The 115,343-nt window shown below is 67.3% G+C and carries 93 protein-coding genes, 1 tRNA gene, 1 pseudogene and 1 riboswitch (2 of these 96 cut by a window edge); of the genes and pseudogenes, 61 read left to right on the plus strand and 34 right to left on the minus strand.

Going from position 1 to position 115,343, the window contains the following annotated elements; translation table 11 throughout:
• From CHB69_RS20165 to CHB69_RS12755, 7 genes are all read left to right on the plus strand, one after another.
• Positions 1-454, plus strand: partial view of a TonB family protein gene (locus CHB69_RS20165; protein WP_170935549.1) — the end only. It extends 545 nt beyond the left edge of the window; the window shows 454 of its 999 coding nt (coding positions 546-999); its start codon lies off the left edge, out of view; the stop codon is at positions 452-454.
• Positions 455-543: 89 nt separating this feature from the next.
• On the plus strand, positions 544-810 hold the full coding sequence (locus CHB69_RS12730; RefSeq protein ID WP_089216388.1) for a hypothetical protein: 267 nt from the start codon (positions 544-546) through the stop codon (positions 808-810).
• 111 nt (positions 811-921) lie between these two features.
• A complete protein-coding gene (gene secA / locus CHB69_RS12735; protein ID WP_089216389.1) occupies positions 922-3,654 on the plus strand; it encodes a preprotein translocase subunit SecA in 2,733 nt (910 codons plus the stop codon).
• 266 nt (positions 3,655-3,920) lie between these two features.
• Complete coding sequence (locus CHB69_RS12740; RefSeq protein ID WP_089216390.1) at positions 3,921-5,318, plus strand: circularly permuted type 2 ATP-grasp protein; 1,398 nt, start codon at positions 3,921-3,923, stop codon at positions 5,316-5,318.
• 130 nt (positions 5,319-5,448) lie between these two features.
• Entirely contained in the window at positions 5,449-6,390 is a 942-nt protein-coding gene (locus CHB69_RS12745; protein WP_089216391.1) for an alpha-E domain-containing protein, read from the plus strand.
• The gene (locus CHB69_RS12750; RefSeq protein ID WP_425442425.1) at positions 6,387-7,196 is read left to right on the plus strand and encodes a transglutaminase family protein; all 810 of its coding nucleotides are present in this window, start codon (positions 6,387-6,389) and stop codon (positions 7,194-7,196) included. Before CHB69_RS12745 ends, CHB69_RS12750 begins: the two co-directional genes overlap by 4 nt.
• Positions 7,197-7,228: 32 nt before the next feature.
• On the plus strand, positions 7,229-7,960 hold the full coding sequence (locus CHB69_RS12755) for a proteasome-type protease (protein ID WP_089216392.1): 732 nt from the start codon (positions 7,229-7,231) through the stop codon (positions 7,958-7,960).
• 108 nt (positions 7,961-8,068) lie between these two features.
• Here CHB69_RS12755 and acs read toward each other — a convergent pair whose 3' ends face one another.
• From acs to fsa, 4 genes are all read right to left on the minus strand, one after another.
• A complete protein-coding gene (gene acs / locus CHB69_RS12760; RefSeq protein ID WP_089216393.1) occupies positions 8,069-10,033 on the minus strand; it encodes an acetate--CoA ligase in 1,965 nt (654 codons plus the stop codon).
• 206 nt (positions 10,034-10,239) lie between these two features.
• Positions 10,240-11,757, minus strand: coding sequence for an acetyl-CoA acetyltransferase (locus CHB69_RS12765; protein WP_245836761.1), 1,518 nt, complete (start codon positions 11,755-11,757; stop codon positions 10,240-10,242).
• Positions 11,742-12,536 (minus strand): enoyl-CoA hydratase-related protein, encoded by a 795-nt coding sequence (locus CHB69_RS12770; protein WP_089216394.1) that lies wholly within the window; start codon positions 12,534-12,536, stop codon positions 11,742-11,744. Before CHB69_RS12770 ends, CHB69_RS12765 begins: the two co-directional genes overlap by 16 nt.
• 142 nt (positions 12,537-12,678) lie before the next feature.
• Positions 12,679-13,329, minus strand: a complete 651-nt coding sequence (gene fsa, locus CHB69_RS12775) for a fructose-6-phosphate aldolase (RefSeq protein WP_089216395.1) — start codon at positions 13,327-13,329, stop codon at positions 12,679-12,681.
• Between the two features lie 189 nt (positions 13,330-13,518).
• On the opposite strand from fsa, the gene radA reads away from it, so the two are divergent.
• From radA to CHB69_RS12795, 4 genes are read left to right on the plus strand one after another with little or no spacing between them, the layout of a single operon-like run.
• Positions 13,519-14,880 (plus strand): DNA repair protein RadA, encoded by a 1,362-nt coding sequence (gene radA / locus CHB69_RS12780; RefSeq protein ID WP_089216396.1) that lies wholly within the window; start codon positions 13,519-13,521, stop codon positions 14,878-14,880.
• 9 nt (positions 14,881-14,889) lie between these two features.
• On the plus strand, positions 14,890-15,441 hold the full coding sequence (locus CHB69_RS12785) for a CvpA family protein (RefSeq protein WP_170935550.1): 552 nt from the start codon (positions 14,890-14,892) through the stop codon (positions 15,439-15,441).
• Positions 15,438-15,863: an iron-sulfur cluster assembly scaffold protein gene (locus CHB69_RS12790; RefSeq protein WP_089216397.1), complete on the plus strand. Its 426-nt coding sequence runs from the start codon at positions 15,438-15,440 to the stop codon at positions 15,861-15,863. Before CHB69_RS12785 ends, CHB69_RS12790 begins: the two co-directional genes overlap by 4 nt.
• Positions 15,860-17,758, plus strand: coding sequence for a cation:proton antiporter domain-containing protein (locus CHB69_RS12795; RefSeq protein WP_089216398.1), 1,899 nt, complete (start codon positions 15,860-15,862; stop codon positions 17,756-17,758). Before CHB69_RS12790 ends, CHB69_RS12795 begins: the two co-directional genes overlap by 4 nt.
• 31 nt (positions 17,759-17,789) lie before the next feature.
• On the opposite strand, the gene aroB is transcribed toward CHB69_RS12795, so the two are convergent.
• Together aroB and CHB69_RS12805 are read right to left on the minus strand one after the other, a co-directional pair.
• The gene (gene aroB / locus CHB69_RS12800; protein WP_089216399.1) at positions 17,790-18,890 is read right to left on the minus strand and encodes a 3-dehydroquinate synthase; all 1,101 of its coding nucleotides are present in this window, start codon (positions 18,888-18,890) and stop codon (positions 17,790-17,792) included.
• Entirely contained in the window at positions 18,878-19,456 is a 579-nt protein-coding gene (locus tag CHB69_RS12805) for a shikimate kinase (protein WP_089216400.1), read from the minus strand. Before CHB69_RS12805 ends, aroB begins: the two co-directional genes overlap by 13 nt.
• 246 nt (positions 19,457-19,702) lie before the next feature.
• Here CHB69_RS12805 and CHB69_RS12810 point away from each other — a divergent pair, with 246 nt between their 5' ends.
• From CHB69_RS12810 to CHB69_RS12825, 4 genes are all read left to right on the plus strand, one after another.
• Positions 19,703-21,520: a hypothetical protein gene (locus CHB69_RS12810; RefSeq protein WP_089216401.1), complete on the plus strand. Its 1,818-nt coding sequence runs from the start codon at positions 19,703-19,705 to the stop codon at positions 21,518-21,520.
• The gene (locus tag CHB69_RS12815; protein ID WP_089216402.1) at positions 21,513-22,424 is read left to right on the plus strand and encodes a tyrosine recombinase; all 912 of its coding nucleotides are present in this window, start codon (positions 21,513-21,515) and stop codon (positions 22,422-22,424) included. The genes CHB69_RS12810 and CHB69_RS12815 overlap by 8 nt, the downstream gene beginning before the upstream one ends.
• Before the next feature lie 9 nt (positions 22,425-22,433).
• Positions 22,434-23,381, plus strand: a complete 948-nt coding sequence (locus CHB69_RS12820; protein ID WP_089216403.1) for an acetyl-CoA carboxylase carboxyltransferase subunit alpha — start codon at positions 22,434-22,436, stop codon at positions 23,379-23,381.
• A gap of 252 nt (positions 23,382-23,633) precedes the next feature.
• Positions 23,634-25,139, plus strand: coding sequence for a M48 family metalloprotease (locus tag CHB69_RS12825; RefSeq protein WP_425442426.1), 1,506 nt, complete (start codon positions 23,634-23,636; stop codon positions 25,137-25,139).
• A gap of 86 nt (positions 25,140-25,225) precedes the next feature.
• On the opposite strand, the gene CHB69_RS12830 is transcribed toward CHB69_RS12825, so the two are convergent.
• A complete protein-coding gene (locus tag CHB69_RS12830) occupies positions 25,226-25,402 on the minus strand; it encodes a Flp family type IVb pilin (RefSeq protein ID WP_089216405.1) in 177 nt (58 codons plus the stop codon).
• Positions 25,403-25,538: 136 nt separating this feature from the next.
• Positions 25,539-25,718 carry a Flp family type IVb pilin gene (locus tag CHB69_RS12835; protein ID WP_089216406.1) on the minus strand — a complete coding sequence of 60 codons (180 nt, stop codon included), beginning with the start codon at positions 25,716-25,718 and terminating at the stop codon, positions 25,539-25,541.
• 64 nt (positions 25,719-25,782) lie between these two features.
• Between CHB69_RS12835 and CHB69_RS12840 the strand changes: the two genes are divergently transcribed.
• Entirely contained in the window at positions 25,783-26,211 is a 429-nt protein-coding gene (locus CHB69_RS12840) for a (deoxy)nucleoside triphosphate pyrophosphohydrolase (protein ID WP_170935551.1), read from the plus strand.
• Between the two features lie 85 nt (positions 26,212-26,296).
• Here CHB69_RS12840 and CHB69_RS12845 read toward each other — a convergent pair whose 3' ends face one another.
• A complete protein-coding gene (locus CHB69_RS12845; protein WP_170935552.1) occupies positions 26,297-27,148 on the minus strand; it encodes a methyltransferase domain-containing protein in 852 nt (283 codons plus the stop codon).
• 69 nt (positions 27,149-27,217) lie between these two features.
• On the opposite strand from CHB69_RS12845, the gene CHB69_RS12850 reads away from it, so the two are divergent.
• From CHB69_RS12850 to CHB69_RS20555, 5 genes are all read left to right on the plus strand, one after another.
• The gene (locus CHB69_RS12850; RefSeq protein ID WP_089216407.1) at positions 27,218-28,057 is read left to right on the plus strand and encodes a double zinc ribbon domain-containing protein; all 840 of its coding nucleotides are present in this window, start codon (positions 27,218-27,220) and stop codon (positions 28,055-28,057) included.
• A 4-nt stretch (positions 28,058-28,061) separates the two neighbouring features.
• The gene (gene grxC, locus CHB69_RS12855; protein WP_089216408.1) at positions 28,062-28,322 is read left to right on the plus strand and encodes a glutaredoxin 3; all 261 of its coding nucleotides are present in this window, start codon (positions 28,062-28,064) and stop codon (positions 28,320-28,322) included.
• Positions 28,323-28,325: 3 nt separating this feature from the next.
• The gene (locus CHB69_RS12860) at positions 28,326-28,796 is read left to right on the plus strand and encodes a DUF1178 family protein (protein ID WP_089216409.1); all 471 of its coding nucleotides are present in this window, start codon (positions 28,326-28,328) and stop codon (positions 28,794-28,796) included.
• A 47-nt stretch (positions 28,797-28,843) separates the two neighbouring features.
• Positions 28,844-28,920 (plus strand) — tRNA-Arg (locus CHB69_RS12865).
• Positions 28,921-28,980: 60 nt separating this feature from the next.
• Positions 28,981-29,382, plus strand: coding sequence for a hypothetical protein (locus CHB69_RS20555; RefSeq protein ID WP_245836792.1), 402 nt, complete (start codon positions 28,981-28,983; stop codon positions 29,380-29,382).
• 79 nt (positions 29,383-29,461) lie between these two features.
• Here the strand turns inward: CHB69_RS20555 and CHB69_RS20720 are convergent.
• Together CHB69_RS20720 and CHB69_RS12880 are read right to left on the minus strand one after the other, a co-directional pair.
• Positions 29,462-29,686 (minus strand): annotated as a pseudogene (locus CHB69_RS20720) (FAD-dependent oxidoreductase); the annotation flags it as partial.
• Between the two features lie 84 nt (positions 29,687-29,770).
• Positions 29,771-30,652, minus strand: coding sequence for a flavin monoamine oxidase family protein (locus CHB69_RS12880; RefSeq protein ID WP_089216410.1), 882 nt, complete (start codon positions 30,650-30,652; stop codon positions 29,771-29,773).
• 27 nt (positions 30,653-30,679) lie between these two features.
• On the opposite strand from CHB69_RS12880, the gene CHB69_RS20680 reads away from it, so the two are divergent.
• Entirely contained in the window at positions 30,680-30,805 is a 126-nt protein-coding gene (locus CHB69_RS20680; RefSeq protein ID WP_281252662.1) for a hypothetical protein, read from the plus strand.
• A gap of 147 nt (positions 30,806-30,952) precedes the next feature.
• On the opposite strand, the gene CHB69_RS12885 is transcribed toward CHB69_RS20680, so the two are convergent.
• Positions 30,953-32,746: a glycoside hydrolase family 127 protein gene (locus tag CHB69_RS12885; RefSeq protein WP_245836790.1), complete on the minus strand. Its 1,794-nt coding sequence runs from the start codon at positions 32,744-32,746 to the stop codon at positions 30,953-30,955.
• A gap of 476 nt (positions 32,747-33,222) precedes the next feature.
• The gene (locus CHB69_RS12890) at positions 33,223-33,576 is read right to left on the minus strand and encodes a UrcA family protein (protein WP_089216412.1); all 354 of its coding nucleotides are present in this window, start codon (positions 33,574-33,576) and stop codon (positions 33,223-33,225) included.
• 235 nt (positions 33,577-33,811) lie between these two features.
• On the opposite strand from CHB69_RS12890, the gene CHB69_RS12895 reads away from it, so the two are divergent.
• A complete protein-coding gene (locus CHB69_RS12895) occupies positions 33,812-36,223 on the plus strand; it encodes an AfsR/SARP family transcriptional regulator (RefSeq protein WP_141133986.1) in 2,412 nt (803 codons plus the stop codon).
• A 426-nt stretch (positions 36,224-36,649) separates the two neighbouring features.
• A complete protein-coding gene (locus CHB69_RS12900; protein WP_089216414.1) occupies positions 36,650-37,192 on the plus strand; it encodes a hypothetical protein in 543 nt (180 codons plus the stop codon).
• Positions 37,193-37,202: 10 nt separating this feature from the next.
• Here CHB69_RS12900 and CHB69_RS12905 read toward each other — a convergent pair whose 3' ends face one another.
• Complete coding sequence (locus CHB69_RS12905) at positions 37,203-38,018, minus strand: hypothetical protein (protein WP_245836763.1); 816 nt, start codon at positions 38,016-38,018, stop codon at positions 37,203-37,205.
• A 39-nt stretch (positions 38,019-38,057) separates the two neighbouring features.
• Here CHB69_RS12905 and CHB69_RS12910 point away from each other — a divergent pair, with 39 nt between their 5' ends.
• From CHB69_RS12910 to CHB69_RS12925, 4 genes are read left to right on the plus strand one after another with little or no spacing between them, the layout of a single operon-like run.
• Positions 38,058-39,242, plus strand: coding sequence for a CaiB/BaiF CoA transferase family protein (locus CHB69_RS12910; protein WP_170935553.1), 1,185 nt, complete (start codon positions 38,058-38,060; stop codon positions 39,240-39,242).
• Positions 39,242-40,108, plus strand: coding sequence for a crotonase/enoyl-CoA hydratase family protein (locus CHB69_RS12915; protein ID WP_089216416.1), 867 nt, complete (start codon positions 39,242-39,244; stop codon positions 40,106-40,108). The genes CHB69_RS12910 and CHB69_RS12915 overlap by 1 nt, the downstream gene beginning before the upstream one ends.
• An 11-nt stretch (positions 40,109-40,119) precedes the next feature.
• Positions 40,120-41,742: an acyl-CoA dehydrogenase family protein gene (locus CHB69_RS12920; RefSeq protein ID WP_089216417.1), complete on the plus strand. Its 1,623-nt coding sequence runs from the start codon at positions 40,120-40,122 to the stop codon at positions 41,740-41,742.
• A gap of 8 nt (positions 41,743-41,750) precedes the next feature.
• Positions 41,751-42,497 (plus strand): crotonase/enoyl-CoA hydratase family protein, encoded by a 747-nt coding sequence (locus tag CHB69_RS12925; protein WP_245836764.1) that lies wholly within the window; start codon positions 41,751-41,753, stop codon positions 42,495-42,497.
• 4 nt (positions 42,498-42,501) lie between these two features.
• On the opposite strand, the gene CHB69_RS12930 is transcribed toward CHB69_RS12925, so the two are convergent.
• Genes CHB69_RS12930 through CHB69_RS12945 form a run of 4 tightly spaced genes read right to left on the minus strand, consistent with a single transcriptional unit; the run spans position 42,502 to position 47,075 of the window.
• On the minus strand, positions 42,502-43,278 hold the full coding sequence (locus CHB69_RS12930) for an ABC transporter ATP-binding protein (RefSeq protein WP_089216419.1): 777 nt from the start codon (positions 43,276-43,278) through the stop codon (positions 42,502-42,504).
• Entirely contained in the window at positions 43,272-44,270 is a 999-nt protein-coding gene (locus CHB69_RS12935; RefSeq protein WP_089216420.1) for a FecCD family ABC transporter permease, read from the minus strand. Before CHB69_RS12935 ends, CHB69_RS12930 begins: the two co-directional genes overlap by 7 nt.
• Positions 44,270-45,127 (minus strand): ABC transporter substrate-binding protein, encoded by an 858-nt coding sequence (locus tag CHB69_RS12940; protein WP_245836766.1) that lies wholly within the window; start codon positions 45,125-45,127, stop codon positions 44,270-44,272. The genes CHB69_RS12935 and CHB69_RS12940 overlap by 1 nt, the downstream gene beginning before the upstream one ends.
• Positions 45,128-45,137: 10 nt before the next feature.
• Positions 45,138-47,075: a TonB-dependent receptor plug domain-containing protein gene (locus CHB69_RS12945; protein WP_089216422.1), complete on the minus strand. Its 1,938-nt coding sequence runs from the start codon at positions 47,073-47,075 to the stop codon at positions 45,138-45,140.
• 179 nt (positions 47,076-47,254) lie between these two features.
• A riboswitch (cobalamin riboswitch) is annotated at positions 47,255-47,479 on the minus strand.
• A gap of 169 nt (positions 47,480-47,648) precedes the next feature.
• Between CHB69_RS12945 and kduI the strand changes: the two genes are divergently transcribed.
• The 4 genes from kduI to CHB69_RS12965 all read left to right on the plus strand — a co-directional run bounded on the left by kduI (position 47,649) and on the right by CHB69_RS12965 (position 51,829).
• The gene (kduI, locus tag CHB69_RS12950) at positions 47,649-48,485 is read left to right on the plus strand and encodes a 5-dehydro-4-deoxy-D-glucuronate isomerase (protein WP_089216423.1); all 837 of its coding nucleotides are present in this window, start codon (positions 47,649-47,651) and stop codon (positions 48,483-48,485) included.
• A gap of 94 nt (positions 48,486-48,579) precedes the next feature.
• Complete coding sequence (gene kduD, locus CHB69_RS12955) at positions 48,580-49,332, plus strand: 2-dehydro-3-deoxy-D-gluconate 5-dehydrogenase KduD (RefSeq protein ID WP_089216424.1); 753 nt, start codon at positions 48,580-48,582, stop codon at positions 49,330-49,332.
• Between the two features lie 51 nt (positions 49,333-49,383).
• Complete coding sequence (locus CHB69_RS12960; protein ID WP_089216425.1) at positions 49,384-50,397, plus strand: sugar kinase; 1,014 nt, start codon at positions 49,384-49,386, stop codon at positions 50,395-50,397.
• Positions 50,384-51,829, plus strand: coding sequence for a carboxylesterase/lipase family protein (locus tag CHB69_RS12965; RefSeq protein WP_089216426.1), 1,446 nt, complete (start codon positions 50,384-50,386; stop codon positions 51,827-51,829). The genes CHB69_RS12960 and CHB69_RS12965 overlap by 14 nt, the downstream gene beginning before the upstream one ends.
• A 150-nt stretch (positions 51,830-51,979) precedes the next feature.
• On the opposite strand, the gene CHB69_RS12970 is transcribed toward CHB69_RS12965, so the two are convergent.
• From CHB69_RS12970 to CHB69_RS12980, 3 genes are read right to left on the minus strand one after another with little or no spacing between them, the layout of a single operon-like run.
• Positions 51,980-52,954, minus strand: coding sequence for an alpha/beta hydrolase (locus tag CHB69_RS12970; RefSeq protein ID WP_089216427.1), 975 nt, complete (start codon positions 52,952-52,954; stop codon positions 51,980-51,982).
• Positions 52,951-53,364 carry a cupin domain-containing protein gene (locus tag CHB69_RS12975; RefSeq protein WP_089216428.1) on the minus strand — a complete coding sequence of 138 codons (414 nt, stop codon included), beginning with the start codon at positions 53,362-53,364 and terminating at the stop codon, positions 52,951-52,953. Before CHB69_RS12975 ends, CHB69_RS12970 begins: the two co-directional genes overlap by 4 nt.
• Positions 53,361-54,740, minus strand: coding sequence for a pectate lyase family protein (locus CHB69_RS12980; protein ID WP_089216488.1), 1,380 nt, complete (start codon positions 54,738-54,740; stop codon positions 53,361-53,363). The genes CHB69_RS12975 and CHB69_RS12980 overlap by 4 nt, the downstream gene beginning before the upstream one ends.
• Before the next feature lie 255 nt (positions 54,741-54,995).
• Here CHB69_RS12980 and CHB69_RS12985 point away from each other — a divergent pair, with 255 nt between their 5' ends.
• Together CHB69_RS12985 and CHB69_RS12990 are read left to right on the plus strand one after the other, a co-directional pair.
• Positions 54,996-57,788, plus strand: a complete 2,793-nt coding sequence (locus CHB69_RS12985; RefSeq protein WP_089216489.1) for a TonB-dependent receptor — start codon at positions 54,996-54,998, stop codon at positions 57,786-57,788.
• A gap of 335 nt (positions 57,789-58,123) precedes the next feature.
• Entirely contained in the window at positions 58,124-59,731 is a 1,608-nt protein-coding gene (locus CHB69_RS12990; RefSeq protein WP_170935554.1) for a family 43 glycosylhydrolase, read from the plus strand.
• Between the two features lie 136 nt (positions 59,732-59,867).
• Here the strand turns inward: CHB69_RS12990 and CHB69_RS12995 are convergent, their stop codons facing one another.
• Both CHB69_RS12995 and CHB69_RS13000 read right to left on the minus strand, forming a co-directional pair.
• Positions 59,868-61,355, minus strand: coding sequence for a UxaA family hydrolase (locus CHB69_RS12995; protein WP_245836768.1), 1,488 nt, complete (start codon positions 61,353-61,355; stop codon positions 59,868-59,870).
• A 35-nt stretch (positions 61,356-61,390) separates the two neighbouring features.
• On the minus strand, positions 61,391-62,446 hold the full coding sequence (locus CHB69_RS13000) for a LacI family DNA-binding transcriptional regulator (protein WP_089216430.1): 1,056 nt from the start codon (positions 62,444-62,446) through the stop codon (positions 61,391-61,393).
• Between the two features lie 177 nt (positions 62,447-62,623).
• Between CHB69_RS13000 and CHB69_RS13005 the strand changes: the two genes are divergently transcribed.
• From CHB69_RS13005 to CHB69_RS13020, 4 genes are read left to right on the plus strand one after another with little or no spacing between them, the layout of a single operon-like run.
• Positions 62,624-63,412 (plus strand): 2-keto-4-pentenoate hydratase, encoded by a 789-nt coding sequence (locus CHB69_RS13005; RefSeq protein WP_089216431.1) that lies wholly within the window; start codon positions 62,624-62,626, stop codon positions 63,410-63,412.
• A 24-nt stretch (positions 63,413-63,436) separates the two neighbouring features.
• Complete coding sequence (locus tag CHB69_RS13010) at positions 63,437-64,726, plus strand: MFS transporter (protein WP_089216432.1); 1,290 nt, start codon at positions 63,437-63,439, stop codon at positions 64,724-64,726.
• Positions 64,727-64,736: 10 nt separating this feature from the next.
• Positions 64,737-66,149 (plus strand): glucuronate isomerase, encoded by a 1,413-nt coding sequence (gene uxaC / locus CHB69_RS13015; RefSeq protein ID WP_089216433.1) that lies wholly within the window; start codon positions 64,737-64,739, stop codon positions 66,147-66,149.
• Entirely contained in the window at positions 66,146-67,471 is a 1,326-nt protein-coding gene (locus CHB69_RS13020; RefSeq protein ID WP_245836770.1) for a mannitol dehydrogenase family protein, read from the plus strand. The genes uxaC and CHB69_RS13020 overlap by 4 nt, the downstream gene beginning before the upstream one ends.
• A gap of 9 nt (positions 67,472-67,480) precedes the next feature.
• Here CHB69_RS13020 and CHB69_RS13025 read toward each other — a convergent pair whose 3' ends face one another.
• Positions 67,481-68,104, minus strand: coding sequence for a helix-turn-helix domain-containing protein (locus tag CHB69_RS13025; RefSeq protein WP_245836772.1), 624 nt, complete (start codon positions 68,102-68,104; stop codon positions 67,481-67,483).
• A 143-nt stretch (positions 68,105-68,247) separates the two neighbouring features.
• Between CHB69_RS13025 and CHB69_RS13030 the strand changes: the two genes are divergently transcribed.
• From CHB69_RS13030 to CHB69_RS13060, 7 genes are all read left to right on the plus strand, one after another.
• The gene (locus tag CHB69_RS13030; protein WP_089216434.1) at positions 68,248-70,233 is read left to right on the plus strand and encodes a serine hydrolase domain-containing protein; all 1,986 of its coding nucleotides are present in this window, start codon (positions 68,248-68,250) and stop codon (positions 70,231-70,233) included.
• Positions 70,233-71,240 carry a dipeptide epimerase gene (locus CHB69_RS13035; RefSeq protein WP_089216435.1) on the plus strand — a complete coding sequence of 336 codons (1,008 nt, stop codon included), beginning with the start codon at positions 70,233-70,235 and terminating at the stop codon, positions 71,238-71,240. The genes CHB69_RS13030 and CHB69_RS13035 overlap by 1 nt, the downstream gene beginning before the upstream one ends.
• 161 nt (positions 71,241-71,401) lie before the next feature.
• Positions 71,402-73,591 (plus strand): TonB-dependent receptor, encoded by a 2,190-nt coding sequence (locus CHB69_RS13040; RefSeq protein ID WP_089216436.1) that lies wholly within the window; start codon positions 71,402-71,404, stop codon positions 73,589-73,591.
• Between the two features lie 21 nt (positions 73,592-73,612).
• Complete coding sequence (locus CHB69_RS13045; RefSeq protein ID WP_089216437.1) at positions 73,613-74,653, plus strand: N-acetyltransferase DgcN family protein; 1,041 nt, start codon at positions 73,613-73,615, stop codon at positions 74,651-74,653.
• Positions 74,650-75,789 (plus strand): YkvI family membrane protein, encoded by a 1,140-nt coding sequence (locus CHB69_RS13050; RefSeq protein WP_089216438.1) that lies wholly within the window; start codon positions 74,650-74,652, stop codon positions 75,787-75,789. The genes CHB69_RS13045 and CHB69_RS13050 overlap by 4 nt, the downstream gene beginning before the upstream one ends.
• A complete protein-coding gene (locus tag CHB69_RS13055) occupies positions 75,786-77,348 on the plus strand; it encodes a serine hydrolase (RefSeq protein WP_089216439.1) in 1,563 nt (520 codons plus the stop codon). The genes CHB69_RS13050 and CHB69_RS13055 overlap by 4 nt, the downstream gene beginning before the upstream one ends.
• Positions 77,345-78,523, plus strand: coding sequence for a dipeptidase (locus tag CHB69_RS13060; protein ID WP_089216440.1), 1,179 nt, complete (start codon positions 77,345-77,347; stop codon positions 78,521-78,523). The genes CHB69_RS13055 and CHB69_RS13060 overlap by 4 nt, the downstream gene beginning before the upstream one ends.
• Before the next feature lie 187 nt (positions 78,524-78,710).
• Here CHB69_RS13060 and CHB69_RS13065 read toward each other — a convergent pair whose 3' ends face one another.
• A complete protein-coding gene (locus CHB69_RS13065; protein ID WP_089216441.1) occupies positions 78,711-78,956 on the minus strand; it encodes a hypothetical protein in 246 nt (81 codons plus the stop codon).
• Position 78,957: 1 nt separating this feature from the next.
• Positions 78,958-80,010 carry a Leu/Phe/Val dehydrogenase gene (locus CHB69_RS13070; protein ID WP_089216493.1) on the minus strand — a complete coding sequence of 351 codons (1,053 nt, stop codon included), beginning with the start codon at positions 80,008-80,010 and terminating at the stop codon, positions 78,958-78,960.
• A 124-nt stretch (positions 80,011-80,134) separates the two neighbouring features.
• Here CHB69_RS13070 and CHB69_RS13075 point away from each other — a divergent pair, with 124 nt between their 5' ends.
• The 4 genes from CHB69_RS13075 to CHB69_RS13090 all read left to right on the plus strand — a co-directional run bounded on the left by CHB69_RS13075 (position 80,135) and on the right by CHB69_RS13090 (position 83,851).
• Positions 80,135-80,599, plus strand: a complete 465-nt coding sequence (locus CHB69_RS13075) for an Lrp/AsnC family transcriptional regulator (protein ID WP_089216442.1) — start codon at positions 80,135-80,137, stop codon at positions 80,597-80,599.
• A 121-nt stretch (positions 80,600-80,720) separates the two neighbouring features.
• Positions 80,721-81,728, plus strand: a complete 1,008-nt coding sequence (locus CHB69_RS13080; protein ID WP_089216443.1) for a cupin-like domain-containing protein — start codon at positions 80,721-80,723, stop codon at positions 81,726-81,728.
• Between the two features lie 7 nt (positions 81,729-81,735).
• Positions 81,736-82,731, plus strand: a complete 996-nt coding sequence (locus tag CHB69_RS13085; RefSeq protein WP_245836774.1) for a glycoside hydrolase family 5 protein — start codon at positions 81,736-81,738, stop codon at positions 82,729-82,731.
• A 19-nt stretch (positions 82,732-82,750) separates the two neighbouring features.
• On the plus strand, positions 82,751-83,851 hold the full coding sequence (locus CHB69_RS13090) for a carbohydrate binding domain-containing protein (protein ID WP_089216444.1): 1,101 nt from the start codon (positions 82,751-82,753) through the stop codon (positions 83,849-83,851).
• A gap of 264 nt (positions 83,852-84,115) precedes the next feature.
• On the opposite strand, the gene CHB69_RS13095 is transcribed toward CHB69_RS13090, so the two are convergent.
• Complete coding sequence (locus tag CHB69_RS13095; RefSeq protein ID WP_089216445.1) at positions 84,116-85,768, minus strand: glycoside hydrolase family 43 protein; 1,653 nt, start codon at positions 85,766-85,768, stop codon at positions 84,116-84,118.
• Positions 85,769-85,855: 87 nt separating this feature from the next.
• Here CHB69_RS13095 and CHB69_RS13100 point away from each other — a divergent pair, with 87 nt between their 5' ends.
• The 5 genes from CHB69_RS13100 to CHB69_RS13120 are packed head-to-tail and all read left to right on the plus strand — an operon-like array spanning position 85,856 to position 91,997.
• Complete coding sequence (locus CHB69_RS13100) at positions 85,856-86,980, plus strand: fumarylacetoacetate hydrolase family protein (protein ID WP_089216446.1); 1,125 nt, start codon at positions 85,856-85,858, stop codon at positions 86,978-86,980.
• Positions 86,981-86,987: 7 nt separating this feature from the next.
• Positions 86,988-88,424 carry an aldehyde dehydrogenase family protein gene (locus CHB69_RS13105; protein ID WP_089216447.1) on the plus strand — a complete coding sequence of 479 codons (1,437 nt, stop codon included), beginning with the start codon at positions 86,988-86,990 and terminating at the stop codon, positions 88,422-88,424.
• A gap of 5 nt (positions 88,425-88,429) precedes the next feature.
• Positions 88,430-89,215 (plus strand): D-xylose 1-dehydrogenase, encoded by a 786-nt coding sequence (gene xylB / locus CHB69_RS13110; protein WP_089216448.1) that lies wholly within the window; start codon positions 88,430-88,432, stop codon positions 89,213-89,215.
• Positions 89,206-90,093, plus strand: coding sequence for an SMP-30/gluconolactonase/LRE family protein (locus CHB69_RS13115; protein ID WP_170935555.1), 888 nt, complete (start codon positions 89,206-89,208; stop codon positions 90,091-90,093). Before xylB ends, CHB69_RS13115 begins: the two co-directional genes overlap by 10 nt.
• On the plus strand, positions 90,090-91,997 hold the full coding sequence (locus tag CHB69_RS13120; protein WP_245836776.1) for a sialate O-acetylesterase: 1,908 nt from the start codon (positions 90,090-90,092) through the stop codon (positions 91,995-91,997). The genes CHB69_RS13115 and CHB69_RS13120 overlap by 4 nt, the downstream gene beginning before the upstream one ends.
• Before the next feature lie 152 nt (positions 91,998-92,149).
• On the opposite strand, the gene CHB69_RS13125 is transcribed toward CHB69_RS13120, so the two are convergent.
• Genes CHB69_RS13125 through CHB69_RS13135 form a run of 3 tightly spaced genes read right to left on the minus strand, consistent with a single transcriptional unit; the run spans position 92,150 to position 97,168 of the window.
• Positions 92,150-93,934, minus strand: a complete 1,785-nt coding sequence (locus CHB69_RS13125) for an IlvD/Edd family dehydratase (RefSeq protein WP_089216449.1) — start codon at positions 93,932-93,934, stop codon at positions 92,150-92,152.
• Positions 93,931-95,028 (minus strand): LacI family DNA-binding transcriptional regulator, encoded by a 1,098-nt coding sequence (locus tag CHB69_RS13130; protein ID WP_089216450.1) that lies wholly within the window; start codon positions 95,026-95,028, stop codon positions 93,931-93,933. Before CHB69_RS13130 ends, CHB69_RS13125 begins: the two co-directional genes overlap by 4 nt.
• 58 nt (positions 95,029-95,086) lie before the next feature.
• The gene (locus tag CHB69_RS13135) at positions 95,087-97,168 is read right to left on the minus strand and encodes an alpha-glucuronidase (RefSeq protein ID WP_089216451.1); all 2,082 of its coding nucleotides are present in this window, start codon (positions 97,166-97,168) and stop codon (positions 95,087-95,089) included.
• Between the two features lie 97 nt (positions 97,169-97,265).
• On the opposite strand from CHB69_RS13135, the gene CHB69_RS13140 reads away from it, so the two are divergent.
• From CHB69_RS13140 to CHB69_RS13155, 4 genes are read left to right on the plus strand one after another with little or no spacing between them, the layout of a single operon-like run.
• Entirely contained in the window at positions 97,266-99,647 is a 2,382-nt protein-coding gene (locus tag CHB69_RS13140) for a glycoside hydrolase family 3 N-terminal domain-containing protein (protein WP_245836777.1), read from the plus strand.
• Positions 99,648-99,650: 3 nt separating this feature from the next.
• Complete coding sequence (manD, locus tag CHB69_RS13145) at positions 99,651-100,868, plus strand: D-mannonate dehydratase ManD (protein WP_089216453.1); 1,218 nt, start codon at positions 99,651-99,653, stop codon at positions 100,866-100,868.
• Complete coding sequence (locus tag CHB69_RS13150) at positions 100,858-102,195, plus strand: MFS transporter (protein WP_089216454.1); 1,338 nt, start codon at positions 100,858-100,860, stop codon at positions 102,193-102,195. Before manD ends, CHB69_RS13150 begins: the two co-directional genes overlap by 11 nt.
• Complete coding sequence (locus tag CHB69_RS13155; RefSeq protein ID WP_089216455.1) at positions 102,192-103,331, plus strand: endo-1,4-beta-xylanase; 1,140 nt, start codon at positions 102,192-102,194, stop codon at positions 103,329-103,331. The genes CHB69_RS13150 and CHB69_RS13155 overlap by 4 nt, the downstream gene beginning before the upstream one ends.
• An 848-nt stretch (positions 103,332-104,179) precedes the next feature.
• Here CHB69_RS13155 and CHB69_RS13160 read toward each other — a convergent pair.
• Entirely contained in the window at positions 104,180-107,524 is a 3,345-nt protein-coding gene (locus tag CHB69_RS13160) for a TonB-dependent receptor (protein ID WP_342746779.1), read from the minus strand.
• A gap of 174 nt (positions 107,525-107,698) precedes the next feature.
• Here CHB69_RS13160 and CHB69_RS13165 point away from each other — a divergent pair, with 174 nt between their 5' ends.
• From CHB69_RS13165 to CHB69_RS13175, 3 genes are read left to right on the plus strand one after another with little or no spacing between them, the layout of a single operon-like run.
• Positions 107,699-109,234, plus strand: coding sequence for a tryptophan halogenase family protein (locus CHB69_RS13165; protein WP_089216457.1), 1,536 nt, complete (start codon positions 107,699-107,701; stop codon positions 109,232-109,234).
• Complete coding sequence (locus tag CHB69_RS13170; RefSeq protein ID WP_089216458.1) at positions 109,231-110,760, plus strand: tryptophan halogenase family protein; 1,530 nt, start codon at positions 109,231-109,233, stop codon at positions 110,758-110,760. The genes CHB69_RS13165 and CHB69_RS13170 overlap by 4 nt, the downstream gene beginning before the upstream one ends.
• The gene (locus CHB69_RS13175) at positions 110,757-111,779 is read left to right on the plus strand and encodes a cupin-like domain-containing protein (RefSeq protein ID WP_245836779.1); all 1,023 of its coding nucleotides are present in this window, start codon (positions 110,757-110,759) and stop codon (positions 111,777-111,779) included. Before CHB69_RS13170 ends, CHB69_RS13175 begins: the two co-directional genes overlap by 4 nt.
• A 3-nt stretch (positions 111,780-111,782) precedes the next feature.
• Here CHB69_RS13175 and CHB69_RS13180 read toward each other — a convergent pair whose 3' ends face one another.
• The 3 genes in view from CHB69_RS13180 to CHB69_RS13190 are tightly spaced (at most 10 nt apart) and all read right to left on the minus strand, a layout consistent with a single transcriptional unit that may run on beyond the window.
• On the minus strand, positions 111,783-113,243 hold the full coding sequence (locus CHB69_RS13180) for a tryptophan 7-halogenase (protein WP_089216459.1): 1,461 nt from the start codon (positions 113,241-113,243) through the stop codon (positions 111,783-111,785).
• A complete protein-coding gene (locus tag CHB69_RS13185; RefSeq protein WP_089216460.1) occupies positions 113,240-114,757 on the minus strand; it encodes a tryptophan halogenase family protein in 1,518 nt (505 codons plus the stop codon). Before CHB69_RS13185 ends, CHB69_RS13180 begins: the two co-directional genes overlap by 4 nt.
• 10 nt (positions 114,758-114,767) lie before the next feature.
• Positions 114,768-115,343: the 3' end of a sugar porter family MFS transporter gene (locus CHB69_RS13190; RefSeq protein WP_089216461.1), read on the minus strand. The gene runs 852 nt beyond the window's last position; 576 of the gene's 1,428 nt are visible here — the last part of the coding sequence; its start codon lies off the right edge, out of view; it ends in the stop codon at positions 114,768-114,770.

The following is a 115,343-nucleotide window of genomic DNA, read 5'->3' on the forward strand; positions in this document are numbered from 1 at the left end:
AGCGTGCAAGGTCAATGAGAGCAGCCTGTCGGCAGCGCTCGACGACGCGGCGTGCGCGCTGATGCACAGCGAAGGCAAATTCTCCCCAGCTCTCGACAGCGACGGCAAGCCGACCAAGGGCGTCCTTGCGGCGAAATTCCGCTGGGCGCTGCCGGATCAGGTGCGCGAAGGCGGCGAAGGCGTATCAGTGGCGCCCGACCCTGACTTTCCGATGGGCGAACCGGGCAGCGCGACGATGACCGTGCTGGTCGGCGCCGACGGCCGTGTTCAGGATTGCCGCTTTTCGAACACGGGCAAGTTCGGAGCCGCGCCGAACGGCATGACGCCGTGCGACATGTTCGGGCGGCAGACGCGCTATACGCCCTTCACCGACGCGGACGGCAGGCCAGTCGCAAAACGCGTGATCCTGCGCAGCGACCTGACAATCGAGGATGCGCCCGCCGCGATCCAGTAGCTGGAGCGCTGGACGTGGCGCCGCTTTCATCCTATATTCAGCGTCCAGCGGACACTAAGCCGTTCGCTGGAACGAAAGAGGGGCCTTACTTGCGTTTATTCCTGACCCTGCTCGCGCTGCTGACCGGCCTTGCCGGCGCGGATCGCGCGCAGGCGGCGCCGGTTACGCCGGCGGCGATGGGGACGCTCGTGATGCTCGCCGAAAGCGCCGCGCAGTCGGACAATGCCGACAAGGCGCGCCGGCCGGCCGATCCGCCGCCCTCGCGCCGCGCCTCATGCGGTTGCCGCAAGCCGGTGCCTCCGGCGCCACCCTATCTGCCGGGCATCCTCGGCCGGTCGGACCGCGCCCTCGAATAGCTTTTTCGGCCGGGCGATCCTCGCCTGACCGTCTCTTCGCGGCTGCATCGCGTGCGGCCGGGCAGCCCGTCGCGTTGCCGCCTTCAGCATAGAAAAATCAAGGAAACCAGTATGTTCGGCAGCATTGCCAAAAGCCTTTTCGGCTCGTCCAACGACCGCTACGTCAATTCGATCCGCAAGATCGTCGACAGGATCAACGCTTTCGAGCCGCAGATGGAAGCGTTCGACGACGCGGCGCTGCAGGCGCAGACGCCGAAATTCCGCGAGCGGCTCGCCGCGGGCGAAACACTCGACGACCTGTTGCCCGAAGCCTTTGCGACGGTGCGCGAGGCGGCGCGGCGCACGCTCGGGATGCGCCATTTCGACGTTCAGATGATCGGCGGCATTGTCCTCCACCGCGGCGAGATCGCCGAAATGGCGACGGGTGAGGGCAAGACGCTGATGGCGACGCTGCCCGTCTATCTGAACGCGCTCGAAGGGAAGGGCGTTCATGTCGTGACGGTGAACGACTATCTCGCCCGCCGCGACGCCGAATGGATGGGCGAGGTCTATAGCTTCCTCGGCCTCACCACCGGCGTGATCGTCCCGAACCTCAACGAAATGCAGCGGCGCGAGGCGTATAACAGCGACATCACCTATGCGACGAACAACGAACTCGGCTTCGATTATCTACGCGACAATATGAAGTTCGAACGCTCACAGATGGTCCACCGTCCGTTCAACTTCGGCATCGTCGACGAGGTCGACTCGATCCTGATCGACGAGGCGCGCACGCCGCTGATCATCTCCGGCCCGACCGACGACAAGTCCGAACTCTATATCCGCGTCAACGAGGTGGTCCACCAGCTCGGCGAAGAGGATTATGAGAAGGACGAGAAGTCGAAGTCGATCAGCCTGACCGAAGAGGGCACCGAGCATGTCGAGCGGCTGCTCGAAGCCGCCGGGCTGCTCCAGGGCAGCAATCTTTACGACATCGAGAACACCCAGGTCGTCCATCACGTCAATCAGGCGCTGAAGGCCATCGTGATGTTCCGCCGCGATACCGACTATATCGTCAAGGACGGCAAGGTGGTCATCATCGACGAATTCACGGGCCGCATGATGGACGGGCGCCGCTGGTCCGACGGCTTGCACCAGGCGGTCGAGGCCAAGGAAGGCGTGCAGATCGAGCCCGAGAACCAGACGCTCGCGTCGATCACCTTCCAGAATTATTTCCGCATGTATCCCAAACTTTCGGGCATGACCGGCACCGCGGCGACCGAGGCGGCGGAATTTTTCGAAATCTACAAGATGAACGTCGTCACCATCCCGACGAACCGCCCGATCGCGCGGATCGACGAGGAGGACGAGTTCTACAAGAATATCACCGACAAGTTCGGTGCGATCGCGCGCACGATCCGCGAGGCGAACGAGCGCGGCCAGCCGGTGCTCGTCGGCACCGTCTCGATCGAGAAGTCGGAGCTGCTCTCCTCCTATCTCGAAAAGGAAGGCGTGCCGCACAGCGTTCTGAACGCCCGTTTCCACGAGAGCGAGGCGCATATCGTCGCGCAGGCCGGCCGCTCGGGCGCGGTGACGATCGCGACCAATATGGCGGGGCGCGGCACCGACATCAAACTGGGCGGCAGCGAGGAATTCCGCATCGAGGACGAGCTTCGCGATATGCCCGAAGGCCCCGAGCGCGACGCCGCGATTGCGCGCATCCGCGCCGAAGTCGCCGCCGAACGCGAGGCGGTGAAGACCGCGGGCGGGCTGTTCGTACTCGCGACCGAACGCCACGAAAGCCGCCGCATCGATAATCAGCTGCGCGGCCGTTCGGGGCGCCAGGGCGACCCCGGCCTGTCGAAATTCTACCTCTGCCTCGACGACGACCTCTTGCGCATCTTCGGTCCCGACACGCTGTTCGCCAAGATGATGAACAAGAATCTCGAGGATGGCGAGGCGATCGGATCGAAATGGCTGTCGAAGGCGATCGAGACCGCGCAGAAGAAGGTCGAGGCGCGCAACTATGACATCCGCAAACAGGTCGTCGAATATGACGATGTGATGAACGACCAGCGCAAGGTCATCTATGACCAGCGCGGCGAGATCATCGACAGCGAGACGGTCGACGAAGCGATGCTCGGTATGCGTGCCGAGACGGTCAATGCGATCGTCGCCGACGCCTGCCCGCCGGGAAGCTATCCCGAACAGTGGGACATCGAGGGGATGAAGGCGCGCGTCGCCGACATTCTCCAGCTCGATCCGCCGATCGACGACTGGATGCAGGAAGATGCGGTCGATCCCGAAATCTTCGAGGAGCGCATCCAGGCGCTCGCCGATGCGGCCGCTGCCGAAAAGGCGGCGCAGGTCGATCCCGAAACCTGGCGCGGCATCGAAAAGTCGATCCTCCTCCAGACGCTCGACCATCATTGGAAAGAACATCTCTCGACGCTCGACGCGCTGCGTCAGGTCGTCTTCCTGCGCGCCTATGCGCAGAAGCAGCCGATCAACGAATATAAGGCCGAGGCGTTCGCACTGTTCGAACGCATGTTGCAGAATATCCGGGAGGATGTGACGCGCACCGTCGCGCGGATCGATTTCCAGTTCCAGGAACCCGAACCGATGCCGCTCCCCGAGCTGCCCGACTTTCTGACGACGCACATCGACCCCTTTACCGGCGAGGACAATAGCGCCGACATCGACGGCGGCGCGCTGGGCGTTATCGCCGACACGCTGCCCCCCATGCAGGTGCCGAAGCCGTCGGCGCGCGGCGAAAATCCCTATGCGGGAATGGACATCAGCCGCAACGCGCCCTGCCCGTGCGGGTCGGGCCGCAAATACAAGCATTGCCACGGCGCGATGTAGTCGCGCGTCGCCCCCGCGAAGGCGGGGGCCGTTGGCCACCTTTTCCTGCCCCGCCGTGTAAACCGCCAGCGGCCCCCGCCGTCGCGGGGGCGACGAACACACTCGCTTGCCAAGGCACGCGGCGCCGATTAGCATCCCTTCCATAAGCTTGGCGGCCACGAAGCCGGCAGGCGCGCAGCAGCAGGGACATCGGCGCCGTGCCTCTTGCACGGCGATGGACGGCATGTCTGCGTGGAAAGGGTCGGAGTATCAGCTTCTTCGACGAAATGACGGATGAAGGCGGCGGCGTCCGGCCGTCCTATCGCGACTATTTCGAATGGTTCGACCGCGAGGACGCGCTTCGCATCCACCGCAAGGCGCAGCAGGCCGAAGCCTTTTTCCGCACCATCGGCATCACCTTCAACGTCTATGGCGACGCCGACGCCGACGAGCGGCTGATCCCGTTCGACGTCGTGCCGCGGATCATCGCGGCGCGCGAATGGCGGCGGCTGTCGCGCGGGATCGAGCAGCGCGTGCGCGCGCTCAACGCCTTCCTCCACGACATTTATCACCGGCAGGAAATCCTGCGCGCGGGCCGCGTGCCGGTCGATCTGATCGCGCGCAACGATGCCTTTCTGCCGATGATGATGGGGATGGACCCGCCCGGCGGCATCTATACGCATATCAGCGGCATCGACATCGTCCGCACCGGCCCCGACGAATTCTATGTGCTCGAGGACAATGCCCGCACACCCTCGGGCGTTTCCTATATGCTCGAAAATCGCGAAACGATGCTCCAGATGTTTCCCGAGCTGTTCGCGAAGGTCGCGGTGCGCGAGGTCGGCGACTATCCGATCAACCTTTTGAAATCGCTGTCGGCCTGCGCGCCTCCGATGTGCGGGGGGACGCCCACCGTGGCGGTGCTCACCCCCGGCATCCACAACAGCGCCTATTTCGAGCACAGCTTCCTCGCCGACCAGATGGGCGCCGAGCTGGTCGAAGGACATGATCTGCGCGTCGTCGACGGGCGCATCGCGATGCGCACGACGCAGGGGTATAGGGCGATCGACGTCCTCTATCGCCGCGTCGACGATGATTTCCTCGATCCACTGAACTTTCGGCCCGACTCGCTGCTCGGGGTGCCCGGGATCTGGGATGTCTATCGCGCCGGCGGCATCACCATTGCCAATGCGCCGGGCACCGGCATCGCCGACGACAAGGCGCTCTATAGCTATATGCCCGACATCATCGAATTTTATACGGGCGAAAAGGCACTGTTGCCCAATGTGCCGACGTGGCGCTGCTCCGAAGAGGAGCATTGCCGCGAAGTGCTCGACCGCCTGCCCGAGCTGGTGGTGAAAGAGGTTCACGGGTCGGGCGGCTACGGTATGCTTGTCGGCCCCGCGGCGAGCAAGCGCGAGATCGCGGCGTTTCGCAAGAAGCTGGAGGCAAACCCCGCCAATTATATCGCGCAGCCGACGCTCTCGCTGTCGACCGTGCCGATCTTCACCAAGGCCGGCCTTGCCCCGCGTCACGTCGACCTGCGGCCGTTCGTCCTGATGTCGCCCCAGGGGCTGACGATCACCCCGGGCGGGCTGACGCGCGTGGCGATGAAACGCGGGTCTTTGGTCGTCAATTCGAGCCAGGGCGGCGGGACCAAGGATACGTGGGTGCTGGAGGATTGATGGCGGCGAGTGTCGATCTTCTTCGTCATTGCGAGCGAAGCGAAGCAATCCAGGGTGGTTTGCGCTCGCTCTGGATTGCCGCGTCGTCTTCGGCTCCTCGCAATGACGATGCTTTCGAGGGTGTCGTCCCATGCTAGGCAAGACCGCCGGAGCCCTGTTCTGGATGGCGCGCTATCTTGAGCGTAGCGAGAATAATGCGCGACTGATCGACGCCGGTTTCCGCATCGCGCTGACGCGCTGGCAGACCGCGCCGTCCGAATGGAAGTCGATCCTCGGCACCGCAGGCGTCGATCAGGCCTTCATGGCGGCGCACGACGATTATAGCTCGGCACGCGTCGTCGATTTTCTGCTGCGCGATCCGGCCAATCCGTCGAGTATCGTGTCGCTCCTGAAACGCGCGCGCGACAATGCGCGCACCGCGCGGACGGCGCTGACGCGCGAGGTATGGGAAGCGGTGAACACGAGCTGGATGACGCTCACCGGCCTGCTCAGGCGGCAGGTGCGCGAGGACGACCTGCCCGACGTGCTCGCGGCGATCCGGCAGCAGAATGCGCAGGTGCGCGGCGTGCTTGCGGGGACGATGCTGCGCGACGACGGCTATAATTTCGCGCGGCTCGGCACCTTCCTGGAGCGCGCCGACAACACCGCGCGCATCCTCGACGTCAAATATTATCTGCTGCTCCCCTCGGTTGCGCATATCGGCAGCTCGATCGACAATGTGCAGTGGGAGACGATCCTGCGCTCGGTGTCGGCGCACCGCGCCTATCGCTGGCTTTACGGGGCGGAAATCAGCGCGCTCAAGATCGCCGAATTTCTGATCCTCTATCGCCAGATGCCGCGCAGCCTCGCCTTCTGCTGCGACAAGATGCAGGATAATCTCGACTGGCTGCAGCGCGGCTATGGCGAAGAAACCGAGGCAGGGCGGATGGCGCGCACGATCTGCCGCGACAAGCTGTCGGCGCCGATCCAGTCGATCTTCGACGGCGGCCTGCACGAATATCTGCGCGGCTTTCTGACGGCCAACGCCATGCTCGCGCAACAGATCGAGCGCGATTACCGGTTCGTGGAATGACGATGAAGCTGCTGGTCGACCATATCACCCATTATCAATATGATGCCCCGGTCGGCTATGCGTTGCAGCAGGTGCGGCTGACACCCAAGGACCGTCCGGGACAGCAGAGCGTCCACGGCTGGACGATCGAGGTCGAGGGCGCCGAGAAGCAGCTTCACTATACCGACCATCATGGCAATGGCGTCGACCTGATCGCGGTGGGCAGCGGCGCGCGCGAACTCGTTGTCCGCTGCCGCGGCGAGGTCGAACTGCACACATGGGACGGCGTGATCGGCGCGCACCGCGGCGCAATGCCGCTGTGGAGTTTCCTTCAGCCGACCGCGCTGACCCGCGCGGGGCGGCATGTGCGCTCGCTGACCGCGGCGCTGGGGCGCGACTTCGCTTCGGATATCGAACAGGCACATGCGCTGTCGGCGCTGATCCTCGATCGGCTCGCATACAAGGTCGGCGTGACCGATGCCGAGACGAGCGCCGAACAGGCACTCGGCGGCGAGGGCGGGGTGTGCCAGGATCATACCCACATTTTCATCGCCGCGATGCGCCACCTCGGCCATCCGGCGCGCTATGTCTCGGGCTATCTGCGCATGGACGACCGCACCGAACAGGATGCGACCCACGCCTGGGCAGAGGCGCATTTCGACCATATCGGCTGGGTCGGCTTCGACATCAGTAACGGACATTCGCCTGACCAGCGCTATATTCGCGTGGCGACGGGGCTCGACTATCGCGACGCCGCCCCGGTTCGCGGGATGCGCTATGGTGCGGCGCAGGAAAATCTGGTTGTCCAATTGCAGGTCCAGCAATAATCGGGTTTGGACAGCGGGGCGGACGGGATTCGATGACGTATTGCGTAGGTATGCGGCTCAACAAGGGGCTGGTGTTCATGTCGGACACCCGTACCAACGCCGGCGTCGACGATATTTCGCAGGTCCGCAAGATGCGCAGCTGGCATGTGCCCGGGGAGCGTGTCATCACCTTGATGTCGGCGGGCAATCTGGCGACGACGCAGGCGGTGGTCAGCCTGCTGGACGAGCGCACCAAGGCGGCCGAGGAGCGCCATCCGTCGATCCTCGAATCGCCGTCGATGTTCCAGGTCGCGACGACGATCGGCGACGTGCTGCGCGGCATCGTGATGCGCCACAATGACGAAGGCCCCGTCGCCGAATCGATCTTTCGCGCGTCGCTGATCGTCGGCGGACAGATCAAGGGGTCCGAGCCGCGGCTCTTCCTGATCTATCCCGAAGGCAATTTCATCGAGGCGGGCGAGGACAATCCCTTTTTCCAGATCGGCGAAACCAAATATGGCCGGCCGATCATCGTGCGCAGCTATGACCCCGCCATGTCGTTTGAGGATGCGGTGAAGCTGCTGTGCGTATCGTTCGATTCGACGATCCGCGCCAATGCCGGGGTCGACCTGCCGATCGACCTTAAAATCCACGAACGCGACGATTTCACGACCGTGCGCGAGCGCCGCTTCGAGCGCGACGACCCCTATTTCCGGCGCGTGTCGGAAGGGTGGGCCGAGGCGCTTGGAATTGCGCTCGCCGAATTGCCGGACTTTCATTTTTGACAAACGTTGCCCCCGCGCAGGCGGGGGCCGTTGTCGGCCTGACACTTCGGTGCTGCGTAAACCGCCATCGGCCCCCGCCTGCGCGGGGGCGACGTTTGTTCAGCTTATTTACCGATTCTTCCGCCCCTCGATCAGCCCGTCGACCAGGCTCGGGTCGGCAAGGGTCGAGGTGTCGCCGAGCGATCCGAAATCATTCTCCGCGATCTTGCGCAGGATACGCCGCATGATCTTGCCCGAGCGCGTCTTGGGGAGCGCGGTGGTGAAGTGGATATGGTCGGGCGTCGCGATCGGGCCGATCTCGGTGCGCACCTGCTGGCGGAGTTCGGCGAGCAGGTCGTCGTTCGGGTCGACCCCCGCGTTGACCGTGACATAGGCATAGATGCCCTGGCCCTTGATGTCGTGCGGATAGCCGACCACCGCGGCCTCGGCGACCATCTCGTGCAGCACGAGCGCGCTTTCGACCTCGGCGGTGCCCATGCGGTGCCCCGAGACGTTGATGACGTCGTCGACGCGCCCGGTGATCCGCCAATAACCGCCCTCGTCGCGGCGGCAGCCGTCGCCGGTGAAATATTTTCCCATATAGGTCGAAAAATAGGTCTGAACGAAGCGGTCGTGATCGCCATAGACTGTGCGCGCCTGCCCCGGCCAGCTGTGCGTGATGCACAGATTGCCCTCGGCCGCACCGCCGGTCTGTTCGTCGACGAGCACGCCGCCCTCGGCATCGACGAGTTGCGGGCGGACGCCGAAGAAGGGGCGCCCCGCGCTCCCCGGTTGCATCGCGTGCGCTCCGGGCAGGGTGGTCATCATGATCCCGCCGGTTTCGGTCTGCCACCAGGTGTCGATGACCGGAACGCGGCCCTTGCCGACGATGTCGTGATACCAGCGCCACGCCTCCGGGTTGATCGGTTCGCCGACGGTGCCCAGCAGGCGGATCGACGAAAGGTCGTGGTGCGTCACATAATCGTCGCCCTCGCGCATCAGCGCGCGGATCGCGGTGGGTGCGGTGTAGAGGATATTGACCCGATGCTTGTCGACGACGCGCCAGAAGCGGTCGTGGTCGGGAAAATTGGGGATGCCTTCGAACATCAGGGTCGTCGCGCCGTTCTGCAACGGGCCATAGACGACATAGCTGTGCCCGGTGACCCAGCCGATGTCGGCGGTACACCAGAAGATTTCGCCGGGCCGATAGTCGAAGCCGTACCAGAAGGTCGTCGCGGTCCACACCGAATAGCCGCCGACCGTGTGCAGCACCCCCTTGGGCTTCCCCGTCGATCCCGAGGTATAGAGGATGAATAGCGGGTCCTCGGCGTTCATCGGCTCGCACGGGCAGTCGGCGCCGACATCGGCCGAGAGCGCGTCGTACCAATGGTCGCGCCCTTCCTTCATCGCGACGTCGCCGCCGGTGTGCGCGATGACGAGCACCCCCTTCACCGCGACCTTTTCGAGCGCCTTGTCGACATTGGCCTTGAGCGGGATGGTCTTGCCGCCGCGCAGCCCCTCGTCGGCGCAGATCACCCAGTCGCTTGCGCAATCCTCGATGCGGCCGTGGATCGCCTCCGGCGAGAAGCCGCCGAAGATGACGCTGTGGATAGCGCCGATGCGCGCGCAGGCGAGCATCGCGACCGCCCCTTCGGGCACCATCGGCATATAGATGGTGACGCGGTCGCCTTTCTTCACGCCCAGCTTTTTCAGCGTATTCGCCATGCGGATCGTGTCGGCGAGCAGCGCGGCATAGCTGATATGGCGCGTCTCGCCGTCGGGGGCGTCGGGTTCGAAGATGATCGCGGTCCGCTCGCCATGCCCCGCGGCGACATGGCGGTCGAGCGCATTGTGACAGAGGTTGAGGACGCCGTCCTCATACCATTTGATGCTGACCGGGTCGAAGGACCAGTTCGCAATCTTCGTCGGCGCGCGCACCCAGTCGAGCCGCTTCGCCTGCTCGGCCCAGAAAGCGTCGGGATCGGCGATGCTCTCGGCATAGAGCCGATCATAATCGGCGGCCGTGCAGTGCGTGTTCGCGGCGGCGTCGGCGGGGACGGGGACCAGCGGTTCGGAGGGGGGTAGGTCGGACACGTCAGCTTCTCCCGCTTTCGGTTTCAATCGCTTCCCCTGCGATACTCCGCGGGCCGCAAGTTTCAAGGCCGGGGGAGAGGGTGAAGTTGGAGCGCGATCAACTTTGAGCGAAACGCTTGCAAAGGTTCGTCTGTCCCCGCGGAGCCGAAGGCGGCGCGTAGCACCAACGCGGGAGCACTCATGCTTCTATGAAATATGATCATGCTCTAAGCCCGCCAGCCGAAGCCTTCGTCGAGCGCCACGACCTGCCCGGCAGCCCCGACCGGCTCGACCTTGCCGTCGGTCAAAAAGGCGAGCATCGCGGCATCGGCGACATCGACATGCGCGAGCGTGCGCCGGCCCTCGGGCGTCCGTGCGACGACGACGCCGGCTTTGGGCGCACCGTCGCGCGCATGGAAGATCGTGTAGCTTTCGATCGTTGCGGGGCCGGCATAGTCCTGAACCAGCTCGGGCACCGCGCCGCGTTTCGCCTCGGCCTCGGCCTGATAGTCGAAATCCTGCGGAAATTGCGCCGCTACAATCGGTTCCTTCCCCAGCACGATGCAATGATTGTCGGTCGCGAAGCCGCCGTTTGCGAAGAGGAAGCCGTAGCGGCCTTCGCGGCGCAGCGTTTCGACCATGGAAACGATGGCGTGGCTCATATAATTGGCGATCGGGCCGCCGCCGAAAGTCAGTCCGCCGAACACGCTCGCGGGTCGGTCGACCGGCCAGCCGAGCACGCGGCGCGCCATCTTGGGAACGCAGGGGAAGCAGCTGTAAAGTTCGACGAAATCGAAATCGGCAACCGTCATGCCGTTCAGGTCGAGGGTGCGGCGGATCGACGTTTCCATGCTGACGCTGCCGTCGTAGCGGTCGCGCGCGAGGATGCTCGGCGGCTCCTTCGCTGCGGCGCCCATGCCGACATGGATCAGGCGGTCCTCGGCGATGCCGCGCCGCCGCGCTTCGGCGAGGCTGGCGACCAGGAAGCCCGCGCCCTGATTCACCGACGAATTGGCGACCATCAGCTTCGAATAGGGAAAGGCGATCGGCCGGTTGCGTTCGTTCACCTCGAGGATGTCGGCGGGCGAGGCCGGCTTCCTGATCCATGCGCCCTCGTTCGCGGCGGCGACTTGCGAAAAGCGCGACCAGATTTCGGCGCTCTCGGCCTGCGCTTCGGCGAGGCTCTGGCCCCACGCGGCGCGCGTCGCATTTTCATAGAGCGGATAGACGTCGACCGGCGCGGCAAGGCCGTGCTTCTGCGCATAATCGGGCTCGCGGCGGGTCGCGACCTTGCGGATCGCATTATAGCTCTTGTCCTCGCCGCTCGCGGCCTTGGCGGCGCGCCCAGCGGCGGTGCGTAGCGCTTCGCCGCCGACCACCGCGGCGAGTTTGACCTCGCCCGCGCCGATGCGGTTCGCGGCTTCGTTGAGGAGGCGGACGGGCGTGTCACCGTGCGGCGCGGCGGACTGGTAATTGATCGCCGGACTTGCGCCGATCGCCGCGGCGAGCGGTTCGCAGAGCTTGCCGAGGCTGTGGAAGCTGATCTGGTCGACGATCGCGAGGCTGTCGATCTCGGCGAGCGGCACGCCGGCGTCGTCGGCCGCCAGCTTCAGCGCTGCGACCATCAGGCCGAGCGAATCGAGTCCCTGGTCGGGATCGTCGGGACGGTCGTTGACCTGGCCGACGCCGATGATGACGGGGATGCGCTCGGGGTCGGTCATCGCCATGGTCAGCGCGCCTTCCATTCGGGCTTGCGCTTCTCGGCAAAGGCGCGCGGGCCTTCGCGCGCGTCCTCGCTGCGCATCAGCGCCGCGCGTTCGAGGGTGTTGTGCTCCCAATAGGGCGCGTCGGCGGCGATGCGGCCATCCTGGATGCCGAGCGCTACTCGCTTCGTCGCCTGCACCGATAGGGGGGCGTTGGCGGCGATCTTTTCGGCAAGCGCGATCGCGGTGGGCATCAGGTCGGCGAGCGGGACGACATGGTTGACGAGGCCGAAGGCGGCAGCGCGCGCGGCGGGGATCGGGTCGCCGGTGAGCATATGCTCCATCGCGAGCTTCTTCGGCATCTGCTGCGCAAGGCGGAAGGCACCGCCTGCCGCGGCGAACAGTCCGACCTTGACCTCGGGCAGGCCGAATTGGGCATGATCCGCCGCGACGATGATGTCGCTCATCAGCGCAATCTCGCACCCGCCGCCGAAGGCGAAGCCGTTGACCGCGGCGATGATCGGCTTCGAGATCGGATGCGAGACCATGCCGGCAAAGCCCCAGGCCTGCTGCTCGGCATCGGCAGGCACAAGGCTTTCGCCGCGCGACAACGCGACGAGATCGGCGCCCGCGCAGAAACTCTTGTCGCCCGCACCGGTGACGATGACGGCACGGATTTCGGGGTCGTTTTCGGCGGTTTCGAGCGCGGTGCCGATACCGGCATGGACCGCCGCATTGACCGCATTGCGCGCCTCGGGCCGATTGATCGTGACGATCAGGATATGGCTGCGCCGTTCGGTCAGGATGGTGGTGTCGGTCATCGCGAATCTCTCCCTTTCGGGCGAGTATCGCGGCAGGTTGACGTTTACGTCAACTGCTAACGTCGCCCCAGCGAAAGCTGGGGCCGCGTGCAGCATGGTGCTAGGCCGACGGCGGCCCCAGCTTTCGCTGGGGCGACGGAAATCAAATCGACTGGCCGGTCTTCGCCCAGTCGGCGAGGAAGCCCTCGATGCCCTTTTCGGTCAGCACATGCTTGAACAGCCCCTTGATGACCGCAGGCGGCGCGGTCATCACGTCGGCGCCGATCTTCGCGGCTTCGAGCACATGGATGCCGTGGCGCACGCTCGCGACCAGGATTTCGGTCTCGAAATCATAATTGTCGTAGATCAGGCGGATGTCGGCGATCAGCCCCATGCCGTCGAAGCCATTGTCGTCGTGGCGGCCGACGAAGGGCGAGACGAAGGTGGCGCCGGCCTTTGCCGCGAGCAGCGCCTGGTTCGCCGAGAAGCACAAGGTGACGTTGACCATCGTGCCGTCGCCGGTCAACGCCTTGCAGGTCTTGAGGCCGTCGATCGTCAGCGGCACCTTGATGCAGACATTGTCGGCAAGTCTGCGGAGGATTTCGGCCTCCTTCATCATCGTTTCATGGTCGAGCGCCACCACCTCGGCGGACACCGGACCGTCGACGATGGCGCAGATTTCCTTCGTCACTTCCTTGAAGTCGCGGCCTGACTTGGCGATCAGCGACGGGTTGGTGGTCACGCCGTCGAGCAGGCCGGTCGCGGCAAGCTCCTCGATGGCGGCGATTTCGGCGGTGTCGACGAAGAATTTCATGGGGTGCGCTTTCCTTTGGGGACGGTGATTCGGGATTGCGATACCCCCTACTGCTCTTTCTGCGTCATTGCGAGCGAAGCGAAGCAATCCGGAGCGGTTTACGCATGCTCTGGATTGCTTCGCTTCGCTCGCAATGACGATGACGGGAAAATGCTGGCGTTCCGCCTTTGTTCCAGTTAAGCGAGCCGCATGGCCAAAGCGAAACGTCAATATGTCTGCCAGAATTGCGGCGGCGTCTCCTATCGCTGGCAGGGGCAGTGCGCCGATTGCGGCGAGTGGAACACGCTTGTCGAAGAGGCGCCCGAAACCGTCTTTTCGGCGAAGCACGACCTGTCCAGAGGCGGCCGCGCGCTCGCGCTCGAGACGCTTGGCGAACACAGCCCGATGCCCGAACGGATGCTGTGTGGAATCGCCGAGTTCGACCGCGCGCTCGGCGGCGGCTTCGTGGCGGGGTCGGCGACCTTGATCGGCGGCGATCCGGGGATCGGCAAGTCGACGCTGCTGCTTCAGGCCGCGGGGCGGCTTGCGAAGGCGGGCAGGTCGGTCATCTATATCAGCGGCGAGGAAGCGGCGGGGCAGGTGCGGCTGCGCGCACAGCGCCTGGGGCTCGGCGAGGCGCCCGTCGCGCTCGCGAGCGCGACTTCGGTGCGCGACATTCTCGCGACGCTCGAAGGGCGCGCGGCCGATTTCGTCGTCATCGATTCGATCCAGACGATGCACAGCGACCTGATCGACAGCGCACCGGGCACGGTAAGCCAGGTCCGCGCGAGCGCGCAGGAACTGATCCGCTATGCCAAGGACAGCGGCGCGGCGGTCGTACTCGTCGGCCATGTCACCAAGGACGGCACGATCGCCGGGCCACGCGTGCTCGAACATATGGTCGATACGGTGCTGTCGTTCGAGGGCGAGCGCAGCCATCTTTATCGCATATTGCGCGCGGTCAAGAACCGCTTCGGCGGCACCGACGAGATCGGTGTCTTCGCGATGGGCGAAGAGGGGCTGGGCGAGGTCGCCAACCCGTCGAGCCTGTTCCTGACCGATCGCAGCCGCGACGTGCCGGGATCGGTGGTGTTCCCCGCCCTCGAAGGCACGCGGCCGGTGCTCGTCGAGGTACAGGCGCTCACCGTCCGCCTCGCGAGCGGGGCGACGCCGCGCCGCGCCGTGGTCGGGTGGGACGGCGGGCGGCTCGCGATGGTGCTCGCGGTCCTGGAGGCGCGCTGCGGGCTGCAGATGGGCGCCGCCGAAGTCTATCTGAACATCGCCGGCGGCTATCGGCTCACCGATCCGGCGGCCGATCTTGCCGTCGCCGCGGCGCTGATTTCGGCCTTCAGCGAGCGGCCGGTGCCATCGGACGCGATCGTTTTCGGCGAACTGTCGCTGTCGGGCGAAGTGCGCCCGGTGGCGCACGACGCCCTGCGCCTGCGCGAGGCGGCAAAGCTCGGTTTTTCAAAGGGCTGGGGGCCGAAGGGGATGAAGGCCGTGAAGGGGATCGGAGTCAACGGATTCGACCGGCTCGGCGAACTCGTTGACCTGATGCTCGGGCGCGACTAGCTCGCCTCTATGGGAAGTCTGACGGCTATGGATATCGTCGTGCTGCTGCTCGTTGGCGGCGGCACGGTTCTCGGTTTTTCGCGCGGGTTGGTGCAGGAAGTGACCTCGCTTCTCGCCTGGCTGCTCGCGATCCTCGCGGTGCGCTTCTTTCACGCGACGCTGACCGGGCTGCTCGCGGACTATGTCAGCGCGCCCGGCGCCGCGGCGATGCTCGCCTTCGTTTTGCTGTTCGGTGGTGTGTTCGCGGTGACCAAATGGGCGTCGCGCGCGATGGGGCAGCGCAGCCGCGCGTCGCTCGTCGGCGGCTTCGATCGCGGGCTTGGCGCGGGCTTCGGTGCGGTCAAGGGACTGGCGCTCGCGACCGTGCTGTTCATGGGCGCGACGCTGCTCTACGATATCGGCTATGGCAGTGCGGCACGCCCCGTCTGGATGACAGACAGCCGGACCTATCCGGCGCTCAATGCGACGAGCGCGGCGTTGAGCAAGGTGATCGCCGAACGCCGTGCCGAATCGCGCGACGCCGACGTCGCGGCGAGAGAAGAAACGGACAAGGCCCGATGAGTGCGCCGCTCTACAATCGCGACATATTGGCGCTGGCTGTGGCGACCGCCGATTTTCCGCTGCTCACCGATGCGCGCCGCGCCTCGCTGCGCGCGCCGCTGTGCGGCAGCCGCATCATCGTCGATGTCGACGCCGATGAGGACGGGCTGGTCAGGGGCGTCGGCCTGCACGTCGAGGCGTGCGCACTCGGTCAGGCCTCGGCGGCATTGCTCGCGCGCCACGCAGCGGGGCGCAGCGCTGACGACCTCCACGCCGCGCGCGATGCGATCGCGAGCTGGTTCGCGGGTGAGGGCGAACGGCCCGACTGGCCGGGGTTCGACCTGCTCGCGCCCGCGCGCGACTATCCGGCGCGCCACGGCGCGATCCTGCTCCCCTTCGATGCCGCGGTCGCGGCGCTGGAGAGCGCAGAGGTGCGCGCATGATCGCCACGCTGCTCGCCGCGGGAACCGCCGCGGTCGAACAGGCGGCCGAAACGCCGACCGATACGCTGTTGTTCGAAGGCGCGATCCTGCTCGGCGTCGCGACCTTGTTCGTGATGATCTTCCGCCGCCTCGGGCTCGGTGCGGTGCTCGGCTATCTGATCGCCGGCGCGCTCGTCGGGCCGCACGGGCTGGGTCTCGTGGGCGGCGGCGAATCGAAGCTCGCGATCGCCGAAATCGGCATCGCCTTCCTGCTGTTTCTGGTCGGACTCGAACTGCATCCGCGCCGATTATGGGATTTGCGCAAGGCGATCTTCGGCCTCGGGCTCGCGCAGGTGGTCGTCACGGGGCTCGTCCTCACCGCGCTGATTCTGCTGACGCAGGGCTTCAGCTGGCAGGCGGCGCTCGTTCTCGGCCTGCCGCTCGCGCTCTCGTCGACCGCACAGGTGCTGCCGAGCCTCAAAAGCTCGGGGCGCATCAACTCGCCCTTCGGCGAAAAGGCCTTCTCGATCCTGCTGTTTCAGGATTTGGCGATCGTGCCGATGATCACGATCGTCGCGGCGCTGTCGCGCGCGCCTGCCGACCCGTCGACCCCGCCCGGCGCTATGCTCGCGCTCTATACGGTGCTGGCGATCATCGGGCTGGTGCTGGCGGGGCGCTTCGTGGTCAATCCGCTGCTCAAGGTCATCGGCCGCTATGGCGAGCGCGAGCTGTTCGTCGTCGTCGGACTGCTCGTAGTGCTCGCGAGCGCGGCGCTGATGCACAGCCTGCACCTGTCGACCGCGCTCGGCGCCTTCGTCGCGGGGGTGATGCTCGCCGACTCGCCCTATCGCCACGAGATAGAGGCTGACGTCGAGCCCTTCCGCCTGATCCTGCTCGGCCTCTTCTTCCTCGCGGTCGGGATGGTGCTCGATGTCGGCGTGGTGCTTGCCGATCCGCTGCGCGTGCTCGGGCTCGCGGCGGGGTTGGTCGTTACGAAAGTCGTCGTGCTGACGCTGCTCGTGCGTGCGTTCGGCAAGTCGTGGAAAACCGCGCTCGGGCTCGCGCTGCTGCTCAGCCAGGGCGGCGAGTTCGGCTTTCTGCTCTTCACCCAGGCACAGCAGGCGCTGCTGATCGCGCCAGAGGCAGCGAGCCTGTTCAGCGCGGTCGTGACCTTGTCGATGGTCTCGACGCCGTTCCTGATGCTGTTCGCCCGCAACCTCGAATTCGCGCCCGATCGCGACGGTCCGATGCCCGAAGGCCCCGACGCGGCGCCGCGCGGGTCGGCGCTGGTCATCGGCTATGGCCGCTTTGGCCAGACCGTCGCGCAGATGCTGCACGCGGTCGATTGCTCGGTCACGTTGATCGACAAGAAGCCGAGCCAGATCGAACAGTCGGGCCGTTATGACACCAAAGTCTATTATGGCGACGGGCTGCGCCTCGACCTGCTTCGCCGCGCGGGCGCCGACGAGGCGCGGCTGATTATCTATTGCATCGACGACGCTTCGGTCGACGCCGAGGCACTGCGCCCGATCGTCGAAGCCTTTCCGCAGGCGAAGGTGCTGATCCGCGTATTCGACCGGCGCCAGCTGATGGCGATCGACGGCGCGGGGGCGGCCGGCGCGGTGCGCGAGCTGTTCGAAAGCTCGATTGCGCTCGGGCGCCTCGCGCTCGCCGAACTCGATGTCGATCCGCGCGAGGTGGAGGATGTCGAGACGGCGCTGCGGCAGCTCGACGAAACGCGGCTCGCGGCGCAGATGGACGAAGGCGATCTGGCGGCGGGTCGCGACCATCGCTTCAAGCCGGGCGGCGGCCGCGAAGCGGCGAGCGTGCTCGAAAATCTGCGCCAGCGGCGGCAGGCAGCGAAAGCGGCGCGCGAAGAGGAAACGATGCAGGTGGCTGATCCTGAGACGGCGTAGCCTTTGCCCTCTCCCCTTCAGGGGAGTGGGATCAGCCCGCCCCGTCCAGAAACGCCGCCACCGCATCGAGCCCATACTCCTCGGTCACGAAGCTCTGTCCGATGCCGCGGGTCAGGATCAGCGGCAGCTTGCCGCCGCGCACCTTCTTGTCGTGCGCCATATGCGCCGCGAGCCCCGTGCCGCCGGTGCCCACTCCGGCGCTCGCCAGACTGTGCGGCAGGCCGACGCTCGCGAGATGATCGCGCACGCGCGCCGCGTCGGCGGCGGGGCAGAGGCTCTGCGCCGCCGAAAATTGATGCGCGAGCGCCATGCCGGCGGCGACCGCTTCGCCGTGGAGCAGCCGGTCCGAATAGCCGGTTTCGGCCTCGAGCGCGTGGCCGAAGCTGTGGCCGAGATTGAGCAAGGCGCGGACATCCTGCGTTTCGCGCTCGTCGGCGGCGACGATGCGCGCCTTCGCGGCGACGCTATGCGCGATCGCCCCATGCCGCGCGCCCGTATCGCCCGCGAGCAGCGCCGCGCCGTTCGCCTCGCACCATGCGAAGAAGTCCGCATCGTCGATCAGGCCATATTTGACGACCTCGGCATAGCCCGCGCGCAGCTCGCGCGGCGGCAGGCTCGCGAGCGTTGCCGGGTCGATCACGACGAGCGCGGGCTGGTGAAAGGCACCGATCAGATTCTTGCCCGCCGCGACGTTGATCGCGGTCTTGCCGCCGACGCTGCTGTCCACCTGCGCGAGCAATGTCGTCGGCACCTGGACAAAGGCGCAGCCGCGCTTGACGATGCTGCATGCAAAGCCGACGAGATCGCCGATCACGCCGCCGCCGAGTGCGATCACATGATCCCTGCGCTCGATGCCCTGGTCGATCAGCCATTCGGTGAGGCGCGACAGCCCCTCCCAGCTTTTCGTGCCTTCGCCGGCGGGCAGCGCGAGCGACGAGAAGGAGATATTCGCCTGCGCGAGCGAGGTGCCGACGCGCGCGAGATAGAGGTCGGCGACATGCTCGTCGGTCACGATCATCGTCCGCGGACGCCTGAGCAGCGGCGCGACATGTGCGCCGATCTTTTCGAGCAATCCGTCGCCGATCAATATGGGATAGCTGCGGCTCCCCAGTTCGACGGTCAGCCTTTGCATGCCGGATCTTCCCATGTTGACAGGGCCTCCAATATCGCGCGCACCGTATGGTCGTGGGGGTCGCTCGCCGATCCGACGCGCAGATGCGCCTCGGCATAGATCGGATTGCGCACCGCCGCGAGTTCGCGCAGCACTTCGCCGGGGTCGCGGTCCTTGAGCAGCGGGCGATGGCTGCGGCGTCCGACGCGCTCGACGAGCGTTGGAATGTCGGCGTCGAGCCAGATGCAAAGGCTGTCCTTCAGGATCAGCGCGCGCGTCTCGTCGTTGATGAAGGCACCGCCGCCGGTCGCGAGGACGAGCGGCTTTCCGGCGAGCAGTCGCGCGATCACGCGGCGCTCGCCATCGCGGAAATGCGCTTCGCCGAATTTCGCGAAAATGTCGGAGATCGTCATGCCCGCGGCGCGCTCGATTTCGTCGTCGGCGTCGGCGAAGGCCATGCCGAGGCGCTGCGCGAGGCGGCGGCCGACGGTCGATTTCCCCGCGCCCATCAAGCCGACGAGCACGATCGGCCGCGCGCGGATCGCGGGGTCGATGGCCAAGGCCGGGCTTTTCGGGTTTCGCGCCATGATGCGCGCGGCTATACCGCCCGGACCGCGCGGGACAATGGTTTTCGGCGCATATGTATAGCCAAGGGTCGCCGGGATATTGCACACAGAGGAAACATCGGGAAAAGGCCGGTGGATCGGGCGGCTGCTCGTGCTGGCGTTGTTGCTGGTCGCCTTTGCAGCTCTGTTGTGGTTCCTCGGCCGGCCGGTCGAGCCGAAATGGATTGAGGTGGATGTGACCGACACGATTGCCGCGGGGGCGCCGCAATGAAGAAGAAACTGCTCGCCCTGACGCTCGGCCTGTCGGGAAGCGCGCTCGCCGCGGCGCTGATCCTGCCCGTGACCGCGCAAGAATCGCTGCTGCCCGAAGGTTTCGGTAGCCCGCCCGCGCCGACGCCGGCACCCACACCCGCGCCTGGTCCGACCCCCACGCCTTCGGCGCCGTCGGCGCCCAAGCCGGGCGTTCCGGCGACTCCGGGGGCAAAGCCGACCGTCGAGGACGCCGCGGACGCGGAGGATGAGGCGGCCGACGAGGAAGAAGAGGAAGTCGAGGGCGCAATCTCGAGCCGCCTCAAATACGACCTGCCGCCGGGCGCACGGCGCCTGCTCACCCGCATCGGCCCGCTGACCCCCGAAACGGGCGGCATGGCGCCCGATGCGTTCGGTGTGCGCGGCCAATATGCCGCGGCAATCATGCGCAATACGAACGGCCGGATCGCCTCGCGCTGGGCGCAGATTCTGCTCCGCCGCGCGCTGCTCTCGGCGATCGACACGCCCGAGACGATCAACGGTGCCGATCTTGCCGCCGACCGCGCCGCGCTGCTGCTGCGCATGGGCGAATCGGTCGGCGCGCGTTGGATCGTCCAGTCGGTCGATCACGACCGCGCGAGCAGGCGGCTCGTTGCCGTCGCGCAGCAAACCTATCTCGCCAACGCCGATCCAGCGGGAATGTGCCCCTATGTTCCTGCGGGCCTCGCGCATGGCGACCAGCAGACGTGGCGGCTGGCCTCGGCGATCTGCTCGGGCCTGACCGGTGACGCCGGCCCCGCCGGCTGGGCGATCGGCCGCGTGCGGTCGCGCGGCCAGATTGCCAATTTCGACATATTGCTCGCCGAGCGCGTGCTGGGCGCCACGGGCGCGGGGCGGCGCTCGACGACGATCGAATGGGACAATGTCGAGCGCCTGACGAGTTGGCGTTTCGGCATGGCCACGGCGACCGGAATAGGGATTCCCGCCGAATTGCGCGCATCCGAACCTTTCTACATGCGCGGCTGGACGGTCCTCGCGCCGATGACCGACATGCCCGACCGCATCGCCGCGGCGCCCGAAGCGGCGGCGCGCGGCGTGCTGTCGAGCGAAGCCTATCTGTCGTTGCTGAGTGCGGCGGCGAGCGAGGCCGAACCGGCCGCGCCGCTCGCGGCCGAAACCGACACGTTGCGCAACGCCTTTGCCGCGCCAGCCGCGGCCGATCGCTACGCCGCGATGCAGGAGATCTGGGGCGGCGAGGGGAATGCGATCGCGCGCTATGCGGCGATCGTCTCGACCGCGCGCGCCGCGGCCGCCTTGCCGACGGCGACCGCCGTGGCGGATGATCCGTGGCAGCTGATCGGCTCGATGCTCGCCGGCGGGTACGACCGCAACGCCGCGAACTGGGCGGCGCGCGTCGATGCGGGAAGCCACGCCTGGGGCGTGCTCGCCGTGGGGTTGCCGCAGCCGCTCGGCGGGACGAGCACGGGCCGGATCGGCCAGTTCGCCGAAGGCGACGATAGCGCCGGACAACTGCGCTCGAAGCTGTTGCTCGCGGGGCTCGCCGGGCTCGGCCGGATCGACGCGGGGGCGGCCTCGTCGGCGGCGCAGGATCTTGGCGTCGATCTCGGCAAGCAGACGCGCTGGACGCAGGCGATCGAAACCGCGGCACGGCGCCGCGAACCCGGCATGGTGGCGCTGCTTGCGGCGACGGGGATGCAGGGCGATTGGTCGAAAGTGCCCGCTTATCACCTCTATCACATCGTCCGCGCGCTGCGCGACGTCGGACTGGAGGCGGAGGCGCGGATGATCGCCGCCGAAGCGCTGGTGCGTGTCTGACGCGGCGCCGATCGACCGCTTTCTGGAGATGATGGCGGCCGAGCGCGGCGCCGCGCGCAACACGCTCGCCGCCTATCGCCGCGATCTCGAACAGGCGTCGCGTTTCGCGAAGGGCCGGCTGGCCGAAGCCGATGCGGCGATGCTGCGCAAGATCATGGCCGATTATCGCTCGCTCGCGGCGAGCAGCGCGGCGCGCAAGCTGTCGGCGCTGCGGCAGTTCTTTGCCTTTCTGGCGGACGAAGGCGAGCGCGCCGACAATCCGGCGCTCGACGTCACGCGGCCCGCGACGCGGCGGCCGCTGCCCCGCGTGCTGACGCACGACGACGTCGAACGGCTGTTCGCGCTGGCGGGCGAGGAAGCAGCGGGGGAGGCGCCGCCCGCCGCCGCGGTTCGCCAACTGCTCCTCCTCGAGCTTCTTTATGGCTCGGGCCTGCGCGCGAGCGAGCTCGTGTCGCTACCGCGCCGCGCCATTATGGGCGAACGCGCCTTTCTGATCGTGCGCGGCAAGGGCGACAAGGAACGGCTCGTGCCGCTGTCCGACCGCGCGCGCGGAGCGCTCGACCAGTGGCTGCCGCTCGCCGGCGACGGCTCGCCGTGGCTTTTTCCGTCGGGCAAGGGACATCTGACACGAGTGCGGCTGTTCCAGCTGCTGCGTGAACTCGCGGCGCGCGCCGGGCTCGATCCGGCCGCGATCAGCCCGCATGTGCTGCGCCACGCCTTTGCGACCCACCTGCTCGAGGGCGGCGCCGACCTGCGTGCGCTGCAGCTGATGCTCGGCCATGCCGACATCGCGACCACCGAAATCTATACCCATGTCGACAGCCGCCGCCTCGTCGAACTGGTCAATCGCCGTCATCCGCTGGCGCGGATGGAGGACGTTGACCTGACGACGCCTTCCGCCTAGCGATTCCGCATGACAGCCTTTCTGGATTTCGAAAAACCGGTCGCCGCCCTCGATCGCCAGATCACCGAACTGCGCGAGATGGGGAGCGACCCCACGCTCGACATCGACGGCGACATTGCGCGGCTCGAGGCCAAGTCCGCGAAGATGCTGCGCGACATTTATGCCAGGCTGACGCCGTGGCAGAAGACGCAGGTCGCGCGCCATCCCGACCGGCCGCATTTCAAACATTATGTCGCGGGCCTGTTCGATGACTGGATGCCGCTCGCCGGCGATCGCAATTTCGGCGACGATCAGGCGATCCTCGGCGGCCTCGCGCGCTTTCGCGGCCGCCGCGTGATGGTGATCGGCCACGAAAAGGGCGACGATATCCCGTCGCGCATGAAGCATAATTTCGGCATGGCGAAGCCCGAAGGCTATCGCAAGGCGATCCGCCTGATGCAGCTGGCCGACCGCTTCGGCTTGCCCGTCGTAACACTCGTCGACACCTCGGGCGCTTTTCCCGGCATCCAGGCCGAGGAGCGCGGGCAGGCCGAGGCGATCGCGCGCTCGACCGAGCAATGCCTCGCGCTCGGCGTGCCGATGGTCGCGGCGGTGGTCGGCGAGGGCGGATCGGGCGGGGCGATCGCGCTCGCCGCGGCGAACCGCGTGCTGATGTTCGAAAATGCCGTCTATTCGGTGATCTCGCCCGAAGGCTGCGCCTCGATCCTGTGGCGCACCTCCGACAAGGCGCCCGAAGCCGCGGCGGCGATGAAGATGGCGGCGCAGGATCTGCTCGCGCTCAAGGTGATCGACCGGATCGTGCCCGAGCCGGTGGGCGGCGCCCACCGCGCGCCCGACGTCGCGATCAAGGCGCTGGGCGATGCGATCGCCGAGGAACTCGATGGGCTTTCGGGTCTCCCCCGCGATGCGCTGCTGTCGGCGCGCGAAGAGAAATTCCTCGCGATGGGGCGTGGTTAGACTGCGATTCGAAGCCTGCGTGCTCCCGCCAACGCGGGAGCCCATCTCCGGCCGGCGCCCTATAGAACCGACCGGCGATCGGTCCCCGCGTTGGCGCTATGCGCCGCCTTCGGCTCCGCGGGGACACACGGTTTTTCAATCGAGCATGATCTGGCGCGGACGGGAACCCGATCCTGCAAGTTGCGTTCCCTCCATCGAGCGCCTCCCTTCGCGGGAGGGGTTGAAGGAAGCCTGAAAGGGGAGACGCATTTCATGGCCCGAACGACGATGACGACGGCGCTGGCAATGGCGCTGGCGGGATGTGCGATGGCGGGGAGCGGGGTAAGCGGTCCCGCCGACGCCAGGACCAAGACGATCCGCACCGCGACCAGCATCACCCCCGCCGAACGCCAGCAGGGCGCCGAGGCGCACCCCCAGCTGCTCCAGGAATTCGGCGGCGCCTATGCCGGGCCGCAGGCCGCCTATGTCACGCGCGTCGGACAGACTATCGCCGTCCAGTCGGGCATGTCGAACGCGCGCGGCGACTTCACCGTTACCCTGCTCAATTCGCCGGTGAACAACGCCTTCGCGATTCCCGGCGGCTATGTCTATGTCACGCGCCAGCTGATGGCGCTGATGAACGACGAGGCCGAGCTGGCGGGCGTGCTGGGGCACGAGGTCGGCCATGTCGCCGCGCAGCACAGCAAAAAGCGCCAGTCGGCCGCGACGCGCAACAGCATCCTCGGCGTGCTCGGCGCCGTGCTCGGCAGCGCGATCGGCGGCGAAGGCGGGCTGCTCGGCTCGCTCGGCGGGCTGCTTCAGAATAATGCGATGCAGGTTGCGCAGCTCGCGACGCTCGGCTTTTCGCGGAGCCAGGAACTCGAGGCCGACCAGCTCGGCGTGCAATATCTGAAGAGCGCGGGCTATGATCCTCTGGCGCTGTCGACGATGCTCGCGAGCCTCGCGAACCAGACCGATCTCGAAGCACGGATCGCCGGCGATGCGCGCTCGATCCCCGAATGGGCGAGCACGCACCCCGACCCGGCTTCGCGCGTGCGCAACGCGCAGCAACTCGCGAGCCGCTATGGCGCCGGCGGCGTTCGCAACGCCGATGCGTTCATGGCCTCGGTGGACGGCGTGCTATATGGCGACGATCCGGCGCAGGGTGTCGTCGAGGGACGGCAGTTCCTGCATCCCGACTTGCGGCTGGCATTCACGGTGCCCAATGGCTTTGGCATGCAGAACGGAACGACCGCGGTCGACATCAGCGGCAACGGCGGACAGGCGCAATTTTCGACCGGGCGCTACAATGGCGACATGAACGCCTATATCGCATCGGTGCTGAAGGCGATCGGCGGCGACGCCAATCTGACGCCCGGCACGATCCAGCGCACGACGGTGAACGGCATTCCCGCCTATTACACCACCGTCCGCGCCAACAGCCAGTCGGGGCAGGTCGATGTCACCGTCTTCGCCTATGAATTTTCGCGCAGCAGCGCGTTTCATTTCGTCGCGCTGACCAAGGCGGGCGGAGCGGGGACCTTCAACTCGATGTTCGGCAGCCTGCGCCGCCTGAGCGCCAGCGAAGCGGCGGCGATCAAGCCGCGGCGGGTCGACGTCGTGACGGTGCGGCAAGGAGATACGGCGGCGAACCTGTCGCGCCGCATGGCGTACAGCAACTATCAGGTCGAGCGCTTTCAGGTGCTCAACCGGCTTGCCGCCAACGCGCGTTTGACGCCGGGGCAGAAGGTGAAACTGGTGGTTTACGCGGGGCGCTGACGGCCGGTAGCGAAAAAGGGGCGGTGTTTCCACCGCCCCTTCCGAATATCGCGCCGACCCAGCAATTGGATCGGCCGAAAAAGATGTTACTTCGAGTTGGCCGTCGTAAGCTCGGTGTTGACCTTGTTGAAGGTCGTGCTGACGCTGCCACCCACATTGCTGAGCGCGGTGATCGCAGCAACGGCGATGAGCGCGGCGATCAGGCCATATTCGATGGCGGTCGCGGCCTTGGTGTCGCGAACGAACTTCTTGATGAACTTCATGTCTGGTCTCCTGATAAGTCACTTACCCTGTTGACGGTCTGGTCGTGGTCAACGCTGCGGGTCTAAGGCGAATTGGTTTTGAAAAGTTTAATGGACCGAAGCGATAAATCGGCGCTGATGTGCCGGCACCGGACGCTCAGCTTTTGTTCACCGCGTTCGTCGTGGTCGTGGAAACACGATTCCACATGCCCGCGGTCGACTTGCCGACCGACGTCATCGCCGATACGGCGGCCAGAAAGATCAGCGCGATAATCAGCCCATATTCGATGGCCGTTGCGGCCCTGGTCGACCGCAGCAGCCTGAAAAAGATAGACATTGTTCCACCCCTAACAAACTTATAGTTCCCGAGGCGTCCATGGTCGCACAGGAAAGTTAACAATTTGATCGCCCCGCCCCCCGCGAAACCCGCAGAAAACGGCCTGATCGTGGTCGCCGCCGCGCTCGTCGACGGCGATGGGCGGCTGCTCGTCCAGCAACGTCCCGAGGGCAAGGCGATGGCGGGGCTGTGGGAATTTCCCGGCGGCAAGCTGGAGGCGGGCGAGACGCCCGAAGCGGCGCTCGTGCGCGAACTGCACGAGGAGCTCGGGATCGACGTCGAGGAAGCCTGCCTTGCCCCCGCCTGCTTCGCCAGCGACCGGATCGGCGATCGGCACCTGCTGCTGCTCGTCTATGCGTGCCGCAAATGGCGCGGCACCCCGCAGCCGATCCATGCGACGGCGTTGCGCTGGGTGCGCCCCGTCGATCTCTACGCGCTCGACATGCCGCCCGCCGACCGGCCGCTGATCGGTCTGCTCGAGGCGCTGATTTGAAGCGTCGTCGCCCCAGCGAAAGCCGGGGCCGCCGGCAAGCTTGCGCTACACCGAATAACGGCCCCAGCATTCGCCGGGGCGACGATTATTGTTTCGGTTTCAACGCTTCCGCAAGCGAGGCGGTGCCGCTGCCGCGCCGGGCCGGGCGCGGCTGGTCGGGGTGCGGCGCCCAGCCGCTGAAATGGATCAGCCGCCAGCTTTCGGCGACACGCCCGTCGGGGTCGGCCTGCGCGGCAAAGGCGGCGGCGATCCGCGCCACCTCTTCGCGCGTCAGCGGCGGCGGTGCGGGGGTGAGGCGGCTTGCAAGCCCCGTCGCGCGCAGGTCGCGCACCAGTGCGAACCAGTCGCCGTAGCGCACGGTCAGCGCCTCGACATCGACCACCGGCATGGTGAAGCCCGTGCGCTGGAGCAGGTTGCCCATCGCCGAAAGGTCGATCTGCGGGTGCATACGCGCGATCGGGCGCACGCCGTCGGCCATGATCGCGCGGCGGTGCCGCGGCAGGCTGCCGTCGCCGACGAAGCTGCCGAGCAACAGGCCGTCGGGGGCAAGCAGCGCGCGCAGGCGGACGAGCGCGCCGGGAACGTCGTTGACGCTGTCGAGGCCGCCGGGCCAGACGATCAGGTCGAAGCTGGCGAACGGCAGGTCCACCGTGTCGGCTTCGGCCTCGATCGCGCCGGTTCGCGCCGCGAGCCGCGGCCCGGCTTCGAGGATCGTGAGGCAGGTTCCGGTCGCCTGCAATGCGCCGGCGAGCGACGCGTCGTGCCCGCCGATCAGCAGCGTGCGCGCGAAGTCGCGCGTCACCATCGACAGCCGGTCGAGCAGGGTTTCGGCGACGATCGGCGCTAGAAAGTCGGCGCCGGCGGGCTGCCGGGCAAGGCGATCGCGCTGGGCGCGGTGGCGCGCGGACGAGAAGAGCGGGGCGGGGGAAGCGGCCATCGCGCGCTTGTGCCGTCCCGCATCCTGCTTCACAAGGGTCTCATGGCCAGGGAAGGGGGATTTTCCGCCATGGGCAAGCCCGCGCGGCTGATCGACGGCCTGCGTGAAGCAGCGCGCGCGGTCGTCGACTATGCGCTGCCGCCGCGCTGTCCGGCGTGCGGCACCATCGTCGCCGCCGACCGGCAATTCTGCCTCGACTGCTGGTCGGGGCTGCATTTTCTGGACGGTCCCGCCTGCGCGCTTTGCTCGATTCCATTGCCCGGCGCCGCGGCGGGTGCGGACCTGCAATGCGGCGCCTGCCTTGCGGCTCTCCCGCCGTTCGAAGGCGCGCCGGCGGCAGTGGCCTATGGCAGCGCTGCACGAACGGTGGCGCTTCGCCTCAAATATGGCCGCCGCCTCGGCCATGCGCGATTGATGGCGGGACTGATGCTGCGCCCGCTTCGCGCGCTTGCCGGAGAGGAGGCGACGGAAAAGGCTTTGCTGGTTCCGGTGCCGCTTCACCGTTGGCGGCTTTGGTCGCGCGGCTTCAATCAAGCCGCCCTGATTGCAGGCGAGCTGGCGCGGCTGAGCGGCGTCGCGCACGATCCCCATCTGCTGATGCGGCGCAAGGCGACCCCGTCGCTGCGCGGCAAGGGGCGCCGCGAGCGCGAACGCATCGTCGCGGGTGCTTTTTCGCTGGGGGCGGGTGCCAAGACGCGCTGTCGGGGGCGCCACCTGATCCTCATCGACGATGTCCACGCGAGCGGGGCCACGCTGCGCGCCGCCGCGCGCCTGCTACGCCGCAGCGGCGCCGCGCGCGTGTCGGCGCTGACCTGGGCGCGCGTGGTCCCCGAAGCCATGACGGCGGGCGCGCCATTTGACTTTGCCACGCTGGATTCCGATATGGGTGACGAAAGGATGACAGGATAGCCGCATGGCCAAAATCGAAGTCTATACCAAATTTCTCTGCCCCTATTGCACGCGCGCCAAGGCGCTGCTTGACCGCAAGGGGGTGAATGTCGAGGAAATCGACGTGACGATGGACCGCGCCGGATTCGACGCGATGGTCGAGCGCGCGGGCGGCCGCCGCACGGTCCCGCAGATTTTCATCGACGGCCGGCATATCGGGGGCAGCGACGAGCTTGCCGCGCTCGATGCGAAGGGCGGACTCGATCCGCTGCTCGGAAAGGCTTGACGCTTGATCGTCTTCGATCTTTGCTGCAGCGCGGGCGACCACCGTTTCGAGGCGTGGTTCGCGAGCAGCGAAAGCTTTGCCGATCAGCAGGCGCGCGGGCTGATCGCCTGCCCCGTCTGCGGCGACGACGATGTGCGCAAGGCGGTGATGGCGCCGCGCGTTGGCGCGAAGTCGAACCGGCAAGCGTCCGCGGCTCCCGCGCCCGTGCCCGCCGAAACGCCGAACGCTCCGGTGCCCGAGGCGATCCGCGCCGCACTCGCGGCGATTGCGTCGAAGCAGGCCGAAATGCTGCCGCGCTCGCGCTGGGTCGGCCGCGACTTTGCGGCGGCAGCGCGCGCGATGCACGAGGGCCGGGCGCCCGAGGATATGATCCACGGCCAGACCTCGCCCGAAGAGGCGCAGGCGCTGCACGACGACGGCATCGCCGCAATCCCGCTGCTGGTGCCCTTTGTCCCGCCCGACGCGGTGAACTGATCCGCCGATTGACGCGCGACGCCCGACGCCGCTACACGAACCGCGGCGCGCCCGTAGCTCAGCAGGATAGAGCATCAGATTCCTAATCTGGGGGCCACAGGTTCGAATCCTGTCGGGCGCACCATTTCGGAACAAAGCTGGGCACCGCGCCCGGCTTTGTTTCGGCGACCCCTGCGATCAGCGCTTGCAGCAGATTGCTTTTCGAGCCGAGAATCCGAACTTCATGGGCAGCGACTTCCACCCTTTGCGCCAGCGCGCGGAGGTGATTGCGGCGATAGCCGCCGTTCGCATTTCGCATCCGCTTGCGCGCGGCGCTGGCGAAGTTCGCCAGCATGGCGGGCGCGACCGCCTTCCGGCCCTCAGCGCTGAGCGAAGCCGCCACGCGCTCAGCGTCGGCCTTTGCCTGATCGCGCGTCGCCTTGAGCGTCGCTATGCGCTCCTTGAGAGCTGGGTCGTCCACGTCGGCAATTCCGTTCTCGATAGCGTCGTAGAGCCGCTTCACGCAGCATGGCTTCCTGTTTCAGAAGGAAACCGGGCATCTGAAGGCGAACCCTATCGTTCGCCGGTGTTCCGGAAGGTCCATTGAGGGGGAGGCGGCGATGAGCGCGAAGCGACAGCAGATCGTGCCCGCGGGCACCCAATTTCTCTACGACAGCTATCATTTCGCCCCCGCGACGCGCGTCTGTGTCACGGATCTGGCGGCACCCGAATATAAGGTCGAGGTGCGCGTCGTCGCGGTCGCGGGATCGGGCGCCGAATAGGCCCGCGTTGCGCCCGCTCGCGCCAAAGCCTGCGAACACGGCCTCGATCAGCACGACATCGGCGCCGCGTGCGCGAAGTTCGAGAGCGGTCGACAGTCCGGCGAAACCCCCCGCCGACGATGACGACACCGGCGCCGGCGGGGTCTTCGAGCGGCGGGCGAAGGTCGGCGGGTTCTTCTAACCAGCCGCCGATCGGGCGCCACGCCGCGCGGGTCATGCCCGCACTCGCGCGGCGAGCGCCTGCAGCGCCGCCTTGCGCCCGGCCCGGATCGCTCCGTCCATCGAGCTCGGGTGAAGCTCGGCCATGTCGGTTCCCGACCAGATGACGCGCCCCATCGGCTCGCGCGACGCCGCGCCCCATCGGGTCAGAAAGCCCGGCGGATAGGGCGAGACGCACGACCGCGTCCATTCGTCGACGCTGCCCCAGTCGATCTCGTGATATTGGAGCGGGTGGAGCGCCGCCTCGCCGAGCGCCCGGGCATAGGTCGCGGCGAGCATCGGCCCCGCCTTGGCCGGATCGGCGGGCAGCGCGCCTTCGCGCACGAAGCAGGTGAGGATGCCGACCGACGCATCGGGCGGCGAATTGTCGGCGGACCAGAGCAAAGCGCCGCCGATGTCGAGCACCTGGCCGTTGAACCCGGCATCGCGCCAGAAGGGCCGCGCATAGACATGCACCGCCTTGCGCATCTTCGCGGTGACCGGCCACGCCCGGTGCATCGCGGCGCGCGCGGCGGGGAGGGCGGGGGCGAAGACGATCCTGCTCGCGACCCCCTGGCTTGCGGAAAAGACCAGTTGCCGCGCGCGGACGACGCCCGTGTCGGTGTGGAGTTCGACGATGTCGCGGTCCCAGCCGACGATCTTTCGCACCGGCGAGGAGAGGCGGCTCTTGTCCTGCAATCCCTCGGCCATCTTCTTGCTGAGAATCCACGAGCCGCCGACGAGCCGCTTTTCCTGCGCGCCGCCTTCCATCGCTTCGAGCTTCTGAAGGCTCGACCCGAAGGAATTGATCAGCGTCAGATAGTGAAGCAGCCCCAGCGCTTCGGGCGGGGCGCCATATTTGGGCGCGCGCGCGGCGGCTTCGTTCCCCAGCGCCACGCCGCCGGCGAGGAAGGGGATTGGGATATGAAGGGACTGGGCGCCGGTTTGGTCGCGGCGCCCGGCGTCTTTGCCGGGGCGATAACGGCGCTGGCGCAGGACGGTGGCGGCGATGCGGCGGACGACATTGTCGTCACCGAACAGCGCCGGTAGGAGAATTTGCAGAGCGTTCCGGTGTCGATCACCTTCCGGCACGCTGATCAATATTCCCAGGTCGCGGATTTTGGGCGCCGAACTCGAACTGATGCTGGCGGGTCCTGGTGGGGAACGGAGAGCCCGCCGGCTGTTGCGGCTCGCGATTCAGGCGATGCCGGGCTTGACCTTCCAATAGGTCGCATAGCGTTCGTGCGCGATGCGGTGATAGGGTATCAGGCGCACCGGCGTCCCGTCCTCGGCCGCCATGCTGAACTCCAGCGGAGCGCTGCCCGGTGTCAACTGCGCCGCGAGCGTTTCGGGATCGCCGGCGATCGCCGGCACCGCCACCTCTCCTCCGTTATATTCGCCATATTTGCGCTCGTTGACGACGATGTCGCCGCCGGGTTCCAGCCCCTGCCGGCCGAGCGCGCCGGCGAGCACGATCGGTCCGTAGGTGAAGGCGACGATGTCGGGCGCGGCCGGCGCGCTTGCGACGGCCGCCTCCATTTCGAGATGCAGTTCGACGCGGTCGTCATCCTGCCACCGCCGCGCGACTTCGATATAGCGGCCGGGCACCAAAGACCGGGCCACCTCCCGCCCGTTCACGAGGACAATGGCCGTCCGGCTCCAGCGCGGATGGCGCAGCTGGAGCGCGATCTCGGCCGGCGCGCGCAGCGTCCATTGCAGGCTGGTCGCCGGCACGTCGGGGAAGCTGGTGCGCTGGACCAGCTGCGCTCCCTTCTCCTTCCATACCACCGCCGAGGGGATGAAGAGGTTCACATAGAGCGACCGGTCGTCGTGGAAGTAGATGGAATCCCGATATTTGACGTGGTTTTCCATCCCCGTGCCGGTGCAGCACCAGAAGCTGTCCTCCGGCGTGTGATACAGCTTCATATAGCCCGGCCGAGCGCCCTGAAAATAGGTGGCCATCCCGCTATCCGGGTCCTGCGAGGCGAGGATGCCGTTGTAGAGCGTGCGCTCATAATAGTCGGCGTAGTCGGCCTGCGGGTCCTGCATGAACAACAGCCGCGCCAGCTTGAGCATATTATATTGGCAGCAGGTTTCGGACCCCTTGGCCGAGAAGACATGCCGGTCGAAATCGGCCATCGCAAAGAAATGCTCGTTGTCGCCAAACCCGCCGGTGGCGAACGAGCGGGTATGCGCCACGGTGCGGAAAAAGAAGGCCGCAGCCTGCGTATAGCGTTCGTCGCCGGTCTCTTCATAGACGCGCTGAAACCCGACGATCTTGGGCACCTGCGTGTTGGCGTGCAGCCCGTCGAGCAGGTCGCGCCCTTTCACCAGTGGTTCCATCACCGCCTTGTGGGAAAAACGCCCGGCGAGCGTGCGATACTCTTCCTTGCCGGTCATCGCATAGAGATCGGCATAGATTTCGTTCATTCCGCCATGTTCGGTCGCCAGCATCGCTTCGAACTGCGCATCGGTCAAAGCCTTGGTTGCCACGACGCCCCAGTCGGCGAGGCGTATCAGCACTTCGCGCGAGGCGGCGCTGTCGGCGAGCTGCGCGGCGTCGCGCAGCCCCGCATAGAGCTTGTGCAGCGTGTACCAGGGAACGCCGGTGATCCCGTCCCCCCTGATATGCGCCGCCACCAGCGCCGGTCCGTCGGGAAAGGCACAGACCAGCCCCGAACCCGAAGCCTTCTGGCACGCGGCCAACTCCCCGGCGATATAGTCGATCCGCTGCTTGAAGCGCGCGTCCTTGGTGGAACGATAGGCAAATGCGCAGGCGGAGAGATAGTGGCCCAGTGTATGGCCGTGGCAGTTGATGTCCGCCCAGGTCGGCTCCGATTCCCAGCCGCCATAGACCGGCGCTTTCGGCTGCAATCCGGCATTGACGCGGAAATTATGCAGCATCCGGTCGGGCTCAAGCCGCAGCAGATAGGCTTCGGTCATGCGCTGGGCGTGCAGAAACGGGCCCTCGGCCAATGTTACGTCCGCCATATCGAAAGGCCTGAGGCGCGCTGGCTTCGCTTCGGCCGCCGCGGGTCCGACGACCGCCGCATCCGCACGCAGCGGGCCGAGGCCGATCGTCACAGCGGCGATGCCGACGCTCGCAAGGAGATCCCGTCGCGACGGCCGGGTACAAGGAAGAATGTGGGGCAAGGAATCTTCCTTCGCCATGAGGGAGCCAATTCGATCAGCCCCGATGGTAGCTATATACTCCTACAATTTGCAAGCCCCTTGCTGATGTGATTTGGAAGATGGCCTGTCCGCCTTCCGCTCCAGACGCTCGATCCGATGCCTGCCGGGGCCGGCGAAAACCGCTATCCGATACTGGAAAAGCCGACCGGCCCCGAATGAGGCTGGCGCCGACCACGCAGACGGCGAGCAGAGCAAATCGCCGGAACCGTTCGCGAACGGTTCCGGCGTTGCTCCCGCAAGGGACATAGGGAGCAAATTTGCGGCTGTCGCGGCGTTCAGGGCCGGGCGACGGTAATGGTCTGCGCTGCGAGTTGCTGACCGGACTGGCGCGCGGCCATGATTTCGCGCCCCGCTTGCCGGCCCTGTTCGAGCGCGGTGTCGAAGCAGCGCGATTCCGCGGTCATGGTGCGGAGCGACTCCTTGTCCAGACGCACATCGCACACCTGACGGGCGGCGGCCCGCAAGCGGCTGTCGAGACGGGCCATCCCGCTTTCCGAGCTCAGGTTCAGATCGCTATAGTGGACGAGGACGGTTTGGCCTTCGCCTCTCGCTGCGGTGGCGATGATGGGCTGGGCGGCCGCCGGCGTGGCGGCGAGCGACAGGACGGTCAGGCAAATAAGGCGATTCATGGGCTTCCTCCTTTTCAAAGACCGCGCCGCCCGCAGTCGTCGCGCGGCGGTGGACGAGAAGGACTATGCGGCAGGGCCATGGCGGCGGCCGTGAAAGCAGCGTCAAAACTATATTAAAAGTTCGTCAGTCGGCGATGTCGGGCAATTTTTCGTTCATTTCGCGTGAAATCGGTGGTATTCCGTTTGTCGAAAGCAATATCTGGGCGCGCCGATCCCCGTTGGAGGAGGCACGCCCGTGCATGCGATTCGCGCTATCGGCGCGCAGAGTGATGCGGCCCCGACACCGACATTCCGGTTGCTCGGGGACTTTACCGTCGATCCCCCCGCCTTCGTTCCGCACGGCCGCAAGGCCAGGGCGCTGCTCGCGCGTCTGGCGCTGGCGGACGGTCCGCTTACACGGGACCGGCTGAGCACGCTGTTCTGGAGCCGCCGCGCCGAGACCCAGGCGCACGCCAGCCTGCGCCAGTGCCTGATGGAATTGAAGGCGTGGACGCGCGCCTCGCCTCCGCTCATCCACGCCGATCGCGACACTGTGAGGATAGACCGGGCGCAAGTCGCCGATGACATGTCGTTTCTTCTGGCGGCTTGCGCCGCGGACGACACCGAAAAGGCGCTTCGCTGGTTGCCGGGCGAGGGCGCCGCCCTGCTGGCCGACCTCGGCGGCATCGACGAGGTCTGGGACGACTGGCTGGCCGCCGAACGTGCGCGCCGGCATGAGGGGATCGTCCGCGAGGTGCTGGCGATGGCCGATCGGCTGTTCGACGCCGGCGCAATCGACCAGACGCTGGCGGTGGCCGAGCGAATGACGCGCTTCGATCCGTGTAGCGAACATGCGGCGCGGCTGGTGATGCGCGCACGGTGGCAGGCGGGCGACGACGATGGGGTGCGCCACGCCTGGCAACGGATCGAGGACGCGGTAGCACGCGGGCTCGACGGCAAGCCGTCTCCTGAAACCAGGACGCTCTACAAGAATCTGACGGCGAGCCGCCCGCCACGTCCCGCGCCCTTGGTTCCTGCCTCCATTGTGCCCTTGCGCTCCCGCAATCAGCAGACCGCGCGGCCGGCTGGAAGGCCGTTTGCCGGAAGGGTGGGGGTGCTCGCCGCCGGGATTGTCGCCTTGTCGCTTGTGGGAGCGGATGCGCCGCGAGGCGCGCCGCGCGCCGCGGCATTTGCCGCGCCGGTCGTGCGGATCGAACCGGTCGTCCCGCGCGGTGGAGATGCGCTGGAACAACAGTTCGCCGACGCGCTGGCGGCGGATTTCGTCCGGCTAGCCACTGCGTCGGGCGGGGTGGTGCGGGTGTTGGACGGCCGGACGCGGGACGATGGCGAGGATTTCATCGTTCGCGTCGCGATTGATCGCGAAGGAAACGCGCTGAGCAGCGAATCGCGCGTCGTCGATGCGGTCGGCGGATCGCTATTGTGGTCGAACCGGCTGTACGAGACGACGGGCAATCTGACGCTCCTTCGCGAACGGACGGCGGTGTCGGTTGCCAACATGGTCGATTGCGGACTGTCGATGAACGGCCGCGATCGCGCGCTCGCTACCAATGCCGACCGCCGCGTCCTGGTGTTCGCGATTTGCGATGCCAATCGACGCCGGGAAATCGCCCGCATGACCAGCCTGCTTGAAGAGATGACGCGGCGTTGGCCGGGTGACGCGTCGGCATGGGCGTGGCTGGCCCTCGCGCGCGCCATGTCTATCGACGGGAGTGACAGGCCGGCCGAACGGGAACGGCGGCGACAGGTGGCAATTCGCGACGTCCATCACGCCCTTACCCTCGATCCTGCCAATGTGCTGGCGCTCGTCGCCTGGTCGTGGACCGGCAGGGGCGAGCTGTTTGCGGTCGAGGGGTTGCCGAAGATCGACCGCGCGCTGGCGATCGACCCCGATTTTCCGCCGGCGCTGATGGCGAACGCGCTCGGACTGTTCCAGGCCGGCTTTGTCGGTGCCAGCGTCGATCCGGCGATACGGGCGGCAGAGGCCGATCCAACCTCGATCGCCAAGGCATTTGGGGTGGTGCGGCGATTGGCGGCGGCCGGGCGGCTGAAGGACGCCTCGGATCGTTTCGCTGAAGTGGAGCGCTTGTGGCCGGGACACCCCGATCTTGCCGAACATCGCCGCCGGCTGGCCGAAGAATATGGCCGGACAGCCGCGGCCGCGCTTTATCGGGCAGCGAAGCCCGACGAGCGGCGGACTTTCGAGCTGCTCCTGCTGCACCAGATCGCCGACCCGGCCGCCGACCGTAGCGCGCTGGACGCGGCCGCCGAAGAGGAGTTCGCGCGCCATCCCCCCGTTGCCTACTACCTCGCGGCGCATTATAGCCGGACGGGCGACATGGCGAAGGCTCTGGCCTGGCTTAATCGCGCGCCGGTGCGCGATACGGCGGGGCAGTGGTCGTTGCTCTATTGGCCGTCGGTGGCGCCGCTACGCCGCGATCCCCGCTTTTTCGTCAAGATGGCGCAGATCGGCCTGGTCGATTATTGGCGCCGCACCAACCGCTGGCCCGATTTCTGCCGCGAACCGGGGCTGCGCTATGACTGCAGGCAGGAGGCTGCGCGGCTCGTCGCGCTCGGGCGCGCCCTCGGCGACGGGATCGCCTTGAACCGGCGAAGACAGTCGCAAGGCCCGCGGCGCGCTCCATCCTAGGTCGTAAACTCATAAATGGCGCCATCGAGGTTTGAAGCAAAATGGCCCAGTGCGAGGAGAGAAGGCGAAGACATATGTCGATATTTCAAGACTTCTCGACGAAGCAATGGGCCATTTTGGTCAAATCCCTTCGGGACGCCCAAATGGCTTCCATCTCGGGGCGCAAGCCGCTTGGAAAGGCAACCAGCCTTCCCGGCGCGTCTTTCGCCCCGAGCTGTTCGCCATTTGGGCGCCTCGACGGCGCCATTTATGAGTTTACGACCTAGGGCACACGCCCCGCATTTCCCACCAGCGCCTTCCGATGGCTCTTTTCTCCCGCGGAATCTGTCCGCCGCGTCCCGGGCACGGCGGACCCGATCGGGACTCCTGCGTCCTGCCCGATCGTCCTACGCCTTTGGGGTCGTTCAGCAGGAAGGAGACGGGACCATGGGCGCGCTATCGATGCCGGAGGGAAGCGACGCCGCGCCTCGTCCCGCTGCGCCGCACGAAGATGGCCGGCCGCCGGCCGCCGGCCTCGCGTTGAACCTGCAATATTGCCGCGCTGGCCTGTTGTCGCTCACCCGGCTGCAACTGGCGCTCGAGCGCGGCGACCGGGTGCAGGCGATGGCCGCCATCGACCATCTGCACGCGCTCGATCTGGAAATGGAGCGCGCGGTCGAGGCGCTGGCTCTGCCCGCGCCTGTGGCATGGCCGGAGGCGATCGGCGGACATCTCAAGGAAGAGAAGATGGCGATCGCTTTTGAAAAGCTCGCGCTGGCGAGCGGGATCAGCGGGCCCAAGCTGACCGCCCGGTCATCGGCGGCGCCGGGTGTCGACGCGCCGCCGCGCGACAGCCCGCCCGCCGGCCTCGGCGAATGGCCGCCGCCCGAATCGCGAATGGCGCGCCTGTTGCGCCGTCATGTGCCGCGCATCCTGCTTCTCGCCGCGATCGTCGCCGCGACCCTCGCGGCCGTGACGCTGGCGCTATAGGTCGCCCGCGCTACCCGCGCAGATAATCGCGCCACACGGTTTTGCCGATCCGGTCGTAACCGGTCATCGCCGCGATCAGGCGGGCGAGCGAGCCGGTCGCGCACAGCGCCTCGGGCAACAGCGGGTCGCGCATGATGCTGCGGATCGCCTGGCGCCTGAGCGTCAGCGTCTCGGCTGCCGCGGCCTCGATCGGCATCGTGTCGATCCGCCCGGCGCTGCGTTCGAGCATCGTACCGAGTTGTTCGTGCGCTGCGGACAGGCCGGCGCCGTCCCACAGCCGCCGGAACCGGTCTTCGCGGTCGCGGTCCAGTCCGCCCGCTTCGACGACGAGCAGGGATCGTGCCGCGTCGAGCAGCGCGAGGCGGTCGCGCAGCCCGGGGGCGCCGCCGTCGAGATTGTTGGGGCGGACCCACAGATTGACCTCGGCTTCGGCGAATCCTTCGAGCTCGAGCGCGCGGAGCGTGCGGCGCCACGCGGTGCGGTCGGCGCGTTCCTGCGGCCCCGCGAACGCCAGCAGCCAGCGGCCGTCCCATTCGCGGCGGCTGTCGAGCCGCGTTCGCCATCCGAGAATGCGCGCCTTGAGCGGCTCGGCGCGTGCGCCGATCGTGTAGCGCCCGCGCGCGAGCGTGCGCACGCGCCCTTCGGCCTTGAGCCGCGTGAGCGCGGTGCGGATTCCGGGCGCTTCGATCCCGAAGGCGGCGCCGGCGCGGACAAGCTCGGCGGCGGAGAAGGAGGGCGGATCGCCGGTGTCGAGCAGGTCGAGGATCAGCATCCGCGCGCTCATCGGCGCATCGGCGGATTTTGCTATATTGCGTATTTCGTCCATATCAGACAATATATGCAATAAATTTTCATGGAGAGGAAGATGCTGCCGCTAAAAGGCATCACGGTGATCGATCTCACCAGCGTCGTCGCCGGTCCGCTCGCGACGCAGATCATGGCGCAGCAGGGCGCGCGCGTGTGGAAGGTCGAGCCGCCCGAGGGCGACCGCGCCCGGCTGCTCGGCGCGGTCGCGGCGCCGGGGTTCAGTTCGGCGCATGTCGCGCTCAATGCCGGCAAGCAGTCGGTCGCGATCGACCTCGCGCGCGCGGAGGGGCAGGCGCTGCTCCGCCGCCTCGTGCCGCACGCCGACCTGCTCATCCACAATTTCCGCCCGGGGGTGATGGGGCGGCTGGGACTCGGCACCGACGCGCTCCACGCGCTTCGCGCAGACCTCGTGATCGCGCGGATCAGCGGTTTCGGGCAGGAGGGGCCGATGGCGGGTGCGCGCGCCTATGATCCAATCGTGCAGGCCGAATCGGGCATGGTGAGCTGGGGCGAAGACGGCCCCGTGCTCGCGCCGCAATGGATCTGCGACAAGACCGCAGGGCTTTATGCGGCGCAGGCGGCGACCGCCGCGCTCGTTGCGCGCGAGCGCAGCGGAAAGGGGGCGGTGATCGACATCTCGATGCTCGAGGCGGCGGTCGCCTATGGCTGGATCGACCTCCACGGCGATCAGGCCTTTCCCGATAGCCCGTCGCGGATGCCGAACATCGCCGCCGTCTATCGCCCCTGGGCGACCGCCGACGGCTGGGTGGTCGTCGTGATGCTGTCGCAGGCCGAGTTCAAAGGCTGGGCGCGCGCGATCGACGCGCCCGAGCTGCTCGCCGACCCGCGCTTTGCGGATATGACCGCGCGCTTTTTGAACTGGGACGACCTGCGCGCGATTTCGGCGCCGCGCATCGCCGCGCTGACGACCGAAAAAGCGGTGGCGCGGCTGGTCGCCGAGGGCGTGCCGTGCGGGGTCGCCAACCGCTCGGGCGCGCTGCCCGGCCATGCGCAGCTCGTTCATGACGATTTCGTCGCGCTGACCGATCATCCGCAGGCGGGGACGGTGCGCCGCACCCGTGCGGTCGCGCGCTTCGACGGCGCAAGGCCGGGACTCGACGCCCATGCGCCGCGCGTCGGCGAACACAGCCGCGCCGTCCTCGGCGACGCCGGGCTCGACCCCGACGAGATCGCTGCTGCCTTTCAAACCGGCGCCGTCCATGCGCCGCAGGAGACCGACTGATGCCCTTCGAAACGCTGTCCTATGCCACCGAAAACCGCGTCGCGACGATCACGCTCGACCGCCCCGGGCATTTCAACGCGATCGCGCACGGGATGCCGCGCGAAATCCGCGCCGCGGTCGAGAAGGCGGAGGCCGATCCCGATGTCCATGTCATCGTCGTGCGTGGCGCGGGGCCGGGCTTTTGCGGCGGATACGACCTCAAACATTATGCCGAGCGCAAGGGCGAGATCAGCGGGTCGCAGGACATGCCGTGGGACCCGACGCTCGATTTCCAGATGATGTGGCGCAACACGCAGGATTTCATGGCGCTGTGGCGCGCGACCAAGCCGACGATCGCGCGCGTTCACGGTGCCGCCGTCGCGGGCGGGTCGGACATCGCGCTGTGCTGCGATTTCCTGATCATGGCCGAGGATGCGCGCATCGGCTATCCTCCCGCGCGCGTCTGGGGCGTGCCGACTCCGGCGATGTGGGTCTATCGGCTGGGGCCGCAGATGGCGAAGCGGATGATGATGACCGGCGATCTGATCGACGGGCGCGAGGCGGAGCGTATCGGCCTTGCGCTCGAAGCGGTGCCCGAGGCCGAACTCGACGATGCGGTCGAGCGGCTCGCCGGGCGGCTGCGCGGGGTGCCGAGGAACCAGCTGATGATGACCAAGACCGTGGTCAATCAGGCCTATGACAATATGGGCCTCAACAATACGCAGATGTTCGCGACCTTGTTCGACGGCGTTTCGCGCCATTCGCCCGAGGGCATCTGGTTCCGCGAACGCGCGCAGGAGGTCGGTTTCAAACAGGCGGTCGCGGAGCGTGACAGCGGCGATCCGATCGCGAGCCAAGTGTCGAAGCGCCTGCCCGCCGACGATTGAGGAGAGAGAATATGACCGCGATCCAGCCGATCGACCGCCTCGACACGCACGAGGTGTTCAACCAGCCGCCGCCGTTCGAAAATGTGAATCTGTTCACCGGCGACCGCGCGCTCGTCGATGCGGTGACGCACGCGGGCGCGGGCGAGCATGGCGCGCGGCTGACCGCGCTCGGGCAGCGCTGCGGCTCGGCCGAGGTGATCGAATGGGGCGTCGAGGCGAACCGGCAGGTGCCGGTGCTCGAAACCTTCGACCGCTATGGCCACCGCGTCGACGAGGTGCGCTTTCACCCCGCCTATCACGAACTGATGCGGCTGGGGCTCGACAGCGGCTTCGCGGCGTCGGCGTGGGACGGCAGCGCGCACGGCCATGCCCTCCACGCCGCGATCCTCTTCCTTACCGGGCAGGCCGACTCGGGCACGAGCTGTCCGATGACGATGACCTATGCCGCGGTGCCCGCGCTGCGCGCCGAGGCGGCGGTCGCTGACGTCTGGGTGCCGCGCATCGCGAGCGGCCGCTACGACCCCGCTTTCCGCCCAGCGGCGGAAAAGGCCGGCGTCACCATCGGCATGGCGATGACCGAGAAACAGGGCGGCAGCGACGTGCGCGCCAACACCACCCGCGCGGTGCCGGCGGGCGAGGAGGGCTGGTACAGCCTGACCGGGCATAAATGGTTCTGTTCGGCGCCGATGTGCGATGCGTTCCTGACGCTCGCCTATGCCGAGGGCGGCCTCACCTGTTTCCTCGTGCCGCGCTGGCTCCCCGACGGGACGCGCAACGCGGGGTTCCGCGTGATGCGTTTGAAGGACAAGATGGGCGACCGCTCGAACGCCTCATCGGAAATCGAATATCATGGCGCGCTCGCGCAGCGGCTGGGGCCGGAGGGGCGCGGGGTCGCGACGATCATCCAGATGGTCCAGCACACGCGGCTCGATTGCGTGATCGGATCGGCGCAGCAGATGCGCGGCGCGCTCGCGCAGGCGCTATGGCATACGGCGCATCGCTCGGCGTTCCAGAAGCGGCTGGTCGACCAGCCGGCGATGGCGGCGGTCCTCGCCGACCTGGCGGTCGAAAGCGAGGCGGCGACCGCGCTCGGCTTCCGGCTCGCGCAGGCGTTCGACGAAGGCGAGCCGCTCGCGCGGCTGCTCACCCCGGTCGCCAAATATTGGGTGTGCAAGCGCGCGCCGGGCCTCGTCTACGAGGCGATGGAGGCGCATGGCGGGGCGGGCTATGTCGAGGCGGGGCCGATGCCGCGGCTGTTCCGCCAGTCGCCGCTCAATGCGATCTGGGAAGGGTCGGGCAATGTCATCGCGCTCGACGTGCTGCGCGCGATCGCGCGCGAGCCCGAGGGGGTGGAGGCTTTGCAGGCCTTCCTCGCCGCGCAACGCGGCCGCGACGCGGCCTATGACGCGTGGATCGAGGGTATCGACCCGGCACAGGTGCAGGAAAACACCGCACGGCTGTTCGTCGAGCGCGTCGCGCTGGCGGCGCAGGCGGCGGTGCTGCTCGCGCAGGACAATCCGCTCGCCGAAGCCTTCTGCCGTCTGCGGCTCGCCCCACGCGGCAGCGCCTATGGCGCCTTCGACGCGGCGGTCGATACGCGCGCGATCATCGACCGCGCGATGCCCGCGGCATGAGCGTCCGGGTGACCGATGACGGTGCGATCCGCACCGTCGCCATCGACCGTCCCGAATGCCGCAATGCCGTCGATCCGGCGACCGCCGATGCCTTGCGGCAGGCCTTCGCCGATTTCGAGGCCGACGACAGCGCCGCGGTCGCGGTGCTCACCGGCGCGGGGGGCCATTTCTGCGCCGGTTTCGACCTCAAGGCCGTCGGATCGGGCGAGGACCGCTACGAACCCGAAGGCGTCGGGCCGATGGGGCCGACGCGGATGCTGCTGTCGAAACCGGTGATCGCCGCGGTCGAGGGCTATGCGGTCGCGGGCGGGCTCGAACTCGCGCTGTGGTGCGACCTGCGCGTCGCCTCGCGCAGCGCGATCTTCGGCGTCTTCTGCCGCCGCTGGGGGGTGCCGCTGATCGACGGCGGCACTGTCCGCCTGCCGCGCATCGTCGGACAGGGCCGCGCGCTCGACATGATATTGACCGGGCGGCCGGTCGATGCCGCCGAGGCGATGGCGATCGGGCTCGCGAGCCGCCTCGCGCCCGAAGGCGGTGCGCTCGCGGCGGCGCAGGCGCTCGCCGCCGAAATCGCGCGCTTCCCCGCGCTCTGCATGAAGACCGATCGCATCTCGGCCTATCGCCAGTGGGATTTCGACCTCGCCGAAGCGCTGCGCTTCGAGGGTCGCGAGGGCGCGAAGCCGCTCAAAGCCGAAGCGTCGGCGGGTGCGGGCCGCTTTGCCGAAGGCGCCGGGCGCGGCGGACGGTTCGAATAGGCCGTCAATCGGGGGCTCGGCCCAGGATCGTGACGGCGGGCCAGACGCCGCCGGTCTCGACGCTTGCCTCGACGCCATAGACGGTGCGCAACAGCGCCGGGGTCAGCACCGCGGCGGGCGGCCCGTCGGCGGCGATGCGGCCCGCATCGACGACGAGCAGCCGGTCGCAATAGCGCGCCGCCATCGTCAAATCGTGGAGCACCGCGATCACCAGTGCGCCCGCCGAGGCTTCGGCGTGCAGCAGCTCCATCACGTCGATCTGGTGCCCGGGGTCGAGGCTGGCAAGCGGCTCGTCGGCGATCAGCGCGGGCGCCTCGACCGCCAGCGCGCGCGCCAGCAGTGCGCGGGCGCGTTCGCCGCCCGATAGTTCGGTGGCGTCGCGATGGCGCAGATCGAGGACGTCGGCGCGCGCCATTGCCCGTTCGATCGCGTGCCGGTCGGTGGCCGCGACGTGCGACATCGGCGCAAGGTGCGGCAGCCGCCCCAGCTCGACCAGCCGCTCGACGGTGAGTGGCCAGTGCAGCGACTGCCCCTGCGGCAGATAGGCGATGCGCTTCGCGAGTTCGCGGCGGGGCAGGGCGGCGGGCGCCACGCCGTCGATCTCGATCCGGCCCTCTGTCGGAACGAGCGCGAGCATCGCGCGCGCGAGCGTCGACTTGCCCGCGCCGTTCGGCCCGACGATGCCGATCAGTGAGCCGGGGGCGAATTGCGCGTCGATTCCGCTGAGGACGCGGCGCCGGCCGAGCGTCACGCCGACATCCGAAAGGGTCAGCATCACCATAGCCGGCGCTCGCGCATCAGGTGGATCAGAAACACCGGCACGCCCAGAAAGGCGGTGACGACGCCCAGCTTGAGCTCGTTGGTCGATGCGATGGTGCGCACGCCGATGTCGGCGAATGTGAGCAGCGCGGCGCCGCCAAGCGCCGAAGGGAGGAGGATCGCCGAGGGGCTGCGGTCGGTGAAGGGGCGGACGAGATGCGGGACGATCAGTCCGACGAAGCCGATCGCGCCCGACACCGCGACCGCGCCGCCGACCCCGATCGCGGTGCCGAGCAGCAGGCGCAGCCGCGTGCGCCGCAGATCGACGCCGAGCGCCTGCGCGCCGTCCTCGCCGAGCGTCAGCGCGTCGAGGTCGCGCCCGCCCCACAGCAGCAGGCCGCCGCCGACGGCGATGCAGGGGAGGGCGATCCACAGATGCGCGAAGGACCGGTTTTCGAGGCTTCCGAGCAGCCAGGTCATGATCTCCATCGCTGCGAAGGGATTGGGCGCGAGGTTGAGCGCCAGGCTGATCCCCGCCCCCGCGAGCGTCGCGATGGCGATCCCGGCGAGGATGAGCGTCAGCGGGCTTTCCGAGCGTCCGGCGAGCAGGAACAGCAGGGTGAGGGCAATGATCGTGCTGCCGATCGAAAGCAGCGGCAGCATCAGCGGGTGGAGTGCCGCAAGCCCGAAATAGAGCGCCGCGACCGCGCCGAGCGCCGCGGCGTTCGAGGCGCCGAGCACCGACGGTTCGGCGAGCGGGTTGCGCAAATAGCCCTGCAGTGCGGCGCCCGACAGCCCGAGCATCGCGCCGACGCCAAGCGCGAGCAGGGTGCGCGGCAAGCGCAGCTCGAACAGGATGATGTGCGCGACGCGGTCGCCGTTCCCCAGCGTCGCGGCGAGCAGCCGCCCTGCCGAAAGCTCGACCGGGCCGAGGCGCAGCGATGCGATCGCGGCCGCGAGCATCAGCGCCATGAGCGCGGCGAGCAGAACCGATCGAGGCGGCGCGGCGCGCATCAATGCCGCGCTCCGTCGATGCGCGCGATCTGCGCCGCGATACTCCGCGCCGCCTCGACATAGGCGGGGCCGCCGCACACGGTCGACGCCTGCGCGACACCGATGCGCGGGATGCCGGCGAGCGCGGGATGGTGCAGCATTTCGCTGCCCTGGTCGTCAATCCGGTCGGTCGCGCGCTTGACGATCAGGAAATCGGGCTGCGCCGCGACCATTTCCTCGAGGCTGACCTGCGACAAGGGCGGCTTGCCGAGCTTCGTCGCCAGATTGACGAGGCCAAGCCGCCGCATCATCGCATCGACCAGCGTTCCCGCGCCGGTCATATAACCGCGCCGCTGATAATAGGCCGCGACGCGCCCGCGCCCGGGGCGGGGCAGGGCGGCGAGGTCGCTTTCCATCTGCGCGACGAGCGCTTCGCCGCGCGCAGGGTGGCCGACCGCCGCCGCCGTCTGGCGGATCGTCGCGTAAATCTGCGCGGGACCGTTCGCGATGGCGACATCGAGCAGCCGGTGATTTTCATGCGGCAGCGCGGCGAGCGCCGGGCTGCCGGTCGCCGGCATACCGACGATCAGATCGGGGTCGATCGCCAATATCGGCTCGGCCGAATTGCGCAGGATCGGCAGGCCGCGCGCGCGCGCGGCTTCGGCCGACATGCCGGGATCGGCCGCGTTGATCGTCAGGCCCGCGATCTGGCGCCGATCGGCAAGCGCGAGGACGAGCTGGTCGGTGCAAAGGTTGATCGACACGATGCGCTGCGGCTTGGCGGGCGCCGTTGCCGGCTGTCCCGCCCCCGTCGCCGCCCACAACGCGCCCGCACCGCAAAGCAGCGGCAGGGCGAGAAGGAGCGGGCGCCTGTTCACCGCGCGGCCATCAAAAATTGACCCGCACGCCGCCATAGGCGGCGCGGCCGGCGCCGCGATAGGAGAAGATTTCCTCATAGTCGGTGTCGAGCAGATTCTCGACGCGCCCGAACAGTGCGACGCGCGGCGACAGGCGATAATCGGCGCCGAGATTGACGAGCACATAATCGCGCAGCGCCACCGTCACCGGAACATAGCTCGGATCAATATAGGCCGTGTCCGTCATCGCCCCGTTGTAGCGTAGCGTCAGCGTTCCCGAGAAGCGCTGGTCGGCGCTGAAGATCGTCGTGTTGAGGCTGCCCATATGACGCGGGCGCCGCACTTCGCGCACGCCATTTTCCTCCGACTTCAGCCAGGTGTAGGCGAGATCGAAGCGGATATCAGGGATGGGTCGCGCGCTGGCAAAGGCCTCTATGCCGTGCTGCTTGCTGTCGGTCGTGCGATTGGCGGGGGTCGCGACATAGTCGGGCGCCGGATAGTCGGTGAAGATCTCGTCGGTCAGCTTCGCGTCGAAATATGTCGCGCCGATCGTCGCCCAGTCGTCCGTGCCGAAACTCTGCTCGATGCCGGCTTCCCACCCCTTCGATTTTTCGGGCTTCAGGTCCGGATTGCCGATGTAGCGCCCGTCCGAATAGCCATAGAGTTCGAAATAGCCCGGATTCTTCACTCCGGTGCCATAGGCGGCGCGCAGCCGCGTCCCGGTGGGCAGGCGATAGCTGCCCTGCACGCGCCAGGTCGTCGCATCGTCGAAGCGGTCATTGTCGTCGTAACGCACCGACGCGCCGAGCGAGAGGTCGCCCGCGAGCAATTCATATTGGCCGACGAAGCCGACATTGTCGGTGTGGCGCTTGCCCTGAAAGGCGAAGGCCGAGGGCGTGATATTCTGGAAATTCTCGCGCTCGACATCGACCGCGCCGGTCAGGCGGTGCGTCATCGCTTCGGTGCCGAGGCTCAGGCTCGAGGTGAAGCTGCCCTTGTAGCGCTGCCCCTTGTCGCCATAGTCGAGCCCTGCGGGCGTGAAACTCTTGCGCGTCGTATCGGCGAACTGCCCCGACAACGTGCTCACCCAGCGTCCGTCGAGGGCACTGAACTGGGCCGAGAGCAAGCCGTAGAAGGCCTCGTTGCGCGAATGAACGCCGGGGCTGTCGATGATGAAGCCGAAGGCGGGGCTCGCCGGATCATTGTCGGTCTGATTGGTTTCGGCGTCGGTATAGCTGTAGCGCAGAACGCCGCTGAGCTTGAATGCATCGCTGGGCGTCCAGTTCAGCTTGGCGGTAGCGCCGACGCTGTCCGAACCGACGTCGCGCGCGCCACCGCGGGCGGTCGCATAGCCCTGCGTGCCATAATAGCTCGCCGACAGCGCATAGTCGAAGTCGCCCGACGCGCCGGCGGCGCGCGCGCCGCCGCTGATCGTGCCGAAGCTGCCGCCCTCGATCCGCGCCGCATAGCCCGGCGCTTCACGGCCCGACAGGGTGATATAGTTTATCACCCCGCCGATCGCGTCGGAGCCGTAGAGCGAGCTCTGCTGCCCGCGCAGCACCTCGATCCGCGCGGCGGGATCGGCGATCAGCGTGCCGAAATCATATTCGCCCTGATAAGGATCGGACACTTCGATCCCGTCGATCAGCACGAGCACATGATTGCTCTCGCTGCCGCGGATGCGGATCTGGGTCAGCCCGCCGACTCCGCCCGAGCGGTTCACCGCGACGCCCGGGACGTCGCGCAGCACGTCGGAAACGATCCGCGTCTGGCGGGCTTCGAGCGCTTCGGCGTCGAGCACCGTCACCGACGCGCCGAGCTGGTTCGCGGGCACGCCCTCGCCCGAGCGCGAGGCGGTGACGACGATCTGGTCGCCCGGCAAGGTGTCCGGCGACGTGTCGGGCGTCTGGGCAAGGGCAGGGGTCGCGGCGATCAGCGCGACGAAGGAAACAAGCGAATGTCTGAACATAAAAGGCTCCGCACGCCGGCAACGAAGGCTGGAGCCTGCCGATGCGCGCGGGGCGATCGACCGGTGCGGTGAAGCAAGGCTGGCGTCGTCGCCCGCATCCCCCGCGCCGAGGCGGCTCCGGCCGCCTGGTCGTCGCTCGACGGAAACCTCCGTGCCCCGGCCATTCCCTGGACCCGAGCATTGAGCGACCCACGCCGGCAGGTCTCCTGGCTCGCGGGTCGTCGCTCGATGCACGCCTTCCCGGGATATTCATCCCAGTGGCTGTTCCGGCGGGGCCGGAACGGTGCATCGCGCTCTCCGCTTACAGTTGCAGGGACAGCCGCGGATTCGATCGCCCGTTGCCGGTCGAACTCACCGCGTTCCCTTTTAAGCCCCTTGCGGGGCACCGGCGCGATCTTGCGGGGGCCAAACCCCCGCGCCGCCGCCCATAGCGAAATGGCGGTCCGGTGCAATCGGCTTTTGCGTCCGACCGCTACCGCAGTCCCGGCAGCCGCCTGTCGCCCTTCGATGATTGACACCGGTTACCATGCTCTGTATCGAGGCAGCTTATTCCAATCGAAAAGCGAGGATGCCATGTTCGCCAAGACCTATCACGCCACCCATCCCGACATGATGGACTGCGTCGACAACGACGATCTGCGCGACCGCTATCTCGTTTCGGGCATGTTCGTGGATGGCAGGATCACCCTCAACTATTCGCACAACGAACGCTTCGTCATCGGCGGCGCGGTGCCGAAGGGCGGAGCGCTCAAGCTCCCCGAGCAGAGCGAGCCCGCATCAGCGGCGGGGCATCCTTTTCTCGAGCGGCGCGAGATGGCGGCGGTGAACATCGGCGGCCCCGGGGCGATCAGCGTCGACGGCCGGCGCTTCGAGATGAAGAACAAGGAATGTCTCTACATTCCGATGGGGTCGAAAGATGTCGCGTTCGAAGGCGATGGCGCGCGCTTCTATCTGGCGTCGCTGCCCGCGCACAAGGTCTGCCCGATCAAGCATATCACGCTCGATCAGGCGAACCCGCTCGCGCGCGGCGACCTCGCCAATTCGAACCAGCGCACCATCTATCAGCTCGTTATTCCCGGCGTCTGCGAAAGCGCGCAGCTGCTGCTCGGGCTCACCGTGCTCGAAGAGGGAAGCGTCTGGAACACGATGCCGCCGCACCTCCACGACCGGCGCAGCGAAATCTATCTCTATTTCGACCTGCCCGAAGAAAGCGACCGCGTCTTTCACTATATGGGCGAACCCGATTCGATGCGGCATATCGTGATTGCGAACGAGGAAGCGGTGATCAGCCCGCCCTGGTCGATCCACATGGGATCGGGGACCAAGAAATATGCCTTCATCTGGGCGATGGGCGGCGAGAATCTCGATTATACCGACATGAACGTCCTCGACATCTGCCAGCTGAAATAACCTTCCCTCGTCACCCCGGACTTGATCCGGGGTCCAGGCGGCGCCGAAGACATGGATGCCGGATCAAGTCCGGCATGACGAGGGAGTGGAGAGGATGCAATTGTTCGACCTCACAGGAAAAGTCGCGCTGGTCACCGGCGCCAACACCGGCATCGGGCAGGGAATCGCGCTCGCGCTTGCCGAGGCGGGCGCCGACATCGCCGCAGCGGGACGCTCGCCCGCGACCGAGACGGTCGACAAGGTGCGCGCGCTCGGGCGCAAGGCCGAAAATTTCGCCGCCGACCTGTCGAGCGTTGCCGCGGTCCAGCCGCTCGTCGATGCGGTGCTCGGCCGCTTCGGGCGCATCGACATCCTGGTCAACAACGCCGGTATCATCCGCCGCGCCGATGCGGTCGACTTCACCGAGGAAGATTGGGACGCGGTGATCGACACCAATTTGAAGACGCTCTTCTTCCTCTGTCAGGCGGTCGGGCGGCACATGATCGAGCGCGGGTCGGGCAAGATCATCAATATCGCGTCGATGCTGACCTTTCAGGGCGGCATTCGCGTGCCCAGCTATACCGCGTCGAAATCGGGGGTCGGCGGGCTCACCAAGCTGCTCGCGAATGAGTGGGCGGCGAAGGGGGTGCAGGTCAACGCGATCGCGCCCGGCTATATCGCGACGAACAACACCGCCGCGCTGCAGGCCGACGAGACGCGCAACCGGCAGATCATGGAACGCATCCCGGCGGGGCGCTGGGGCGATCCCGCCGACATCGGCGGCGCTGCGGTCTTTCTGGCCTCGCAGGCGTCGGACTATGTGCAGGGGCATATTCTCGCCGTCGACGGCGGCTGGCTGGCGCGTTAGCATCGAAACAGTGGAAAAGAAGCTTGCGGTCGCGGGCGAACGGAGGCGGGGATGGCACAAGGCAGGCTGGTCTTTTTCGGCGAACTGCTGATCCGGTTGACCGCGCCGGGCAATGAATTGCTGATGCAGTCGCCATCGCTCAAGCTGCACGTCGGCGGCGCCGAGGCCAATGTCGCGGTCGGGCTCGCGCATCTGGGGCACGACTGCGCGATGGTGAGCAAGGTTCCGGACAATGCGCTGGGTCGCGGCGCAGTGGCGGCGGTGCGCGGCGCGGGCGTCGACTGCGCCGCCGTCACGACCGGGCCGGGGCGCATGGGGCTGTATTTCCTCAGCGTCGGCGCCGGACTGCGCGCGTCGGAGATCGTCTATGACCGCGCGGGATCGAGCTTCGCGGCGACAGGCCCCGGCGACTATGACTTCGACTCCCTGCTCGCCGGTGCGCGGCTGTTGCATCTTTCGGGAATCACCCCGGCGCTCGGGCTGCGCTCGGCCGAAGCGGCGCTCGCCGCGGCCCGTGCGGCAAAGCGGCTTGGCGTCCCAGTCAGTTTCGACGGCAATTACCGGGCGATGCTGTGGGAGGCATGGGACAGCGACCCGCGCGCCGTGCTGTCCGGGCTGATCGGCCTCGCCGACATCCTGTTCGGCAACCACCGCGACCTGTCGCTTGTGCTTGGACAGACGTTCAGCGGCGACGGCGAAGACCGGCGCCGTGAGGCCGCCGAAGCCGGCTTCGCGGCCTTTCCCCAGCTCCAGCTGATCGCATCGACGGCGCGCCATGTGCTCACCGCCGACCATCATCGCATAGCGGCGCGGGTCGATCTGCGCGAGCGCGGTCACCAGACCGGCGAGGTCGACGTCACCGGCATCATCGATCGGATCGGCGCGGGCGACGCCTTTGCCGCGGGGGTGCTCCACGCGCATCTCGCGGGCGGCGACGCGCGCGCGATGGCCGAAACGGGCCTCGCGCTCACCTGCCTCAAACATTCGCTGCCGGGCGATGCGAGCCGCTTTACCCGGGCCGACATCGACGCCTTTCACGGCGGCGGGCTCGATGTCCGGCGCTGACGCGATCGGCCGCCGCACCGTCCTCGCCGGCGGTCTCGCGCTCGCCGCAGCCCCTTTGTGGGCGCAGGACGCCGAGCGGCCGGTGAAGGCGTGGAAGGGCATACGCTACGCCACCGCCACCCGCTTTCAGGCGCCGGCGATGGCGGCGGGCGACGCGATGCCGAGTCCCGGCGGCCGCTTCGGCCCCGTCTGTCCGCAGCGCGGCGACCGCTACCGGCCGCAGTCGGAGGATTGTCTCTATCTGAACATATGGGCGCCCGCCGAGGCCGCAGAACCGCGCCCGGTGATGGTCTATATCCACGGCGGCGCCTATTCGGCGGGCAGCGTCACCGATCCGGTCAACGACGGTGCGTATCTTGCCGCGCGCGGCGATGTCGTCGTGGTCACGGTGAACCACCGGCTCAACGCGCTCGGCTACCTCTATCTCGCACGCCTCGATCCGCGCTTTCCGGACAGCGGCAACGCCGGGCAGCTCGACCTGATCGCCGCCTTGCAATGGATCCAGCAGCATATCGCGGCCTTCGGCGGTGATCCCGGCAATGTCACCGTCTTCGGCCAGTCGGGCGGCGGCGCGAAGATCGCGACCTTGATGGCGATGCCGGAGGCAAAGGGGCTGTTCCACAAGGCGATCACGATGAGCGGCCAACAGGTTACCGCCTCGGGGCCGCTCCACGCGACCGCGCGCGCCGAAGCCTTCCTTGCGAAACTCGGCGAGGGCGTCGATCCCGCAAGCGCGCCCGTCGAAGCCCTGATCGCCGCGCTGTCCGCCCCCGATCCCTACCTCGGCGGCGGTGTCTATATGGGACCGGTGCTCGACATGGTGCATCTGACGCGGCACCCCTTCTGGCCCGATGCCGCGCCGCAGTCGCTCGGCATCCCGATGATGCTCGGCAACACGGTGATGGAGACGCGCGCCTTCTACGCCCCCGATGGCAAGGCGCTCGCGGGGCTCGATTTCGGCAATCTGGCGGCGCGGATCGCGCCCGAGATGCGGATCGACATCCATCCCGAATGGGTCGTCGCCGAGTTCCGCGCGCGCTATCCCGACGCCCCGCCGCTCGAGCTGTTCCACCGCATCGTCACCGCCGCGCGCAGCTGGCGCGGGCAGGTCGAGGAGGCCGAGGCACGCGCCCGCGCCGGCGCGCCCGCCTTCGTCTATCAGCTCGATTTCGAACAGGCGAAGCACACCGACGACATCGGCCTCAGCTTCGGCACGATGCCCGACCCTACCCCGGCGCAGCGCGCGATGAGCGACACCGTGATGGACGCCTATGTCCGCTTCGCGCGCACCGGCGATCCGGGCTGGCCCGCCTATACGCTGGAGCGGCGCGAAACGATGGTCTTCGACACGCAAAGCCGCGTGGCGAGCGACCCGCGCCGCTGGGAGCGCGAGCTGTTCGCGCGGGTGCCCTATATCCAGCCGGGGACGTAGAGCCTGATCATCTTTTATTGAAGCATGTGCTCCCGCGAAGGCGGGAGCCCATCTCCTGCCGGTGCCATCTCGAACCGGCCGGAGATGGGTCCCCGCCTCCGCGGGGACACACGAACCTTTGCAAGCGTTTCACTTAAGGTCGATCAGACTCTAAACCACCCCGTGACTGCCCAGCCAGTTCCACAGCAGCTCGGGCCAGATCGCGACCGGCAGGCCCGCCGCCTTCATCAACCCGAACCCATGTTCGCCGCGCTCGAAGAAATGGCTTTCGCACGGGTTGCCGATCGCACGCGCCGCCGCGCGCAGCCGGACGCTGTTCGCGACCGGCACGACGCTGTCGTCTTCGGCATGGAGCAGCCAGAGCGGCGGCATGTCCCGGCGCACCCGCCGTTCGGGCGAATGCAGCGCTTCGGCCGCGGCGCTCGGTTCGGGGCCGAGCAGATTGCCGCGGCTTCCGGGGTGAGCGATCGCGGCGTCCATCGACACCACCGGATAGATGCCGGCAAGCGCATCGGGACGCGCCGAAAGCGTATCGGCGGCGTCGACGGGGGCGTAAACCTGCGCATCGAACCGCGTGAGCAGGCTCGTCGCGACATGGCCGCCCGCTGAAAAGCCACCGAAAGCGACGCGCTCCGGGTCGATGCCATCGACCGCCGCCCGGCTGCGTACCAGCCGCATCGCGCGCTGCGCGTCGGCGAGCGGCACGTCGGCGCGGTCCGCCCAGCCGTCGCCGGGCAAGCGATAGAAGAGGACATAGGCGGTGACCCCGCGCGCCGCCAGCCAGCGCGCAAGCTCATAGCCCTCCTTGTCGATCACCACATAGCGATAGCCGCCGCCGGGGGCGAGGACGACCGCCGCGCCATTAGGTTTTGCCGGCCGGAAGATGTCGAGCCGCGGCCGGGTGATATGCTCGAGCATCCGGTCGCTCGCCTGTGCATCGTTGCTGCGCTGGACGACGCGCTCGACGAGGCCCGGCGGGACGGCGAGATGACCCTCGGGCCACAGCGCGATGCTCGCGTCCGGCGCCACATCGGCGAGGCGGGTCGGCACTGCCGCCTGCGCCGCGCGCCCGGCGAAGGGAAGCGCCAACCCCGCGGCGAGCAGGTGGCGGCGGTCCAGCGTCATGGCTGCTCCTCCTGCGGCGGGTTGGGATAGGCGATGATCAGCACCAGCGGCTCGCTTCCCGTCTGTCGAATACCGACCTTCGCGCCCGTATAGAGCCACGCCGCCATGCCGGGCGTCAGCGCCTTTTCCTCGCCGTCCGAATGGACGATGCCGGTGCCCGAGACGACATAATAGATTTCGTCGTGCGCGATGGGATGCACACCGATCTCCGCCCCGACGTGCAGCGCGCGCTTGCGAAACTCGAAGCTGCGCGGCGCGGGGACGCTGTCGCTGATCCGCCACGCGGTCGATAGGCCGATCGCGCCGTGCGGCGGCGGCTCTTCGCGCACCGTGTCGGCCTCGTCGATCACCACCATCGGCGGCGCGGCCCCGGCGCCCGCGAGCAGCAGTGCGGCGACGAGCGCGCTCATTTCACGCCCCCGCGCGAATCGCGGTCGCGCGCCGACAGATGCTCCTGCGGCATCGGTGCAGTCTGGCCGGGATAGCGGCCCGATCTGGGTTCCATCGTTGCCAGATCCCACTCGCTCTCGACGAAGGGCGCGCGCACCGGAGCCTCGACCTTCGGATAGGCGCTGACCTGCTTTTCGTCGTCGATGATGTCGCCGCGTCCCTCGGCGATGAAGAAGAGGATGCGGATTTCCTCGGCGTCGCGCGCCCAGGGGCGGGCGCCGGCGGTTGCGAGCACCGAGGTTTCGACGTCGCGCGACGGCAGGATCTTGATGCCGTCGAGCGGCGCGAGCGGCGCCTTCGCGCGGATCAGTTCGGCACGCGTTTCGCCATAGCGCCCGAATTCGGGCAGCGCGTTGCCGTGCCGGTCGACCGCGATATTGTCCTTGCCATAATATTGAAGGTCGCCATCGCCGCCGAGCATCAGGAAGGGCAGCCCCTCGTCGGTGTCGTTGCCGCCGCGAAAGACATTGCCGACCGCGGTGATCTGCCCCGTGACATAGGGATGGCCGACCCATTCGAGGTTCATCAGATTATAATGGACCGCGCGGTGCTGCGGGTCATAAATTAGATTGTTGACCAGCGCTGCCTGCGCGCCGCCCTTCACGAGCGGGCTGCGCTCGACATTATGCGCCCAGATGTTGCGGTAGAAGAGGATGCCGGTCGTATTGTCGTGGACGAGCGAGCCCTTGCTATGCTCGCCCTTCGGATGGCTCGCGTCGGCGAGTCCCTCGGCGGCGAGATTGTTCGAGAAAGTGATGTCGTGGCTCGTGTTCCGGCGCCATTCGGTCACATCCTTGCCCGCGAAGCGCGGCCCCGACGCCGACATATTCTCGTCGATCGCCCACAAAAAAGTGCAATGGTCGACGATCACGTCATGCGCTGCGACGGTCGAGAAAGCGTCGGCTTCCCAGCCGCTGCGCTTCGGCTGGCCGTCGACCCCGGTATAGACGCGCAGGTGGCGCATCACGACATCGTGCGTCTTCACGTCGATGCCGGTGCGGATCAGCGTGATGCCCGGTCCCGGCGCCGTCTGGCCGGCGATCGTCAGATAAGGCTCGGTGATCGTCAGCGTGGTGCGGCCCATGTCGATGACCCCGCCGACTTCGAACACGATAATGCGCGGACCTTTCGCCTCGATCGCCGCCTTCAACGAGCCCGGACCGTGGGGAGCGAGCGTCGTCACGCGGATGATCCTGCCCCCGCGTCCGCCCGGAGTCGTCGCTGCCGATCCGACCGCGCCGGGGAAGGCGAGTAGCTCGGGCGCGGCCGCCGCGGCGGGAGTCGCGGGCAGCGAAGCCGCGAGAATCAGGGCAGAAATCCATAGCATTTTGGGCATGTTCACTCTCCTTGCGAAAGGGGTCTTGACATAGAGGCCGCAATCCTTCAATCACTTTTGACACCGGTTACCAAAACCGGCCGAGACAAGAATTGGGGGAGAGGGCGCCCCGGACCGTCGCTGAACCGACGGCCTTCCTCGCGAACTCTCTGACATTTTGGACGAGCCCCATGGCTCATATCGGTTCGTCCAGCAAAGTAACCGGTGTCATTCCTTGCCAGGAGCGGGGAAGCGCTGCGAAAAGGGAGGATGATTATGGCTATTTCACACGCATGGGGCGTTCGCGCCGGGATCAGGCTGGCGTGCGGCGCGTCGCTCGTCGCGATGGCGGCGGCGCCGGCTTATGCGCAAGCGGTCGATGAAGGCGCGGTGAGCGCTGACGAGATCGTTGTTACCGGCTTCCGCGCCTCGCTCGACAAGGCGCTCGACCAGAAGCGCGATTCGATCGGCGCAGTCGACGTGATCGTTGCCGAGGACATCGCCAAATTCCCCGATCAGAACCTCGCCGAATCGCTGCAGCGCATCCCCGGCATCTCGATCCAGCGCGACGCCGGCGAAGGCCGCGCGATCACCGTCCGCGGTCTTGGCGCGCAGTTCACCCGCGTTCGCCTGAACGGCATGGAAACGCTCGCCACCTCGACCGACGGCGCATCGGCGAACCGCGACCGCGCATTCGACTTCAACGTCTTTGCCTCCGAACTCTTCACCTCGCTCGTCGTCCACAAGACCGCGTCGGCGTCGCTCGACGAAGGCTCGCTCGGCGCCGTCGTCGATCTCAACACCGGCAATCCGCTGGGCGGCAAGGAAGGGCTCACCGCCGTCGCGTCGGTGCAGGGTCGCTATAATGATCTGACCAAGGACGTCGATCCGCGGCTTGCCGGGCTCGTCGCCTGGACCAATGCCGACAAGACATTCGGCGTGTCGGCCTCGGTCGCCTGGTCCGAATATACGACCGACGAGCTTGGCAACAACAGCGTGCGCTGGGCGCAGGCGCCGTTCCGCAGCGTCGATGGCGTGACCTGTCTGGACGGGTCGGATTTCGTCGATGACCCGTCCGACGAATGCATTGCGGTCGCCGAAGCCTTCCACCCGCGCATCCCGCGCTATGGTCTGGTCCGCCACGATCGCGAAAGGCTCGGCGCGACCGCTTCGATTCAGTTCGAACCGACCGAGAACACCAAAATCTCGATCGACGGCCTTTATTCGCAGTTCAAGGAAACGCGCGACGAATATTGGGGCGAAGTGCTGTTGCGCAGCAACGAATCCGGCGTCGATGTGTCGAACTATACGATCGACGGCGACAATAATCTGATCTCGGCCGATCTCGACAATGCCTATGTCCGTACCGAGCGCTATTCGCGCCAGAGCGAAACCAAATTCTATCAGGTTTCGGCGCGGCTCGAACAGCGGCTGATCGATACTTTCAAGCTCGGCCTGCTCGGCGGCTTTTCGAAGTCGAAGGCCGATATTCCGGTCGAAACGACGCTGGCCTTCGACGACACCGACGCGACCGGCTATCATTACGACTATTCGGACATGAAATCGCCGCTCCTTAGCTTCGGCGCGGGAATCGACGATCCGACGGCGTTCGAATTTGCCGAATTCCGCGACCGTCCGTCGAGCCTGACCAACAAGTTCAAGACGGTGTCGGGCGATTTCGACTGGGATGTCGCCGACGGCTTCAACCTGCTCGGCGGCGGCTTCTTCCGCCAGTTCGACTTCGATACCGTCGGCTATCGCCGCGACAGCACCTATTGCGCGGCGTTCGAGTGCGCGCCGGGAACCAACGGTCTGCCGGTGACCTCGGACATCGCCGACATCTTCGAACTCGGCAAGGCGGGCCAGCCGTCGGGCAACACCAATGCCTGGGTCGTGCCCGACCTCGACGCGGGAACCGCGCTGATCGACCTCTACAACCGCCCTGCGGTGCTTCAGGAAGGCGAGCAGCGCGCGGTCACCGAAAAGACCTATGGCGGCTGGTTGATGACCGAGATCGAAACCGAGCTGTTCGGTATGCGCGTGACCGGCAACGCCGGCATCCGCTTCGCCAGGACCGACCAGAGTTCGTCGGGGTTCAACAGCGGGTCGTTCGTGACCGTCGATCGCAGCTATGAAGACTGGCTGCCGTCGTTCAACCTGAACCTGCATCCGACCGACAATATTATCCTGCGCGGCGCCATTGCGAAGGTGATGACCCGTCCGACGCTAGGCAGCCTGACGCCCGGCGGGTCGGTCGACCAGTTCAACTTCCGCATCAGTTCGGGCAATCCCTTCCTCGATCCCTATCGCGCGACGACCTACGACCTTGCGGCCGAATGGTATTTCGCGCCGGGAGCGATCGCGTCGGTCGCGCTGTTCGCAAAGGATATCGTCAGCTTCCCGATCTCGACCTCGCTCCAGGGCACCTATGCCGACAGCGGTCTGCCGCTGTCGCTGCTGACACCCGGCACCCCCGCCTATGATGCCGTGGTGCTCGGCGAGGACCCCGACCGCGAGTTTGAGTTCCGCACCACCGGCAACGGCCCCGGCGCGAGCCTGAAGGGCATCGAACTGGCGCTGCAACTGCCCTTCTCGGTCTTTTCGGACTCGCTGCGCCATTTCGGCGTGCTCGGCAATGCGACCTTCGTCGACAGCGACGTCGATTACAGCATCCGCGGACCGCTGGTCTACGATCCCGACGAGAATGATCTGGTGGCGCAGCCGAACGGCGATTATGTCCAGCCGCTGCTCGGCGTCGCCAAGCGCGCGTGGAATGCGACCGTCTATTATGACGACGGCAAATTCTCGGTCCGTGCTTCGGCGGCATGGCGCGCCGGCTATAACGACAGCACCAGCGGCAACAGCAATGTGTTCGAAGGCTATGGCAGCTCGTTCAACGTCGATGCGTCGATCCGCTATGCGCTGACCGACAATATCGAACTGTCGATCGAGGGCACGAACCTGACCGACGATTATCGCTATCGCTTCACCGACCTCGAGGCGAACCGCAATTACGAGAACAACCATTATGGCCGCACCTTCCTGTTCGGGGCGCGGTTCAAAATCTGATCTCCCTGGGGCAGTCCCCCCTCATGGCCCGGTCTTCGACCCCGAAGACCGGGCTGATTTTTGGATCGTTTGCAAGCGCATCCGCTTTCGGGCGGGAGCGGTCATAAGGGTCCTCCCCGGCACGGGGAGGAGGACCATGCGAAGCATGGTGGAGGGGCACCCTCGGTTTACGCTGCGTTCAAAGAGGGAAAGGCAAACCGCCTGTGCCCCTCCACCACCCTTCGGGTGGTCCCCCTCCCAAGGGGGGAGGACCGTCCGCTCCCCACCCCAAAGCCGCCATTGGTCGGGGCTCGCAAATGATATGATCGCCGATTTTTCAAGCGATGGAGGAAAACATGACCGGTCGCCGCGACATGCTCAAACTGGCCGGTGCCGGGCTGCTGACCTCGGGCATTCCCGCCGCCTCGGCGCGCGCGGGCGACCCCGGCGCCGGTTGCACGATCCCGGAGCCGCTGCGCTGGGGCCGCGGGCTCGACGGCCAGCGCAAGGCCGATCTCGGCGACGGGCATTATCTCAACCCGATCATGTCCGGCGACCATCCCGACCCGTCGATCCTCAAGGACGGGCGCGATTATTATATGACCTTCTCGACCTTCGACAGCTATCCGGGTCTGGTCATCTGGCATTCGCGCGACCTGGTGAACTGGCGCCCCGTCGGCCCTGCGTTACGCAAGAATATCGGCGCGGTCTGGGCGCCCGAATTGTGCAAGCATGATGGGCGCTATTTCCTCTACATCCCGACCAAGGGGCCGAACACGAGCTGGGTGATCTGGGCCGACCGGATCGAGGGGCCGTGGAGCGAGCCGATCGACCTCGACCTGCCGCACCATATCGACCCGGGTCACGCGGTCGGCGAGGACGGGTCGCGCTGGCTGTTCCTGTCGGGCGGCGACCGCGTGCGGCTGTCGGACGACGGGCTGTCGCGGACCGGCGAGCCCGAGCATGTCTATGATCCCTGGCACTATCCCGCCAACTGGGTGGTCGAAGGCTTCTCGCCCGAGGGGCCGAAGATCGTGCGGCACGGCGGCTATTATTATCTCGTCACCGCGGTCGGCGGCACCGCAGGCCCGCCGACCGGGCATATGGTGATCGCCGCGCGCTCGCGCTCGATCCATGGGCCGTGGGAAAATTGCCCGCACAACCCGATCGTCCGCACCGTCTCGCAGGACGAAAAATGGTGGTCGCGCGGCCATGCGACGCTCGTCGAGGGACCGGCGGGCGACTGGTGGAGCGTCTATCATGGCTATGAAAATGGCTATTGGACGCTGGGGCGGCAGACCTTGCTCGACCCGGTCGAATGGACCGCCGACGGCTGGTTCCGCATGAAAGGCGGCGATCTGTCGCAGCCGATCGCCAAGCCGGCGGGGGGTGCGGCCGGGCCGCACGGAATGGCGCTGTCGGACGATTTCAGCGCGCTCGCGCTCGGCGCGAAGTGGAATTTCTTCCGCCCCGCACCCGATGAGCGCGACCGCGCGCGCGTCGAGGATGGCGCGCTGCTGCTCGCGGCGCGCGGGACCGCGCCCGCCGACAGTTCGCCGCTGCTGCTGATCGCGGGCGACCGGGCCTATCGCTTCGAATGCGATATCGAGATCGCGCCCGGCGGGACTGGGGGGTTGATCCTCTTCTATGACGACAAGCTCTATTGCGGCCTCGGCTTCGACGCGGAGCGCTTCGTCACGCATCAATATGGGATCGAACGCGCGCGGCCCGCCAATCCGCATGGGGCGCGGATGCGGATGCGCGTGACCAACGACCGGCACATCGTGACCTTCGACACCAGCGGCGACGGCGGCAGGACCTGGACCCGCTTCGACCGCGGCATGGAGGTTTCGGGATACCACCACAATGTCCGCGGCGGCTTCCTGATGCTGCGCCCCGGCCTCTATTCGGCGGGGGAAGGGGAGGCGCGCTTCTCGAACTTCACCTTCCGCGCGCTCGATTAAAGCGCGATCATCTTTGCCGAACAGACCGTGTGCTCCCGCGAAGGCGGGAGCCCATCTCCCGACCGCTCCATTTTGCGCCCACCGGAGATGGGTCCCCGCCTTCGCGGGGACACACAATCTTTCGCGATGGCTACCCTTAAAGCGTCACACCCGATTTCCAGATCGCGATATCGCGCTCTTCATTCAGTTCCGCCTTCGTTTCCTCGCCCGAAGCGGCCGCGACGATCAGGTCGAGCAGCGCGTCCGATGCGGCGTCGAAGCCATCCTCGAGCACCCGCCCCGCATCGAAGTCGATCCACCCCGCCTTTCGCTCCGCAAGCGCGCTGTTCGACGCGATCTTGAGTGTTGGCGCGGGAAAGCCGAGCGGCGTTCCGCGGCCCGTCGTGAACAGGATGATCGTCGCCCCCGCCGCGGTGAGCGCTGTCGAGGACACCGCGTCATTCCCCGGCGCCTCGAGCAGCGTCAGCCCCGGCCGCGCCGCCTCGCCGCCATAGCGCCGGACGTCGACCAGCGGCACCTGCCCGCCCTTTTGCACCGCGCCGAGCGATTTTTCCTCGAGCGTCGTGATCCCGCCCGCGATATTGCCGGGCGAGGGGTTCTCGCTCACCGGCTCGCCGTGGCGGAGGAAATAGTCCTTGAAATCGCGCACCAGCGCGACCGTTTCGTCGAAGACCTCGCGCGAGGCGGCACGGTCCATCAGCAACTGCTCGGCGCCGAAAATCTCGGGGATTTCGGTAAGGATCACCTTGCCGCCAGCGCCCGCGACCGCGTCGGCCATGCGCCCGACGAGCGGATTGGCGGTCAGCCCCGAAAGCCCGTCGGACCCGCCGCATTTGACGCCGAGCGTCAGCGCCGACAAGGGCAGGTTGCTGCGTCGGTCCGTCGCGGCCATGTCGACCAGTTCGTCGACCAGCGCGAGGCACGCCGCCTCGTCGTCCGCGACCGCCTGCGCCGAAAGCGTGCGAATGGAGGCGCGGCGTTCGGGCGGGATGTCAGCGATCAGCGCATCGAGCTGGTTGCTCTCGCACCCCAAACCGACGATCAGCACCCCGCCGGCATTGGGATGCTGCGCGAGCGCGGCGAGCAGCCCGCGCGTATGGCCCAGGTCGTCGCCGAGCTGCGAGCAGCCGAACGGATGCTTGAACGCATGGATGCCATCGACGCGGCCGGCATGGCGCGCGCCGGCGATCCGCGCGACGCGCGCGGCGAGATTGCCGACGCAGCCGACGGTCGGGAGAATCCAGATTTCGTTGCGCGTCCCGGCCCGGCCGTCGGCGCGGGCATAGCCGCGGAAGCTGCGGGGGGCGACCGCGCGCGCTTCGGCGGCGCCTGCGGGCGCATAGCGATACTCGCCCGATCCGCTCAGCGCGGTCGCCAGATTATGGCTGTGAACATGCGCGCCCGCCGCAATCGGCGCGGTCGCGACGCCGATCGGAAAGCCGTATTTGATCACCGCCTCGCCCTTCGCGATCGGCGCCAGCGCCACCTTGTGCCCGCGCGCCACCGCTTCGACCAGCCGCACCGACGCGCCATCGACGGATATGAAAGCCCCCGCGTCCAGGTCGACGAGCGCCGTCGCAACCGTGTCGGCGGGGTGGATGCGAAGGGAGGTTACCGGTATCATTGCTGCTTGTCCCATATGCGCGCGGAGGCAACGTTCTAGTTCCTGGCGGGCGCCGCAACCGACTGGCGTTCGATGAAGGTCGACGGCAGCACCGGGCTGTCGCTTTCGGCGATCTTTGCCTCCGGCCCCAGAAATTCGGCGACCAGCGTGCGCGCCGCGCGCATTCCCATCTCGCGGATCGGCCAGCGCACGGTGCTCAGCGCCGGCCAGATATGCGTCGCGGTCGGCGAATCGTCGAAGCCGATGATCGACAGATCGCCGGGCACGCGTATCCCCTTGTCGTGCGCGACGCTGATCACGCCCGCCGCCATCTCGTCGTTCGAGCAGAAGATCGCGGTCGGCGGCGCGGGCTGCGACAGGATTTTCCTGCCCGCCTCGACGCCCGTCGCGAAGCGGTAATTGCCCGCGGCGAAATTCTCGTCGGCCAGCGACAGCCCCGCTTGGGCGAGCGCTTCGTGAAAGCCCTTCTCGCGCTCGGCGGCCGAGCGGAAGCCGGCGGGGCCGCGGACGAAACCGATGCGGCGATGGCCGAGGTCGATCAGCTTGCCCACCGCTTCGGCCACGACTTCGCGGTCGTTCGAAGACACGCAATGTCGGGCATCGTCGAGCAGCGCCGACCCGATGCGGACATAACGCACGCCGAGTTCGTCGCAGAGCGCAGCCAGCTCGTCATTCTCCGAAATCGGTGGCAGCAGCATTGCGCCGATCGGCCGCTGCTTTTCGAGGAAGGTGCGCATGTCGTCGAGCAGCCGGTCCGACCCGCGATCGACCGGGCGGACGATCATCGCGAGGTCGCTGTCCTTGATCGCATCGAGCACGCCCTGCTGGAAATTGAGCACCATCTGCGGGTTCGGGTTGTCGTGGAGCAACGCAATCAGGAAATTGCGCCGAAAGGCGAGGGCGCGCGCCTGCGGATTGGGAACGAAGCCCAGCGTCTCGATCGCCTGCTGCACCGCTTTGCGCGTCTTTTCGGTGATGAATTCGGAGCGGTTGATGACGCGGCTCACCGTCTTTTTCGATACGCCCGCCAGCGCTGCGACATCGTTGATCGTCGGTTGCTTTCCGCTCTTGCCGTTCGTCCGTGTCGCCATTTGGTTCGCTTTCCGTGGGCGAGGCGGTCGGCGGAAGCGCCGTCAGCGCCCCGATCTCTGCCCCATTTCGATCTGATGCGCGCTCGACGGTGCGAAATCAACCGCGCCGAAGGCTAATCGCTTGCTTTTGACACCGGTGTCTTTTACAGCAAGCCGGCAGAGAGGGAAATGACAAAAATGCGGGCGACCGACGAACAGCAAAAAGTGGCACGCGCGTTTCTTGCGGCACGCGCCGAAATGACACCGCTTACCGACTATCCCGGGGCGATGCCGCAGACGATGGCAGAGGCCTATGCGGTGCAGGACGCCGCGATCGCCCTCGACGGCCGCCGCGTCGGCGGGTGGAAGGTCGGGCGGATCGCCCCCGATCTCGTCGACCGCTTTGGCGGAAACCGGCTGACGGGGCCGATATTCACCGACGAAATCATGGACGGGACGGCGGGCGAGGTGCCGGCGATGGGGGTCTATGCCGGTGGCTTCGCGGCGGCCGAGGCCGAAGTGCTGCTGCGTCTCGGCGATGTCGGCGCGCGTGACTACGACATCGAAACGGTGAAGGACTGCATCGACGAGGTGCGCACGGGAATCGAGATCGCAAGCTCGCCCTTTGCCGGAATCAACCGGCACGGGCCCGCGGTGACCGCGTCGGACTATGGCAACAACAAGGGGCTGGTGCTCGGCCCGGCGATCCCCGACTGGCAAAGCCGCGACCTGCTGGCCATGCCGGTCGAATTCCGGATCGACGGCGAGCGCGTCGGATCGGCGACGATGGAAACCATGCTCGACGGTCCGTTCGGATCGGCGCTGTTCCTGATCCGCACCTTGCGCGAACGCGGGGTCGCGATACCGCCGGGGATCTGGGTTTCGGCGGGGGCGATCACCGGCGTGCATGAAATCGTCGCGGGGCAGCGCGCCGATGCGCTGTTCGACGGCCGGTTCGCGGTCGCCTGCACGGTGACGCATCTTTAGGAAATAAAGAAACGGGAGAGATATATGGCGCAGGCAATCGAAGCGGGAGCGGTGGCGGCGCCGGTGCCCAATGTGGGGCGCTATCGCTGGCTGATCGTCGGCCTGCTCTTCCTCGCAACCGCGATCAATTACGTCGACCGGCAGATGATCGGGGTGCTCAAGCCGACGCTGCAGAGCGAGATGGGCTGGACCGAGACCGACTTCGCGACCATCGTCTTCTGGTTCCAGGTCGCCTATGCGGTCGGCTATATCGGCTTCGGCCGCTTCGTCGACATGTTCGGTGCGCGCATCGGCTATACCGTCGCCATCGTCATCTGGACGGTCAGCCATATGGCGCACGGGCTCGCGACCAGCGTCACCCAGTTCGCGCTCGCGCGCTTCGGCCTCGGGATCGGCGAATCGGGTAATTTCCCGGCGGGCATCCGTGCGGTGACCGACTGGTTCCCGCAAAAGGAGCGCGCCTTCGCGATCGGCCTGTTCAACGCCGGCGCGAACGTCGGTGCGATCGTCACTCCGCTGCTCGTGCCCTTCCTCGTGCTGATGTTCGACTGGCGGGTCGCCTTTTACGTCACCGGCCTGTTCGGTATCCTCTGGCTGATCGCGTGGTGGGCGCTCTATCGCCACCCCGACGAGCATCCGAAACTGTCGGCGGGCGAGCGCGCGTGGATTCAGCAGGACCCCGCCGATCCGGTAACGCCGATCGGCTGGGGGCGGCTGCTCGGGGTCAAGGAAACCTGGTCCTATGCGCTCGGCAAATTCTTCATCGACCCGATCTGGTGGTTCTTCCTCTTCTGGCTGCCCGGCTATCTGTTCGAGCGCTACGACATGGATCTCAAGACCTTCGGCCTGCCGCTCGCGGCGATCTATCTGATCTCCGACCTCGGCAGCATTGCCGGCGGATGGATGTCGTCAAAGCTGATCAAGGCCGGCCGCACGCCCAATTTCGCGCGCAAGTTCACGATGTTCGTCTGCGCCTGCTGCGTCGTGCCGGTGTGGTTCGCGCAGGATATCGACAATGTGTGGACCGCCGTGCTGGTCATCGGGCTCGCGACCGCCGCGCATCAGGCTTTCTCGGCGAATCTCTACACGCTGCCGTCGGACATCTTCCCGCGCGGTGCGGTCGGGTCGGTGGTCGGCATCGGCGGCACGCTCGGCGCGATCGGCGGAATGAGCATGGCGCTCTTCACCGGCTACATCCTCGAAACGACACACAATAATTATCAGATCCTGTTTGCGATTTGCGCGAGCGCCTATTTCGTCGCATTGCTGGCGGTTCACCTGTTATCGCCGAAACTCGCGCGCGTCGAAGTCTAGGAAAATTGCCATGCCCCGTCCGCTCTCCCTGCATCCCGACCGGCTGTTTCCGTCCGATCCGGCGCAGCGGAGCATCGCGCGGCGGCTCTATGCGCTGGTCGCGGACCTGCCGATCGTCAGCCCGCACGGGCACACCGATCCGGCCTGGTTCGCGACCGACGCCCCCTTCGGCAACGCCGCCGAGTTGCTGCTTCACCCCGACCATTATGTCTTTCGGATGCTCTATTCGCAGGGCGTATCGCTCGACGCGCTCGGCATCGGCAACCCGGCGGCCGACCCGCGCGAAAGCTGGCGGCTGTTCGCGCAGCATTATCATCAGTTCCGCGGCACCCCCAGCCGCATGTGGCTCGACTGGGTGTTCGCCGAAGCCTTCGGGATGGACGTGCAATTCGGCGCCGAGACGTCGGACCTCTATTACGACCGGATCACCGAAAGCCTCGCGACCGACGCCTTTCGCCCGCGCGCGCTGTTCGACCGCTACCGGATCGAGGTGATCGCGACGACCGAAAGCCCGCTCGACGACCTTGCGCATCACGTCGCGATCCGCGCCGCCAACGACAGCGGCGAATGGGGCGGGCGGGTGATCACCGCCTATCGTCCCGACCCGGTGGTCGATCCCGACTATGAGGGGTTTCGCGACAATCTGGTGCGCCTGTCCGAACTGACCGGCGAGGACGCCTTCGGCTACACGGGCTATCTCGCCGCGCATCGGGGGCGGCGCGCTTTCTTTGCCGAAATGGGTGCGACCTCCACCGATCACGGCCACCCGACCGCCGCGACGGCCGACCTGTCGCACGCCGAGGCCGAAGCGCTGTTCGCGCGGGTTACCGGTGACGGCGTGAGCGCCGCCGACGCCGAACTTTTCCGCGCGCATATGCTGACGGTGATGGCGGGGATGAGCGTCGACGACGGGCTCGTCATGCAAATCCATCCCGGCAGCTTCCGCAATCATAATCCGTGGCTGTTCGCGCGCTATGGGCGCGACAAGGGCGCCGACATCCCGACCGCGACCGACTATGTCCACGCGCTGCGGCCGCTGCTCGCGCGCTATGGCAATGACGCGGGGCTGACGATCATCGTCTTCACGCTCGACGAAACGAGCTACGCGCGCGAACTCGCGCCGCTCGCGGGCCATTATCCGGCGCTGAGGCTCGGGCCTGCGTGGTGGTTCCACGACAGTCCCGAAGGGATGCGGCGCTTTCGCGCGCAGACGACCGAGACGGCGGGCTTCTACAACACGGTCGGCTTCAACGACGATACGCGCGCCTTTCTGTCGATCCCGGCGCGGCACGACGTCGCGCGGCGGATCGACTGCGGTTTCCTCGCGCAGCTCGTCGCCGAGCACCGGCTGGAGGAGGAGGAAGCCGCCGAGCTTGCCGTCGATCTTGCCTATAATCTCGCCAAGGCGGCGTATCGCCTGTGAGGCTGTCGCCCGCTACGCCGCTGCCGGCGTCCGTGCGGCGCCCGGCCTATGACCGCGCGGCGCAGGCGGCGGGTATCGTTCACCTCGGCATCGGCGCCTTTCACCGCGCGCATCAGGCGGCCTATACCGACGCGGCGATGTCCGGCGGCGACCGCGATTGGGGGATCGTCGGCGTGTCGCTCCGCTCGCCCGATGTGGCGGCACAGCTCAACCCGCAGGACGGGCTCTACACCGTCAGCAGCCGCAGCGCGGCGGGATGCGAACTCAGCCTTGTCGGCGCGGTGCAGCGGGTGCTGGTCGCGCCCGAAAATCCGCGGGCGGTGATCGACGCGCTCGCCGCGCCGACGACGCATATCGTCAGCCTGACTGTGACCGAAAAGGGCTATTTGCGCGGCGCGGGCGGGGAGCTCGATCTGGCAGCCGCGACGGGACCGGCGAGCCTCTATCGCTATCTCGGCGCGGCGTTTGCGGCGCGCAAGGCGGCGGGTCTCGCCGGACTGACCTTGCTCAGCTGCGACAATCTGGCGAACAATGGCGCGGTGTTGCGCGGCCTGATCTCCGCCTGGCTGGATGCCGAGCAACCCGATTTGCTGGGCTGGTTCGAAAGCGAATGCCGCTGCCCCGCGACGATGATCGACCGCATCGTCCCCGCGACCACCGACGCCGACCGCGCCGCGGTGGCCGCCGAACTCGGCGCGTGCGACGAGGGCGCGGTGGTGACCGAGGCATTCAGCCAATGGGTGATCGCGGACGATTTCGCCGGCCCGCGGCCGCGCTGGGAGGCGGTCGGCGCCGAGCTTGTCGCCGACGTCGCACCCTATGAAACCGCGAAGCTGAGGATGCTCAACGGCGCGCATTCGGCGCTCGCCTATATCGGGCTGCTCAACGGGCACGACTATGTGCATCAGGCGATCGCCGATCCCGCGATCCGCCCGCTGATCGAGCGGTTGATGCGCGATGAGGCGGCCCCGACGATCGCCGCCGCGCCGGGGCAGGACCTTGGCGCCTATGCGGCGGCACTGCTCGATCGCTTCGCCAATCCGGCGCTCGACCACCGGCTGATCCAGATCGCGATGGACGGCAGCCAGAAGATCCCCCAGCGCTGGCTCGAAACGCTCGCGTGGCACCAGCGCCGCGGCGCGCGCTGCCCGTCGCTCGAACGCGCGGTCGCGGCGTGGATCGACTTCCTGCGCAGCGGCCGCTTTCCGGTCGACGATCCGCTGGCGGACCGCCTGCGCGCGGCGGCGGCCGCGCCCGACGCGGCGCAGCGCCTGTTCGGCGCGCAGGGGATCGTCCGCTCGGACTGGACCCCCGCCGCCTGACGCGCGGCGTCAGCCGCGCAGGCTCATCAGCGAATCCATCAGCCCTTCGTCGGCGCTCGAACAGACGCCGAGCACCAGCGCTTCGTCGCAGCCCTCGGCGACGACATAGGCGTGGCCCATCGACGAATCGAGATAGATGCCCTGGCCGGCGTCGAGCGTCACGGGATCATAGAATTCGCTATGCACCTCGATCCGGCCTTCGAGGACATAGATGAACTCCTCACCCTGATGCCGGACCAGATCGCCGAACTCGCGCGCGCTGTGGGCGCGGATGCGTGTCAGGATCGGGATCATGCGCTTCTGGCGCAGGTCGGTACACAGATAGTGATAGTCGTAATTGTCGGTGGTCACGCGCACCGCCGACTCGAGCGTCCCGATGCTGCGCCGCCCGGTGACGCGCGGGGCGCTCTCCTCTTCGCCCTCGGCGAACAGGTCGGCCATGCGGATGTTGAGCCGCCGGCTGAGCTGCTGGAGCTTGTCGTAACTCAGCGTCAGCCGGTCGTGCTCGACCTTCGACAGCGTCGACACGGGGATGCCCGATTTCGCGCTCATTTCCTTGAGCGTCCAGTCGTTCCGGGCACGGATGCCGCGCATCACCGCCCCGAGCGTCGGCGGCTTGTTGGGCTCCCCCATTAAAAATTCCATTCCATATTTGACAATTTTCCAATCAGGATCATTATGTCCCTATCGGGCCAATATCCATTGGTAACTAGTTAAGGGGTCGCGCCGCTCGCCGCAAGCTCGGAAGCGCCGCGTTCAAAGAGGGGAGTGAAGCGATGCGTCTTCTTCGCAAGCTGATGGTCGGGCTGGCGGCCTTCGCGGCCTTGCCGCTCGCATCGGCGCAAGGGCCGGTGCCGCAAAAACCGGCAAAGCAGGAAGCGGGACCGGTGCTGCCGGGTGCCGCTGCGCCGACGACGCCGGTTACTCTGGACGCCAAGGATGTCGAGGCATGGCTCGACGGCTTCATGCCCTATGCCCTCGCGCGCGGACAGGTCGCGGGCGCGGTGGTCACTGTCGTGCGCGGCGACGGCGTGGTGCTGGAAAAGGGCTATGGCTTCGCCGACGTCGTGTCGCGCAAGCCGGTCGATCCAGCGACGACGCTGTTCCGCCCGGGTTCGGTGTCGAAGCTCTTCACCTGGACCGCGGTGATGCAGCAGGTGGAGGCGGGCAAGCTCGACCTCGACGCCGACGTCAACCAATATCTCGACTTCAAGATTCCGCCCTATGAGGGCAAGCCGATCACGCTGCGCAACATCATGACGCACACGCCGGGGTTCGAGGAATCGATCCGCTATCTGATCAGCAGCGATCCCAAGGCGGTGATGCCGCTACAGGATTATGCGCGCAAAGCCTTGCCCGAGCGCGTCTTCGCGCCCGGCAGCACCCCGGCCTATTCCAACTACGCCACCGCGCTCGCGGGATATATCGTCCAGCGGGTCAGCGGCGAGGACTTCGATTCCTATGTCGACCGGCATATCTTCACGCCGCTCGGCATGACATATGCGAGCTTCCGCCAGCCGCTGCCAAAGGCGCTCCATCCCTATATGTCGAGCGGCTATGCGACCTCGACCGGCAAGGCGAAGCCCTTCGAGATCGTCGTTCCCGGACCCGCGGGCGCGCTGTCGGCGTCGGGCGATGCAATGGGCAAGTTCATGATCGCGCACCTCAATAACGGCGGCGTCCTGCTCAAGCCCGAAACCGCGCGGATGATGCACGATTTCCATGCGCCCGGCGTCGGCCCGCTCAACAGCATGGCGCTCGGCTTCTATGAACAATGGGTCAACGGCCACCGCGCGATCGCGCATGGCGGCGACACCGAATGGTTCCACTCCTATCTGTGGCTGTTCCCCGACGCCGGCATCGGCCTGTTCGTCTCGGTGAACAGCGCCGGCAAGGAAGGCGCCGCGGGCGCGATCCGCAGCGCGCTGTTCCACGAATTCGCCGACCGCTACCTGCCCGGCGAGGGTGTGCCCGCGAAGCGCGTCGACGAAAAGACCGCGCGCGAACACGCCGCGATGATGGCGGGGCATTATGTGTCGAGCCGCGGTTCGTTCACCAATTTCATGAGTCTGTTCGGCCTGCTCGGCCAGGCGCAGGTCGTCGTGACCGAGGACGGCAAGATCGCGATGCCCGCGCTCGACGGCCTCAGCGCCGGCGCGCGCGACTGGGTCGAGGTCGAACCCTTCGTCTGGTACGATCGCGCGACCGGCGAACGCCTTGCCGCCGAGGTGAAGGACGGGCGCGTCGTGCGGATGAGCATCGACGCCGGTTCGCCCTTCATGGTGTTCGAACCCGCGCCGGCAGGGACGAACACCGCATGGCTGATGCCCGCGCTGCTCGTCGCGCTCGGCCTCGTCGCCCTCGCGGCGCTCGCCTGGCCGGTGCGCGCGCTGGTGCGCCGCAACTTCGGGGCGAAGTTCGCGCTCGAGGGGCAGGCGCGCCGCGCCTGGCGCCTGTCGCGCCTCTTCGCGTGGCTGGTGATCGTCGCGGTGGCCGGATGGGCGCTGCTGATCGCGACCTTCGCGGGCGACATCGGCAGCGTCGGCGGTCCGCTCGACTGGCTCATCATCCTGCTGCGCATCCTGACGCCGGTTGCCGCCTTCGGGCTGCTCGCCGCGTCGGCGTGGCACCTGTGGCTCTGCTTCCGGGACAAGCGCCGCTGGACGATGAAGCTCGGCGCGGTGCTGCTGCTGCTGTCGGCACTGGTGCTTGTCTGGGTGACGATCGCGTTCAACCTCTATGGCTTCTCGATGGTTTACTGATGGCCACGCAGAGCAAGCACACACTGGCGCTCGACCTTCGCGTCGAGCGCTTTCCCTACCACCAGCCGTTCCGCATTTCGGGGCACGTCTTCACCGAAACCGCGCTGCTCGTCGCCGAACTGTCGGACGGCGAGCATCGGGGGCGCGGCGAAGGGGCGGGGGTCTATTATCTCGGCGACGACATCGACCATATGCTCGCCGCGGCGCAAGGCGTGCGCGCGGCGATCGAAGGCGGCGCGACGCGGCAGGACTTGCAGGCGCTGCTGCCGCCGGGCGGCGCGCGCAACGCGCTCGACTGCGCCTTCTGGGAGCTCGAGGCGAAGCGCGCGGGGCGTCCGGTCTGGGATCTTGCCGGGCTCGACATGCCGCGTGCGCTCCGTTCGACCCTGACGCTGGGGGCCGACGCGCCCGAGGCGATGGCCAGCGCCGCGCTGGCGATCGACCTGCAGGCGCCGGTGAAGGTCAAGCTGACCGGCGATCTCGACGCGGATATATTGCGCGTCGCCGCGATCCGCGCCGCGCGACCGCGGGCGTGGATCGGGGTCGACGCCAATCAGGGTTACAACCGACAGACGCTCGCCGGCCTGCTGCCGGCGCTGATCGAACATGGCGTCGCGCAGCTCGAACAGCCGCTGCCGCGCGGACGCGAGGCCGACCTCGACGGGATGAAGCGGCCGCTGCCCTTCGTCGCGGACGAAAGCGCACTGTCGCTCGCCGATACCCCGTCGCTCGTTGGGCGTTTCGACGTCGTCAATATCAAGCTCGACAAGTGCGGCGGGCTGACCGAGGGGCTGGCGATCGCGCGGCAGGCGCGGCGGCTCGGGCTCGATGTGATGGTCGGCAATATGATGGGCACCAGCCTGTCGATGGCGCCCTCCTACCTCGTCGGCCAGCTTTGCGACATCGTCGACCTCGACGGCCCAACCTTCCTCGCGCGCGACCGCCAGCCCGGCGTCGCCTATCGCGAGGGGATGATCCACTGCCCGGACAGCGTCTGGGGCGGGTAGATGATTTGTCCTAAATCGGTTGACAATTTTCTGATTAGGACAATAATCTTGAAAATGAAATTTTGTTGAGATCGCCGGTCGATCCGACGGCCTTGCGGCGACGACCGGCCGGCGAAGGGCGCTGCAGCGTATGGCGGCGGCCGCCAAGTGGGGGACGAACAATGACGAAGCGAGCATTATTGGTTGCAAGCAGCCTGATCGCGGCGCTCGCCGCCGCTCCGGCGCTGGCGCAGGAATCGACGATCGGCACGCGCGAGGGCGAAATCGTCGTGACCGCCCAGAAGCGCGTCCAGAATGTCCAGGACGTGCCGATCGCGATCAGCGTTGTCGGCGGCGAGGATATTCAGGAACAGGGTTCGGCGTCGCTTGTCGACTATGCGGGCTATGTTCCGGGAATGCAGGCGAGCAACACCGGCACGCCCGGCCAGACGACGATCACGCTGCGCGGCGTCGCGCCGCTCAACGGCAGCCAGACCGTCGGCATCTATCTGGACGACGCGCCCGTCGGATCGAGTGCGATCTATAATCGTGCCGGCCAGTTCACGATCGACCTGATGCCCTATGACATCCAGCGGATCGAGGTGCTGAAAGGACCGCAAGGCACTCTCTATGGCGCAAGCTCGATCGGCGGGCTCGTCAAATATGTTACCGTCCAGCCCGACACGCGCGAATTTCGCGTGAAGGCCGGCGCCGAAGGCTTTGCGATCAAGGGCGGCGACGGGCTCGGTTGGGGCGCGCAGACGATGGTCAATGTGCCGATCGTCGAGGATCGACTCGCGATCAGCGCGAGCTTCGCGTGGCGCAGCACGCCGGGCTGGGTCGACAGCGTCAACAATGCCGATCTCGACGATCAGAACTCCTATGAACAACGGGGCGGCCGCGTCGCCCTCTTGTGGGAGCCGACACCGCAGCTCAGCGTCAAGCTCGCCGGCATCTGGCAATCGCTCGATTCGGACGGCAACGGCCTCTACGCGGCCGATCTCGACGGCAATCGTCTCGGCGACGGTCGCTCGTTCAACAATTATGTGCCCGAATCCTATGATTTCGATCTCGACTATTATTCGGCGACGATCGACTATGATTTCGGTCCCGCGACGCTGACCTCGGCGACGACCTACAGCAAGACGAAGAGTGCGCAGGTGCAGGACGCGAGCTATGCGTTCGGTGTGCTCTTCCCGCTGCTCACCGGCGGCGCGATCGGGCCCGGCATCACGCCCTTCGCGCTCGATTTGGGGCTCAAGAAGTGGACTCAGGAAGTGCGGCTCGCTTCGCCCGGCGGCGGGCGTTTCGAATGGCTGATCGGCGGCTTCTACACCGACGAGACGACGAGCAATGCGCAGCTGGTTCGTTCCTACGACATGGACGGCAACGTCATCGCGCCGCTCGATCCGCTCGCGATCGTCGGGCTGCCGGCGACCTACAAGGAATATGCCGTTTTCGGGAACGGCAGCTTCAAGTTCAATGAGATGTTCGAGCTGACGGCGGGGCTCCGTTGGGCGCGCAACGAACAGACCTTCCGCCAGATCAGCGAGGGCGCGATCGTGCCGAGCGCGAACGATCCGGGCAAGTCGGCTGAAAGCGTCTGGACCTTCTCGGTCAGCCCGCAAGTCCACTTCAACGATCACGCCATGCTCTATGGCCGCGTCGCGACCGGCTATCGCCCCGGAGGTCCCAACGTCATCGTTCCCAATGTGCCGCCCAGCGTCGATGCCGACCGCATGACCAACTATGAAGTCGGCTTCAAGGGCGACCTTGCCGACGGCATGGTCTCGTTCGATGTCGCGGGCTTCTGGATGGACTGGACCGACATTCAGGTGACGCGCGCCTTCGGCGGCGTATCGGGCGGCGCCAACGGCGGCAAGGCGACGAGCAATGGCTTCGAAGGCACGGTTGCCCTGCGTCCGGCGACGGGGCTGACCCTGACCGCGACGGGCAGCTACACCGACGCCTCGCTCAGCGAGGATGTGCCCGAAATCAGCGGCGTCGATGGCGATCGCCTGCCCGCGGTGCCCAGGTTCAGCGGTGCGCTGCGCGCCGACTATGAATTCGAACTGGGCGGCGGCAGCAAGGGCAGCTTCGGCGCCGGCGTCCGTCACGCAAGCAGCCGCCTTTCGCTCGTCGAAAGCGACCCGCTCGTGGCGCGCGCCAGGCCCTATACGTCGGTCGATCTCAACGCGTCGGTGACCTTCAACGATCACTGGACCGTGCGCGCCTATGCGCGCAATCTGCTCGACAACAAGGGCGAGCTGGCGCGCACGACGCTCGCCGACGGTCTCAACCAGCCGAGCTTCCTTGCCATTTCGCCGCTGCAACCGCGCACGGTCGGCGTTGCGCTCGACATGGCCTTTTGACGACCGCAAGGAGTGGACGATATGAATGCCCCCATCGGCAGCCTTGCCGACGCCATGGTGCTGCCGCAGCCCTATCTCTTGTTCCTCGGCGATACGACCGAGCCCAGTTTTGCCAAGACCGCGTTCGGGCTTGCCGACTGGGCGGCCGACCGCTGCGTCGGCGAGATGGGCGTGGCGGGCTGCACCGTCACCACGGGACTGCCGCGGCTGTCGCCTGCCGAGGCCTATGCGGCGGGCGCGCGGTCGCTGGTGATCGGCGTCGCGAACCAGGGCGGGGTGATCGGCGACAATTGGGTTGCGGCGCTGACCGGGGCGATGGAGGCGGGGCTCGACATCGTCAGCGGCCTCCACGTCCGCCTCGCGAGCGTTCCGGCGCTCGCCGAGGCGGCGCGGCGCACCGGACGGCGGCTGATCGACGTCCGCACCCCGCCGCCGGACATCCCGGTCGGCACCGGGCGCAAGCGCAGCGGCAAGCGGCTCCTGACCGTCGGCACCGACTGCGCGCTCGGCAAGAAATATACCGCACTGGCGCTGCACCGCGCCTTCCTCGATCGCGGCCTCGACGCCGATTTCCGCGCGACCGGACAGACGGGCATCATGATCGCGGGCGGCGGCATTCCGATGGATGCGGTCGTATCCGACTTTGAAGCCGGCGCTGCGGAAATCCTCAGCCCCGATGCCGCGCCCGGCCATTGGGACGTGATCGAGGGGCAGGGGTCGCTCTTCAACCCCGCCTATGCCGCCGTGTCGCTCGGGCTGCTCCACGGCAGCCAGCCCGACGTCTTCGTCGTCTGCCACGACCCGTCGCGCAAGGTCATCCTGGGGCTCGAGGATTTCGTCCTGCCGACGATCGAAGAGGTGATCGACCTGACGATCCGCCTTGGCAGCCGCACCAATCCGGCGATCCGCTGCGGCGGCGTCAGCCTCAACACCTCCAGCATGGGCGCGGGCGAGGCCGAAGCGCTGCTCGGCGCCGAGAGCCGGCGGCTGGGCCTGCCCGTCGCCGACCCGATCCGCGGCGGCGACGCTTTCGCGGCGCTCGTCGACAGCTGCCTCGCATGAGCGCCGGCGAAGCCGTCGGCGGGGGAAGCTGGTTCCAGCGCTTCCTGCTCCCCGGCTTCGCGCTCAAGGCCGTCATCATCGGCGGCGGCTATGCGACCGGGCGCGAGCTCGCCGAATATTTCGTGCCCGCCGGCCCATGGGGCGGCCTCGCCGGGATGCTGCTCGCGACCTTGATCTGGAGCATCGTCGCGGCGATGACCTTCGCACTCGCCCGCGCGATGGGGGCCTATGACTATCGCAGCTTCTTCAAAGGCTTGCTCGGCCCAGCCTGGGTGCTTTTCGAGGGCGCCTACCTGATCTTCGTCATCCTGATCCTCGCGGTCTTCGGCGCCGCGGCGGGAGCGATCGGCGCCGCGACCTTCGGCTGGCCCGAGGTGGCGGGCTCGATCCTGCTCGCCGCGGCGATCCTCGTCACCACCGCCTTCGGCACCGCCGCGGTCGAGCGTCTGTTCCAATATGCCTCGATGCTGATCTACGCGATATACGCGATGTTCATCGTCTTTGCGCTGATCCGCTTCGGCGGCCTGATCGAACACGGTTTCGCGACTGCGCCGCCCCCCTCGGCCGGCTGGATGGCCGGCGGCATCACCTATGCGAGCTACAATATCGTCGGCGCAGTCGTGATCCTCCCGGTTTTGCGTCACCTGACCAGCCAGCGCGACGCCGTGATCGCCGGGGTAATCGCCGGGCCGCTGACGATGCTCCCCGCGATCCTGTTCTTCGTCGCGATGATGGCCTTCTACCCCGCGATCGGCGACGAGGTGCTGCCCTCAGACTTCCTGCTGCGCCAAATGGCGGTTCCGGGCTTCCACCTTGTCTTCCAGCTGATGATCTTCACCGCCCTGCTCGAAAGCGGGGTGGGCGCGATCCACGCGATCAACGAAAGGATCGCAGGGGCGATGGAGGCACGCGGGCGCGCGGCACCCGGTCCGGCGGCGCGCGCGCTGATCGGGGCCGCAATTCTCGCGGGCTGCATGTTCGTTGCATCGCGCGTCGGCCTCGTCGAGCTGATCGCGAGCGGCTACCGCTTCCTCGCCTGGCTGTTCCTCGCCGTTTTTGTTGTGCCGCTCCTCGGCATCGGCACCTGGCGCCTCATCAGGGGAGGCGCACCCGCACCACAGGAGGTTCGCTCATGAAACCCGTTCGCCTGCTCACCGCATCGCTGCTCTTTGCGGTATCGACGCCCGCCTGGGCCGAACCGCCCGCCGACATCGGCGAAAGCGTCGAAGCACTGCGGCAGAAGATCGGCGCGGTCGGCGTGTCGATCGCGATCGTCGAGGACGGTAAAACGACGCTGTCGCGCGGCTGGGGTGTGCGCAAGCTCGGCGATCCCGCGCCGGTTGACGCGCAGACATTGTTCCAGACCGGATCGACCGGCAAGGCGATGACGGCAGCCGCGCTCGCGGTGCTCGTCGACGAAGGCAAGATCGCGTGGGACGATCCCGTGATAAAGCATATGCCGTGGTTCCGCATGTACGATCCGTGGGTGACGCGGGAGATCACCATCCGCGATCTGCTCGTCCATCGCAGCGGGCTTGGACTCGGGCAGGGCGACCTGATGTTCGTGCCGCGCACTTATCTGACGCGCAGGCAGACGGTCGAGCGCGTCGCTTATCTCAAGCCCAAGACGAGTTTCCGCTCGGCCTATGCCTATGACAATATCCTCTATGCGGTCGCGGGGCAGCTCATCGAGGAGGTCACCGGCCAGCGCTGGGAGGATTTCATCCGCGAGCGCGTGCTGCGCCCCGGCGGGATGCAATATGCGACGAGCGACAGCGAAGACCGCTTCCGCACCCCCGATCGCTCGTGGCCGCATGCGCGGCTGTCGGGCGCCTTGCGTGGGCTCGGGCCGCAGCAGCTGCTCGACGAGCGCGACGAACTCGGTCGCAATGGCGCGCCCGCGGGCGGGCTGGCGCTCAGCGCCGACGACATGGCGGCGTGGCTCAAGGTCCAGCTCGCGCACGGTGCGCTGCCCGGTGGCGGGCGCCTGTTCAGCGAAGAGCAGGCGAAGCAGATGTGGACCCCGGTGACGCCGATGCCGATCACCGAATTGCCCGAGGCGCTCAAACCCGCGCAGCCGACGCAGCAGGCCTATGCGCTCGGCTGGCAGGTGCAGGACTATCGCGGTCACCGCATCATCCAGCATGGCGGCGGCGTTTTCGGGTCGATCACCCGCGTCGTGATGATCCCCGACAAGAATGTGGGTTTTGCGATCATGATGAACAGCGAGGACAGCGGTATGTTGCTCGGCCTGACCTACGAGCTGCTCGACCATTATCTGGACCAGCCCGACTTCGATTGGACGACCAAGTGGGAGGATTGGTATCAGGCACGGCTCGCGGGAGGCGTCGAGTTTCTGAAACAGGCGAAGGCCGGTCCGTCGCTGAAGCTCGCCGGTTATGCGGGGCGCTATCGCGATCCGTGGTACGGGGATGTCGTGATCGCCGAGGGGTCCAAGGGGCTGACGATCGACTTCACCTCCACGCCGCGCATGGCCGGACGGCTCGACCATTGGCAATATGACAGCTTCGTCACCGACTTCGACGATCCGGCGATCGAGCCCGCCTATGTCACCTTTGCGCTCGACGCCGACGGCAAGGTGACCGGCGTGACGATGAAGCCGGTCAGCAAGATCGCCGATTTCAGCTGGGATTATCAGGACCTCGACCTGAAGCCCGTGGAGGACAAGAAATGAAGACGCTCGCGACTTTGCTCGCCGCGACAGCGCTCGCCTCCTGTTCGAGCGCGAACGACAAGGCGCCAGCATCGGCCGAGCCGCTGCACAGCCGGTTGCTGACGCTCGACACGCACCTCGATTCGCCGATGAACTTCTCGCGCGCCGGCTGGAGTTTCGCCGATCGCCACGAACTCGCGACCGACCTGTCGCAGCTCGACATTCCGCGCATGAAGGACGGCAATCTCGATGGGGGTTTCTTCGCCATCTACACCGATCAGGGGCCGCTGACCGCAAAGGGCTATGCCGACGCGCTCGCGCATGCGCGCAAGCGATCGGACGAGATCGACAGGATGATCGTCGACAATAGCGATGTTATCGGCGCCGCGCGCACTGCCGGGGATGCGCGGCGGCTGAACCGCGAAGGCAAGCTCATCGCCTTCAAGTCGATGGAGAACAGCTATCCGCTGGGCGAAGACCTCTCGCTGCTGAAGGAATTCTACGACAAGGGGGTGCGGCTCGCGGGTCCGGTCCACGGGCTCAACAACCAGTTCGCCGACAGCGCGACCGACACGCCGAAATGGAACGGCCTCAGCCCGTTCGGCAAGCAATGGGTCGCCGAGATGAACCGGCTCGGCATCGTCATCGACGCAAGCCATTCGTCCGACGCGACGTTCGACCAGCTGCTCGAGCTGTCGAAATATCCGATCCTGCTCTCGCACTCGAGCCTGCGTTCGGCGCACGACCACCCGCGCAACCTCGACGAAGGACGCCTGAAAAAGCTCGCCGAAAAGGGCGGGGCGATGTGCATCTCGACCATCTACATGTCGGAGATGAACATGTCGCCCGAGCGCGCGAGGCTGTTCGGCGAATATGAGCGTATCGGCGAACTCTCGCCTGCGGAGCAGGCCGATCTGGTCCGCCGGTGGCGCGAACTCGACAAGACCGAACAGATGTGGGCGGCCGATTTCGAGGATTATATGAAAATGGTCCTGCGCGCGATCAAGGTCGGCGGCGTCGATCATATCTGCTTCGGCGCCGACTGGGACGGCGGCGGCGGCCTGAAAGGCATCGAAGACATCAGCGCGCTGTCCAAGGTCACCGAGCGGCTGAAGCAGGCCGGCTATTCGGACGCCGACCTCGAAAAGATGTGGAGCGGGAACATCCTGCGCGTTCTGGCGGCGCAGGGGAAATAGGGGCTAGGCGCCGGTTTGATCCTCCCCCTCGATGGGGGAGGCCGCGAGACTTGCGAACTTGTTCGCTAGTCGCAGCGGTGGGGGTGCGGTTTCGGCGGTGCGCAAGGCCGCGGCGTCACCCCATCCAACTTCGCCCAATCGCGCTGCGATAAGGCTACGTATCCTTCCCCCATTTAGGGGGAAGGATTCAGGCGGCCAATTCCATCGTCTCTTCGATCTCGACCGCCGCAACCGCGACCGCCTCGCCCAGCTTGGCGGCGATCACCGACGCCTGATGCAAAGCGAGCCCCGCGACTGCGACCTCGATCCGCATCCAGCCGCGGTCGCGCGCGGCCGTCATGGCTGACGGAATGATCGATCGCTGGGCGAAGAATCCCGCGACGCGCGCGAGCGATTGCGGATCGGCGAGCGCGTCGATGCGGAACAGGTGCATTTCAGGCCGCCGCGCGCTGACCGGCCGCTATGACCTCTTCGGCCATCTCGTCGGCGACGACCGCGGGCGAGCGGCCTTCGCGGGCGGCGCGGTCGAGCAGGGCGACAACGCGCGGCGCGATCGCGCAGACGCGGGCGCCGACCTCGCGTTCGTCCTCGCCCAGATATTCGGCCGACACGTTGATGATGCCGCCGGCGTTGACGACATAGTCGGGCGCATAGACGACGCCGCGCGCGAGCAGCAGGTCGGCAACCTCGGGGCTGGCGAGCTGGTTGTTCGCAGCGCCGCAGACCAGCTTCGCCTTCATCGCGCGGACCGTTTCGGCGGTGAGCGCGCCGCCGAGCGCGCAGGGTGCGAAAATGTCGGCATCGACCGCAGCAATGTCGTCGACGTCCACGACGGTGGCGCCGTGGATATGCGCGAGCCGGTCGCGCCGCGCCGGATTGGGATCGGCGATCACCAGCTTCGCGCCGGCTTCGGCGAGGCGGCTGCACAGGTCGGCGCCGACATTGCCGGTGCCCTGCACCGCAACGGTCAGCCCGTGAAGCTCGCGGCCGAACGCGAAATGTGCCGCGGCCTGCATCGCTTCGAATACGCCCTTGGCGGTCCACGGCGACGGATCGCCGCCCGCGCGGCCGTCGGCGCGCGGCAGGCCTGCGACGTGGCGCGTGGTGCCCGCGACCTCCTGCATGTCGGCGACCGAGGTGCCGACGTCCTCGGCGGTGACATAGAGCCCGCCAAGCGCCTCGACTGCGCGGCCGAAGGCCTGAAACAGCGCGGCGCGGTCGAAACCGCCCGCGGGCTTGCGCAGCACGGCCTTCGCGCCGCCGAAGGGCAGGCCGGCGAGGGCGTTCTTGTAGCTCATCCCCTCGGCGAGGCGCAGCGCGTCGGCGAGCGCGAGGTCGGCGTCGGCATAGGTCCAGAAGCGGCAGCCACCGGCGCCGGGGCCGAGCGCGGTCGAGTGAACCGCGATGAAGCCGTCGAGCCCGGCTTCGGCGTCGAACAGGCGGATGCATTCGACGGGCGGGGTCAGGCGGGTGGGGCGGGCTACCATATTGTCCTCCATTGGATCGTGGGCGCACTATCGCACCGGGAGGGAGGACAATCTTTTTCAACTTCACGCGTATCGCGAAGGTTTGGGGATATATTTTTCACATATTCGTGTATATGAGGTCAGAATGACCGGCCTCGATCCTTTTGAAGTGAAGATCCTTCGCGAGTTGCAGCGCGACGCGGGGCTGACGACGGCGGAAATCGCCGAGCGGGTCGGGCTGTCGCAGTCGCCGTGCTGGCGGCGCATCGACCGGCTGCAGCGCGAGGGGTTCATCCGCAAGCGCGTCGCGGTGGTCGACCGCCGCAAGGTCGGGCTGAACGCGCATGTCTTTGCGCAGGTGAAATTGAACGCGCACGGCCGCGCCAACCTCGACGAGTTCAGCGAGGCGATCCGCGCCTTCCCCGAGGTGCTCGACGCCTATGTGCTGATGGGCTCGATGGACTTCATGCTGCGTATCGTCGCGAAGGACATCGACGCCTATGAACGCTTTTTCTTCGACCAGCTGAGCAAGCTGCCGGGGGTGCAGGAAATCAACTCGACCGTCGCGCTGTCGGAGATCAAGTCGACGACCGAATTGCCGCTGCGCTGAGCATTTCACGGCCCCCTCTTGCAAGCCCGACGCGGCTGCGTATGATAGCGTTACCAACAAGAAATGAGGGCCGGGGGAGAGGCGCGATGCGCAATTTGGTCGGGTTGGCTGCCGCGTGCCCATGACGCCGCTGGACAGCCTCGACGCCGCCGAGCGCGACCGCTTCGAACGCGACTATCGCGCCGCGGGGCGCCCGGTGGTGATCCGCGGCATCGTCGCCGACTGGCCGATCGTCGCGCTCGGCCGCCGCGACTGGCGCGCCGCGCTGAACGCGATCGCCGCGCGCGACAGCGGCGCACCCGCCGACATCATGATCGCGCCCGCGAGCGAGAAGGGGCGCTTTTTCTATGGCCCCGACCTGCGCGGCTTCAATTTTCAGCGCGACAAGGGACCGCTCGCGCGGCTCGCGGGGCATTTGATCGAGATCGCCGATCAGGCCGATCCGGTTGCGATCTATGCCGGCGCCGCGGCGCTCGATGCGCATCTGCCGGGCTTCGCCGCCGAGCATCGCTTTCCGCTGCTGGGCGACGATGCGGAGGTGACCGCGCGCATCTGGCTGGGCAATGCGACGCGCGTCGCGACGCATTTCGACCTCTCGGACAATTTCGCCGCCGTCGCGCTCGGGCGCCGCTGCTTCACCCTGTTTCCGCCGGACGCGACCCCCGACCTCTATGTCGGCCCGCTCAACCATACGCTGGCGGGCCAGCCGGTGAGCATGGTCGACCCGCTCGCGCCCGATCACGCGCGCTATCCGCGCTATGCCCGCGCCGAGGCGCAGGCGCTGACCGCCGAGCTCGAGCCCGGCGACGCCATCTATATCCCGACTTTGTGGTGGCACCATGTCGAGGCGACCGAGCCCGCGAATATCTTGATCAACTATTGGCACAATGACGTCGCACGCGGCGGCGGCTTCACCGCGCTGATCCACGCGCTGCTGAGCATCCGCGACCTGCCCGCGGCGCAGCGCGAGGGCTGGCGCGCCTGGTTCGACCATTTCGTCTTTGGCGACGAAGCCGGGGAGGCCGCCGCGCACCTGCCGCCCGCCGCGCGGGGAGTCGCCGGCCCCGCGAGCGCCGAACGCGACGAGATGATCCGCCGCTATCTGCTCACCGTCCTGTCCAGCCCATGAGGTAAATATGCTTCGATCCGCGCTCCTGCTCGCTTCCGCCTTCGCGCTCGCCGCGCCCGCGACCGCCGACGATGCCAAGGGCCTGCCCGTCGGCACCTGCATCAACATGGGCAACAGCCTGGAGACGATGCGCGAGGGCGCACATGGCAAGCGCATCGACGCCGCCGATTTCCAGCGCATTCGCGCGGCGGGCTTCACGACCGTGCGCATCCCGGTGCGCTGGATGCACCGCAGCGACGACAAGCCGCCCTATACGGTCGATCCCAAATTCATGGACCGCGTCGAAGCGGTGGTCGATCAGGCGCTCGCCGCCGACCTGAACGTCATTCTCAACAGCCATCATTTCGACGCGCTCGACAAGGAGCCTGCGGGGACGGCGCCGTGGCTTGCCGGGGTGTGGAAGCAGGTCGCGGCGCGCTTTGCCGATAAGCCCGAGGCGAAGCTGTGGTTCGAGATCAGCAACGAACCGCACGACAAGCTGACCAATGCGAACCTCCTCGCGACGCTGACCCCCTCGCTCGCGGCGATCCGCGCGACGAACCCGACGCGCGCGGTGGTGATCGGCGGCGAGAATTGGAGCGGGATCGACTCGCTCGCGACGCTCGACCTGCCCGATGACCCCAACGTCTATCCGACCTTTCATTATTACGAGCCGTTCGACTTCACGCATCAGGGCGCGGGCTGGGTCGATCCGTCGCCGCCGCTGGGCCGCCAATATGGCACCGAGGCCGACGCCGAGCGGCTCGCGGCCGATGTCGAGAAGGTGAAGCGCTATATGGCGCGGACGGGCAAGAAGCCCTTCATCGGCGAAACCGGCGCCTATGAGGTGATCCCGCTGACCCAGCGCGTCCAATATCACCGCGCGGTCCACGACGCCTTCGCGCCGCTCGACCTCGGCATCTGCGCCTGGGCCTATACCAACACTTTTCCTTTCTGGGATCAGAAGAGGGGGCGATGGCTGCCGGGGCTGCGTGCGGCGATGGGATTGCCCGAAGCGGAGTAGCAACTGGGGGAGGAGAGGAATGAGTCATTGGAAGCTGCCGGCGCTTGCCGCGCTGGCCTGTGCTGCGGTTCCGGCCGCGGCGGCGGAGCAGAATGCCGACCTCGCGGCGCTCGACGCGCAATTGCCGGGCGAGCTGATCAACGATCCGTCGAGCCTCGACTGGGCGAGTTATGGGGCGGGGTTGAAGCGCGAGGGGGTCGAGGCCGAGGTGGCGGGCGGCGCGGCGATCCGCTTCAGCGTCGGTGCGAAGTCGGCGCATCCCTATGAGATCGCGGCGAGCTTTCCGCTGACCGCCGCGGTCGCGAAGGGCGAGCAGGTCACGGTGGGTTTCTGGGCGCGCACCATTTCGGCCGATACGCCGGACGGCAAGGGCGTCGTCACCGTGCGCGTCCAGCAGAATGCGAGCCCCTATGACGGCTTTGCCGATCGCACCGTCGCGGTCGGTCCCGACTGGAGCTGGTACGAAGCGAGCGGCGTCGCGACGGTGAAGCTGGGCAAGGGCGCCGGACAGGTGGTGCTCCAGCTGGGCGGTGCGAAACAGCTGGTGGAGATCGGGCAGGCGATCGTGGTCAAGGGCGCGCCGCGGATCGTCGGCGAAACCGCGGCGCCGGCAGCGGGCAAGGCGGCGGCGGTCGAGGTTCCCGACCTGTTGAAAGACGCCGGGCGGCTGATCAACGATCCCGCCGATCGGCGATGGGGCTATAACGGCCCCGACGGCGGCATGGCGCCGCGCGACGACAAGACGATCTGGCTGGGCAAGGCGACGCGCTTTACCACGCGTGCGGTCGGCGCGAACCGCTGGGATGTCGGCACGGCGATCCCGATCGGCGAGGCGCTGAAGGCGGGCGAGAAATTGCTCGTCGCGATCGCCGCGCGGACCGAGAGCGCCGCGACCGACGACGGCAAGGCGCTCGTCGGCATCCGCATCCAGACGAACGCGCCGCCCTATGACGGCTTCGGCGACGCGGCGTTCAAGGTCGGGCCGAGCTGGCAGCTGATCCGCGTGCCGCTGACCGTCGCGCAGGACATGGCGGCGGATCAGGCGACGGTCGCGCTGCAGTTCGCGGGGGCGGTGCAGGCGGTCGATATCGGGCCGGTTTATCTGTTCAAGGTGGAGTGACGTCTGATCCTCCCGGCGGCGAAGGCGTGGGGAGCGCGAAGCGCTGACGGAGGGGCAGCGAGCCTGGGGTTGAAGATCGTGTGTCCCCGCGAAGGCGGGGACCCATCTCCCGACGATTCAACATAGAGCCGTTCGGAGATGGGCTCCCGCCTTCGCGGGAGCACACAGCTTGTTTGGTCAAAGATGGCCACGCGCTGGCGAGCGCTGCGCTGGGCCGCTTCGCCATCGTGCGGATGGTTCTGCTCCCCGTCACTGCACGTCGGATCAGCGCGCTGCCGCCAGCGCATAGGGGCCGACGACCAGCCCGGTGAACAGGCCGGCATGGACCGACGCGAGCGGTTCGACGTCGATCGCGGGCGCGAGGGTTTGCCATGCGTCGCCGGTGCGCCAGGCAAGCGCGGCGTTGCCGCCGGTGATCGTCAGCCGCAGCGCGACGTCGCCGCTGCCGAGCGGCCGTGACGCGACGATTTCGCCGCGCGCGTCCTCGCGCTCGGCAATGCGGCGGCGCGCGACGATCCTGCGCTGGCCCGCGATCCGCTCGACCCCGAAAGCGAGGAAATGCGCCTCGTCCATATAGGCGAGCAAGCCGGCGAAATCGCCGTCGCGCTCGGGCGTGAAGCGCAGTCGCGTCTCGAAGCTGGCGTCGTGGTGGCGCAGGCGGCGGCCGACGAAGGCGGGCTGGCCAAGGCTTCCGGCAGGGTCGGGGCGCGCCTGCAGGACGAGCGCACCGCCGTCCAGCTTCGACCAGCCGCCGCGGTCGGCGCCGCGCAGCCAAATCCATTCGGGCGAAAGCGTCGCGGCGTCGAAAGCGTCGTCCCATGCGCTGCGGTCGATCGGCGGGTCGGCGGGCAGCGCGGGGCGCTCGACCAGCGGCGGGATGGCTTCGCCGGGATCGAGGAAGCGCGGCCAGCCGTCCGCCCAGCGCACGGGCAGCAGGAAGGTCTCGCGCCCCATCAGGGTCGATTGCCCGGCAAAGGGGCGCGTCGCCAGAAACGCGCCCCACCAGCGGCCGTCGGGAAGCTCGACGAGATCGGCGTGGCCGGTGGCCTCGACGCGGTCGGGGCGGTCCGGGGGCAGGTCGCGCTGGGTGAGGATCGGGTTGACCGGGCCGGGGGTGTAGGGGCCATCGGGGCGCGCGGCGCGATAGATGGTCTGCGAATGGCGGTCGGCGGTCCCGCCTTCGGCCGCGGTCAGATAATAGGCGCCGCCGGCCTTGTAGATATGCGGCCCTTCGGCCCAGATCGGATTGTCCTCGGGGTGGACGCCGCCATCGACGAGCAGCTTGCGCGGACCGGTGAGCGTCCCCGCCTTTGCGTCGAAGCGCTGGATCCAGATCGCGCGATGCCCTTCGTAGCGCGGCGTCCCTTCGGGCGGGCCGTTGTTGACGAGCCACGCGCTGCCGTCATCGTCGAAAAAGAAGGACGGGTCGATGCCGTCGAAATCGAGCCAGTGCGGATCGGACCACGGACCGGCGGGATCGCGCGCGGTGACATAGAAATTGCCGCCGCATTCGATGCAGGTCGTGACGATGTAAAAGAGGCCGTCGTGATAGCTGATCGCGGGCGCGAAGATGCCGCGGTTGGTGCCGATCCCCTTGAAATCGAGCATCGCGGGGCGGTCGATCGCATGGCCGATCAGCCGCCAGTTGACGAGGTCGCGGCTGTGGAACACCGGCACCCCGGGAAACCAGGCGAAGGTCGAATTGACCAGATAGAAATCGGCGCCGACGCGGACGATCGACGGGTCGGGGTGAAAGCCGGGGAGAACCGGGTTGCGGAACTGGCCCTGCGGCGCAGGCGCGGGAAGGGCGGCGGCGCGATAATGCGCGTCCTCGAACCGCGCCTCGGGCTGCGCCATCGCCGGAGCCGCGGCGAGCACCGCGACCGACAGCGCCCAGCGGACGGACCATGTTTTCATTTCTCTCTCCCCATGTTTTGGACCCTTGCTTCGTGTCACCCCCTTTACTATGGTAGCGCTATCAAGAGAAGAGATTTGGGACAGGACATGCAGCAAGGGCTCGTCGAAATCTTGCCGGCCGATTATGCCGAGGGGCTGTTCCTCGGCCGCGCGATGGCGCCCGAGGGGCCAGTCGTGCTGTTGATTCGAAACGGAAATCTCTATGATCTGACCCAAGAGGCGGCGACGGCCGCCGGCGCGGTCGAGCGCAGGCATTTTGCCGGCGGGCGCGAGCTCGGCCCCGTCGCGGACGGGCTTCCCGAGGGGTGGCGGTTGCTGTCGCCGATCGACCTGCAATGCGTGAAGGCGTGTGGCGTGACCTTTGCGCTGTCGGCGATCGAGCGGGTGATCGAAGAGCGCGCGCGCGGCGATTCGGCGCGCGCCGGCGACATTCGCGCGATGCTCGAGGAAAAGGTCGGCTCGGCAATCCGCACGGTGGTGCCGGGAAGCGACGCGGCGGCGGCGCTCAAGGAAGCGCTGATCGCCGAAGATATGTGGTCGCAATATCTGGAGGTTGCGATCGGCCCCGATGCCGAGGTCTTCTCCAAATCGCCGGTGCTCTCGACCGTCGGTGCGGGCGCCGAGATCGGCGTGCGGTCGGATTCGACGTGGAACAACCCCGAGCCCGAGGTCGTCCTGATCGTCGATCCGGCGGGCGCGATCGTCGGCGCGACGCTGGGCAACGACGTCAATCTGCGCGATTTCGAGGGGCGCTCGGCGCTGCTTCTGTCGAAGGCGAAGGACAATAATGCGTCGTGCGCGATCGGCCCGTTCATCCGCCTCTTCGACGATGGATTCACGCTCGACGACGTGCGGCAGGCGACCGTCGAATTGCTGATCGAGGGGCCCGAGGGCTATCGCCTAGAGGGCACCAACGAGATGGCCGAGATCAGCCGCGACCCCGCCGATCTGGTGCGCCAGACGATGAGCGAACATCATTTCCCCGACGGCTTCGCGCTGTTCTGCGGAACGCTTTTTGCGCCGACGCAGGATCGCGACGTGCCGGGCAAGGGATTCACCCACAAGGTCGGCGACCGCGTGAGCATCAGCGCGCCGCGGCTCGGCCGGCTGACTAACAGCGTCACTACGTCGCGCGATGCGCCCGCATGGGAGATGGGCATCGCCGGCTTCATTCGCAATCTCGCCTCGCGCGGATTGATCGACAGGATTTGAGGAGTTTATGACCCGAAGTTTAGGACATTATATCGGCGGCGAATGGGTAAAGGCCGACGCCTCGCTCGACAGCCTGAACCCCTCCGACACCGGTGACATCGTGGCGCGCTTCCCCGACGGCGGGGCGGCCGATGTCGACCGCGCGGTCGCGGCGGCGTCGGACGCCTTCGCCGGATGGGCCGCGGCCTCGCCCGAGGTTCGCGCCGATCTGCTCCACAAGGTCGGCGAAGCGCTGTTCGCGCGCTCGGCCGAGATCGGCGAATTGCTGGCGCGCGAGGAAGGCAAGACGCGCGCCGAGGGGATCGGCGAAACGCTGCGCGCCGCGCGCATCTTTCGCTATTTCGCGGGAGAGGCGCTGCGGCGGCACGGGCTGACGCTCGAATCGACGCGTCCGGGGCTCGACGTCGCGACCTATCGCGAGCCGCTCGGCGTCGTCGGGCTGATCACGCCGTGGAATTTCCCGATCGCGATTCCCGCGTGGAAAGCCGCGCCCGCGCTCGCCTTTGGCAACAGTGTGGTGCTCAAGCCCGCGAACATCACGCCCGCGATCGCGACCGCGCTGACCGAGATCATCGCCGAGGCGGGGGCGCCGCCGGGCGTGTTCAACCTCGTCCTCGGGCGCGGCGACGTGGGGCGAGCGCTCGTCGACCATGACGATGTCGCGGCGATCAGCTTCACCGGATCGCAGGCGGTGGGCGCGCAGGTCGGCAGCGCCGCGATGGCGAAGCAGAAGCGCGTGCAGATGGAGATGGGCGGCAAGAATCCGCTCGTCGTCCTCGCCGATGCCGATCTGGACAGGGCGGTCGCGATCGCCGCCGACGGCGGTTTCTTCCAGACCGGACAGCGCTGCACCGCGTCGAGCCGGGTGATCGTCGAGGATGCCATCCACGACCGCTTCGTCGCCGCGCTCGCCGAGCGCGCAAGGGCGCTGAAGGTCGGCCCCGCGCTCGCCGCCGACACGCAGGTCGGGCCCGCGAGCAGCGAGGCGCAGCTCGAGCAGAATTTCCGCTATGTCGACGTCGCGCGCGGCGAGGGCGGGCGGATCGCGGCGGGCGGCGACCGCGTCGAGGCCGCAAGCCCCGGCTATTATATGCAGCCGACGGTGATCGCCGACACCGCACCCGACATGCGGATCAACAATGAAGAGGTGTTCGGTCCCGTCGTCTCGACGATCCGGGTGAAGGATTATGACGAGGCGCTCGCGGTCGCGAACCGCGGCGATTTCGGCCTCTCGGCGGGAATCGTCACCAACAGCGCGAAGCATATCCGCGACTTTCGCAAGAATGTCCGCGCCGGTATGGTGATGATCAACCTGCCGACCGCGGGGGTCGATTACCACGTCCCCTTCGGCGGAACGCGCTCGTCGAGCTATGGCCCGCGCGAGCAGGGATTTGCGGCGGTCGAATATTACACCCAGATCAAAACCGTCTATCAGGGGGATTGAACGGCATGGCGGAATTGCTTGTAGACGCGCCGCCGGCCGGCGCCCGCTACCCGAGCCTGTCGGGAAAGCGGGTGGTTGTCAGCGGCGGCGGGTCGGGAATCGGCGAGGGGATCGTCGAGGGTTTCGTCGCGCAGGGGGCCGCGGTCGCCTTCGTCGACGTCCAGACGGCGGCGAGCGAGGCGCTGGTCGCGCGGTTCGCCGACGCGGCGATGCCGCCGCGCTTCGCGCCGTGCGACATCACCGATCTCGACGGCTATACCGCGTGCCTCGAAGCGCTGATCGGCGAGCTTGGCGGCTGCGACGTGCTGGTCAACAATGCCGGCAACGACGACCGGCACGAGTTCGAAAAGGTAACGCCCGCCTATTGGGACGAACGCATGGCGGTGAACCTGAAGCATCATTTCTTTGCCGCCAAGGCGGTGGTGCCGCATATGAAGGCCGCCGGCGGCGGGTCGATCATCAACCTGGGGTCGATCAGCTGGCATCTGGGGCTGGAGGACCTGATCGTCTATCAGACCGCGAAGGCCGCGATCGAAGGGCTGACGCGCAGCCTGGCGCGCGAGCTGGGGCGCGACAATATCCGCGTCAACGCGATCGTTCCCGGCAACGTCCAGACCGAGCGGCAGAAGCGCTGGTATTCGCCCGAGGGCGAGGCCGAGATCGTCGCGTCGCAATGCCTGAACGGCCGCATCCAGCCCGCCGACATCGCCGCCATGGCGCTGTTCCTCGCGTCCGACGACGCGCGCTTTTGCACCGCGCATAATTATTGGGTCGATGCGGGATGGCGGTGATCGTGCCCGAGGTTCGCCGGCTGCTCGACGCCGAAAGCCTGCTCGGCGAAGGGCCGTGCTGGGATGCGGCGCGCGGCGTGCTGTGGTTCGTCGACATCAAGCGCCATCGCCTGTGGCATTATGACCCGGCGACGGGCAGCAACAGCTTCGCCGACGCGCCCGAACAGATCGGCTGGGCGCTGCCGGCCGAGGACGGGAACCTGCTCTGCGGCCTGAAGGACGGTCTCTATCTCTTTGATCCCGAAGCGCGGAGTTTCGAAAAGCTGGCGGCGGTTCCCGGCGAGCCGGCGCACAACCGCCTCAACGATGCCTGCACCGATCCGTGGGGGCGGGTGTGGTTCGGGTCGATGGACGATGCCGAAAATGCGGCGTCGGGACGCTTTTATGTCTTCGATCGCGGCCGGATCGTGCCCGCGGGGCCGTCGGCCATTTCGATTACCAACGGACCGGCGGTGAATGCCGACGGCAGCAAAATCTATTTCACCGACACTGTCGGCCAGCGCATCCTCGTCGCCGACCTCGGCCCCGAAGGGGTCGGCGAGGCGCGGCTTTTTGCCGATGTGAAGGCGCATTTCGCCGACGCCTATCCCGACGGCCCCGTGGTCGATGCCGAGGGGCATGTGTGGACCGGCCTCTACAACGGCTGGCATCTCGCGCGCTTCGCGCCCGATGGCGAGCTGACGCTGTCGGTCAAGCTGCCCGCGCAGAATCTGACGAAATTGGCGTTTGGAGGGAAGGATTTGCGAACCATCTTTGTCACGACGGCGCAAAAAGGCCTGAGCGCCGAGCAACTGGCGGCGCAGCCGTGGGCGGGCAGCCTGCTCGCGTTCGACGCCCCCGTCGCGGGAGTCGCGCCGCCGCCGGTGAAGCTCGCGTGACCCGCGCGTCGCTGCTCGCCGCCGCGGCGCTGTTTGCGACCCCCGCCATCGCCGCGCCGGCACTCGCGCCGGTGTGGACCGACCATGCGGTGATCCAGCGCGATCAGCCGATCGCGATCGAGGGCAGCGCGGCGCCGAAGGAAGCGCTGACCGTCACCTTGGGCACCGCGAAGCAGTCGGTGCGCGCCGACGCCGACGGCCATTTCCGTGCGACCTTTCCGGCGCGGAAGGCGAGCGCTGCGCCGCTGACGCTGCGCGTCGCCAATGCGGCGGGTGAGGGGGCATCGGCATCCGACCTGCTCGTCGGGGACGTCTGGCTCTGTTCGGGCCAGTCGAACATGGAACTGCCGTTCGACCGCGCGCTCGACAGTTTCAACCAGCGCCACCGCGCTGCCGACGACGGCATCCGGCTGCTGACGATCCCCAAGGTGACCGCGCCGGTGCCGCAGCCGCGCTTTGGTGAGCCGGCGGCGTGGACCGCAGCGACGGGCGAGACGGTCGGCGACTTTTCCGCTGCCTGCTTCTATATGGGCAAGCAGCTTCGCGCCGATCGCCCCGGCGTTCCGCTGGGCCTCATCAATTCGAACTGGGGCGGCAGCGCGGCGCGCGCCTGGCTGACTCCCGAGGGCGGGCGGACGCTCTATGGCGACAAGGCGCTCGACCTGCTCAAACTCTATTCGAGCGACCCGCTCGCCGCGACGCAGGCGTTCGTGCCGCAATGGTTCGACTGGTGGCGCACGCACGACGGCGGCCGCGAACCGTGGACCGACACGGCGATGCTCGACTGGAAGCCGGTTCCCGAAATTTCCTTCTGGAACGCGTGGAAGGGGAGCCGGCTCGACACCCGGCCGGTCGCGAATGTGTGGCTGCGCAACAAGGTGACACTCACCGCCGAGCAGGCGTCGCAGGGCGGAAGCCTGTCGATCGGGGCGATCGACGACCTCGACCTGACCTTCGTCAACGGGCATCCCGTCGGCTATACCTTTGGCTGGGGGGTCGAGCGGACCTATCGCATTCCTGCCGATTATTTGCACGCCGGCGACAATGAGATTCTGATCGCGGCGAGCAATTTGTGGGACACGGGCGGCTTTTTCGCCGGACCCGACCGGCTGTTCTTCACGCCGGGCAACGGGGGGGCGGCCATCCCGCTCGGAACCGGCTGGCAATATTCGATCGGCGCGGTCACCGGCGAGCCGCCGCGCGCGCCGTGGGACGTGAATGCCGGCATCGGCGTGATGCATAATGCGATGATCGCGCCCTTCGGTCCCATCCGCCTTGCCGGGGTCGCCTGGTATCAGGGCGAGAGCGACGTCGGGCACCCCGGTTACGACAAGAAGCTGCAAGCGCTGTTCGCCGGCTGGCGGCGCCAGTTCGGCGCGCAGGCGCGGATGCTGATCGTGCAGCTCGCCGACTATGGCAAATTGCTCTCGCAGCCCGCGGCGTCGGGATGGGCGGAGATCCGTCAGGCCCAGCTCGACGGTGTCGCCGCCGATGCCAATGCCGCGCTGGTCAGCGCGATCGACATCGGCGAGCCGAGCGACATCCACCCCGCGAACAAGAACATACTCGGAAAGCGGCTCGCCATGGCCGCCGAGGGCCAGCCGATGCCGATGCCGCAGAGCGCGCGGCTGGTGGGCGACGCGGTGACGGTGAGCTTCGACGGGATCGAGGGCGGGCTGGTTGCCTATGGCGGGCCCTATCCGCTGGGTGTCGAGCTGTGCGGCGATACGCAGGAGAGTTGCCGCTGGGCGCTCGCAACGCTTTCGGGCGATACGATGCGCATAACGACCGACGGCAAGCCCGCGACGCGTGTGCGCCACGCCTGGGCCGACGCGCCGGTGGTCAATCTGCACGACGGGCGCGGCCTGCCGGTGCCGGGGTTCGAGCTCGCGATCGAGCGATGACGTTCGCGCACTGATCCCCTTGCGGTTCCATTCCCGGTTTCGTCATTGCGAGCGAAGCGAAGCAATCCAGAGCGGTTTACGCAGCACTGGATTGCTTCGCTTCGCTCGCAATGACGGGAAACGAATGCCGAAGGAATAATGGCCGCTGAAATTCAGTGATTGTGCCGCGGCAGCTTGCGCGAGGTGCCGCGATATTTGAGCGCGAAGTCCATCACCGCGCCGCCCGCGAGCTGGCCGGTCTTTTCGCGGTAGAGTTCTTCCCACGGCGTTGCGCTTGCCGGAATCGGCGGCGCGGGCTCTTCGGCGAGGCGCCGCTCGATTTCGCCTTCTTCGACCAGCGCGTCGCAGGTGCCGGCATTGAGGTCGACGCGGATGATGTCGCCGGTGCGCAGCCAGGCGAGCCCGCCGCCCGCCGCGCTTTCGGGCGAGGCGTTGAGGATCGAGGGGCTGTCCGACGTGCCCGACTGGCGCCCGTCGCCGAGCGTCGGGAGCCACATCTTTCCTTCACGGATCATCGCGTCGGGGGGCTGCATATTGACCACTTCGGCCGATCCGGGCCAGCCGATCACCCCGGCGCCGCGGATGACGAGGATGCAGTCGTCGTCGATGGCGAGCGCGGGGTCGTTGATCCGGTGATGATAATCGTCCGAGCCGTCGAAGACGATCGCGCGCGCCTCGAACACGCCTTCGTGGCCCGGCCGCGACAGGTAGCGCGCGCGAAAGGCGTCGGAGATCACCGAGGTCTTGAGGATCGCGAAATCGAACAAATTGCCTTTGAGTACCAGAAAGCCGGCGCGCTCCATCAGCGGGTCGGCGAAGGGGCGGATCATCTCGCGGTCGCGGCTTTCGCAGCCGTCGAGATTGTCCGCCATGCGGCGTCCGGTGCAGGTGAGCGCCTCGCCCCGGAGCTTGCCCGCGCGGAGCAGCTCCCACATCGCCGCGGGGACGCCGCCGGCGCGGTGGAAGCGCTCGCCGAGATAGCGGCCCGCGGGCTGCATGTTGACGAGCAGGGGCAGGTCATAGCCATGATCCTGCCAGACCTCGGGTTCCAGCTCGACCCCGGCGTGGCGCGCCATCGCGACGATATGCGGCTGCGCGTTCGACGAGCCGCCGATCACGCTGACCGTCGCGATCGCGTTGAGGAAGGCGTCGCGGGTCAGGATGCGCGAGGGGCGCAGATCCTCGCGGACCATCTCGACGATACGCTGACCGGTGCGATAGGCATATTGGCCGCGCTCGCGATAGGGGGCTGGGATCGCCGCGCAGCCGGTCAGCGACAGGCCCAGCGCCTCGGCGACCGCATTCATCGTCGAAGCGGTGCCCATCGAATTGCAATGTCCCGCCGAGGGCGCGCTGCTGCATGCGCGATCGAGAAATTCCTCTTCGTCGATCTCGCCAGCCGCGAGCAGGCGGCGGCTGCGCCAGATCACCGTGCCCGACCCGACGAGCTCGCCTTCGTGCCAGCCGTCGAGCATCGGCCCGCCCGAGAGCACGATCGCGGGGATGTCGACGGTGCTCGCCGCCATGATCTGGCTCGGCGTCGTCTTGTCGCAGCCGGTGGTCAGCACCACGCCGTCGATCGGATAGCCGTTCAGAAGCTCGACGAGCCCGAGGTAGAGCAGGTTGCGGTCGATCGCCGCGGTCGGGCGGCGGCAGTTCTCGAAGATCGGGTGGACCGGAAACTCGATCGGGATGCCACCCGCGTCGCGGATGCCGTCGCGGGTGCGCTTCGCGAGGTCGAGGTGGATGCGGTTGCAGGGGGAAAGGTCGCTCCCCGATTGCGCGATGCCGATGATCGGCTTGCCCGAGCGCAATTCCTCGGGGGTGACGCCGTAATTCATGAAGCGCTCGAGATAGAGCGCGGTCATGTCCATTCGCTCCACATTGTCGAACCAGTCGCGCGAGCGCAGCCGGGGACGTGGAGCCGCTTCGGTCATTTCTTCTCGATGCCTTCGCGCGTCACAAGGCTGGGCGCCGCATCGGATTCGCGCCGCACCAGCGTGTAGGGCAGCGTCTTCTGCTCATATTTGAAGCGTTCGCCCGCGCGCTTCTTGCGGATGATCGTCGCGATCGCCGACACCGCCCAGGCGGTCATCTCGCGGATCGGCTGGCGCACCGTCGTCAACTCGGGCCAGATCGTGCTCGCCATCGCGGTGTCGTCGAAGCCGCAGACGGTGATGTCGTTCGGCACGTCGAGGTGGCGGCGGTGCGCGACCGCGACCGTCGCCGCCGCCATATCGTCGTTCGAGGCGAAGATCGCGGTCGGCCGCGGCTTCACCGACAGGAGCTTTTCCGCGCCGTCGAGCCCCGAGCGATAGGTGAAGCGCCCCTGGACGACCAGCTCGGCGGGCAGGTCGAGCCCCGCTTCCTCCATCGCGGCGCGATAGCCGTTCAGGCGGCGCAGGCTCGCGACCTGTTCCGGGTTGCCGATGATGAAGCCGATCCTCTTATGGCCCAGGTCGATGATATGCCGGGTCATGTCATAGGCGGCCTGGAAATCGTCGATCATCACCGACGCCTGCGTTCCTGTCGCCTTGCCCGGACCGACCGCGACCGCCACCGCGCCGAGTTCGCTGACGAGGTCGAGCACGCTCTGGTCGTCGCACAGCGGCGGCGGCAGGATGAAGCCCTGAATCCCGCCGTCGGCGAGGTTGCGCATGATCGGCGGCGCATCGGCGAGCGTCGGGCAGCTCTGCACCACCAGATGCACGTCGCCGCGCGTCGCTTCGGCGAGCGCCCCCATCAGAAACTCGCTGAGATAGGAGGCGGACGGGTTGTCGAAGAGCAGCGCGACGCGCAATTGTTCGCCGCCCGCAAGGCTGCGCGCCGCGCGGTTCGGCGTGTAGTTGAGTTCGGCGATCGCGGCGAGCACCTGCTGGCGCGTTTCCTCGCGCACGCTTTCCTTGCTGTTGATCACGCGGCTCACCGTCATCGGCGAGCAGTTGGCGAGCCGCGCGACGTCGTTGATCGTCGGCTGCCCCTGATGGCGCACGCGCGTCCGGCGCGCGCTGTCCTTGATGTCGCTGGTCATGTGCGGCTCCTAATCCAGCGGCGAGGGGCGGGCAAGCATTGGGTTATCGCTCCCACCATCAGATTCCCGGCGCTTCGGGGAAGGCGAGCGCGCGATAATGGTCGATGTCGTGCGCGGGCGGCGCGGCACCTGCGGGCAGCGGCAGCCCGTTCAGCGATTGCCACCAGGCGATCGAGGCGTCGCGCCACCAACGCGCCTCGCGCTGCTGCACCTTCAGGTCCTCCGCGACGTCGGCGAAACGCTCGGCATCGACGTGGCTGCGCTGCGCATCCCACGTCGCCGCCATCGCATCGACCGCCGCGACGCCGCGGTCGTAGCGGTGGACGAGTTCGGCCCACAGGCTGCGCCCCGACCGCGTGCGCCAGTCCCACGGCAGATGGTGGAACCACAACAGATAATCCTCATCCATCGCTTTTGGATCGCGCCATTCGTCCGCGACCGAGGGCGCATATTGGGCGAGCGCGTCGCTGCCGCTCGCCGTCCGGTCGAAGCCGATTCCGTGCGCGTCGGCGCGGCTGTAATAGCAGGGGTTCCACTCGGGCCGCGCAAGGTCGCACACCCACGGCGCAGGGCCGTAATGATGATTCGTCCCCATCTGATGCGCGAGGCCGAGCGGGGTCATATAATCGACCACCGCCTGCCGGCTGCCGAGCATCATGGCGGTCACCGCATCGAGGAAGCCCGCGTCGCGGCCCAAGGTCTGCGCCGCCCATTCGCGTGCGACCGCTTCGCTCGCCAGCGACGGGTTCCAGGCAAGGCGGCCGAAGGCATACCAGTTCGCCTGATCGAAATGGCCGCCGGTCCAGTTGCGATCCGACCCGACATTGGCGACCCCCGCCATGCCGCCGCGGCGCACCATGCCGGCGACTGTCCCGCCGCGTCCGGTGTCGGCGTCCAGCGCCTCTTTCCACAAGGGCGCGAGGAAGGCGAGGTGGGTCGAAAAGCCTAGATATTCCTTGGTAATTTGTCCCTCGAACATCAGCCGCGTTTTCGGCATCGCGCCGAAGATCGGGTGAAAGGGTTCGCGCGGCTGGAAGTCGATCGGGCCGTTCTTGACCTGCACGATCACATTGTCCGCAAATTGCCCGTCGAGCGGCACGAAGTCGGCATAGGCCTGTTTCGCGCGGTCGCTCGCATCCTCGGCCGAATAGACGAAGGCGCGCCAGATCACGGTGCCGCGCGAACCGAGCGCCGCCGCGAGCATGTTCGCGCCGTCGGCGTGGCTGCGGCCATAATCCTGCGGTCCCGGCTGACCTTCCGAATTGGCCTTGACCAGAAAGCCGCCGAAGTCGGGAATGGCGGCGTAAATTTCGTCGGCCTTCGCCTTCCACCAGCGGCGCACCGCGGGGTCGAGCGGGTCGGCGGTGGCAAGCCCGCCGATGTCGCGCGGGGCGCTGAACCGCGCCGACAGGAAGACGCGGATGCCATAGGGCCGCCACGCATCGGCGATGCGCCGAAGCTTCGCGATGAAGCGCGGCTCGAGGAAGATCGCAGGCGCGTTGACATTGTTCACCGCGACCGCGTCGATGCCGATCGAGGCGTTGGCGCGCGCATAGTCGATCAGCCGCCGGTCGAGGTGATCGGGCAGGCGCCACCAGTCGAAGATCGAGCGCCCGGCATAGCCGCGCTCGACGCTGCCGTCGACATTGTCCCAATGGTCGAGCATCCTGAGCGGCATCGCCGGCCGCTCGTCGAGTTCGATCGCGCGCGGATCGCGCCCGAGCGACAACTCGCGCAGCAGCGCGAAGGCGCCATAGAGGCAGGCGCGATGGTCGGCGCCCGCGATCACCAGCGTGCGCGCATCGACGGCGCGGATATGGAAAGACCCGTCGCCGTCGCCGCCGGCGCGCGGGCAGTCGAGCCGGATCGAGCCTTTGGTCTTCGCGGGTGCGCCGAGCGACGTGAGGCCGCGCGCGAGTTCGGCCTCGGCCACGGCGAGCATCGGGCCGCCAGTGGTCCCGCTCGCCCGCTCGACGCGCGGGGCAAAGCCTTGAAGCCGCGCCAGCGCGTCGCCGCCGAGCGGCGCATAGCGCAGCCACAGCGCATAGCCGTCCTCGGCATGTGCGGCGGTCGCCGGTAGCAGGGTCAGCGCGAGGAGCGCCGCCGCGAGGCGATTGACAAGCCCTCTCCCATTCATCATGGTAGCGCTATCAAAAATGGCGCGGCAGTCAAGCCCGCCGACATTGGGGAGAGGCGATGACGGGGCGTTTCAAAGCGGTTCTGCTGGCGGTGGCTCCGTGAGGCGCCGCGCGGCCCTGCGCCTGCTCGCGGGAGGCAGTCTCGGCGCGCTGGCGCTTGCGCGCGCGCCGGTCGCCGCCGCGCTCGCGCCGCCGCGCTACAAGGATGCCGCGGCGCCGATCCCGGTGCGCGTCGCCGACCTGATGGCGCGGATGACCCTGGCGGAGAAGATCGCGCAGATCCGCGCCGCCTGGGCGGCGAAGGGCGCGATGATCGACGGGCTCGCCTTCGACCCCGCCAAGGCGAGCGCCGCCTTTCCCGACGGCATCGGCCATGTCACGCGCCCGTCGGACAAGCGCGGGGTGCCCGGCATCACCGGTGCCGCGGGCGGCACGGCGGCGCGCTGGCGCACCCCCGAGCAGACGGTCGATTTCATCAACGCGCTCCAGCGCTGGGCGGTGGAGGATATACGGCTCGGCATTCCGGTGCTGCTCCACGAGGAATCGCTCCACGGCTATATGGCGACCGAGGCGACGATGTTTCCGCAGGCGATCGCGCTCGCGGGGACGTTCGACACCGACCTGATGCGGCGCGTCCAGTCGGTGATCGCGCGCGAGGTGCGCGCGCGCGGCGTGCCGCTGGTCCTTTCGCCCGTCGTCGACATCGTCCGCGACCCGCGCTGGGGCCGGATCGAGGAATGCTGGGGCGAAGACCCGTTCCTCTGCGCCGAGATGGGTGTCGCCGCGGTCGAAGGGCTGCAAGGCGCGGGCAAGTTCGAGCGGCTCGGCCCGGACAAGGTGTTCGCTACGCTCAAGCATATGACCGGCCACGGCCAGCCAGAGAGCGGCAATAATATCGGCCCCGCGCCGATTGCGGAGCGCGAGCTGCGCGAGAATTTCTTTCCGCCCTTCCGCGAGGTCGTCCGCCGCACCTCGGTCGGCGCGGTGATGCCGAGCTATAACGAGATCGACGGCGTGCCGAGCCACGCGAACACATGGCTGCTCGGCGACGTGCTGCGCGGCGAATGGGGCTTCGACGGGCTGATCGTCAGCGATTATGGCGGCGTCCACGAGCTTGCGACGCTCCACCATCTGGCCGCCGACGAGGCCGAGGCGGCGCGCCTCGCGCTCGAAGCCGGGGTCGACAGCGAATTGCCCGAGGGGCAGGCCTTTGCGACGCTGGCCGACAGCGTCGCGGCGGGGCGGGTGCCAATGGCGCTGATCGACCGCGCCTGCGCGCGCATCCTGACCTTCAAATTCCGCGCCGGATTGTTCGAAAATCCCTATGGCGACAAGGCGAAGGCGCGCGCGATCACCGGCAATGCCGAGGCGCGCGCGCTCGCGCTCGAGGCGGCGCGCAAGTCGCTCTGTCTGCTGACCAACAAGGGCGGCGCGCTGCCGCTCGACCGCCGCCGCATGGGCCGCGTCGCGGTGATCGGGCCGAATCATGCGATCGCGCGGCTCGGCGGCTATTCGAGCGTGCCGAAGCAGGCGGTCAGCCTGATCGACGGGCTGCGCGCGCTCGCGCCCGAGGCCGATTTCGTCACCGCGCAGGGCGTGTTCATCACGACGAGCGAGGATCGCTCGGCCGATCTGGTCGAACTCGCGCCGCGCGACCGCAATCTCGCGCTGATCGCCGAAGCGGTCGAGGTCGCGCGCGGCGCCGACCGCATCATCCTCGCGATCGGCGATACCGAACAGACGAGCCGCGAGGGCTTCGCCGCCAACCATCTGGGCGATCGCACCGACATCGACATCGTCGGCGAACAGAATGAACTCGTCGATGCGCTCGCGGCGCTCGGCAAGCCGCTGATCGTCTGCGCGATCAACGGCCGTCCGCCGAGCTGGCCCAATGTCGTCGAAAAGGCCGATGCGATCCTCGAATGCTGGTATGCGGGGCAGGAGGGGGGCACCGCGATCGCCGAAGCCTTGCTCGGCGACGTCAATCCGGGCGCCAAGCTGCCGGTGAGCGTCGTGCGCAACGCGGGGCAGATTCCGCTGTTCTACAACCGCAAGCCGAGCGCGCGCCGCGGCTATCTGTTCGACGATGCCGCGCCGCTGTTCCCCTTTGGCCATGGGCTCAGTTACACCCGCTTCGAGATTTCGGAGCCGCGCCTCTCGGCCACCCGCATCGCGCCCGACGGGGTGGTCGAGGTCGCGGTCGAGGTAAAGAATATCGGCGATCGCGCGGGCGACGAGGTGGTGCAACTCTATATCACGCGCACCGGGGCGTCGGTGACCCAGCCGATCCTCGAATTGAAGGGTTTTCGCCGCGTGACACTGGCGCCGGGTGAAAGCGAGCGCTTGACCTTCACCCTCGGCCCGCGCGAACTCGCGATCTGGGACGCCGCGATGCACGAGACCGTCGAGCCCGGCCGCATCGAGGTCGGGGCCGGCGCCAGCTCGGCGGAGCTGCGCCGCGCCGCCTTCACGATCGGATAGCCCATGCCCGCTTCGACCATTGCCGATATTCGGACGATCACCTGTTCGCCGGGGCGCAATTTCGTCACGCTCAAAATCGTCTGCGAGGACGGCACCTATGGCGTGGGCGACGCGACGCTCAACGGGCGCGAGCTTGCGGTCGCCTCCTATCTCGCCGACCATGTCGCGCCGTGCCTGATCGGCCGCGACGCGCACCGCATCGAGGATATCTGGCAATATCTCTATCGCGGCGCCTATTGGCGGCGCGGGCCGGTGACGATGAGCGCGATCGCCGCGGTCGACATGGCGCTGTGGGACATCAAGGCGAAGCGTGCCGGGATGCCGCTCTATCAGCTGCTCGGCGGCGCGGCGCGCGAGGGCTGCATGGTCTATGGCCACGCCAATGGCGAGACGATCGACGACACGATCGAGGCGGCGCGCGACTATGCCGCGCAGGGCTATCGCGCGATCCGCCTCCAGGCCGGGGTTCCGGGCCTCGCCAAGACCTATGGCGTGTCGTCCGACCGCTATTTCTACGAGCCCGCCGACGCCGACCTGCCGTCCGAAGCCGCGTGGGCGACGCACAAATATCTGCCGAGCGTCGCGCCGCTCTTTGCCGCGGCGCGCGACGCGCTGGGGTGGGACGTCCATCTGCTCCACGACGTCCACCACCGGCTGACCCCGATCGAGGCGGCGCGGCTCGGCAAGGATCTGGAGCCCTTTCGTCCCTTCTGGATCGAGGATCCGGTGCCGGCCGAGAACCAGCAGGGCTTTCGCCTGATCCGCCAGCATACGACGACCCCGATCGCGGTCGGCGAGGTGTTCAACAGCATCTGGGACGCGAAGCAGCTGATCGAGGAGCAGCTGATCGACTATATCCGCGCCACCGTCGTCCACGCCGGCGGGATCACGCATCTGCGCCGCATCGCCGCGCTCGCCGACCTTTATCGCATCCGCACCGGCTGCCATGGCGCCACCGACCTGTCGCCGGTGAGCATGGCCGCGGCGCTCCATTTCGGGCTTTCGATCCCCAATTTCGGGGTGCAGGAATATATGCGCCACACCGAGGCGACCGATGCGGTCTTTCCGCACGCCTATCGCTTCGCGGACGGGATGATGCATCCCGGCGACGCCCCCGGCCTCGGCGTCGACATCGACGAGGCGCTGGCGGAAACGCATCCTTATCGCCGCGCCTATCTGCCGGTGAACCGGCTCGAAGACGGGTCGATGCATGACTGGTAGCGCGGCCCCCGCCGCCGCTCCGGCGCCATCGCCCGGCCGCTTCCGCTGGGCGATCTGCGCGCTGCTCTTTTTCGTGATCACGATCAACTATGTCGACCGCCAGGTGATCGGCGTGCTCAAGCCGGTGATCGAGAGCGACATGGGGTGGAGCGAGGTCGATTACGGCAATATCGTCACCGCCTTTCAGGCGAGTTATGGCGTCGGGCTGCTGGTCGTCGGGCGCTGGCTCGACCGCGTCGGGACGCGGCGCGGGCTGGCGATCGCGATCGCCCTGTGGAGCATCGCCGCCGCCTTTCATGCGGGCGCGCGCAGCGTGCTCCACTTCATCCTCGCGCGCGCCGCGCTCGGCATCGCCGAAAGCGCGGCCTATCCCGGCGCGGTCAAGTCGGTCGCCGAATGGTTCCCGCGCCGCGAGCGCGCGCTGGGGGTCGGCATCCTCAACGCCGGGGCCAATGTCGGCGTGCTGCTGACGCCGATCGTCGGCATCGCGGTCGCGGGCGCCTTCGGGTGGCGCGCCGCCTTCCTCGTCACCGGGCTGCTCGGCCTCGTCCTGCTCGCCGCATGGCTGCGCTTCTATCGCACCCCCGCCGATCATCCGCGCCTCACCGCCGCCGAGCGCGCGCATATCGAGCAGGATGGCGAAGACCCCGATTGCGCGCCGCTCGGCTGGGGGCAGGCGCTCCGCCAGCGCCAGGCCTGGTATTTCATCGCCGCCAAATTCTTCACCGACCCCGTCTGGTATCTCTTCCTCTTCTGGCTTCCCGATTTCTTTGCGAAGACGCAGGGGCTCGAGCTGTTTCCGAAGGGCGATACCGGCATCCTCGCGACGATCGGCCCGGCGCTCATCGCCGTCTATCTGCTCGCCGACATCGGCTCGGTCGCGGGCGGCTGGCTGTCGTCGCGGCTGATCCATCGCGGCTGGAGCGTCAACGCGGCGCGCAAGACGACCTTGCTCGTCGCCGCGCTTTGCGCGCTGCCGCTCGTCGGCGTGACCAACGCGCCGAACGCGGGGGTCGCGGTCGCGCTGATCGGACTCGGCACCGCCGGGCATCAGGCCTTTTCGTCGAATATCTTCGCGATGATCGGGGATCTCTATCCGCGCCGCGCGGTCGCGACGGTCGCGGGCATGGGCGGCATGGCGGGGGCGATCGGCGGCATATTGATCGCGCAGGCGACCGGCTGGACGCTTCAGCTCACCGGTTCCTATCTGCCGATCCTGCTCTATGCCGGGCTCGCTTATCTGATCGCGCTCGCGGCGATCCAACTGCTCGTCCCGCGCATGGAGCCCGCGCCGCTCACCCCCCTTCAACCGGAGCCTTTTCGATGATCGAACCGACCCGCCGCCAGACGCTCGGCGGCCTCGCTGCGCTTGCTGCGCTTCCCGCATCCGTGCGTGCCGCGCCGCCGGCTCCCGCCTCGCTCGACGCGCTGGCGCGTAAAGGCGGCCGCCGCTTCGGCAGCGCGATCGCGTGGAATCCGCGGAGCATGGATTCGGGATCGGTCCAGAACCCCGCCTATGCCGCGCTGGTGCAGCGCGAATGCGGCCTCGTCGTCCCCGAGAATGAGATGAAGTGGCAGTGGCTGCGCAAATCGCCGGACAGCTTCGACTTTTCGGCCATGGACGGCATCGTCGGCTGGGCGAAGGCGAGCGGTCTTGCGGTGCGCGGCCACACGCTGCTGTGGCATCGGCCCAAATGGTTTCCCGGCTGGCTCAACAAATATGATTTTGGCGCGAACCCGGCGACCGAGGCCGAGCGCTTGCTGACCACCCATATCCGCACGGTGACCGCGCGTTATGGGGCCATCATCAAGAGCTGGGACGTGGTGAACGAGGCGATCGACCACGACCGTAATGCGCCGATCGAAACGAGCCTGTCGCGCGCGATGGGCAGCCCCGAGGCGGTGCTCGACATCGCCTTTCACACCGCGCGCGAGGCGGCGCCGGGAGCCGAGCTCGTCTATAACGACTATATGAGCTGGGAGCCGGCGCACGCGAAGCATTGCGCCGATGTGCTCCGCCTGCTCGAAGGCTTTCGCAAGCGCGGCACGCCGGTCGATGCGCTCGGTATCCAGTCGCATATCGAAATGTTCAGCCTCGATCCCGCGACCGGCGTTGGCCCCTATCGCGAGCGCGAATGGCGCGCCTTTCTCGACGAGGCCGTCGGCATGGGATACCGGCTGCTGATCACCGAATTCGACGTCAAGGACAAGGCGCTCCCCAGCGACGTCGCGGTGCGCGACGCGAAAATCGCCGATTATACGCGGCGCTATTTCGACCTGATGCTGGGTTACGAGCAGCTCGGCGACATTCTCGCCTGGGGGATGGTCGACAAATATAGCTGGCTGCAGGGTTTTGCGCCGCGCGACGACGGGCGCGAGGTGCGCGCCTGTCCCTATGACGACGCCTATGCGGCGAAGCCGATGCGCGCGGCGATCGCGGCGAGCCTGGCTGCGGCTGGCTGACCACCCCGGCGTCTGGCGGCTTTTCGACCGTAAGGGGACGTTCTGGCCTATCCTGACCCGTTCGCATCGAGCGCAGTCGAGATGCCCCTCGGCGTCGCGCCATCGAGATGGGTGTCTCGACTGCGCTCGATGCGAACGGGAATGGAGGTGTCCGGAAACGACCGCAAGCTGCCGTCAAGCCATCACCAGATTCGCGCAGAGACGCCGAGAACGCAGAGGGCAAGCGTGAAAATCTCTGCGTTCTCTGCGTCTCTGCGCGAAATATTTGGAAAGGCGGCATCCGACCGGTTGCGGACCTTTCCATCCTCGTCACCCCGGACTCGATCCGGGGTCCATGACTTCGGCGCTGCCATGGATCCCGGATCAAGTCCGGGATGACGAAAGGGCTATCTGCATAATTTGGGTGATCCCCGGCGAAGGCCGGGGTCCATGCGTCAGGCGCGGCGCTTGCGCGCTGGACCCCGGCCATCGCCGGGGATCACCTTATGACGCCGCCGCCGGAACGTCCGTCCCCGACCCCAAGCCGGACATTCGCCGCGAAAAAACCGCTGTCCTACATCATTCGACTGTGTCAGCCTTCGCCCCTGCTCTTTCGATATGTGGATAAAGGCGGTCACGGCCCGATTTACGGACGCGGGCGGGAGTCGGCGCGGCATGATCGCTGAACACAACCCAGCGGCGGCCGCACAAGGCTGAACTTTACTGAACTTTGGAACGACGAGGCGAACCCAGCCCGCGATAACCGAAGACGGCGATGGCAGCTGGTCCCAAACCGGTTATCCCCGAAAACAAGGTGCCGCCGCTCTTGCGAGCAGCGGCACAGGAAGGCGGCAATTTGCGAAAGGGTGCTAGAAATTGCCGCGGAGGATGAAGGAGAAGCGCCGGTCGTTCATGAAATAGGACCGCGGGACGAGCGCTTTCGGATCGCTGGTATAGGCCTGCAGCGTCTTGGTGACCTCGTTGGTCAGGTTCACGCCCTGCACGCCGATCTTGAGATTGTCGGTGATGTTGAAGAAGATCGAAGCGTCGAGCTGGCCCGTGTCGTCGTTGAAGATCGACGTATAGGGGAAGATCACGTCCGCCGCGGTGAGCAGGAAGCGCGAGCGCCAGTTATAGGCGACGCGGATCGACACCGGGCCCTTTTCGTAAAAGGCGGTCGCGTTGACATTATGCTTCGACAGGCCTTCGAGCGGCAGGTTCCCCGCCGGGGTCGTCGAGGTGTTCACCGGACTGCCCGTGTTGAGGAAGCTGTTCGGCAGGCCCGAGCTCTTGATATAGCTGTAGTTGGCGCTGGCGCCGAAGCCGCTCAACAAGCCGGGAAGGAAGTCGAACGTCTGCTGATAGGCAAGCTCGAAGCCCTTGATCTTGCCGTGGCCGTCATAATTTGCCGGTCCCCGGGTCGCGAAGGGGAAGGTGACGCCATTGTTGGTGATCGGCAGATCGACCGTCGACTGATAGAAGAAGTTCTTCACATCCTTGAAAAAGATGTTCGCGGTGATCGACCCGACGCGCGAGAAATAATATTCGGCGGTCGCATCGAACTGCCACGCCGTCGCGGGCTTGAGGTAAGGGTTGCCAACCGATGCGGTGAGCTGTCCATTGCCGTCGACGCCGGTGGTCAGATAGGGCCGGACATAGGCCGTATCGGGCCGCGTCAGCACCCGCGAAATCGCGAGGCGGAACAGCAGATCGTCGGTCACGCCGAAGCGCAGGTTCAGGCTTGGCAACAGATAGCGATAATTATTCTTCGCCGAATTGGGGACGACCGTGCCGGTGGTTCCCGCAAACTGCTGAAGCAGCGCGTAATTTTCGGCGCCGCCGTTGCAGACGCCACCCGGTCGGCGCGCGGGCGTGCCGGGGGGCGCGCCCGCCGGGATGCTGGGCGCGCAGCGCACGTCATAGGGATCGGTGATGCCGAAGTCCGATTGCGACGGTATCAGCGTCGCACCCTGCGTCGCGAGACGCGTCTCGACAAAGCGCACGCCGATATTGCCGGCCGCGCGCAGTCCGCTGTCGCTCGGCGTTTCGAAGTTGAGCATGACATAGGCGTTGAAGTCGCGCTGCTTCACGCGCTGGATTTCGCTCGGCAGATAATGCGTGCCTTCGACCGTCAGCGGGCGATCCTGCGCGCGTTCCCAATCGTTCGCGCCGCCGGCACCATTTTCGGTATGCCAGATGTCGTTGATACCGGTCAGGAAGCCCGCGGCATCGTCATAACCGTCGATCAGATCGCCGGTATAATAATAGCCGCCGATCGGTCCCGGAGTCTGGCCGCGGAAGAAGTTGGGGAAGGTATAGAATTCGGCCTGGTCGCCTCCCGCCTGGTCGAGCGACACCGGCGCGCTTCCCGACCAGACCTCGCTGAGCACACCCCAGTTGTAGGTGGTGTAGCGGATCGTTTGGTCGCGGTCGGCATAGCGCGCGCCGGTCTTGATCTTGCGGATGAAGCTGTCGTCGTCGAAATGATAGGTCAGGTCGCCGCGGAAGGCGAATTCCTGCCCGTCGCTCTCCTCGAAATGGTCCATCGCCGCGCGCCAGAACTGGACGCGCTGGTCGGCGAAATATTGCTCGTCGGTCGCATTCACCAGATCGGGGTTCGGCGCCGCCCAGTCGGCGTTGAGCGTATTGGGCTTGTGCGAGATCAGCACCGGCAGGCTGCCGGTGATGTCGAGTTCCTGGTCGGCGAAGGTCGAGCCGAAGGTGCTCATATCGTCGACGTCGTGGCTCGAATCGGTCCAGTTGGCGTCGAGTTCCATCTCGACGCGATCGCTGAACTTGTGCTGCAGGTTCAGCCCATAGTCGGCGATCGTGTTGCGCTCATAGACCTGGCGGCGCGACAGGCTCTGCTGCATGCCGCCCGTCGGCACGAAGCTGTCGGCGCTGCCGCTACCCGCGCTGCGCCAGCCGGTGCCGGGCAGGGTGATATAGCCGCTCTCGAACAGCCCGTTCTCGTCATATTGATAGTTGGTGAAGCTGCCGACCGGACATTCGGCGCGCGTCGTGCCATTGCCGTTGTATAGCGGGCCGTTGCTGTTCTGGCGGCATCCGACCGGATAGGTATTATATTCCGACAAATCGGGTGCGGTTTCGAACGTATGTTCGCCCCACGCATTGGTCGAATGCGAGCGCAGGAATTGCGCGGTCAGCTTGGTGTCGCCGTCGAGCGATTCCCACTGCGCGGCGAGCGCGATGCCGTTGCGCTTGCGGTCGAAATCCTGGCTGCGATACTGGCCGCCGACCGGCGCATAGGCGACGCCAAGCGGATCGGCGAGCCCGTCGGCGCCCGCCGTTTCGGCGGTGCCACAGGGCGAGCCACCCGGAGGCGTCGTCGTCGTGTCGCTGTCGCCGGGCAGGGGATTGCGGCAGACCAGAACGCCATTGCCGTTCTGGAAGCGGACCTGCTGATTGTCGCGGGTCTGGAAATTGGTGACCTGGATGCCGTCGGCGCGGCTCTTGATCCGCGAATAGGACACGCTGCCGAGCAGGCCGATCGTGCCGATGCCGGTATCCCAGGTGTTGCTGATCAGGAAGGAAGCGGTCGGCGTCCATTCCTTGCGGAAATCGCCGTAATTGGCCTCGGCCGAGAAAGCGACGTGGAAGCCGCGATTGTCGAAGGGCTTGCGCGTGTTGAGGTTGACCGTGCCGGCAAGGCCGCCCTCGATCAGGTCGGCGGTGGCGTTCTTGTAGACCTCGACCGACCCGAGCAGTTCGGACGGCACGTCGGCGAAGTTGATCGCCTGTCCACCGACACCGGCGGAAAAGGCGTCGCGGCCGTTGAATTCCGAGCGCACGAAGTTGAGGCCGCGGATGACGACGCCCGAGCCCTCGACCGAGAAATGGTCGGGGTCGTTGGTGCCCGCGAAGCGGTTGATCGAGATGCCCGGAACGCGCTGCAGCGCTTCGGTGACCGAACGGTCGGGCAGCGCGCCGATGTCCTGTGCGGTGATCGCGTCGACGACGGTGTCGGCGTTGCGCTTGATCTCCTGCGCGTTGGCGAGGCTGGCGCGGATGCCGGTGACGACGATCGCTTCGTCGGAGGCGGGCGCCTCGTCGGCGGTGGCGGTGTCGTCCTGGGCCGCGGCAGGCGCGGCGGCGGCGAGCAGGGCGCTCACCGCGAGTATCGAGGCTCCCGCGCGCATCGCACCCCGGCGCCGCGACGAATCAAGCCCGGACTCGGCAGAAAATTTGGTCACACTCCCCTCCCATGGTAGCGCTATCACAATGTAACGGGAATCTTTGCGTCCCCGTTACCGGCTGTCATATATGGCCTGTCATCCATTGGCAAGTGCGCTTTACGCGGGCATAAGGAATGTGCGATTACCGCGAAAAACCGCGGATCGGGGCCATTGGGAGGGGCTGAAGCGATAATGAAGGATAGCGTTACCGAAATTGCCGACGTCGTGATCGTCGGCGGCGGCACCGCGGGATGGATGGCCGCGGCTGCGCTTTCGCGATTCCTCGCCAACGGGCGCCGGCGGATCACCCTTGTCGAATCGGACGCGATCGGCACGGTCGGGGTGGGCGAGGCAACGATTCCGCCGATCCTGAACTTCAACCGCATGCTCGATATCAACGAGAATGATTTCCTCCGCGCGACGCGCGGCACCTTCAAGCTCGGCATCGAATTTGTGAACTGGGGACGCGCCGGCGACCGCTATATCCATCCCTTCGGCAGCTTCGGCCACGACCTGCACGGCATCGCCTTTCATCAGCTCTGGCTGCGCGAGCGCGTGCGCGGAGAAGCCGGGGACATCGCCGATTATTCGATGAGCGCGGCCGCCGCCGCGCGCGGGCGCTTCGGGCGCCCGGGGCGCGAGGCGAAGCCGCCGCTCTCTGAGCTTTTCTATGCCTTTCACTTCGACGCGAGCCTCTATGCGCGCTTCCTGCGCGGCCTTGCCGAGCGGCAGGGGACGATCCGGCGCGAAGGGCGGATCACCGGGGTCGAACGCGACGGCGAGAGCGGCGACGTCGCGGCGGTCCGGCTCGAAAGCGGCGAGCGTATCGCGGGCGACCTGTTTATCGACTGTTCGGGCTTTCGCGGCCTGCTGATCGAGGAACAGCTTGGCGCGGGCTATGAGGACTGGTCGCGCTGGCTGCCCGCCGACCGCGCGATCGCGGTGCCGACCGCCAATGTCGGGCCGCCCGATCCCTTCACCCGTTCGACCGCGCACGGCGCGGGCTGGCAGTGGCGCATCCCGCTCCAGCACCGCACCGGCAACGGCCATGTCTTTTCGAGCGCTTTCATGGACGAGGATGAGGCGCGTCGCATCCTGCTCGCCAATCTCGAAGGCGAACCGCTCGCCGATCCGCGCACCATCCCCTTTCGCACCGGTCGCCGCAAGCTCAGCTGGAGCCACAATGTTATCGCGCTCGGCCTCTCGTCGGGCTTCTTGGAACCGCTCGAATCGACGAGCATCCATCTGATTCAAAACGGTATCCAGCGCCTTCTCGCACTCTTTCCAGACAAGCCGGTCAGCCCGGTCGAGCGCGACGAATATAATCGCGGGATGCGCGATCTTTACGAGGATGTCCGCGACTTCATCATCCTCCATTACAAGGCGACGCAGCGCGATGACACGCCCTTCTGGCGCCACGTCCGCGACATGGACATTCCCGACAGCCTGGCGCGCAAGATCGAGTTGTGGCGCCTCCACGGCCGCATCTTTCGTGAAAATGCCGAGCTGTTCGGCGTGACGAGCTGGGTCGCGGTGCTGCTCGGCCAGAATATCCGGCCCGAACGCTACGACCCCGTCGCCGACACGCTGGACGAGGCGAAGGTCGCCGCCGCGATGGCCGAGATGCGCGCCGCCTACGCCCGCGCCGCCGAACGGCTGCCGGCGCAGGACGAGTTTCTGAAAGTCGCGGGCGCCTGGGCCGCCGAGGCGGCGGAGGCGGCGGCGTGATCGCCGATCCCGTGCGCCGCATCGTCATCGTCGGCGGCGGCACCGCGGGCTGGATGGCGGCCGCCGCCATCTCGCGCATCATGGGCGCGCTGCCGGGGCTCGAGATCGAGCTGATCGAGAGCGAGGCGATCGGCACGGTCGGCGTCGGCGAGGCGACGATCCCGCAAATCTGCCTGTTCAACGCGATGCTCGGCATCGACGAGGACGAGTTCGTCCGCGAAACCCACGCGACCTACAAGCTGGGGATCGAGTTCGTCGACTGGACGCGCATCGGCCATCGTTATGTCCATCCCTTCGGCTTTTACGGGCTCGACATGATGGGGATCGAATTTCACCATCACTGGCTGAAGGGGCAGCGGCTCGGCGATACGAGCCGCCTTGACGATTATGCGATCGCGGCGGTCGCTGCGGCGACGAACCGCTTCCTGCGTCCGCGTCCCGACCAGCCCAAATCGCCGCTGTCGAAGCTCGGCTATGCCTTTCAGTTCGATGCCGGCCGCTACGCGCGCTACCTGCGCGCCCGCGCCGAGCGGCAGGGGGTGACGCGCACCGAGGGACGCATCGTCTCGGTCGAGCAGGATGGGGCAAGCGGTTTCGTCACCGGCGTCACGCTCGATGGCGGGGCGCGGGTCGAGGGCGATTTCTTCATCGACTGTTCGGGCTTCCGTTCGCTGCTGCTCGGGCAGACCCTCGGGGTCGATTTCGTCGACTGGACCGACTGGCTGCCGTGCGACCGCGCGGTCGCCATTCCCTGCACGCTCGGCGGCGACCGCCAGCCGATCACCCGCTCGACCGCGCGCCCAGCCGGCTGGCAATGGCGCATTCCGCTCCAGCACCGCATCGGCAACGGCCATGTCTATTCGTCGCGCCATATGAGCGACGACGAGGCGGTGGCGCTGCTGCTCGCCAATCTCGACGGAGAACCACTCGCCGAGCCCAATATGCTGCGCTTCACCGGCGGGCACCGCGCGCGCGCGTGGGAAAAGAATGTCGTCGCGCTGGGGCTGTCGGGCGGCTTCCTCGAACCGCTCGAATCGACCGCGATCCACCTCGTCCAGTCGGGGATTGCGCGGCTGATGACCTTGTTCCCGACGCGCGCCTTCGGCGATGCCGAGCGCGAGCGCTATAATCGCGAGACGGTGCGCGAATATGTCGACATCCGCGATTTCCTCGTCCTCCACTACAAGGCGACGACGCGCGACGACACGGACTTCTGGACCTATTGCCGCACGCTCGAACCGCCCGAAGGGCTCGCCGAAAAGATCGCGATGTTCCGATCGTCGGGGCGCGTGTTTCGCGAGCATAACGAGCTGTTCACCGAAACGAGCTGGCTCGCGGTGCTCGTCGGGCAGGGGATCGAAGCGGGCGGCTATCACCCCGCCGCCGACCTGCTGCCCGACGCGGAGACGCTGCGCCGCCTGACGCATATCCGCCGGATCGTCGCCGAAACGGCCGAGGCGATGCCGACGCAGGAGCAGTTCCTGCGCGATCATGGCAGCGCGATCGCGGCCGAGGCGGTGATGTGAGCGCGCTGGGCCCACTCCCGAGCATCGCCGAAGTCGATGCCGCCGATGCTGCATCCTTTGCGGAACTGCGCGCCGAACGGCGCCCGGCGGTGCTGCGCGGGCTCGTCGCTGGCTGGCCCGCGGTCGCCGCCGCGCGGCGCGGCGACGCCGGGATCGTCGACTATCTGGTCGATTGCGCGCCGACGCGCCCCGTCTCGGGGATTATGGCGCCCGCCGAGGCGCACGGGCGCTTCTTTTACAACGACGACCTGACCGGCCTCAATTTCCGGCGCCTGAACGGGCGGCTCGAGGATTTCCTGCGCGAACTGCTGCGCATCGCCGGAGCCGAGGCACCGCCCGCGATGGCGGTGCAGTCGGAGGCGATCGCCGAACTGCTGCCGCCCTTTGCGCGCGCGAACCGGCTCGACCTGTTGCCGCACGTCGCACCGCGCATCTGGATCGGCAACCGCATCCGCGTCGCGCCGCACTATGATCTGATGGAGAATGTCGCCTGCTGCGTCGCCGGGCGCCGGCGCTTCACGCTGTTTCCGCCCGACCAGCTCGCGAACCTCTATCCCGGTCCGTTCGAGCTTACCCCGGCGGGGACGCCGATCAGCATGGTCGATCCGGCCGACCCCGACCTGGAGCGCTATCCGAAGTTCGCGATTGCGTGGGGCAGCGCGAGCGAAGCGACGCTTGAGCCCGGCGACGCGCTCTATATTCCCTATATGTGGTGGCACGGCGTCGAATCGCTCGAAGCGGTGAGCATCCTCGTCAACTATTGGTGGACCGATCATGATGCGGCGCTCGGGGCGCCTTATGACGCGCTGCTTCACAATCTCTTCGCTTTTCGCCACCTGCCGCCCGCCGACCGCGCGATCTGGCGCGATCTGCTCGACCATTATGTGTTCGAGGTGAACGGCGACCCCGCCGCGCATTTGCCGCCCCACGCGCAGGGCATATTGGGTCCCGCCTCGCCGCAGCGTCTTGGCGCGATGCGGACGATGTTGCGGCGGATCTTCGGGGGTAGCGAACGTTAGGCTTCAGCCCTCGCGCAGGACATGCGCGATCCACGCGCCATAGGGCGGGGCGGCGTCGAGCGCGGCGGCGACCTTGCGGTCGAGCGCCGCCGCCGCGCGGCGTCCGGATGCTTCGCCCTCGGCGAGCGACAGGGCGCTGCGCTGCGCCGGCACGCCGAGCGCGTGGAGCAGCGCCGCCCATTCGCTCGTCGATACCGTCGCTTCCTCGGTGATCGGCAGCCGCTGGCGCCGCGCGAACTGGTCGAGCATCCGATCGAGCGCCGGCGACCGTTCGAGAGCGGCGAGCCGGTGCGCCGCGGCGGGGGCGGCATAGTGCGAGGCGATCCAGTCGCGCGCGCCATCGGCCATCAGCGCGAAGCGGCGATTATATTCGGCGCGCTCGCGCGGGTCGATCGCGCGGCCAGGGAACAAGTCGAGCAGCAGGTCGATCTGCCGGTGCGCGAGGTCGAGCGCGACCCCGGCAAGCGGCTCGAAACGCGCCGCCGCGTCGCCGATCGCGACGACATTGCCCGTCCATGGCTGTTCCTGCCGCCCCGCGTCGATCGGGAAACGGTCGGCGGGCGGCGCGCCGAGCGCCGCCTCGACCGCTGCGTCGGAGACATCGTCGGGCACGGCGAGGAAGCGCGTCACGCCGTCGCGCCCGGCTTGCTCCCAGCACCAGCCCGCGTCGGTAAAGGCGATCGTATCGGCGAGGTCGAGCCGCGGCGCTGCTGGCGGTGCGACGGCAAGGCTGCGCGCCGGGAGCGCGCCGCGCCAGTCGATCCAGCGCCGGTCGGGCTGCGCCGCCGAGAGCAGCGCGGCGGTTCCCGAGGCGTCGACGAGCAGGTCCGCCGCGACCGCATCCGAACCGGCGAGCTGGATCGCGGCGATGCCGCCGTCGAGCGTCGTTTGCACCGCGCTCACCGGCCCCGGATGATGGCGCACGCCGAGTTGCGCCGCGATGCCGATCAACAGGTCGCGATAGGCGGGGGCGTTCCAGCGCAGCGCGTAATCGACCTCGGCGAGCGGCGAGGGCGCTTCGCCGCCCGGCGGCATGAAGCGGCCGGCTTCGGCCAGCGCGGCACCGACCGAGCCCGCGGGCGCGCCGCCGGCCGCCTTGTGCGCGCCGCCGCCCCATTCGCGCGCGAAGGCGCTGTTGAGCTTGGGATCGACCGCGCCGCCATAAGCGGTGAGTCCAATGCTTCCGGGCCCTGCCCAGCCGGTGTAGCGCATCGCGAGGCGGTGGCTTGCCCCGGCGCGGCGGACGAGCGCCTCTTCGCCCACCCCCAGCCGGTCGTGCAGCCGGTTGGTGAAGGGCAGGGCGGTGCCGATATGGTCGGCGAAAGCGACGGGGTCGATCGGCGTGCCGACGACCAGCACGTCGGTCGCTGGGCTCGCGCGCTTGATTGCGATCGCCGCAAGCACGCCGACCTGGCCAGCGCCGACGACGGCGACGCGGCGCAGCGGTTCGCGCGCGGCGCTCATGGCGCGGCCGCCAGGCGTTCGGCACGCGCGGTCAGATAGGCGCGGTGGCCGGGCATCGCCGCGACCTCGCCGGCAATCGCGGCCTTGAGCGCGTCCATTGCGCCGCACATCCGCCCCGGATCGGGGATCGCCGCGCGCGGATCGTGGCGTTCGGGCACAACGCCCTGGCCCAGATAGACCGCGATCCAGCTTGCGTCGTAGAACAGCCCTTCGCTGTAAAGCTCGACGCGCCCCGCCTCGCGCCACAGCTCCAGCTTGCGCTCCAGCGTATCGGGCACCGTCATCGTGCGGACATGATCCCAGAAGGGCGCGTCGTCGCGGGTCGTCGCGTGATAATGGAGGATCAGGAAGTCGCGGATGCGATCATATTCCATGTCGATCAGGCGGTTGAATTCGTCGCGGTCGCGCGCGTCGATCCGCCCGCCCGTCGGGAACAGCTCGATCAGATAGGTGATCGCGATCTGCGCAAGATAGAGCGAGGTCGATTCGAGCGGTTCGAGAAAGCCGCTCGCCAGCCCGACACCAACGACGTTGCGGCTCCACGAGCGCCTCCGCCGGCCGGGGCGAAAGCGCAGCACGCGCGGTTCGGCGAGCCGGTCACCTGACGCCGCCGCGCGGATCGCCTCGCACGCCTCGTCTTCGGAGAGGAAGGCGCTCGCAAAGACATAGCCATTGCCCATGCGGTGCTGGAGCGGGATGCGCCAGCGCCACCCGGCGGGCATCGCGACCGCGGTAGTATAGGGCGCGATTTCCTGGTCGACATGCGCGGTGGGCATCGCCGCGGCGCGGTCGCACGGCAGCCAGTGCGACCAATCCTCCCAATCCTCGCCGAGCGTGGCCCCGAGCATCAGCGAGCGAAAGCCCGAGCAATCGACGAAGATGTCGCCCGCGATCTCACGCCCGTCGGCGAGCTTGAGAGCGGTGACATCGCCGCTTTCGGCGTCCTGCCGCACCTCGGTCACCAGCCCCTCGATCCGCGTCACGCCGAGCGGCAGCGCGAAATCGCGCAGATAGGGGCCGAACAGCGTCGCGTCGAACTGATAGGCATAGCCATAGGTCGAGCGCAGGCTGTCGTCCTCGGCGGGCGGCGCGAAGCGGTTCGCCTTCGCCGCCTCGACCGCAAGCGAATAGTCGCCGATCGGCCCCGCCATGCCGCGCGCCGCGAGTTCGAGCCAATAATGGTGAAAGGGGACGCCCGCGACCTTTTCGCCGAAGGTGCCGAAAGGATGAATATAGCTTTCGCCGATCCGCCCGAAATCGCGAAAGTCGATCCCGAGCTTGTAGGTCGCGTGCGTCGCGCGCATGAAGTCGGCCTCGTCGATGCCGAGCCGCTCGACGAAGCCGCGAATATGCGGCAGCGTCGCCTCGCCGACCCCGACGATTCCGATGTCCTCGCTTTCGATCAGCGTGACCGTGACGCGGGGGCCGAGCAGTTTCGCGAGGGCGCTCGCGCTCATCCATCCCGCCGTGCCGCCCCCCAGCACGACGATGCGGATTTTGCTGCCCCCGCTCATCGTGCGCCGGTCAGCCGACGCGCGTTGTCGGCGCGGTCCAGCCTTCCATCTCTTCGAGTTCCTTGCCCTTGGTCTCCTTGATGAAGCTCTTGACGAGGAAGAAGCTGATCACCGCGCTGATCGTATAGAGCAGATAGGTGTTCGAAAGGCCGAGCCCGCTCGCCATCAGCGGGAAGCTCTGCACGACCAGGAAGTTGGCGCCCCATTGCGCGAGCCCCGCGACCGCGAGCGCCGAGCCGCGGATCTGGTTCGGGAACATCTCGCCCAGCATCACCCACATCACCGGCCCCCAGCTGACGTTGAAGAAGATGACATAGAGGTTCGCCGAAACGAGCGCGACCCAGCCGGCGCCCGGCGCGAGCGCGAGATTGCCCGCGGCGTCCTGCGCCGCGCCCGAAAAGGCCCAGGTCATCGCGCCGAGCGTCACCGCCATGCCGACCGACCCGATCAGCAGCAGCGGCTTGCGGCCGATCTTGTCGATCACCAGGATGGTGACGAAACAGGCCGCGATCGACACGACGCCCGAAATGATGTTGCGTTCGAGCGCTACCGCTTCGGAGACGCCCGCGAGCTTCCACAGCGTCTC

The organism is Sphingopyxis indica (assembly GCF_900188185.1).
In the GTDB taxonomy this organism is placed as follows: Bacteria; Pseudomonadota; Alphaproteobacteria; order Sphingomonadales; family Sphingomonadaceae; genus Sphingopyxis; species Sphingopyxis indica.

Coding starts and splice junctions, on each gene's coding strand:
- secA (WP_089216389.1), top strand. CDS start 922: ATGTTCGGCAGCATTGCCAAAAGCCTTTTCGGCTCGTCCAACGACCGC.
- CHB69_RS12740 (WP_089216390.1), top strand. CDS start 3,921: ATGACGGATGAAGGCGGCGGCGTCCGGCCGTCCTATCGCGACTATTTC.
- CHB69_RS12745 (WP_089216391.1), top strand. CDS start 5,449: ATGCTAGGCAAGACCGCCGGAGCCCTGTTCTGGATGGCGCGCTATCTT.
- CHB69_RS12750 (WP_425442425.1), top strand. CDS start 6,387: ATGACGATGAAGCTGCTGGTCGACCATATCACCCATTATCAATATGAT.
- CHB69_RS12755 (WP_089216392.1), top strand. CDS start 7,229: ATGACGTATTGCGTAGGTATGCGGCTCAACAAGGGGCTGGTGTTCATG.
- CHB69_RS12765 (WP_245836761.1), bottom strand. CDS start 11,757: ATGGAAGGCGCGCTGACCATGGCGATGACCGACCCCGAGCGCATCCCC.
- CHB69_RS12770 (WP_089216394.1), bottom strand. CDS start 12,536: ATGACCGACACCACCATCCTGACCGAACGGCGCAGCCATATCCTGATC.
- fsa (WP_089216395.1), bottom strand. CDS start 13,329: ATGAAATTCTTCGTCGACACCGCCGAAATCGCCGCCATCGAGGAGCTT.
- radA (WP_089216396.1), top strand. CDS start 13,519: ATGGCCAAAGCGAAACGTCAATATGTCTGCCAGAATTGCGGCGGCGTC.
- CHB69_RS12785 (WP_170935550.1), top strand. CDS start 14,890: ATGGGAAGTCTGACGGCTATGGATATCGTCGTGCTGCTGCTCGTTGGC.
- CHB69_RS12790 (WP_089216397.1), top strand. CDS start 15,438: ATGAGTGCGCCGCTCTACAATCGCGACATATTGGCGCTGGCTGTGGCG.
- CHB69_RS12795 (WP_089216398.1), top strand. CDS start 15,860: ATGATCGCCACGCTGCTCGCCGCGGGAACCGCCGCGGTCGAACAGGCG.
- aroB (WP_089216399.1), bottom strand. CDS start 18,890: ATGCAAAGGCTGACCGTCGAACTGGGGAGCCGCAGCTATCCCATATTG.
- CHB69_RS12805 (WP_089216400.1), bottom strand. CDS start 19,456: ATGGCGCGAAACCCGAAAAGCCCGGCCTTGGCCATCGACCCCGCGATC.
- CHB69_RS12810 (WP_089216401.1), top strand. CDS start 19,703: ATGAAGAAGAAACTGCTCGCCCTGACGCTCGGCCTGTCGGGAAGCGCG.
- CHB69_RS12820 (WP_089216403.1), top strand. CDS start 22,434: ATGACAGCCTTTCTGGATTTCGAAAAACCGGTCGCCGCCCTCGATCGC.
- CHB69_RS12825 (WP_425442426.1), top strand. CDS start 23,634: ATGGCCCGAACGACGATGACGACGGCGCTGGCAATGGCGCTGGCGGGA.
- CHB69_RS12830 (WP_089216405.1), bottom strand. CDS start 25,402: ATGAAGTTCATCAAGAAGTTCGTTCGCGACACCAAGGCCGCGACCGCC.
- CHB69_RS12835 (WP_089216406.1), bottom strand. CDS start 25,718: ATGTCTATCTTTTTCAGGCTGCTGCGGTCGACCAGGGCCGCAACGGCC.
- CHB69_RS12845 (WP_170935552.1), bottom strand. CDS start 27,148: ATGGCCGCTTCCCCCGCCCCGCTCTTCTCGTCCGCGCGCCACCGCGCC.
- CHB69_RS12850 (WP_089216407.1), top strand. CDS start 27,218: ATGGGCAAGCCCGCGCGGCTGATCGACGGCCTGCGTGAAGCAGCGCGC.
- grxC (WP_089216408.1), top strand. CDS start 28,062: ATGGCCAAAATCGAAGTCTATACCAAATTTCTCTGCCCCTATTGCACG.
- CHB69_RS20680 (WP_281252662.1), top strand. CDS start 30,680: ATGAAGGGACTGGGCGCCGGTTTGGTCGCGGCGCCCGGCGTCTTTGCC.
- CHB69_RS12885 (WP_245836790.1), bottom strand. CDS start 32,746: ATGGCGGACGTAACATTGGCCGAGGGCCCGTTTCTGCACGCCCAGCGC.
- CHB69_RS12890 (WP_089216412.1), bottom strand. CDS start 33,576: ATGAATCGCCTTATTTGCCTGACCGTCCTGTCGCTCGCCGCCACGCCG.
- CHB69_RS12900 (WP_089216414.1), top strand. CDS start 36,650: ATGGGCGCGCTATCGATGCCGGAGGGAAGCGACGCCGCGCCTCGTCCC.
- CHB69_RS12905 (WP_245836763.1), bottom strand. CDS start 38,018: ATGGACGAAATACGCAATATAGCAAAATCCGCCGATGCGCCGATGAGC.
- CHB69_RS12910 (WP_170935553.1), top strand. CDS start 38,058: ATGCTGCCGCTAAAAGGCATCACGGTGATCGATCTCACCAGCGTCGTC.
- CHB69_RS12915 (WP_089216416.1), top strand. CDS start 39,242: ATGCCCTTCGAAACGCTGTCCTATGCCACCGAAAACCGCGTCGCGACG.
- CHB69_RS12920 (WP_089216417.1), top strand. CDS start 40,120: ATGACCGCGATCCAGCCGATCGACCGCCTCGACACGCACGAGGTGTTC.
- CHB69_RS12930 (WP_089216419.1), bottom strand. CDS start 43,278: ATGGTGATGCTGACCCTTTCGGATGTCGGCGTGACGCTCGGCCGGCGC.
- CHB69_RS12935 (WP_089216420.1), bottom strand. CDS start 44,270: ATGCGCGCCGCGCCGCCTCGATCGGTTCTGCTCGCCGCGCTCATGGCG.
- CHB69_RS12945 (WP_089216422.1), bottom strand. CDS start 47,075: ATGTTCAGACATTCGCTTGTTTCCTTCGTCGCGCTGATCGCCGCGACC.
- kduI (WP_089216423.1), top strand. CDS start 47,649: ATGTTCGCCAAGACCTATCACGCCACCCATCCCGACATGATGGACTGC.
- kduD (WP_089216424.1), top strand. CDS start 48,580: ATGCAATTGTTCGACCTCACAGGAAAAGTCGCGCTGGTCACCGGCGCC.
- CHB69_RS12960 (WP_089216425.1), top strand. CDS start 49,384: ATGGCACAAGGCAGGCTGGTCTTTTTCGGCGAACTGCTGATCCGGTTG.
- CHB69_RS12965 (WP_089216426.1), top strand. CDS start 50,384: ATGTCCGGCGCTGACGCGATCGGCCGCCGCACCGTCCTCGCCGGCGGT.
- CHB69_RS12970 (WP_089216427.1), bottom strand. CDS start 52,954: ATGACGCTGGACCGCCGCCACCTGCTCGCCGCGGGGTTGGCGCTTCCC.
- CHB69_RS12975 (WP_089216428.1), bottom strand. CDS start 53,364: ATGAGCGCGCTCGTCGCCGCACTGCTGCTCGCGGGCGCCGGGGCCGCG.
- CHB69_RS12980 (WP_089216488.1), bottom strand. CDS start 54,740: ATGCCCAAAATGCTATGGATTTCTGCCCTGATTCTCGCGGCTTCGCTG.
- CHB69_RS12985 (WP_089216489.1), top strand. CDS start 54,996: ATGGCTATTTCACACGCATGGGGCGTTCGCGCCGGGATCAGGCTGGCG.
- CHB69_RS12990 (WP_170935554.1), top strand. CDS start 58,124: ATGACCGGTCGCCGCGACATGCTCAAACTGGCCGGTGCCGGGCTGCTG.
- CHB69_RS12995 (WP_245836768.1), bottom strand. CDS start 61,355: ATGATACCGGTAACCTCCCTTCGCATCCACCCCGCCGACACGGTTGCG.
- CHB69_RS13000 (WP_089216430.1), bottom strand. CDS start 62,446: ATGGCGACACGGACGAACGGCAAGAGCGGAAAGCAACCGACGATCAAC.
- CHB69_RS13005 (WP_089216431.1), top strand. CDS start 62,624: ATGCGGGCGACCGACGAACAGCAAAAAGTGGCACGCGCGTTTCTTGCG.
- CHB69_RS13010 (WP_089216432.1), top strand. CDS start 63,437: ATGGCGCAGGCAATCGAAGCGGGAGCGGTGGCGGCGCCGGTGCCCAAT.
- uxaC (WP_089216433.1), top strand. CDS start 64,737: ATGCCCCGTCCGCTCTCCCTGCATCCCGACCGGCTGTTTCCGTCCGAT.
- CHB69_RS13025 (WP_245836772.1), bottom strand. CDS start 68,104: ATGGGGGAGCCCAACAAGCCGCCGACGCTCGGGGCGGTGATGCGCGGC.
- CHB69_RS13030 (WP_089216434.1), top strand. CDS start 68,248: ATGCGTCTTCTTCGCAAGCTGATGGTCGGGCTGGCGGCCTTCGCGGCC.
- CHB69_RS13035 (WP_089216435.1), top strand. CDS start 70,233: ATGGCCACGCAGAGCAAGCACACACTGGCGCTCGACCTTCGCGTCGAG.
- CHB69_RS13040 (WP_089216436.1), top strand. CDS start 71,402: ATGACGAAGCGAGCATTATTGGTTGCAAGCAGCCTGATCGCGGCGCTC.
- CHB69_RS13045 (WP_089216437.1), top strand. CDS start 73,613: ATGAATGCCCCCATCGGCAGCCTTGCCGACGCCATGGTGCTGCCGCAG.
- CHB69_RS13050 (WP_089216438.1), top strand. CDS start 74,650: ATGAGCGCCGGCGAAGCCGTCGGCGGGGGAAGCTGGTTCCAGCGCTTC.
- CHB69_RS13055 (WP_089216439.1), top strand. CDS start 75,786: ATGAAACCCGTTCGCCTGCTCACCGCATCGCTGCTCTTTGCGGTATCG.
- CHB69_RS13060 (WP_089216440.1), top strand. CDS start 77,345: ATGAAGACGCTCGCGACTTTGCTCGCCGCGACAGCGCTCGCCTCCTGT.
- CHB69_RS13065 (WP_089216441.1), bottom strand. CDS start 78,956: ATGCACCTGTTCCGCATCGACGCGCTCGCCGATCCGCAATCGCTCGCG.
- CHB69_RS13070 (WP_089216493.1), bottom strand. CDS start 80,010: ATGGTAGCCCGCCCCACCCGCCTGACCCCGCCCGTCGAATGCATCCGC.
- CHB69_RS13075 (WP_089216442.1), top strand. CDS start 80,135: ATGACCGGCCTCGATCCTTTTGAAGTGAAGATCCTTCGCGAGTTGCAG.
- CHB69_RS13080 (WP_089216443.1), top strand. CDS start 80,721: ATGACGCCGCTGGACAGCCTCGACGCCGCCGAGCGCGACCGCTTCGAA.
- CHB69_RS13085 (WP_245836774.1), top strand. CDS start 81,736: ATGCTTCGATCCGCGCTCCTGCTCGCTTCCGCCTTCGCGCTCGCCGCG.
- CHB69_RS13090 (WP_089216444.1), top strand. CDS start 82,751: ATGAGTCATTGGAAGCTGCCGGCGCTTGCCGCGCTGGCCTGTGCTGCG.
- CHB69_RS13095 (WP_089216445.1), bottom strand. CDS start 85,768: ATGAAAACATGGTCCGTCCGCTGGGCGCTGTCGGTCGCGGTGCTCGCC.
- CHB69_RS13100 (WP_089216446.1), top strand. CDS start 85,856: ATGCAGCAAGGGCTCGTCGAAATCTTGCCGGCCGATTATGCCGAGGGG.
- CHB69_RS13105 (WP_089216447.1), top strand. CDS start 86,988: ATGACCCGAAGTTTAGGACATTATATCGGCGGCGAATGGGTAAAGGCC.
- xylB (WP_089216448.1), top strand. CDS start 88,430: ATGGCGGAATTGCTTGTAGACGCGCCGCCGGCCGGCGCCCGCTACCCG.
- CHB69_RS13115 (WP_170935555.1), top strand. CDS start 89,206: ATGGCGGTGATCGTGCCCGAGGTTCGCCGGCTGCTCGACGCCGAAAGC.
- CHB69_RS13125 (WP_089216449.1), bottom strand. CDS start 93,934: ATGACCGAAGCGGCTCCACGTCCCCGGCTGCGCTCGCGCGACTGGTTC.
- CHB69_RS13130 (WP_089216450.1), bottom strand. CDS start 95,028: ATGACCAGCGACATCAAGGACAGCGCGCGCCGGACGCGCGTGCGCCAT.
- CHB69_RS13135 (WP_089216451.1), bottom strand. CDS start 97,168: ATGATGAATGGGAGAGGGCTTGTCAATCGCCTCGCGGCGGCGCTCCTC.
- manD (WP_089216453.1), top strand. CDS start 99,651: ATGCCCGCTTCGACCATTGCCGATATTCGGACGATCACCTGTTCGCCG.
- CHB69_RS13150 (WP_089216454.1), top strand. CDS start 100,858: ATGACTGGTAGCGCGGCCCCCGCCGCCGCTCCGGCGCCATCGCCCGGC.
- CHB69_RS13155 (WP_089216455.1), top strand. CDS start 102,192: ATGATCGAACCGACCCGCCGCCAGACGCTCGGCGGCCTCGCTGCGCTT.
- CHB69_RS13165 (WP_089216457.1), top strand. CDS start 107,699: ATGAAGGATAGCGTTACCGAAATTGCCGACGTCGTGATCGTCGGCGGC.
- CHB69_RS13180 (WP_089216459.1), bottom strand. CDS start 113,243: ATGAGCGCCGCGCGCGAACCGCTGCGCCGCGTCGCCGTCGTCGGCGCT.
- CHB69_RS13185 (WP_089216460.1), bottom strand. CDS start 114,757: ATGAGCGGGGGCAGCAAAATCCGCATCGTCGTGCTGGGGGGCGGCACG.